The sequence below is a fragment of the Roseibium sp. genome (assembly GCF_965229775.1).
In the GTDB taxonomy this organism is placed as follows: domain Bacteria; phylum Pseudomonadota; class Alphaproteobacteria; order Rhizobiales; family Stappiaceae; genus Roseibium.
In genome coordinates, this window is sequence record NZ_OZ245929.1 from 1,362,097 (window position 1) to 1,475,132 (window position 113,036).

Annotated in this window: 112 protein-coding genes and 1 tRNA gene (2 of these 113 only partly in view); 61 read left to right on the forward strand and 52 right to left on the reverse strand. The window is 60.9% G+C overall.

Going from position 1 to position 113,036, the window contains the following annotated elements; translation table 11 throughout:
* The 17 genes from ACO07N_RS06025 to ACO07N_RS06105 form a co-directional block, all read left to right on the forward strand.
* A protein-coding gene (locus ACO07N_RS06025) for a DUF58 domain-containing protein (RefSeq protein ID WP_421980158.1) crosses the window boundary here: on the forward strand, positions 1–53 show its 3' portion. It extends 1,225 nt beyond the left edge of the window; the window shows 53 of its 1,278 coding nt (coding positions 1,226–1,278); its start codon lies beyond the left edge, outside the window; it ends in the stop codon at positions 51–53.
* The gene (locus tag ACO07N_RS06030; protein WP_421980159.1) at positions 53–1,051 is read left to right on the forward strand and encodes a stage II sporulation protein M; all 999 of its coding nucleotides are present in this window, start codon (positions 53–55) and stop codon (positions 1,049–1,051) included. The genes ACO07N_RS06025 and ACO07N_RS06030 overlap by 1 nt, the downstream gene beginning before the upstream one ends.
* Before the next feature lie 53 nt (positions 1,052–1,104).
* The gene (locus ACO07N_RS06035) at positions 1,105–1,971 is read left to right on the forward strand and encodes an RDD family protein (protein ID WP_421980160.1); all 867 of its coding nucleotides are present in this window, start codon (positions 1,105–1,107) and stop codon (positions 1,969–1,971) included.
* A gap of 64 nt (positions 1,972–2,035) precedes the next feature.
* Complete coding sequence (locus tag ACO07N_RS06040; RefSeq protein WP_421980161.1) at positions 2,036–2,803, forward strand: hypothetical protein; 768 nt, start codon at positions 2,036–2,038, stop codon at positions 2,801–2,803.
* 30 nt (positions 2,804–2,833) lie between these two features.
* The gene (locus tag ACO07N_RS06045; RefSeq protein WP_421980162.1) at positions 2,834–3,643 is read left to right on the forward strand and encodes a hypothetical protein; all 810 of its coding nucleotides are present in this window, start codon (positions 2,834–2,836) and stop codon (positions 3,641–3,643) included.
* Positions 3,644–3,804: 161 nt separating this feature from the next.
* A complete protein-coding gene (locus ACO07N_RS06050) occupies positions 3,805–4,587 on the forward strand; it encodes a hypothetical protein (protein WP_421980163.1) in 783 nt (260 codons plus the stop codon).
* A 217-nt stretch (positions 4,588–4,804) separates the two neighbouring features.
* On the forward strand, positions 4,805–5,647 hold the full coding sequence (locus tag ACO07N_RS06055) for a hypothetical protein (protein WP_421980164.1): 843 nt from the start codon (positions 4,805–4,807) through the stop codon (positions 5,645–5,647).
* 154 nt (positions 5,648–5,801) lie between these two features.
* A complete protein-coding gene (gene ccmA, locus ACO07N_RS06060) occupies positions 5,802–6,479 on the forward strand; it encodes a heme ABC exporter ATP-binding protein CcmA (protein WP_421980165.1) in 678 nt (225 codons plus the stop codon).
* Positions 6,476–7,147, forward strand: a complete 672-nt coding sequence (gene ccmB / locus ACO07N_RS06065; RefSeq protein WP_421980166.1) for a heme exporter protein CcmB — start codon at positions 6,476–6,478, stop codon at positions 7,145–7,147. Before ccmA ends, ccmB begins: the two co-directional genes overlap by 4 nt.
* A 101-nt stretch (positions 7,148–7,248) precedes the next feature.
* Positions 7,249–8,013 (forward strand): heme ABC transporter permease, encoded by a 765-nt coding sequence (locus ACO07N_RS06070; RefSeq protein WP_421980167.1) that lies wholly within the window; start codon positions 7,249–7,251, stop codon positions 8,011–8,013.
* Positions 8,014–8,017: 4 nt separating this feature from the next.
* Positions 8,018–8,191: a heme exporter protein CcmD gene (ccmD, locus tag ACO07N_RS06075; RefSeq protein ID WP_421980168.1), complete on the forward strand. Its 174-nt coding sequence runs from the start codon at positions 8,018–8,020 to the stop codon at positions 8,189–8,191.
* Between the two features lie 5 nt (positions 8,192–8,196).
* Entirely contained in the window at positions 8,197–8,823 is a 627-nt protein-coding gene (locus ACO07N_RS06080; RefSeq protein ID WP_421984384.1) for a DsbE family thiol:disulfide interchange protein, read from the forward strand.
* Between the two features lie 208 nt (positions 8,824–9,031).
* Complete coding sequence (locus ACO07N_RS06085) at positions 9,032–9,724, forward strand: DUF1223 domain-containing protein (protein WP_421980169.1); 693 nt, start codon at positions 9,032–9,034, stop codon at positions 9,722–9,724.
* A 130-nt stretch (positions 9,725–9,854) separates the two neighbouring features.
* Positions 9,855–10,748 carry a cation diffusion facilitator family transporter gene (locus ACO07N_RS06090; protein WP_421980170.1) on the forward strand — a complete coding sequence of 298 codons (894 nt, stop codon included), beginning with the start codon at positions 9,855–9,857 and terminating at the stop codon, positions 10,746–10,748.
* 46 nt (positions 10,749–10,794) lie between these two features.
* Positions 10,795–11,625, forward strand: coding sequence for a carbohydrate ABC transporter permease (locus tag ACO07N_RS06095; RefSeq protein ID WP_421980171.1), 831 nt, complete (start codon positions 10,795–10,797; stop codon positions 11,623–11,625).
* A gap of 56 nt (positions 11,626–11,681) precedes the next feature.
* A complete protein-coding gene (locus tag ACO07N_RS06100; protein ID WP_421980172.1) occupies positions 11,682–12,365 on the forward strand; it encodes an HAD family hydrolase in 684 nt (227 codons plus the stop codon).
* 112 nt (positions 12,366–12,477) lie between these two features.
* A complete protein-coding gene (locus ACO07N_RS06105; RefSeq protein WP_421980173.1) occupies positions 12,478–13,593 on the forward strand; it encodes a methyl-accepting chemotaxis protein in 1,116 nt (371 codons plus the stop codon).
* Positions 13,594–13,717: 124 nt separating this feature from the next.
* Here the strand turns inward: ACO07N_RS06105 and ACO07N_RS06110 are convergent, their stop codons facing one another.
* The 4 genes from ACO07N_RS06110 to ACO07N_RS06125 all read right to left on the reverse strand — a co-directional run bounded on the left by ACO07N_RS06110 (position 13,718) and on the right by ACO07N_RS06125 (position 17,289).
* A complete protein-coding gene (locus ACO07N_RS06110; protein WP_319384556.1) occupies positions 13,718–15,046 on the reverse strand; it encodes an ammonium transporter in 1,329 nt (442 codons plus the stop codon).
* Positions 15,047–15,066: 20 nt separating this feature from the next.
* Positions 15,067–15,405, reverse strand: a complete 339-nt coding sequence (locus ACO07N_RS06115) for a P-II family nitrogen regulator (RefSeq protein WP_421980174.1) — start codon at positions 15,403–15,405, stop codon at positions 15,067–15,069.
* Positions 15,406–15,835: 430 nt separating this feature from the next.
* Positions 15,836–16,408, reverse strand: coding sequence for a DUF924 family protein (locus tag ACO07N_RS06120; protein WP_421980175.1), 573 nt, complete (start codon positions 16,406–16,408; stop codon positions 15,836–15,838).
* Positions 16,409–16,479: 71 nt separating this feature from the next.
* On the reverse strand, positions 16,480–17,289 hold the full coding sequence (locus tag ACO07N_RS06125; protein ID WP_421980176.1) for a substrate-binding periplasmic protein: 810 nt from the start codon (positions 17,287–17,289) through the stop codon (positions 16,480–16,482).
* 204 nt (positions 17,290–17,493) lie between these two features.
* Between ACO07N_RS06125 and ACO07N_RS06130 the strand changes: the two genes are divergently transcribed.
* Positions 17,494–17,721 (forward strand): sulfurtransferase TusA family protein, encoded by a 228-nt coding sequence (locus ACO07N_RS06130; protein WP_421980177.1) that lies wholly within the window; start codon positions 17,494–17,496, stop codon positions 17,719–17,721.
* 12 nt (positions 17,722–17,733) lie between these two features.
* Here the strand turns inward: ACO07N_RS06130 and ACO07N_RS06135 are convergent, their stop codons facing one another.
* Complete coding sequence (locus ACO07N_RS06135) at positions 17,734–18,030, reverse strand: 4a-hydroxytetrahydrobiopterin dehydratase (protein ID WP_421980178.1); 297 nt, start codon at positions 18,028–18,030, stop codon at positions 17,734–17,736.
* A gap of 80 nt (positions 18,031–18,110) precedes the next feature.
* Here ACO07N_RS06135 and ACO07N_RS06140 point away from each other — a divergent pair, with 80 nt between their 5' ends.
* Both ACO07N_RS06140 and ACO07N_RS06145 read left to right on the forward strand, forming a co-directional pair.
* Positions 18,111–18,560: a low molecular weight protein-tyrosine-phosphatase gene (locus ACO07N_RS06140; RefSeq protein WP_421980179.1), complete on the forward strand. Its 450-nt coding sequence runs from the start codon at positions 18,111–18,113 to the stop codon at positions 18,558–18,560.
* A 104-nt stretch (positions 18,561–18,664) separates the two neighbouring features.
* Positions 18,665–18,955, forward strand: coding sequence for a hypothetical protein (locus tag ACO07N_RS06145; RefSeq protein WP_421980180.1), 291 nt, complete (start codon positions 18,665–18,667; stop codon positions 18,953–18,955).
* A 24-nt stretch (positions 18,956–18,979) separates the two neighbouring features.
* Here ACO07N_RS06145 and ACO07N_RS06150 read toward each other — a convergent pair whose 3' ends face one another.
* Positions 18,980–19,759, reverse strand: a complete 780-nt coding sequence (locus ACO07N_RS06150; protein WP_421980181.1) for a phosphatase PAP2 family protein — start codon at positions 19,757–19,759, stop codon at positions 18,980–18,982.
* A gap of 242 nt (positions 19,760–20,001) precedes the next feature.
* Between ACO07N_RS06150 and ACO07N_RS06155 the strand changes: the two genes are divergently transcribed.
* Entirely contained in the window at positions 20,002–20,640 is a 639-nt protein-coding gene (locus ACO07N_RS06155; RefSeq protein ID WP_421984385.1) for a 2-hydroxychromene-2-carboxylate isomerase, read from the forward strand.
* Positions 20,641–20,696: 56 nt separating this feature from the next.
* Here ACO07N_RS06155 and ACO07N_RS06160 read toward each other — a convergent pair whose 3' ends face one another.
* Positions 20,697–21,842, reverse strand: coding sequence for a hybrid sensor histidine kinase/response regulator (locus ACO07N_RS06160; protein WP_421980182.1), 1,146 nt, complete (start codon positions 21,840–21,842; stop codon positions 20,697–20,699).
* Between the two features lie 194 nt (positions 21,843–22,036).
* On the opposite strand from ACO07N_RS06160, the gene ACO07N_RS06165 reads away from it, so the two are divergent.
* A complete protein-coding gene (locus tag ACO07N_RS06165; protein ID WP_421980183.1) occupies positions 22,037–23,008 on the forward strand; it encodes an AEC family transporter in 972 nt (323 codons plus the stop codon).
* 9 nt (positions 23,009–23,017) lie between these two features.
* Here the strand turns inward: ACO07N_RS06165 and gluQRS are convergent, their stop codons facing one another.
* Positions 23,018–23,902: a tRNA glutamyl-Q(34) synthetase GluQRS gene (gene gluQRS / locus ACO07N_RS06170; RefSeq protein ID WP_421980184.1), complete on the reverse strand. Its 885-nt coding sequence runs from the start codon at positions 23,900–23,902 to the stop codon at positions 23,018–23,020.
* A 112-nt stretch (positions 23,903–24,014) separates the two neighbouring features.
* Here gluQRS and ACO07N_RS06175 point away from each other — a divergent pair, with 112 nt between their 5' ends.
* Entirely contained in the window at positions 24,015–24,656 is a 642-nt protein-coding gene (locus ACO07N_RS06175; protein ID WP_421980185.1) for a DNA-3-methyladenine glycosylase family protein, read from the forward strand.
* Here the strand turns inward: ACO07N_RS06175 and ACO07N_RS06180 are convergent.
* The gene (locus ACO07N_RS06180; RefSeq protein WP_421980186.1) at positions 24,645–25,436 is read right to left on the reverse strand and encodes an alpha/beta hydrolase; all 792 of its coding nucleotides are present in this window, start codon (positions 25,434–25,436) and stop codon (positions 24,645–24,647) included. The two genes, ACO07N_RS06175 and ACO07N_RS06180, sit on opposite strands and share 12 nt — an antisense overlap.
* An 84-nt stretch (positions 25,437–25,520) precedes the next feature.
* On the opposite strand from ACO07N_RS06180, the gene ACO07N_RS06185 reads away from it, so the two are divergent.
* Positions 25,521–26,708, forward strand: coding sequence for a glycosyltransferase family 4 protein (locus ACO07N_RS06185; protein WP_421980187.1), 1,188 nt, complete (start codon positions 25,521–25,523; stop codon positions 26,706–26,708).
* Here ACO07N_RS06185 and thpR read toward each other — a convergent pair.
* The 3 genes from thpR to ACO07N_RS06200 all read right to left on the reverse strand — a co-directional run bounded on the left by thpR (position 26,690) and on the right by ACO07N_RS06200 (position 29,140).
* On the reverse strand, positions 26,690–27,226 hold the full coding sequence (gene thpR, locus ACO07N_RS06190) for an RNA 2',3'-cyclic phosphodiesterase (protein WP_319384570.1): 537 nt from the start codon (positions 27,224–27,226) through the stop codon (positions 26,690–26,692). The two genes, ACO07N_RS06185 and thpR, sit on opposite strands and share 19 nt — an antisense overlap.
* A 192-nt stretch (positions 27,227–27,418) precedes the next feature.
* Entirely contained in the window at positions 27,419–28,471 is a 1,053-nt protein-coding gene (locus ACO07N_RS06195; RefSeq protein WP_421980188.1) for an aldo/keto reductase, read from the reverse strand.
* A gap of 69 nt (positions 28,472–28,540) precedes the next feature.
* Positions 28,541–29,140, reverse strand: coding sequence for an arylesterase (locus ACO07N_RS06200; RefSeq protein WP_421984386.1), 600 nt, complete (start codon positions 29,138–29,140; stop codon positions 28,541–28,543).
* A gap of 154 nt (positions 29,141–29,294) precedes the next feature.
* Here ACO07N_RS06200 and ACO07N_RS06205 point away from each other — a divergent pair, with 154 nt between their 5' ends.
* From ACO07N_RS06205 to ACO07N_RS06220, 4 genes are all read left to right on the forward strand, one after another.
* Positions 29,295–30,011 carry an ABC transporter ATP-binding protein gene (locus tag ACO07N_RS06205; protein WP_421980189.1) on the forward strand — a complete coding sequence of 239 codons (717 nt, stop codon included), beginning with the start codon at positions 29,295–29,297 and terminating at the stop codon, positions 30,009–30,011.
* Entirely contained in the window at positions 30,008–32,590 is a 2,583-nt protein-coding gene (locus tag ACO07N_RS06210; protein WP_421980190.1) for an ABC transporter permease, read from the forward strand. The genes ACO07N_RS06205 and ACO07N_RS06210 overlap by 4 nt, the downstream gene beginning before the upstream one ends.
* Positions 32,591–32,738: 148 nt before the next feature.
* Complete coding sequence (locus tag ACO07N_RS06215) at positions 32,739–33,512, forward strand: hypothetical protein (protein WP_421980191.1); 774 nt, start codon at positions 32,739–32,741, stop codon at positions 33,510–33,512.
* A 171-nt stretch (positions 33,513–33,683) separates the two neighbouring features.
* Positions 33,684–34,466 (forward strand): Bax inhibitor-1/YccA family protein, encoded by a 783-nt coding sequence (locus ACO07N_RS06220; RefSeq protein ID WP_421980192.1) that lies wholly within the window; start codon positions 33,684–33,686, stop codon positions 34,464–34,466.
* 76 nt (positions 34,467–34,542) lie between these two features.
* Here the strand turns inward: ACO07N_RS06220 and ACO07N_RS06225 are convergent, their stop codons facing one another.
* Positions 34,543–34,932 carry a DUF2794 domain-containing protein gene (locus ACO07N_RS06225; protein WP_319384575.1) on the reverse strand — a complete coding sequence of 130 codons (390 nt, stop codon included), beginning with the start codon at positions 34,930–34,932 and terminating at the stop codon, positions 34,543–34,545.
* Positions 34,933–35,471: 539 nt separating this feature from the next.
* Here ACO07N_RS06225 and ACO07N_RS06230 point away from each other — a divergent pair.
* Positions 35,472–35,990, forward strand: coding sequence for a GNAT family N-acetyltransferase (locus ACO07N_RS06230; protein WP_421980193.1), 519 nt, complete (start codon positions 35,472–35,474; stop codon positions 35,988–35,990).
* 22 nt (positions 35,991–36,012) lie between these two features.
* On the opposite strand, the gene ACO07N_RS06235 is transcribed toward ACO07N_RS06230, so the two are convergent.
* Complete coding sequence (locus ACO07N_RS06235; protein ID WP_421980194.1) at positions 36,013–36,588, reverse strand: hypothetical protein; 576 nt, start codon at positions 36,586–36,588, stop codon at positions 36,013–36,015.
* Between the two features lie 130 nt (positions 36,589–36,718).
* On the opposite strand from ACO07N_RS06235, the gene ppa reads away from it, so the two are divergent.
* Positions 36,719–37,258 (forward strand): inorganic diphosphatase, encoded by a 540-nt coding sequence (gene ppa / locus ACO07N_RS06240; protein WP_421980195.1) that lies wholly within the window; start codon positions 36,719–36,721, stop codon positions 37,256–37,258.
* A 42-nt stretch (positions 37,259–37,300) separates the two neighbouring features.
* On the opposite strand, the gene ACO07N_RS06245 is transcribed toward ppa, so the two are convergent.
* The 8 genes from ACO07N_RS06245 to gcvT form a co-directional block, all read right to left on the reverse strand.
* Positions 37,301–37,735, reverse strand: coding sequence for a metallopeptidase family protein (locus ACO07N_RS06245; protein ID WP_421980196.1), 435 nt, complete (start codon positions 37,733–37,735; stop codon positions 37,301–37,303).
* Positions 37,736–37,772: 37 nt separating this feature from the next.
* Positions 37,773–38,027 carry a hypothetical protein gene (locus ACO07N_RS06250; RefSeq protein ID WP_421980197.1) on the reverse strand — a complete coding sequence of 85 codons (255 nt, stop codon included), beginning with the start codon at positions 38,025–38,027 and terminating at the stop codon, positions 37,773–37,775.
* Positions 38,024–38,548 carry a disulfide bond formation protein B gene (locus ACO07N_RS06255; RefSeq protein ID WP_421980198.1) on the reverse strand — a complete coding sequence of 175 codons (525 nt, stop codon included), beginning with the start codon at positions 38,546–38,548 and terminating at the stop codon, positions 38,024–38,026. The genes ACO07N_RS06250 and ACO07N_RS06255 overlap by 4 nt, the downstream gene beginning before the upstream one ends.
* Positions 38,549–38,562: 14 nt before the next feature.
* Positions 38,563–39,141: a YqaA family protein gene (locus tag ACO07N_RS06260; RefSeq protein ID WP_421980199.1), complete on the reverse strand. Its 579-nt coding sequence runs from the start codon at positions 39,139–39,141 to the stop codon at positions 38,563–38,565.
* Between the two features lie 147 nt (positions 39,142–39,288).
* On the reverse strand, positions 39,289–40,704 hold the full coding sequence (locus ACO07N_RS06265) for an L-serine ammonia-lyase (protein WP_421980200.1): 1,416 nt from the start codon (positions 40,702–40,704) through the stop codon (positions 39,289–39,291).
* Between the two features lie 47 nt (positions 40,705–40,751).
* The gene (gene gcvP / locus ACO07N_RS06270) at positions 40,752–43,607 is read right to left on the reverse strand and encodes an aminomethyl-transferring glycine dehydrogenase (RefSeq protein WP_421980201.1); all 2,856 of its coding nucleotides are present in this window, start codon (positions 43,605–43,607) and stop codon (positions 40,752–40,754) included.
* A 14-nt stretch (positions 43,608–43,621) separates the two neighbouring features.
* Entirely contained in the window at positions 43,622–43,987 is a 366-nt protein-coding gene (gene gcvH, locus ACO07N_RS06275) for a glycine cleavage system protein GcvH (RefSeq protein ID WP_306142076.1), read from the reverse strand.
* A 16-nt stretch (positions 43,988–44,003) separates the two neighbouring features.
* Complete coding sequence (gene gcvT / locus ACO07N_RS06280) at positions 44,004–45,101, reverse strand: glycine cleavage system aminomethyltransferase GcvT (protein WP_421980202.1); 1,098 nt, start codon at positions 45,099–45,101, stop codon at positions 44,004–44,006.
* Positions 45,102–45,384: 283 nt separating this feature from the next.
* On the opposite strand from gcvT, the gene ACO07N_RS06285 reads away from it, so the two are divergent.
* Positions 45,385–45,984, forward strand: a complete 600-nt coding sequence (locus ACO07N_RS06285; protein ID WP_421980203.1) for a helix-turn-helix domain-containing protein — start codon at positions 45,385–45,387, stop codon at positions 45,982–45,984.
* A gap of 30 nt (positions 45,985–46,014) precedes the next feature.
* Here the strand turns inward: ACO07N_RS06285 and speB are convergent, their stop codons facing one another.
* The 6 genes from speB to ACO07N_RS06315 all read right to left on the reverse strand — a co-directional run bounded on the left by speB (position 46,015) and on the right by ACO07N_RS06315 (position 52,526).
* Positions 46,015–46,980, reverse strand: a complete 966-nt coding sequence (gene speB, locus ACO07N_RS06290; protein ID WP_421980204.1) for an agmatinase — start codon at positions 46,978–46,980, stop codon at positions 46,015–46,017.
* A 104-nt stretch (positions 46,981–47,084) separates the two neighbouring features.
* On the reverse strand, positions 47,085–49,367 hold the full coding sequence (locus tag ACO07N_RS06295; RefSeq protein WP_421980205.1) for a mechanosensitive ion channel domain-containing protein: 2,283 nt from the start codon (positions 49,365–49,367) through the stop codon (positions 47,085–47,087).
* Positions 49,364–50,482, reverse strand: coding sequence for a 2Fe-2S iron-sulfur cluster-binding protein (locus ACO07N_RS06300; protein WP_421980206.1), 1,119 nt, complete (start codon positions 50,480–50,482; stop codon positions 49,364–49,366). The genes ACO07N_RS06295 and ACO07N_RS06300 overlap by 4 nt, the downstream gene beginning before the upstream one ends.
* A gap of 379 nt (positions 50,483–50,861) precedes the next feature.
* Complete coding sequence (locus tag ACO07N_RS06305; RefSeq protein ID WP_421980207.1) at positions 50,862–51,398, reverse strand: DUF4274 domain-containing protein; 537 nt, start codon at positions 51,396–51,398, stop codon at positions 50,862–50,864.
* A 72-nt stretch (positions 51,399–51,470) separates the two neighbouring features.
* Positions 51,471–52,112: an imm11 family protein gene (locus ACO07N_RS06310; RefSeq protein WP_421980208.1), complete on the reverse strand. Its 642-nt coding sequence runs from the start codon at positions 52,110–52,112 to the stop codon at positions 51,471–51,473.
* A 329-nt stretch (positions 52,113–52,441) separates the two neighbouring features.
* Positions 52,442–52,526 (reverse strand) — tRNA-Leu (locus tag ACO07N_RS06315).
* Positions 52,527–52,552: 26 nt separating this feature from the next.
* Between ACO07N_RS06315 and ACO07N_RS06320 the strand changes: the two genes are divergently transcribed.
* Positions 52,553–52,741: a hypothetical protein gene (locus tag ACO07N_RS06320; RefSeq protein WP_421980209.1), complete on the forward strand. Its 189-nt coding sequence runs from the start codon at positions 52,553–52,555 to the stop codon at positions 52,739–52,741.
* Positions 52,738–54,303 (forward strand): CHAD domain-containing protein, encoded by a 1,566-nt coding sequence (locus ACO07N_RS06325; RefSeq protein WP_421980210.1) that lies wholly within the window; start codon positions 52,738–52,740, stop codon positions 54,301–54,303. The genes ACO07N_RS06320 and ACO07N_RS06325 overlap by 4 nt, the downstream gene beginning before the upstream one ends.
* A 1,083-nt stretch (positions 54,304–55,386) precedes the next feature.
* Here ACO07N_RS06325 and ACO07N_RS06330 read toward each other — a convergent pair.
* Positions 55,387–56,292, reverse strand: coding sequence for a LysR family transcriptional regulator (locus tag ACO07N_RS06330; RefSeq protein ID WP_421980211.1), 906 nt, complete (start codon positions 56,290–56,292; stop codon positions 55,387–55,389).
* A gap of 84 nt (positions 56,293–56,376) precedes the next feature.
* Between ACO07N_RS06330 and ACO07N_RS06335 the strand changes: the two genes are divergently transcribed.
* The 7 genes from ACO07N_RS06335 (at position 56,377) to ACO07N_RS06365 (ending at position 62,873) form a co-directional block, all read left to right on the forward strand.
* The gene (locus tag ACO07N_RS06335) at positions 56,377–56,604 is read left to right on the forward strand and encodes a DUF1127 domain-containing protein (RefSeq protein WP_421980212.1); all 228 of its coding nucleotides are present in this window, start codon (positions 56,377–56,379) and stop codon (positions 56,602–56,604) included.
* 50 nt (positions 56,605–56,654) lie between these two features.
* Positions 56,655–57,896: an MFS transporter gene (locus ACO07N_RS06340; protein WP_421980213.1), complete on the forward strand. Its 1,242-nt coding sequence runs from the start codon at positions 56,655–56,657 to the stop codon at positions 57,894–57,896.
* Entirely contained in the window at positions 57,889–58,068 is a 180-nt protein-coding gene (locus tag ACO07N_RS06345) for a hypothetical protein (RefSeq protein ID WP_421980214.1), read from the forward strand. Before ACO07N_RS06340 ends, ACO07N_RS06345 begins: the two co-directional genes overlap by 8 nt.
* A 23-nt stretch (positions 58,069–58,091) precedes the next feature.
* Entirely contained in the window at positions 58,092–58,451 is a 360-nt protein-coding gene (locus ACO07N_RS06350; protein WP_421980215.1) for an antibiotic biosynthesis monooxygenase, read from the forward strand.
* A gap of 129 nt (positions 58,452–58,580) precedes the next feature.
* Complete coding sequence (locus tag ACO07N_RS06355) at positions 58,581–60,152, forward strand: winged helix-turn-helix domain-containing tetratricopeptide repeat protein (RefSeq protein ID WP_421980216.1); 1,572 nt, start codon at positions 58,581–58,583, stop codon at positions 60,150–60,152.
* A 188-nt stretch (positions 60,153–60,340) separates the two neighbouring features.
* A complete protein-coding gene (locus ACO07N_RS06360; protein ID WP_421980217.1) occupies positions 60,341–61,420 on the forward strand; it encodes a PLP-dependent cysteine synthase family protein in 1,080 nt (359 codons plus the stop codon).
* Entirely contained in the window at positions 61,371–62,873 is a 1,503-nt protein-coding gene (locus tag ACO07N_RS06365) for a pyridoxal phosphate-dependent decarboxylase family protein (protein WP_421980218.1), read from the forward strand. The genes ACO07N_RS06360 and ACO07N_RS06365 overlap by 50 nt, the downstream gene beginning before the upstream one ends.
* A gap of 46 nt (positions 62,874–62,919) precedes the next feature.
* On the opposite strand, the gene ACO07N_RS06370 is transcribed toward ACO07N_RS06365, so the two are convergent.
* The 9 genes from ACO07N_RS06370 to ACO07N_RS06410 all read right to left on the reverse strand — a co-directional run bounded on the left by ACO07N_RS06370 (position 62,920) and on the right by ACO07N_RS06410 (position 72,330).
* Entirely contained in the window at positions 62,920–64,557 is a 1,638-nt protein-coding gene (locus tag ACO07N_RS06370) for a dihydroxyacetone kinase subunit DhaK (protein WP_421980219.1), read from the reverse strand.
* Between the two features lie 11 nt (positions 64,558–64,568).
* Positions 64,569–65,564: an ABC transporter ATP-binding protein gene (locus tag ACO07N_RS06375; RefSeq protein ID WP_421980220.1), complete on the reverse strand. Its 996-nt coding sequence runs from the start codon at positions 65,562–65,564 to the stop codon at positions 64,569–64,571.
* Positions 65,557–66,654, reverse strand: coding sequence for an ABC transporter ATP-binding protein (locus ACO07N_RS06380; protein ID WP_421980221.1), 1,098 nt, complete (start codon positions 66,652–66,654; stop codon positions 65,557–65,559). The genes ACO07N_RS06375 and ACO07N_RS06380 overlap by 8 nt, the downstream gene beginning before the upstream one ends.
* Positions 66,655–66,658: 4 nt before the next feature.
* Entirely contained in the window at positions 66,659–66,847 is a 189-nt protein-coding gene (locus ACO07N_RS06385) for a hypothetical protein (protein ID WP_421980222.1), read from the reverse strand.
* Positions 66,844–67,785 carry a carbohydrate ABC transporter permease gene (locus tag ACO07N_RS06390; RefSeq protein WP_306142097.1) on the reverse strand — a complete coding sequence of 314 codons (942 nt, stop codon included), beginning with the start codon at positions 67,783–67,785 and terminating at the stop codon, positions 66,844–66,846. Before ACO07N_RS06390 ends, ACO07N_RS06385 begins: the two co-directional genes overlap by 4 nt.
* Positions 67,782–68,729, reverse strand: a complete 948-nt coding sequence (locus ACO07N_RS06395) for a carbohydrate ABC transporter permease (protein WP_306142098.1) — start codon at positions 68,727–68,729, stop codon at positions 67,782–67,784. The genes ACO07N_RS06390 and ACO07N_RS06395 overlap by 4 nt, the downstream gene beginning before the upstream one ends.
* A gap of 136 nt (positions 68,730–68,865) precedes the next feature.
* Positions 68,866–70,185: an ABC transporter substrate-binding protein gene (locus ACO07N_RS06400; protein WP_421980223.1), complete on the reverse strand. Its 1,320-nt coding sequence runs from the start codon at positions 70,183–70,185 to the stop codon at positions 68,866–68,868.
* 225 nt (positions 70,186–70,410) lie between these two features.
* Complete coding sequence (locus ACO07N_RS06405; protein WP_421980224.1) at positions 70,411–71,436, reverse strand: LacI family DNA-binding transcriptional regulator; 1,026 nt, start codon at positions 71,434–71,436, stop codon at positions 70,411–70,413.
* A gap of 129 nt (positions 71,437–71,565) precedes the next feature.
* Complete coding sequence (locus ACO07N_RS06410; protein WP_421980225.1) at positions 71,566–72,330, reverse strand: SDR family oxidoreductase; 765 nt, start codon at positions 72,328–72,330, stop codon at positions 71,566–71,568.
* Positions 72,331–72,602: 272 nt separating this feature from the next.
* Here ACO07N_RS06410 and ACO07N_RS06415 point away from each other — a divergent pair, with 272 nt between their 5' ends.
* Entirely contained in the window at positions 72,603–74,213 is a 1,611-nt protein-coding gene (locus tag ACO07N_RS06415; protein ID WP_421980226.1) for a BCCT family transporter, read from the forward strand.
* Positions 74,214–74,306: 93 nt separating this feature from the next.
* Here ACO07N_RS06415 and ACO07N_RS06420 read toward each other — a convergent pair whose 3' ends face one another.
* Positions 74,307–75,323, reverse strand: a complete 1,017-nt coding sequence (locus tag ACO07N_RS06420; protein WP_421980227.1) for a 1-aminocyclopropane-1-carboxylate deaminase — start codon at positions 75,321–75,323, stop codon at positions 74,307–74,309.
* A 140-nt stretch (positions 75,324–75,463) separates the two neighbouring features.
* On the opposite strand from ACO07N_RS06420, the gene ACO07N_RS06425 reads away from it, so the two are divergent.
* Positions 75,464–75,943, forward strand: coding sequence for an Lrp/AsnC family transcriptional regulator (locus ACO07N_RS06425; protein ID WP_421980228.1), 480 nt, complete (start codon positions 75,464–75,466; stop codon positions 75,941–75,943).
* Positions 75,944–76,006: 63 nt separating this feature from the next.
* Here ACO07N_RS06425 and ACO07N_RS06430 read toward each other — a convergent pair whose 3' ends face one another.
* A complete protein-coding gene (locus ACO07N_RS06430; RefSeq protein WP_421980229.1) occupies positions 76,007–76,663 on the reverse strand; it encodes a VPLPA-CTERM sorting domain-containing protein in 657 nt (218 codons plus the stop codon).
* 271 nt (positions 76,664–76,934) lie between these two features.
* On the opposite strand from ACO07N_RS06430, the gene ACO07N_RS06435 reads away from it, so the two are divergent.
* On the forward strand, positions 76,935–77,777 hold the full coding sequence (locus ACO07N_RS06435; RefSeq protein ID WP_421980230.1) for a LytTR family DNA-binding domain-containing protein: 843 nt from the start codon (positions 76,935–76,937) through the stop codon (positions 77,775–77,777).
* 17 nt (positions 77,778–77,794) lie between these two features.
* Here the strand turns inward: ACO07N_RS06435 and phnF are convergent, their stop codons facing one another.
* Positions 77,795–78,535 (reverse strand): phosphonate metabolism transcriptional regulator PhnF, encoded by a 741-nt coding sequence (gene phnF, locus ACO07N_RS06440; protein WP_421980231.1) that lies wholly within the window; start codon positions 78,533–78,535, stop codon positions 77,795–77,797.
* 130 nt (positions 78,536–78,665) lie between these two features.
* On the opposite strand from phnF, the gene phnG reads away from it, so the two are divergent.
* From phnG to phnN, 9 genes are all read left to right on the forward strand, one after another.
* Positions 78,666–79,139, forward strand: a complete 474-nt coding sequence (gene phnG / locus ACO07N_RS06445; protein ID WP_421980232.1) for a phosphonate C-P lyase system protein PhnG — start codon at positions 78,666–78,668, stop codon at positions 79,137–79,139.
* Positions 79,139–79,780 (forward strand): phosphonate C-P lyase system protein PhnH, encoded by a 642-nt coding sequence (phnH, locus tag ACO07N_RS06450; RefSeq protein WP_421980233.1) that lies wholly within the window; start codon positions 79,139–79,141, stop codon positions 79,778–79,780. The genes phnG and phnH overlap by 1 nt, the downstream gene beginning before the upstream one ends.
* A 3-nt stretch (positions 79,781–79,783) precedes the next feature.
* Positions 79,784–80,905, forward strand: a complete 1,122-nt coding sequence (locus ACO07N_RS06455; protein WP_421980234.1) for a carbon-phosphorus lyase complex subunit PhnI — start codon at positions 79,784–79,786, stop codon at positions 80,903–80,905.
* On the forward strand, positions 80,902–81,831 hold the full coding sequence (locus ACO07N_RS06460; RefSeq protein WP_421980235.1) for an alpha-D-ribose 1-methylphosphonate 5-phosphate C-P-lyase PhnJ: 930 nt from the start codon (positions 80,902–80,904) through the stop codon (positions 81,829–81,831). The genes ACO07N_RS06455 and ACO07N_RS06460 overlap by 4 nt, the downstream gene beginning before the upstream one ends.
* The gene (gene phnK, locus ACO07N_RS06465; protein WP_421980236.1) at positions 81,828–82,616 is read left to right on the forward strand and encodes a phosphonate C-P lyase system protein PhnK; all 789 of its coding nucleotides are present in this window, start codon (positions 81,828–81,830) and stop codon (positions 82,614–82,616) included. Before ACO07N_RS06460 ends, phnK begins: the two co-directional genes overlap by 4 nt.
* A 16-nt stretch (positions 82,617–82,632) precedes the next feature.
* Positions 82,633–83,337: a phosphonate C-P lyase system protein PhnL gene (gene phnL, locus ACO07N_RS06470; RefSeq protein WP_421980237.1), complete on the forward strand. Its 705-nt coding sequence runs from the start codon at positions 82,633–82,635 to the stop codon at positions 83,335–83,337.
* 110 nt (positions 83,338–83,447) lie between these two features.
* Positions 83,448–84,197, forward strand: coding sequence for a DUF1045 domain-containing protein (locus tag ACO07N_RS06475; RefSeq protein ID WP_421980238.1), 750 nt, complete (start codon positions 83,448–83,450; stop codon positions 84,195–84,197).
* On the forward strand, positions 84,194–85,339 hold the full coding sequence (locus tag ACO07N_RS06480) for an alpha-D-ribose 1-methylphosphonate 5-triphosphate diphosphatase (protein ID WP_421980239.1): 1,146 nt from the start codon (positions 84,194–84,196) through the stop codon (positions 85,337–85,339). The genes ACO07N_RS06475 and ACO07N_RS06480 overlap by 4 nt, the downstream gene beginning before the upstream one ends.
* Positions 85,332–85,910 carry a phosphonate metabolism protein/1,5-bisphosphokinase (PRPP-forming) PhnN gene (gene phnN, locus ACO07N_RS06485; protein WP_421980240.1) on the forward strand — a complete coding sequence of 193 codons (579 nt, stop codon included), beginning with the start codon at positions 85,332–85,334 and terminating at the stop codon, positions 85,908–85,910. The genes ACO07N_RS06480 and phnN overlap by 8 nt, the downstream gene beginning before the upstream one ends.
* Before the next feature lie 10 nt (positions 85,911–85,920).
* Here the strand turns inward: phnN and ACO07N_RS06490 are convergent, their stop codons facing one another.
* Together ACO07N_RS06490 and ACO07N_RS06495 are read right to left on the reverse strand one after the other, a co-directional pair.
* The gene (locus tag ACO07N_RS06490) at positions 85,921–86,712 is read right to left on the reverse strand and encodes a ChbG/HpnK family deacetylase (RefSeq protein WP_421980241.1); all 792 of its coding nucleotides are present in this window, start codon (positions 86,710–86,712) and stop codon (positions 85,921–85,923) included.
* Positions 86,713–86,949: 237 nt separating this feature from the next.
* Positions 86,950–87,192, reverse strand: a complete 243-nt coding sequence (locus ACO07N_RS06495; protein WP_421980242.1) for a hypothetical protein — start codon at positions 87,190–87,192, stop codon at positions 86,950–86,952.
* Between the two features lie 67 nt (positions 87,193–87,259).
* Here ACO07N_RS06495 and ACO07N_RS06500 point away from each other — a divergent pair, with 67 nt between their 5' ends.
* Positions 87,260–87,628, forward strand: coding sequence for a group I truncated hemoglobin (locus ACO07N_RS06500; RefSeq protein ID WP_421980243.1), 369 nt, complete (start codon positions 87,260–87,262; stop codon positions 87,626–87,628).
* Entirely contained in the window at positions 87,625–88,683 is a 1,059-nt protein-coding gene (locus ACO07N_RS06505; protein WP_421980244.1) for an adenylate/guanylate cyclase domain-containing protein, read from the forward strand. The genes ACO07N_RS06500 and ACO07N_RS06505 overlap by 4 nt, the downstream gene beginning before the upstream one ends.
* Positions 88,684–88,746: 63 nt before the next feature.
* Here ACO07N_RS06505 and ACO07N_RS06510 read toward each other — a convergent pair whose 3' ends face one another.
* The 5 genes from ACO07N_RS06510 to ACO07N_RS06530 form a co-directional block, all read right to left on the reverse strand.
* Positions 88,747–91,638 carry an AsmA family protein gene (locus ACO07N_RS06510; protein WP_421980245.1) on the reverse strand — a complete coding sequence of 964 codons (2,892 nt, stop codon included), beginning with the start codon at positions 91,636–91,638 and terminating at the stop codon, positions 88,747–88,749.
* Positions 91,639–91,786: 148 nt separating this feature from the next.
* On the reverse strand, positions 91,787–92,944 hold the full coding sequence (locus tag ACO07N_RS06515) for a DUF1513 domain-containing protein (protein ID WP_421980246.1): 1,158 nt from the start codon (positions 92,942–92,944) through the stop codon (positions 91,787–91,789).
* The gene (locus ACO07N_RS06520) at positions 92,925–93,995 is read right to left on the reverse strand and encodes an imelysin family protein (RefSeq protein ID WP_421980247.1); all 1,071 of its coding nucleotides are present in this window, start codon (positions 93,993–93,995) and stop codon (positions 92,925–92,927) included. The genes ACO07N_RS06515 and ACO07N_RS06520 overlap by 20 nt, the downstream gene beginning before the upstream one ends.
* Positions 93,996–95,525 carry a di-heme oxidoredictase family protein gene (locus ACO07N_RS06525; protein ID WP_421980248.1) on the reverse strand — a complete coding sequence of 510 codons (1,530 nt, stop codon included), beginning with the start codon at positions 95,523–95,525 and terminating at the stop codon, positions 93,996–93,998.
* Between the two features lie 85 nt (positions 95,526–95,610).
* On the reverse strand, positions 95,611–96,873 hold the full coding sequence (locus ACO07N_RS06530; protein ID WP_421980249.1) for an imelysin family protein: 1,263 nt from the start codon (positions 96,871–96,873) through the stop codon (positions 95,611–95,613).
* A 310-nt stretch (positions 96,874–97,183) separates the two neighbouring features.
* Here ACO07N_RS06530 and ACO07N_RS06535 point away from each other — a divergent pair, with 310 nt between their 5' ends.
* Together ACO07N_RS06535 and ACO07N_RS06540 are read left to right on the forward strand one after the other, a co-directional pair.
* Positions 97,184–97,660 carry a TerB family tellurite resistance protein gene (locus tag ACO07N_RS06535; RefSeq protein WP_421980250.1) on the forward strand — a complete coding sequence of 159 codons (477 nt, stop codon included), beginning with the start codon at positions 97,184–97,186 and terminating at the stop codon, positions 97,658–97,660.
* Between the two features lie 123 nt (positions 97,661–97,783).
* Positions 97,784–98,539: a glutamine amidotransferase gene (locus ACO07N_RS06540; protein ID WP_421980251.1), complete on the forward strand. Its 756-nt coding sequence runs from the start codon at positions 97,784–97,786 to the stop codon at positions 98,537–98,539.
* A 29-nt stretch (positions 98,540–98,568) separates the two neighbouring features.
* Here the strand turns inward: ACO07N_RS06540 and ACO07N_RS06545 are convergent, their stop codons facing one another.
* The 3 genes from ACO07N_RS06545 to pyc all read right to left on the reverse strand — a co-directional run bounded on the left by ACO07N_RS06545 (position 98,569) and on the right by pyc (position 104,515).
* Positions 98,569–100,134, reverse strand: a complete 1,566-nt coding sequence (locus ACO07N_RS06545) for a DUF1254 domain-containing protein (protein ID WP_421980252.1) — start codon at positions 100,132–100,134, stop codon at positions 98,569–98,571.
* Positions 100,135–100,286: 152 nt separating this feature from the next.
* Complete coding sequence (locus tag ACO07N_RS06550; protein WP_421980253.1) at positions 100,287–100,883, reverse strand: cytochrome P460 family protein; 597 nt, start codon at positions 100,881–100,883, stop codon at positions 100,287–100,289.
* A gap of 191 nt (positions 100,884–101,074) precedes the next feature.
* Complete coding sequence (gene pyc / locus ACO07N_RS06555; RefSeq protein ID WP_421980254.1) at positions 101,075–104,515, reverse strand: pyruvate carboxylase; 3,441 nt, start codon at positions 104,513–104,515, stop codon at positions 101,075–101,077.
* A gap of 792 nt (positions 104,516–105,307) precedes the next feature.
* Here pyc and ACO07N_RS06560 point away from each other — a divergent pair.
* From ACO07N_RS06560 to ACO07N_RS06580, 5 genes are all read left to right on the forward strand, one after another.
* Positions 105,308–108,490: a helicase-related protein gene (locus ACO07N_RS06560; RefSeq protein WP_421980255.1), complete on the forward strand. Its 3,183-nt coding sequence runs from the start codon at positions 105,308–105,310 to the stop codon at positions 108,488–108,490.
* 38 nt (positions 108,491–108,528) lie between these two features.
* On the forward strand, positions 108,529–108,894 hold the full coding sequence (locus ACO07N_RS06565) for an RNA-binding S4 domain-containing protein (RefSeq protein ID WP_421984387.1): 366 nt from the start codon (positions 108,529–108,531) through the stop codon (positions 108,892–108,894).
* A gap of 216 nt (positions 108,895–109,110) precedes the next feature.
* Complete coding sequence (gene fdxA / locus ACO07N_RS06570; RefSeq protein ID WP_306142131.1) at positions 109,111–109,443, forward strand: ferredoxin FdxA; 333 nt, start codon at positions 109,111–109,113, stop codon at positions 109,441–109,443.
* 451 nt (positions 109,444–109,894) lie between these two features.
* Complete coding sequence (locus ACO07N_RS06575; protein ID WP_421980256.1) at positions 109,895–110,488, forward strand: CarD family transcriptional regulator; 594 nt, start codon at positions 109,895–109,897, stop codon at positions 110,486–110,488.
* Between the two features lie 218 nt (positions 110,489–110,706).
* Entirely contained in the window at positions 110,707–111,570 is an 864-nt protein-coding gene (locus ACO07N_RS06580) for an RNA polymerase factor sigma-32 (RefSeq protein ID WP_421980257.1), read from the forward strand.
* A gap of 45 nt (positions 111,571–111,615) precedes the next feature.
* Here ACO07N_RS06580 and ACO07N_RS06585 read toward each other — a convergent pair whose 3' ends face one another.
* Positions 111,616–113,036, reverse strand: partial view of a M48 family metalloprotease gene (locus ACO07N_RS06585; RefSeq protein WP_421980258.1) — the 3' portion only. The gene runs 61 nt beyond the window's last position; 1,421 of the gene's 1,482 nt are visible here — the last part of the coding sequence; its start codon lies beyond the right edge, outside the window; the stop codon is at positions 111,616–111,618.

Genomic DNA, 113,036 nt, shown 5'->3' on the forward strand with positions numbered 1-113,036 from the left:
CGGCCCGCCTGATTTCGACCTACCTGGAAATCAAGGCGCGGGAGATGATTTGATGCAGGATCAGGATCTCATGCGCTCGGCGCGCTTTCGCAAGGAACGGGAGGCTGACTGGCAGCGGCTTGAGCAGCTTGTCCTGTCCGCGGAAAGCCGCGGCGTGCAGCACATGGATTTCGCAGAGGCCCGGGACCTGGCGTCCCTCTACCGGCAGGCAACGACATCGCTCGCAATCGCGCGCGAAATCTCGCTCGACAGGGCATTGCTCGGCTACCTGGAAGCTTTGACCGCCCGCGCCTACCTGTGTGTCTATGCGCCTCAGGAACGCCTTGGCGGCCTTTTTCGGAAGTTCTTCGCCTGCAGCGCCCCCCAGGCCATGCGCCGCTCCTGGCCTTTCATCCTGCTCGGGTTCCTGTGCATGGGGCTGGGTGCCCTTTCCGGATACCTTCTCTATTTCGAAAGCCCCGACTGGTACTACGTCTTCATGCCGGCGGAATTGGCCGGTGGACGCGGACCCGACGCCACCTACGAAGCCCTTCGGTCCGTCATTTATGACGAGAACCCCGACGCCTCCGGGCTGGGTGCGTTTGCCACCTATCTGTTCTCGCACAATACCCGCATCGCGATCTTCGTCTTCGGACTTGGCGTGTTCGCCTGCGCACCCGCGATCGTTCTCACATTCTACAACGGCCTGATGCTCGGGGCCTTTTATGCGCTGCATGTCGACCGGGGCCTCGGCCCGGACATCGCCGGCTGGCTGTCGATCCACGGGGTCACGGAGCTCTCGGCAATCTGCATCGCCTGTGCCGGCGGGCTGAAGCTCGGAACAGCATTGATGTTTCCCGGTGACGTCTCGCGCATCACGTCGCTGCGGCTGGCGGGCCGCGATGCCCTGAAACTGGCGCTTGTCGCCGCGCTGATGCTTCTGGTCGCAGCGTTCCTGGAAGGTTTCGGCAGGCAGCTCGTCCAGGACATCTACATGCGTTTCATCATCGGCTGGGGCATCGGCGCGCTCTGGCTGAGCTGGTTTGTGTTCGCGGGGCGTGACCACAAATGATCCCAAGGCTGCGAAAAAAACGGAAAACGGAACGCCCTTCACCCGATCAGCTCATGCCGCCGGAGGGCGTGCCGCTGACGATGCAGATTGCCGGCGTCGGTGTCCGGCTCGGTGCGCAGATCGTCGATATCGCCATCACGACCGCCGCTCTGATCTGCATCATGATCCTGTTTGCAACGCTGAACATCACCGGACCGCAGACCCTCGTGGCAATCGGCGCGCTCCTGTTTTTCCTCATTCGCGTTCCCTATTACATCCTCGCCGAACTGGCCTGGAACGGTCAGACGCTCGGCAAGCGCATCATGAAGATCAAGGTCGTCTCCCATGACGGCGGTCCCCTGACGACCCACGCACTGGTCCTTCGCAACATGATGAAGGAAGCAGAGGTGTTTCTGCCCGGGACGCTTGTTCTGATGCTGGACGCGTCCTCTCCACTGGCATCGCTCCTTGCCTTCGGGTGGATCGCGGTGTGCCTGTTCATACCGATCTTCGACCGCTATCGCCGGCGGCTGGGCGACATGATGGCCGGCACGCATGTCATCCACCTGCCGGTCCCCGTGCTCCTGAAGGACCTGGCAAGGGAACCCCGCGCGCTGACCCAGGACCGCAAGGGGTTCGTGTTCCTGTCCCACCAGCTCGACCATTACGGCGCGTTCGAACTACAGACGCTGGAAGGGCTCCTGCGCGCGCAAGAGACGCGCCCGGCCGGCAATATCCTGGCGGAGCGGGACAAGACGATCGCGGCAATCGTCGAGAAGATCCGCAAGAAGATCGGCTATGCCAGCCCCGTTCCGCCCGGAGACCGGATGAAGTTTCTGCAGGCCTTCTACAAGGCGCAGCGCGAGCATCTGGAACAGCGCCAGCTTTTCGGAGACCGGCGCGAAAACAAGCACTATGCGAAGAACGGTGAGGATGCGTGAGTGACCTGCTGAAACCTTCCGGAAATCCGGAGCCGTCTTCAATCTCGCCACGGCTGGAGCAAACATGACGGACGAACAGTTTCCGGAACCTCACATGCCGCTTGGCGTCGGCACCCTTGTTGCAGAGAGCTTCTCTACTCTGGGCAGGCATTTATTCCCGATTCTGATGATCGGCTTCGTGCCCAGCCTTCTGGGTGTCGTTCTTTCAGGTTCGCTCGTTGGTTTCGATACGGTCCTGAGCCTGGATGAAACAGAGACAGCATCCGGAGGCGCCAGTGCCTTGACCGGGCTGGTGGACCTGGTCGTCTATTCAGTCACAACCGCCTTTCTGGTCCAGTTGGCCTATGACGCAAAACTGGAACGGCCAATCAGGCTCGGTAAATACATAGCTCCCGCCATGGCGTCGATCTTTCCGATCGCGATACTCGGCATCGTCGTCGGCCTGCTCGTGGGGGTCGCCGCGCTCGCCCTCATCATCCCTGGTCTCTGGGTCTACGCCGTGTTTTCCGTGATGGAGCCGGCCGTCGTCATCGAGCGGCTTGGCTTCAAGGGACTGGGCCGCAGCGCGAAACTGACCAAAGGCTACCGCTGGCCGATTCTCGGAGCGCTGGCCATCACCTGGGCCTGCGCCATGGCGATCATCGTCCTGGCGCTGTTTGTGACCGATCTCGCAATGAGCAGCGGCATCCTGGCCGTGTCGATTGTCCTTTACGCCGCCCTCACCGCGATCGGTACGGGCCTTGTCAGTGTCCTGACTGCTCTGATTTACGCCCGGCTCCGCGAAATCAAGGAGGGCGTGAGTGTCGACCAGATCGTGTCGGTCTTCGACTGAGGCCTGCGAAATTGCCGGTGACGTTGTTGCATGGACGAATTGGAAAGCGAGGAAGATGTGATGGTGGATGTTTCGACGGCTCAGCCCCGGCAACCGCTTGGGATCACGACATTGCTTGGAGACAGTTTCGCAATCTTCTTCGGCAACTTTTTCAAGGTCTACCTGCTGGCCTTCGGTCCGACACTGGTCGGTCTGATCCTGTCGGGTGCCCTTATCGGATTTGGCACACTGGCGGGCACCTCCGTTCCCGACTTCGACGGAACCGGCATCGCGATCGCCATATTTCTGGTGATCATTATCCAGTTCGTGGTCTATGCCGTAACAACGGCCTTGCTCGTTCAGCTTGCCTATGACGCGAAAATGAACAGGCAACCGCGCATGGTCAGATATCTCGGTCCGGCATTCTCGACCCTGCTGCCCCTGATCATCCTCAGCATCATTTCGGGTATCCTGATGATGATCGGCTTGGCGCTGCTTGTCGTGCCCGGGCTGTGGATCCTGGCCCTGTTTTCCGTGCTGGCACCCGCGATCGTTATCGAAAAAGCCGGCTTTGGCGGCCTTGGCCGCAGTGCAGGGCTTACGAAGGAGTACCGCTGGCCGATCGTCGGACTGATCGTGCTGTTCCTGCTCATCCTGATCGGCATCAACATGGTGATCGGCGTCGCATCGGCCCTCGTGTCCATGCTGTTCGGAAACCTTGTCCTGGACCTGATCCTGGAAGCCCTGGTATCCACATTCGGCGCGGGCCTCTTCAGTATCCTGATCGCGCTGATCTACGCCAGGCTCCGCGAGATCAAGGAAGGTGTGAGTGTTGACCAGATCGCCTCCGTGTTTGACTGACCCTTCGGATCGGTCCGGGTCCGCCGCACCGCTTGTGGACAGGTTCCGTTGCTTTTATTGTCAGGATCCCCGGGACGAGGCGCCCGCGTTTCAGGTGCAGGCACAACGCCCCGGGGATTTTTGCATTAAGTGATTCTTTTTGACGAAAACGGAGTAATTGCATGACGGACACAGGTTACAGCCAACCCATGGCGCCGCTCGGTGTCGGCTCGATTGTCGGCGAGAGTTTCTCGATTCTGTTCGGCCACTTCATCAAGATCATCATCATCGGTTTCGTACCCACGCTGATCGGCTTCCTGATCTCGGGAGCGCTGACCGGTTTCAACGTCGCCCTTGGTCTGGAAGTTCAGGAGTTCTCGGGTCCGGGCAGCGTCGTTGCGAGCATTCTGTCGCTGCTGATCAACATGGTGGTCTATTCCATCACGACGGCACTTCTCGTTCAGCTTGCCTATGACGCAAAACTGTCCCGCCCCATCCAGCTCGGCCGGTACATCGGACCCGCCATCAGCGTCATCGTCCCTCTTGCGGTCATCACGATCGTCGTGTCGATCCTGGTATCCATCGGCCTGGTCCTGCTCATCGTGCCCGGACTGTGGGTCTATGCGGTATTTGCCGTGATCGCTCCCGTCATCGTCATCGAACGTGCCGGTTTCGGCGCGATGGGACGCAGCCGTTTTCTCACCAAGGAGTATCGCTGGCCGATCATCGGCGCACTGATCCTCGGGATCATCCTGTCCGTGATCATCAGCTTCCTTGCCGTCTTTGTGGTCGGCCTGATCGCCAGTATCGGTTCGATCGGACTTGTCATCGGTGTCGTGCTGTTTGCCGGAATGTCCACGCTTGGCGCCGGTTACATCAGTATCCTCATCGCGCTGATCTACGCCCGGCTTCGGGAGATCAAGGAAGGCGTCAACGTCGACCAGATCGCGTCGGTCTTCGATTGATTTGATCGCCCTCATCGTCCTCAACGGGCGCTGAGGGCAGTCTACCTCATGTTCCAGCAGCAAACCGTCGCGCGCGCATTTCCGCTTGAGCTCAAACCCGAGCCAACCTACGGTCGGCCAAGAACAATCAGGAAATTTCAGTTTTAGATAATTGCGAAATCAGACTGAACAGGCCCCATTGGTCCCTCATGATTCAGAAGATCAGGCAAAGCCGTATGTGGCGGCACCGGAACCCAAAGCGCCATTGGGTGTCGGCACCATAATCGCGGAGAGTTTTTCCATCCTGATCAAAAACATTTTCAGGGTGATCCTGGTCTCTTCGGTGCCAATGGCACTTTTTGTCGTGCCAATCGGCCTGATGCTCTCCAGTACGGGGGCGATCAATCTCGAAAACCCGGCCGCCAACTGGCCGATGGTGGCTGCTTATACGGTCACGTCCCTGCTGACGTTCTGCGCCGCAATCTCCCTTATTTCGGCGGCGGTGACGAAGCTGACCTATGATGCAAAACATCAAAAGACGAGAAGTCTGCGGGAGATTTTCGGGCCTTCGCTGGCCGCCGCACCGGCTATCGTCCTGCTTGGCCTTGCCATCGGTGTTGCTCTGCTTGCGCTCCAGGCCTCCGTGTTCGTCCTGGGGTTTGCGACAACGCTGCTCTCATTCGTGGCGCTGCCGGTGTTCTTCGTGATCTACCTCTGGGCAATTGCCGCATTCTCCCTCATGCCTTCGGCAGCCGTCATCGAGAAGAGGGGCTTGCGCAGTCTTGGGCGAAGCATGGAACTCACGAAAGGATACCGGCTGCCTGTGCTGGGAACGATGTTTCTGGCCGGTTTGTGCAGCGTCGCAGTTCAGCTTGTGTTCTCGATAGCCACGGTTTTGCTGACAGCATTGGCTTCACTGGTTTCGGACACCTTGAGCGGAATTCTGTCTTTCGCATCCTCCCTGGTCACCTTCGGTCTCGTAATCGGCTTCATTTGTATCGTTGCCTGCCTAGTCTACCTGCGGCTGAGGGAAGTGAAGGAAGGCGTTGGCATCGAAGAGATTGAGCAGATTTTCGATTGACTCTGGATGCCCGCCGATCGGTCCAGTGCACCCGGCCCAGACAGGCACACAGGTTTCTTCCATGGAAGCAGTGCGCGTTTGACAGAGATTAAGGCCGCCGAAATGTCTTGCGTGATAACAGTGCGCGGAACTAACAAGACAAACGTGCCCTTTCATGCGGAGCAGACTTCTGAAGCTTGTTGCCGAAAACCTGACGATCGACCGCGGTGGACGCCGGGTGTTTCAGGATCTGTCCTTTACCGTTGAAAAAGGGGAAGCTCTCGTCGTGACCGGTGCCAACGGCATCGGCAAATCGTCCCTGCTCAGAACGCTGGCCGGGCTGGTTCCGCTTGCCTCCGGCGCATTGCGGCTGGACGGCGGGCTGCCTGATCTGCTGCCGCAGGAACAGGCGCATTATTTCGGCCATCAGGATGCCGTCAAACCGGCGCTCTCCGTTCTGGAAAATCTCCACTTCTGGCAGAGTTTCACCGCGCCCTGTGAACCGGGCGGCTTCAGTGGCGGAAAATGCACGCCGCGAGAGGCATTGGAAACCCTCGGGATCGGCCACACGGCGCAGCTCCCTGCAGCCTATCTTTCCGCCGGGCAGAAGCGGCGCCTGTCCCTGTCGCGTCTTCTGATCACGCCGCGGCCGGTCTGGCTCATGGACGAGCCGACATCCGCGCTCGACAAGGCGTCCGAACAGCAGCTTCTCGGCCTGATGAATGCCCATCTGGAAAACGGCGGCCTCATCGTCACGGCGACGCATACCGACCTCGCGCTCGACCAGACCCGCACGCTGCACCTGAAGGCAAGCGACCCGGCCGCGTTGCCGATGGAGGATGCTTTGTCATGAGCGGTTGGGCGATGGCCTTGTTCAGGCGCGATCTGCGTCTCTCGGTCCGCGTCGGCGGCAGCGCGCTCGTGGGCGTCCTGTTCTTTCTGGCCGTGGTCACCGTCATTCCGTTCGGTGTCGGTCCGGACCTCAATCTTCTGGCCCGCATCGGTCCGGCCATCCTCTGGATCGGCGCTCTGCTGGCAACCCTTCTCGGGCTCGACCGGCTGTTTCAGGCCGATCGGGAGGACGGCACCCTCGATCTGATGATGATGTCCGGCCGCCCGCTTGAACTCGTGGTGCTGGTGAAATGCCTGGCCCACTGGATCGCGACCGGTCTGCCGCTGGTCGTTGCGGCCCCGCTTCTCGGCGTGTTTTTGAACCTCGACCCGGTGTCGATGGGGGCCGTCACCCTGACGCTGCTCGTCGGAACACCCGCGCTCACCCTGATCGGTGCGATCGGCGCATCGCTGACCGTCTCGCTGCGAAAGGGAGGCCTGCTGCTTGCCGTTCTTGTCATCCCCATCGCCATCCCCGTTCTGATCTTCGGCGTCAGTGCGGCCGATGCCGCCATTCATGACCCGGTCCCGTTCCTGACGCCGTTCCTGATCCTGTGTGCGCTCACCCTGATCGCCGCGGTTGTCGGTCCCGTCGCTTCGGCGGCCGCCCTGCGTTTCTCTTCCGACTGAGCCACAAGACGCGAACATCGCCCATTCTTGATCGAGCGCAATGCGGTCTGCGACATGGCAGTGCATTGAAGGAACCGGGAGAGTGCAGTAAGTAAGACACCATGGCATTTTGGGATTATGCAAATCCGACGCGGTTCTTGAGGCTGGTGCAGGTCATTCTGCCCTGGCTTGTCGGCCTGTGTGTAATCACCTTCGCAATCGGGCTCTACATGAGCTTCCAGGCACCCGAGGACTACCAGCAGGGTCAGACCATCCGGATCATGTACATCCATGTCCCGGCCGCCTGGCTGTGCATGATGTGCTACACGGTCATGTCGCTTTCCTCGATCGGGACGCTGGTCTGGAAACACCCGCTCGCGGATGTTTCCGCAAAAAGTGCTGCCCCGATCGGCGCCGCCTTCACCTTCATGGCGTTGCTGACCGGATCCTTGTGGGGCAAACCCATGTGGGGAACCTACTGGGTCTGGGATGCGCGCCTGACATCCGTCCTGGTGCTTCTGATCATGTATCTGGGTCTCATGACCCTTTGGCGGACGATGGACGACCCGATCAAGGCCGGCAAGGCCGCGGCCGTACTGACGCTTGTCGGCGCGCTCAACCTGCCGATCATCAAGTTTTCCGTGGACTGGTGGAACACCCTTCATCAGCCCGCCAGCGTCATGCGCTTCGACGGGCCGACCATCCACCCGGACCAGCTCTGGCCACTCCTGATCATGGCGGTGGCCTTTACTCTGCTGTTCTTCGTCCTGCACCTGATGGCGATGCGCAACGAAATCCTGCGCCGCCGCGTTCGCGCGCTGCGCATGAGAGCGGCGAGCGCTTCACATCCTGGAACCGCTGCGGCGACAGCGCAGCCTGCGGAGTAAGCCCATGGATCTCGGACCGCATTCCGGTTTCATCATCGCGTCCTACGCGCTTTGCTTTCTGACGGTTGTGGCCCTTGTCGCCTGGGTCAGGATCGACAAGGTCGTCCAGGACCGGGCGCTGAAGCAGCTCGCCGATCAGGGAATTTCACGCAACCGACCGGACACCAGCAAACAATGACCGAAATGGAAGCACCGGAAACCGGGCTCGATCCGGACAAGACCTCTGAAGGCACAGCCGGAAAACGCGGCTTCCCCGTTCTGGTCCTGCTGCCTCTCGTCGTGTTCATGGCGCTGGCCGGATTGTTCATGTTCCAGCTTCTGATGGGCAACGATCCCCAGAAGATCCCGTCCGCGCTGATCGACAAACCCGCCCCCGAGTTTTCCCTGGCCGCCGTGGAAGGCATTTCAAGCGAAGGCGCTCCGGTTCTGGGATTTTCCCGCGACGACCTGCTCGGCAAGGTATCTGTCGTCAACGTGTTTGCGTCCTGGTGCGTTCCCTGCCGCCAGGAACACCCGCTCCTGGAAGATCTGGCAAAGGTCGACGGCATTCAGCTGCTCGGCATCAACTACAAGGACAAGCCCGAGAATGCCCGGCGCTTCCTCGGAAGTCTCGGCAATCCCTACAGCCGCATCGGCGCGGATCCGGCCGGAAGAACCGCCATCGAATGGGGCGTCTACGGGGTGCCGGAAACCTTCGTCATCGATAGGCAAGGCACGATCCGGTACAAGTTCATCGGACCGCTGAGCCCCGCGTCCTACCAGGAAGTCTTCCTGCCGGAACTCAGTAAGATCATGGCCGAGAACCGGTAACGGCCAGGTCGGCCGATTTCACATTTCTGCGAATTTCCCCCGATCTCTCCGATGTCACCGGCTCGTGACTCGCGATTGAAAGCCAAGTTGCATATTTTACCAGCAACCGAAAAAGGAAACGAGCCAAATGGTGGGTCTTGAATTTCGGAAAGCGCAACGGGCTTTCCGGTCGTGTGCTGTTGTTCTGGCGGGAATAGCCGGACTGGTCTTGTCGATTGACGTCGCCGACGCCCAGCCGAAAAAGGTGGTGGAACTGTTCACGAGCCAGGGCTGCTCGTCGTGTCCGCCGGCGGACAAGCTGGCCGAACGCCTGGTTGAGGAAGACAACGATGTCCTGACTGTTCTGATGCCGGTCGATTACTGGGACTATCTCGGGTGGAAGGACACCCTTGCCAGCCCGGTCCACTCCCAGCGGCAGCGCGCCTACGCCACCCGGCGCGGCGACCGCTCGGTCTATACCCCGCAGATGGTCATCAACGGCGAGGAACATGTTGTCGGCAGCCGCGAACGCGACGTGCGCGCGGCCCTGGAACGCGCCGACCCGTTCACCGCAGAGGTGGATCTGACAATATCCGACATGGTCGTTCAGGCCGATCTGGACGGGCAACTGCCTGCCGGTGCCAAGATGGCAACGGTCTATTTCCTCAGGATCGAGGACGAGGCGACGATCGACATCGGCCGGGGTGAGAATGCCGGCAGGACAATCCGCTACGTGAACATCGTGCGCAACCTCCAGCCAATCGGTGTCTGGGAAGGCGGTGCGGAAACCTTCCGCATGCCGAAATCCAAACTGATGCTGAAAGGCGATGCGCGCTGCGCGATCATCGTGCAGATCGAGGACCGCGACGGACCGGGCAAGATCATCGGCGCCGCGGTCATGAACCTGCGCGACGGAGCCTGAGGCGCCGTCCGCACCGATCCGTCCGGACACCCGGTCCGGAAAGTACAGGATTAACGCGGCGAATATCTTGTTTCCTGCGTAAAAGCTGCTACCCCTTTGCCGCGACGCGGCTCACGCAACGGGGAAGTGCATGGATCAGGCTTTGAGGCTTCGGGTTGCTTTTGCGAGCATATTCGTCGGCATCCTCGTTCTGGCCCTCAAGATCGGCGCCTATCTTCTGACCGCGTCGGTCGCTCTTTATTCCGATGCACTCGAAACGTCGGTCAATATCGTCTCGTCCATCGCCGCACTCGCCGCCGTTTGGTTGGCGTCCAAGCCCGCGGACAAGAACCATCCCTACGGCCACGACAAGGCGGAATATTTTGCTGCCGTCCTTGTCGGCGTGATGATCGTGCTGGCCGCGATTTCGATATTCCGGGCCGCCTGGATCGGTTTCACCGCCGGTGACCATCCGAACTATTCTCCGCTCGGGATCGGATTGAACCTGGCATCGGCGATCATCAACGGCGCCTGGGCCCGGTTTCTGATGAGCTTCGGCAGAAGATCAAGCTCGCCCGCACTCATCGCGGACGGCAAGCACCTGATGACCGATGTCGTGACCTCCGTCGGCGTGCTTCTGGGCGTCGGACTGGTGCTGCTGACCGGCTGGCAACTGCTCGACCCTGCCCTTGCGGTCATCGTCGGCGTACTGGTGCTGTGGTCCGGCTGGGAACTCGTCAAGGAATCGATTGGCGGCCTGATGGACGAGGCTGCGTCCGCCGAGGTTCTCGGCACGATCCGCGAACAGATTTCCCAGCATGGAGAGGGAGCCCTGGAAGCCCATGACCTGCGCACGCGCATTGCCGGCAGGTCCACCTTCATCGACTTCCATCTCGTTGTCCCCGGGGACATGTCGGTCGACACGGCCCATGACATCTGCGACCGGATCGAAGCCGCGATCAAGGAAGGTGTTCCAGGTGCCCGGATCACCATTCATGTCGAGCCGGAACACAAGGCCAAGCATTCGGGTATCGTGGTCGTATGACCAGATACAGGGAAGCCGCTCAGGCGGAACGAAGTTGGAAACACCTTTGACACATGCATTCAGGCGCAGAGCCCGGACCATCGCGGATCACACGATCCTGATTTCAGGATCCGTGCTCATGTGTTTGCCGGTCTATATGCTCTTCGCCGCGACCACGCATGCCCCCGGCACTCCGATGCTGCCGCGCCTCGACCCGGGCGGAGCCCTTGTTGCCAATTACAGCGCCTTTTTGTCGTCAAGCGCCGGTTTTTCCGGAGATATCACGGTCGCCGGAATGCTGTGGAACTCGCTTGTGCTGGGGACCGGGTTCGCGTCGCTCAAGGTGGCCGTTTCCCTGCTTGCGGCCTACACGCTGGTCTATTTCAGGGTGAAGGGCGCAAGCGCCATCTTCGCGATCCTGCTGCTGACGTTGATGCTGCCGCTCGAATCCCGGTTCTTGCCCACCTATGACGTCGTCGCGCAACTGGGGCTGGTGAACACGGAAGCCGGGCTCATCTTCCCGCTTGTCGCCTCGGGGCTCGGAACCCTGTTCTTTCGTCAGTTCCTTCTGACCGTCCCCGACGTGCTCCTGGAATCGGCACGGCTGGACGGGGCCGGAAGCTGGAAATTCTTCAAGGACATCCTGATGCCTCTTTCGGCGCCGACGGCTGCGGCACTCTTTCTTGTCTTGTTCGTGAACGGCTGGAACCAGTATCTTTGGCCGGTAATGGTGACCTCGGAGGAAGCCACCTACACGCTCGTGAGGGGCATGCAGTTTTTCGGCCGTGCCAGCCTCCCCGGCCTGATGCTGGCCGTGCTTGCGATCCTGCCTCCGTGCCTTCTTGTCATTTTGTTTCAACGACAAGTCGTTAAGGGACTGTTCGACGGTTCGCACTAGGGTCCGTACCTTGGTACGGACCCGAACACCTCAAGTCAGAAAGGGACGATACGCGCATGGCATTTGAAGCAATCCTGTTTGATTGCGACGGCGTTCTAGTCGATTCGGAACTGATCTACGTTGATGTGGAACGGGAACACCTTGCCCGGATCGGCCTGCACTACGACCTGGACGAATACATGGACCGGTTTCAGGGTCTGGGGGGCACGGATTTCTGGGCGACCCTGGACCGGGACCACCGGGCACTCGGTAAGGGACCGCTGCCGGAAAACTTCAGTGCCGACCTCGACGCGGCCACCATGGAGCGCATCAACCGCGAACTGTCGGAAATTGCCGGTATCAAGCAGCTTCTCCAAGACCATGGCGGATTGCGGGCGGTTGCCTCGTCCTCGCGCCTGGCAAGGCTGGTCCACAAACTGCAGCACACGGGCCTTTACGCTTTTTTCGAGCCCCACATCTATTCCGGCGAACAGGTGCCGAACGGCAAGCCGGCTCCGGACCTGTTCCTGTTCGCCGCTCAGAAGCTCGGAGCAGATCCGCATTCCTGCCTGGTCATCGAAGACAGTGCCAACGGCGTTAAGGCCGGCCTTGCCGCCGGAATGACCGTCTGGGGGTTCGTCGGCGGCGGGCACAGTCACCACGGCCACGCGGACCAGCTGCGCCAGGCCGGCGCGCACAGGATTGTCGACACCCATGATGACCTGGCGGGCCTTCTGCGGTCCGGCAGCACCCCTGCGTGACATCAGCCGTTTCATTCAACATATTTTAGGGTATCGAAAGGCCGGCGCGGCAGACTCCGATACTGACCGCGGGCGTCCATGATTCGGATCCCGTAAACTGAAGGGACACCCCATGTTCAAGCGTGCCGTGATCACGGCTCTGATCGTCGGATCGATCCTGACCGTCATCAATCAGGTCGACGCCGTTTTCGGGCCGGCCGAACTCGTCATCTGGCAGGCCCTCCTGTCGACGGCCGTGCCCTTCATTGTCTCACTCGTCAGCGCCTATCTCACCCTGAAGACCAAGGAGGCGGGAAATGCGGGACGACCGGCCGCCACCCCTGTCGGAGCCGGGCCTGCCGGTCCGGGCGATCCGGACCGGGCGCCCGGCGGCGCTCTCTCACCGCTCCCCGTCGAAGAGGAGATTCGACAGCTGAAAGACGCTTGGGCCGTCGTTTCGGAGATCGGCCAGAACGCAAGGGCGGTGAACATCGCCAGCAAGGAACGTGCGGACTTTCTCGCGGACCTCATTTCGACGTCCGAGCATATCCAGAAGGATCTCCACTCGGTGGGCCTGGAAGCACAGGGCTGTACGCAGGATCTTGCCGATGCCGGAGGCAAGATCACGCAGGCGCGCGAGGGCATAACCGCAATCTCGCAAACCTGCCTCAGCGCCGCTGAGCTGGTCGGGCATCTGGGCACTGCGACGTCAGATCTGACCAGCAAGTTCAATGATATCGAAAATCTGGCGCAGGAGATCTCGTCGATCTCGTCTCAGACCAACCTGCTCGCGCTCAACGCCACCATCGAAGCGGCGCGGGCGGGCGACGCCGGCAAGGGCTTTTCTGTCGTTGCGGGCGAGGTGAAAGTCCTGGCAGGATCGACGGAGAAAGCGGTTGAATCCATTGCAACGATCCTTTCGGAAATGACGAGATCGCTCGCCGAGACACGACAGCTGGTCGAAACCGCGAAAGAGAAACTGCAACTTTCCGACACGCAAAGCGCCGACAGTCTGGAGCAGATTTCGTCGGTGGAGACCTATCTGAGCGACCTGACCAGCCGCAACGAGGCGACCTTCCGTCAGATGACGGATCGGACCGCCGCGCTCGACAAGGTGTCCAGCAACCTTCACCAGATCCGCAAGGACACGGAAAACGCCATCAAGGGGTCCGCCCGCAACATCGAGCTCGCCAAGCGCGCCTCGGAGACGGTTCAGGACGTGGCCGACCGCCTGACGCATTCAGCCTGACGCATTACAAATGAACGGCGGCACCGTTCCGAAGACAAAAAAAACCCGGGGTCGCCCCCGGGTTTCCAGTTTGCGGTCCGAGCCATTAGACCGCCTGGGAGATTTCTTTCTTCGCCTCTGAACCTCAGAGACGCTGAGAACCGGTTCCGAATTCCGGATAGGCTTCCACGCCGATTTCGACCTTGTCGAGACCAAGAGCCTCTTCTTCGTCGGAGACGCGGATACCCATGGTGCTCTTCAGGATGAACCAGACGATGCCGCTGGCAACGAATGCGAACACGCCGTAGGACACGATACCGATGATCTGTGTGCCGTAGGAAGCATCGCCGTTCGACAGCGGAACGATGAGGGTGCCCCAGATGCCCGCAAGCAGGTGAACCGGGATAGCGCCGACAACGTCGTCGATTTTCAGCTTGTCGAGCAGCGGAACAGCGAAGACAACGATCGCACCACCGACACCACCGATGAACAGCGTTGCCCACATGTTCGGTGCAAGCGGTTCAGCCGTGATGGAGACGAGGCCGGCAAGCGCGCCGTTGAGCGCCATGGTCACATCGACCTTCTTGTAGAGAACCTGCGTCAGGATCACCGCGACGATCACGCCGGAAGCAGCAGCCATGTTGGTGTTGGCGAAGATGCGCGAGATGTCCGTTACATCGCCGATGGAACCCATTGCGAGCTGCGACGCGCCGTTGAAGCCGAACCAGCCGAGCCACAGGATGAACGTACCGAGCGTTGCAAGCGGCATGGACGATCCGGGAAGCGGATGCACGGTGCCGTCAGCGCCATACTTGCCTTTACGGGCACCAAGGATGATGGCACCGGCCAGAGCAGCCCAGCCACCCACGGAGTGAACGATCGTGGAACCGGCGAAGTCGGAGAAGCCCATCTCCGAGAGCCAGCCGGCGCCCCACTGCCAGGAACCGGAAATCGGGTAGATGATGCCGGTAAGAACAGCCGTGAAGATCAGGAACGGCCAGAGCTTGACGCGCTCGGCCACGGTACCGGAAACAATCGACGCCGTTGCGGCCACGAAGACCATCTGGAAGAACCAGTCGGACGCCGTCGAATAACCGGTGTCGAGGGCGTCGCCGCCGACCGGATCGAAGGAATAGGGACCGAAGGAACCGATGAAACCGCCGTCGACGCCGGTGTACATCAGGTTATAGCCGGTGATCCAGAACATCACGCCTGCGATCGAGTAGAGCGAAATGTTCTTCAGGCACTGCATCGACACGTTTTTCGAACGCACGAGGCCGGCTTCCAGCATTGCGAAACCGGCAGCCATCCACATGACGAGGAACCCGCCGATGAGGAACAGAAGTGTGTTGAAGATATAAGCAACTTCCGGAGACACGGCCGGAGTTTCAGCTGCATCCTGAGCGAACACCGGCAGAGCCGAAAGGCTCAACACGGCAAGCGCCGCCGCACTCTTTGCGACAAGTTTTTTCATGATACGTTTCCTTACCTAAATCACAGAGCTTCGGCGTCTGTTTCGCCAGTGCGGATGCGCACAGCCTGATCGATCGAGTGAACGAATATTTTGCCGTCTCCGATCTGACCGGTCTTGGCGGCCCCGGAGATCACGTCGATTACCTTCTCGACATCAGAGGTATCGACGGCGACTTCGATTTTCAGCTTCGGCAGGAAGCTCACCGCGTACTCTGTTCCGCGGTAGATTTCGGTATGCCCCTTTTGGCGGCCATAGCCTTTCACTTCGGTCACCGTCAGCCCCTGTATGCCAATGCCCGTCAGGGCATCGCGCACTTCGTCGAGCTTGAACGGCTTAATGATGGCCATCACTATTTTCATTGCTCGTACCATTCCCCTTTTTTCGCCCCTTCCCGTCGAAGGGACTCGGTCGTCAGCCCCGGTGCCGTGTCTGTTTGAAGCCCCTCTGGAAGACTGTTCAGATCTCGCATGCACCATGACCCAATCGCCGGGCCAACGTCGGCGTCTGTTAATCAAGGACCGTGCCAACTGGCGAGAGAAAGTGAAAAAGATAATTTTTTCAGACACTTGTATGATCAGATCGAAAATTCACCCGTTAAGAAATCTGAGCGTGATGAATTTCGAGGCAGTTTTTCTGACTAAAAAATAGACGGATTTTAGGCAAGGTGTGAAAAATTAGGCAGATGGAAGACTGGGCAAAAGCATCGAAATGAGGCAACCGGATATCGAAGCCGGAAGACCGGCCGGTCTACACTGGGGCAACGGGCAAAAGGATACCGGCAAGCGGATTTCAGGCGGAAAAACCGCCATCGTCCAGATAGGCGATCTCTGCGGGAGTGGAGTCACGCTCAAGGATCTTGTTGCGATGCGGAAAGCGCCCGAACCGCCTGATCACGTCCATGTGGATCAGGGCGTAGTGATAAAAGTCCGTGTTTCCAAGGCGCCGGCACAGGTCAACGGACCGCTCCTGGTGGGACATGTCTTCGGAATGTTCAAACGGCAGATAGAAGAACACCCGCACATCCTTGGGGAAAGCGCGGTCGAAACCTCTCTCCAGGGCGGTCTCGGCAATCGACACGGCCTTTGCGTCGGAAGCAAACGCCTCCGGTGTACCCCTGTAGATGTTGCGCGTCATCTGATCGAGCAGGATCAGCAGCGCGAGGGCGCCGTCCGCGGTCTCCGCCCAGTGATCCAGCGCGCCGGCGGTCGCGGCTTCGACGGTTTTGCGGAACCCGTCGCGGCAGCTTCCATCGAATTTGTCACCACCCGCGAACCATTTCGGCGCGCCTGCCTGCCACCAGAAATCGAGAACGTCCAAGGGAGAAACAGGCATCTCGGGCATTTGGGCACGTCCACTCGTCATGACTTTTCCTAACGGGATTTCGTCATATCCCATGCCATTTCAGTCTCAAGAACGCAATGCGCGTGAACAACCTAGCCAGCGCACGCGCGGCTTTGCCAGTTTTCCCGGTGACGGCGCATCTGTTCTTGAAGATAGCCGCTTTCTTTCAACGCCGCCATTTCATCCCTGAACGCCTCGACGAGCTGGATGTCCGTGCCGCGGCTGAAGACGGCCCAGAGCGGTTTTGCCAGGTCTTCTATGTAGACGACGGGCCGCAATTGGTCGCCGTCATATCCCTGCCGGCATGCGGAGGCCTCGGCCAGAAATCCCGTGAGCGGCAGCAGATCGATCCTGCCGAGGTAAAGCATTTCGATCCCCTGGCGATAGTCGGTGATCGGAACCAGTTGGCCGGAGGTTTCAAGTCCGGCCTCGCGGAGATAGGCATGCGTGTTGCCGCCGTCCTGCACGCCGATCCGCACGTCGGCGCCCTTAAGATCGGCGACGGTATCGGCTGCAATTTCCGGGTTGGACCTGAGCTGATAAAGATACTGGCCATAGGGCGACACCTCGCCCAGCCAGAGAAACTGCTCTTCGCGCTTAGGCGTGCGGGAAAGCGAAAACAGCAATACGTTGGGAACCCTTTCCGCGGTCAGCATGGCGCGTTTCCACGGCATGAACTCGATCGACGCAGTCTTCAACGGAATGCGTTTTTTGACCCGCTCCATCACCGCCGAAATATACTGCGCCACATAGCCGTCCGGTGTTCCGTCATTGTCCCATTGAAGCGGAGCAAAACTCTGCGTGACGATCCGGATCGACTTGGTCTCGGCAGAGACACAGGGGGTCGCCCCAAGCGCGAGCAAGGCAACGGCGGCGAAGATCAGCCAGGGTTTCGTGGTCATGTCACTTCCGAACTATCCGGCATCAGAACGAGATGCAGGCGCTCCCTGATCGTGCGCGATTCGAACAAATGCACATGGCACTTTCATATCAGACGATCATTAATGGCCCTTGAAGGAATGGAAACCATCTGTCTTTTGAACTAGATCATGCCTTGTACGAAGAATGTGCGAGAAACCACGCGACAGCAAAAAAGAAGGTTTACTGTGTCCGAAACCCTGCTTGATCTGAAGGGTCTGAAGTGCCCGCTCCCTGTGCTCAAGGCGCGCAAGGCCATGTCGCGGATCCCTTCCGGCGACCGGCTGGTCGTTCTGACGACTGATCCGATGGCCGAAATCGACATCCCCCATTTCTGCCGGGAAAACGGCCACACGCTCGTTTCGAGCGAACGAACGGAGTTCGGTCACAGGTTCCTGCTCGCCAAGGGCGCCTGAAGCCCCGTTACATCAATCCCGGGACGCGATGCTGTCGATCTGACGGGCAAGCTCCAGGTCCAGTTCGCTCAGGCCGCCGACATCATGGGTGGCAAGCGTGATGTCGACCGTTCGGTAGACATTCGACCATTCGGGATGATGGTTCATTTTTTCGGCGATCAGCGCCACATGTGCCATGAACCCGAAGGCTTCGCAAAAATCCTTGAACTTGAAGGACCTGAAGATGGCCTCTCGTCCTTCGCACAGATGCCAGTCCGGCAAGGTCAGGAGCCCGGCGGCACGATCTTCCGGTTTCAGTCGTTCAACCATCTGTCCAACCCTTCGCTACGATATTGCAATTCCCGCCATGCAAAAGCACGATGTCGGTCCTGAGGATATCGGAGAGTGCGGTGACCCACAAAGTTCTGTTTGTCTGTCTTGGCAACATTTGCCGTTCCCCCCTCGCAGAGGGCATTTTTTCCGGGCTCGTCGGTGAGGCCGGCCGGACCTCAGATTTCCTTATCGATTCGGCGGGCACCGGAACTTGGCACGTCGGCAATCCACCAGATCCGCGATCGGTGGACATTGCCGCCAGACACGGACTCGACATCTCGCATCAGCAGGCCCGAACCGTCACCGAGGGAGATTTCGACCGGTTTGACGTGATCGTTGCCATGGACGGCGACAACCTGGCCGCCCTCGCGTCCATCAGCAAGACACCCCGCGCCGAGATCCGCCTCCTGCTGAACGCACCGCCGATGGACGTGCCTGATCCCTATTTTGGTGGTCCGGAAGGATTTGAGGACGTATTCCGCCTGATCCGGTCCGGGTGCGAGAAACTGCTCTCCGGCATTGCCTGAAAAGGGTGTGTTCGAATCCCGCGGCATTTGACCGGTTGTTTTCATAAATCCTTCTTACAGCCTGCGCTAAGGGTAACGTTCCCGACGGTGAGGCTGCGTTTGCAATGAAATTCCTCTGGTGGTCCCTGGCCGCCCTGCTCCTGTTGCTGGGACTTGCAACGGTATGGCTGCCCATCCCGACCGGGGTGCCGTTGCTTGCGCTCGGGTTGATCGTGATTGTCGGAACGAGCAGAAGCGCCGCGCGGCTCCTGCGCAGGCGCCGCCGCGCAACGCCGCCCTTGAACGATGCGATCACTTGGGTTGAAAACCGGTCCCCGTTGCGTTTCGCCAGAATTCTGAAACGAACCCGGCCAAGGAAAAAGCGGATCCAAGCGGATTCAGAGCACCTCACCTGATCGATCACAGCGCACCGGTTGGGATCACTGCTCCGAGAACCGCTGCAGGATCCCGTGAAGCAAACGCTTTGCTCGACGTCCGGCGCGGCGCAGACTGCGATGGAGACGGCGGCCCTTTACCGTGAACCATTCATCCATCTTCCGGTCCGTGACCAGCGGCGGAACCCTCTGGTAGAGAAGATGGTAGACGGCGAGAATGAGCAGCAGCGTCACGCCCCAGGAAATCAGCGTGTCGGAAAAGAAATGTCCGCCAAAGGCGACCCTGTTGGCCGAGAGGATCACGCAAAGCGGCAGTACGAAACAGAGCGTCGCCTTGCGCCAGCTTGCCGGTACGAGAAACGCGACCGAGGTAAGCCACATCGCGGCCGAGGCCTCGCCCGAAACGAAGGAACAGTTGCGCTCGCAATGATCGGAAATGACCCAGACCGGCTGATGCGGCAAGTCACCGCCGAACTCCTCGACATACCTGGGCCGCGGACGGCCCCAGTTGTCTTTCAGGATGGTGTTCACCAGGACACCGGGTCCCATGATGAGCGTGGTCAGCAGAAACAGCGGCTGTCTCAGCGGCAGGATCGGCGGCCGGCCGGGTGCAAGGAGCTTCAGAACAAGCACCGCGACGCAACTGATCGCAATCACGCGCACGAGAAACGGCCCGAGGTGTCTGACATCTCGCAAAAAGGCTTCATTTTGAGCCCAGAACCCCGCCGTCTCCGAATAGAAAAGGCCGCTGACGAGAAAATCGACACGCGGAAAGGCAAGAAAAAACGCGGAAACCGCGACGATGTAGATCGAGACGCAGACCATCGGGCGCGCCCTGCACCAACCGGCTATCTTGCGAAGCGGAGACCTGGGACTATTCTCGTGTGATAGGGTTTGCGTCATTACTGCTTTTCGAACCAGTTCGGAGTTTCGCGTTCAAGGTCGTTGCGGTGCAGCCTGTCTTGCAAAGCTATGACCTAACGCATCCGGCGATGCCATCCAAGCCCCGGAGACCGGCAGGCATTCAAGGGGAGTATCACAAGGTGTCCACAAGCCGCCAGACCGGTATGCATGCAAAATCCGACATAGGTTCCGAACAGGCGGACCTGCGGCCGACCGTGGAATTCTGGTACGAGTTCGCATCCACTTACAGCTATCTGGCAGCCATGCGCATCGAGACCCTGGCGAGCGACTGCAACATCCGCATTGTCTGGCGTCCGTTCCTGCTGGGTCCCATTTTCAAGAAGCAGGGTTGGGACACGTCTCCCTTCAATCTTCATCCCGCGAAGGGCCGCTACATGTGGCAGGACATGGAGCGGCAATGCGAACGATACGGCATCCCCTTCACCATGCCCGCACCGTTTCCCCAGCACAGCCTTCTCGCGGCACGGATTGCCCATGGTGGCCGTCAGCAATCCTGGATCGGAGCGTTTACGCGTGCGGTCTATGTCGCCGAATTCGGCCAGGGTCTGGATATTTCGGATGAAGGCCTCATGGCCAACCTTCTGCTGGAAACAGGTGCGCCGGTCACGCAGGTGCTCAACGAGGCCTCCAGTTCGGAAACCAAGATCGGTTTGCGGGCAGCAGTCTCGGAAGCGGAAGAGCGCGGTATTTTCGGCGCACCCAGTTTCGTTCTGGAAAGCGGTGAACTCTTCTGGGGCGATGACCGGCTGGAACTGGCATTGGAAACGGCCGCACGCGGGTAGCGCCACTCAGGTGCCGGCCCGCAAACTCCTGTCAGGATCACGAAGCGGCAGAAGGCTCATCCGCCGTCCTGCACGCGCTCCAGCGCGGCGAACAGGTCTGCCGGCGACAGCGGTTTTGCAATGACGTCGGCGAAACCCGCAGCGTGCAGCCGCGTCTCGCCGACTGACTCCAGCGCCGCGGTGACGGCGATCAGCGGCAGATCCGAAATCGCCGGGTCGCCCTTGATCTCGCGCGCGGTTTCAACCCCGCTTTTTCCGGGCATGTTAAGGTCGAGAAGCACCGCATCATATGCCTTTGATCTTATTGCGCCCAGCGCCTCATCGCCCGAGTGAACCACGTCGAAGGAATATCCGAACGATTCCATCAGCGCGGACATGAGGCGGCAATTCGTTTCGTTGTCATCGACGATGAGGACGTGTGCAGCGGCTTTTGCCGTCCACTTTTCCGCCCGGGGAGGAATGTCCAGGACAGGCCGGCGGACCGGGGCAGCGCCTCTTTGCGCGGGAATGCGAAGCTCGAAACGGCTTCCGCCCGCCTCGGGCCGAACCAGGCGAAGCTGCGCCCCCAGTTCGCTGGATTGACAGGCGGCTCCCCAGAGCCCGAGACCCGAACCCGCCACTGTCTCAAGACCGCGCCTGCCGCGCGAAAACGGACGGAACAATGTCGCCTCTTCTTCCGCGTCGATCCCGGACCCGGTATCCGTTACCGAAATGCGGACACACTCGTGTTCATCGCGTTTTTGGGCGTCGGATGAAAACCCCTCCTGCGTCACGTCGATGTCGACCGACCCCCGGTCGGTGTATTTGACGGCATTGTCCAGCAGCGTCGTTACGATCCGGCGCAGCTCTGCGGCATGGGATGTCACGAAGTCACATGCGTCCGGCTCAATGTGCAGTCGGAAGACCAGGCCCTTTTCCTCCGCCGCAATCTGAAACAGCTCTGCACAGTCCCGCACGATCTCGGCCACAGCCTGCTCCGGCGTCTCCGTTACTTCATCGGACCTGACTGCCTCGACAAGCTCACCGGTCATCGCCGTCAGCGCATCGATCGATCGAATGAGGATCGAGAGCTTGTCGAACTGGTCCTCGTCAAGCGGCCTGGCACCGATCAGTTCCGCGGTCAGCCGCATCGCAGCGAGCGGTGTCCTGAGATCATGTGCCAGCAATGCCAGCTTGACAGCTTCGTCGTCACGGTCCGGCATGAAGCCCGGTTCCTTCTGCGCGCAGGAACAATCGGATCACCGTGGTTCCAGCATTCGGAGGAAACGGGAAGACCCAGTGTCTTTTGTCAGTGCCATTTTGAAGGCTAGCGGCGCGCGATCCAATCCCCTAAAAGCAATTCCCAACGGCAATTTTCGACCACCCTTCTTCGCCCCCGAGGCCTCGCTGAAACCGGATGCTTGCACAGACCTTCCTGATCGTCGCCCCAGTCTTTCTCCTGATCGGGATCGGCTATTGCTTCGCCCGCTTTGGCGTCCTGAACCAGTCCATCGGTGCAGCGCTCGGCGACTTCGTCTTCATCGTCGCCGTGCCTGTCCTGATCTTTCGCTCCCTCATCAATGCGGACTTGTCCGGCGGATTTCCGCTGACCCTCTGGGGAAGCTACTTCCTGGGTGTCGCTGTTGCCTGGACACTTGGGACACTGGTCATTCGCAAGGTGTTTCGACGCGAGGCCAGGGCCGGCGCGATCGGTGCGATCTCGGCCTCCTACTCCAATGTCGTGCTTGTCGGCATGCCGCTCATTGCCGCCGTCTACGGCAATGGCGGGCTTGTACCACTACTTCTGATCATCTCCGTTCATCTTGCCACCATGACTGTCATCACGGCCATCGCCATGGAGCGCACGGCGGCGATCGACAGCGGCAGTGAAATGCCGCCGGTCGGCAGGCTCGTCCTTGAGGCCGGCCGAAAGGTATGCGCCAATCCGCTCATCATCACCGTTGTTTTCGCACTGCTCTGGCGTCAGACCGGTCTGGACATACCGGAAGTCGGCGACGACGTGCTGCGCCGCATTGCCGCGACAGCTCTTCCTCTGGCCCTGCTCTCTCTCGGCATGAGCCTCGTGCACTATGGACTGCGGGGCAACATTCTGCCCGGCTTTCTGCTCGGCGCGATCAAGGTCTTGATCATGCCGGCCGTGGTGTTTCTGGCGGCTGCCTTCCTGTTTCAGCTTCCGCCGCTCTGGACGGCCGCCGCAACGCTCGCCGCAGGCTGTCCGACGGGCGTGAACGCCTATATTTTCGCCAACCGCTACGGCACCGGCCATGCGATGTCGGCAAACGCGATCACCCTGACCACGCTCGTTGCAATCGGAACCATCAGCCTCTGGACGTCGTTTTTGGCGTACTGGTTCGATGGCGCGCTCTGACGGCGCTGATCAAAGGCCGATGCGCCGCCGCAGCTCCGTGAGCGTAAGCCCGCCTTCGCGCAACGACTTGAGGCTCGTGTCGTCGTTCGATTTCGAGAGCTTGCGCCCGTCCGGGCCGAGAACAAGCCGGTGATGCCGGTACCGGGGTTCCGGTAGATCGAGCAAGGATTGCAGAACCCGGTGGACGCTGGTTGCCTGATAGAGATCCTGTCCGCGCAGAACGTCCGTGATGCCCTGGCGCGCATCATCGATCACCACGGCGAGATGGTAGCTGGTCGGCGTATCCTTGCGCGCCAGCACCACATCCCCCCAGCTTGCCGCATCGGCCGGAACCGCTTCCGCGGGCCCGAAAAGGGCCTTCCCCTCAGACCCCGCTTCCTGCCAGGTGAGGCCGGCACCGACCCGCGCGAGCGCCTTGCGCATGTCCAGACGCAGCGTGAACGGCGCGTCGCTGTCCATACGTTTCCGCAGTTCACTTTCGGAGAGAACCGCGCTGTCGCCCGGATAGAGCGGCGCGCCGTCCGGATCGCGCGGCCAGGGTTTTCCGCTGTCTTCGGTATCCTGTACGAAGCGCCTTATTTCGGCTCTGGACAGATATGCCGAATAGATCAGTCCCATGTCCTGCAGCCTTTCGAGTGCCGCACGGTAGTCGGGAAAGTGCTCGGATTGCCGCAGGACCGGTTCGTCAAGCGGCAGGCCCAGCCACGCCAGATCCTCGAACATGCCGGCTTCAAGCTCCGGCGTACACCGGGCCTGGTCGATGTCTTCGACGCGCACCAGGAACCGCCCGTCCAGCGCCACGGCCGCACGCGCATTCAAAAGCGCGGAAAGCGCGTGACCGATATGAAGGTGTCCATTCGGAGAGGGGGCGAAACGGAAGACAGGCTTGCTCATGAAGGCGGCGGGAACGGGTTGACGCGGAGGCGGACATGAATCATGACCGCTTGTATACCTACCATTCCCGAGACGCCGCGCAAGACAAGACCTGCCAGATGAGACCCGCCAGATGAGATCAATTGAGACCGACGAGGACGTTCAGGCAGGATTGACGGAGCTGATCGCTGCACATCCGGAACTGGCCGCCGTCGCCCGGGCCACTGGCGCTCTGCCGCTTCGCCGCCGGACCGCCGACTTTGCCGGCCTGACCCAGATCGTTACGGCGCAGCAGGTGTCCGTTGCCAGCGCGGCCGCAATCTTTGAGCGGGTGCGCACCCTCGTATCGCCGCTGACGCCCGAGACGCTCGCGTGTTTCTCAGACGCAGACCTCGCTGCAGCCGGTCTCTCCCGGCCGAAAATCAGGACCCTGCGCGCCGTTGCTGCCGCCTGCGAGAGCGGACTGGATCTTGCCCGGCTCACCGAAAAACCGGCTGGCGAGGCACACGCGGCCCTTTGCGAGATAAAGGGGATCGGACGCTGGAGCGCGGATATCTTTCTGCTTTTTTGTGCCGGCCATCCGGATGTTTTCCCGAGCGGCGACCTTGCGTTGCAGATCGCCGTTCAGGATGCTCTCGGTCTCGCAGAAAGACCGGCGGTGCGCGACCTCGACGGGATTGCGCTGAAATGGGCGCCCCACCGCGCCGTCGCGGCCAGGCTGTTCTGGGCCTGGTACCGTGTCATGAAGAACGGCCGCGAGACCTTACCGGTCTGAGTGTCGAGGGCCTGCAAGCGCGGCTTCGATCGAGCGAAGCAGAAGGGCGATGTCCTGCGGGCGCGACAGGCGGTGGTCCCCGTCGGGAACAAGCGTGAACGTCACATCGTCCCGGGGCAGCGCCTCGACCAGCCTTTGCGCGTGGCTTGCCGGAACGTCCGGGTCCAATGCGCCCTGGAGGATCGTGACCGGTGCGCCGAGATGCAAGTCCCGCCCGAAGAGCAAGTGCTTGCGGCCGTCTTCGATCAGCCTGCGCGTGATGACATAGGGATCATCACCGTAGTCTGAGGGCTGTGCCCAGAAGCCCTTGTCGAGGATTGCCGACCGGATGTCGTCGTTGAAGCGCTGTTTCCACATCAGTTCCTCGGTGAAGTCGACGGCCGGCGCGATCAGGACAAGTCCTTTGACCAGCCCGGACTGCCTTCGTTTCAGCGCCAGCAGCAGCGCAAGCCAGCCGCCCATCGACGACCCGACCAGAAGTGCGCCGCTGCCGCAGAACCGGTCGAACACCGCCTCTGCCTCCTCCAGCCAGTCGGAAACACACGCCTCTTCGAAACGTCCGCCTGAGCGTCCGTGACCGGAATAGTCGAACCGCACGATCGCCCGGCCGGTGCGCCTGCCGAATTCGGTAACCGCCTCCGCCTTCGTGCCGGTCATGTCGGATTTGAACCCGGACAGCCACAGCACTGCCGGAGCACCGCCATCGGTGACATCGACCGCGATCTGGCGTTCCGTATCGCCTTTTCCGGCCTGAATGAATTGCGGTTCCTGTCCACCCATATTATGGCTCTCATTCCCTGGTGACGTTTCTGCCTGCCCTTTGACACGGCTGAACCGAACTTAAAAGCTCTCCGGAGACAAGAATTGCATCAATTCAAGCCCGGGACGACCGTCCTGCAAGTGATCCCCGACCTCAATTCGGGCGGCGCCGAACGCACAACCGTCGACGTCGCGCGGGCGATCGTCGATGCCGGCGGCATGGCATTGGTGGTCAGCCAGGGCGGGCAGATGGTTGCGGAACTGGAAGCGTCGGGCGCAGAGCATATCGTCTTGCCGGTCAAGTCCAAGAACCCGGTGACGATGCTCCGGAACGCCGGTGCGCTGAAGGATCTGATCACGGCAAGGCACGTCGATATCGTGCATGCCAGGAGCCGGGCACCTGCCTGGTCGGCCCTGCGCGCCGCGCGCGCCACGCGCGTCCCCTTCGTCACCACCTATCACGGCACCTACAATCAATCGAACGCCCTGAAGTCCTTCTACAATTCGGTGATGGCGCGCGGCGACGCCGTGATCGCCAATTCCCGCTTCATCGCGGATCTGATCTCTGCGCGGCATCCGTTTTCGCAAAAGAGGATAACCGTGATTCCGCGCGGCTCGGACCTGAAAGGCCTCGACCCTGACAGTGTGAGTGCGTTGCGGCAGCAGGCCCTGAAGGACAGCTGGGGTGTGCCGGCCGGAAAACCGATCGTGCTGAACATGGCGCGCCTGACCGGCTGGAAGGGGCAGAAGGTCGTGATTGCGGCCATGGCTCACTTGCGCGACATGGGTCACAGGGACCCGGTCGCCATTCTGGCCGGAGATGCGCAGGGCCGGGACAGCTATGTCGCGGACCTGAAAAAAATGATCGCAGACAACGCGTTGCAGGACCAGGTCCGGCTGGTCGGCCATTGCAGCGATGTCCCGGCGGCCCTTGCGCTTGCAGACGTGTCGGTCGTCGCTTCCGTTGAGCCCGAAGCATTCGGAAGAGCGGCGGTCGAGGCACAGGCGGCCGGCGTACCGGTCATCGTTTCCGATCACGGCGCCGTTCCGGAAACTGTTCTGGCTCCGCCCGAAGTCGCGGACGACGAGCGCACCGGCTGGCGCGTCGTCCCGGACGACGCGACGGCGCTTGCCGTTGCGCTCAACACGGTTCTTGCGCAGGAACCCGGGATGCTGGAGGCGATGAAGGCGCGCGCGCTTGACCACGTCCACCGCAATTTTTCGGTTGAAACGATGTGCCGCCGCACCCTTGATGTCTATGCAACGGTCCTGCATCAGGCCGCGAGCGGATAGGCCTCTTCAACCAGATAGGGGCCGCCGCCCACGCTCGACTTGGCCGAAAACAGAACGAAGCGTCCCGCAACGAAGGGCGGCGCCTGAAAGTTGCCCCGCTCACTGAGCCATTTGGCGACATCCTCGTTGGTGGATGTCTTGCAGCGTGCGATCGTGACATGGGGAATGTATTTCCGGCGTTCCGCGGGCAGATGCATGCGCTGAAGGATGCGCTCCTGTTCGGCCTGAAGTTCCGCAAGCTGTGTCGTCGGTTCAACCCGGGCCCAGACGGCGTGCGGTTTGCCGTTTCCGAAGGACCCGAGGCCGGTCAGCCGGATTTCGACCGGCTCGCGCCGAACGCGATCCAGCGCCGCGACGACTTCATCGGCGGTGCGGTCATCGATATCTCCGATGAAGCGCAGAGTGAGATGATAGTTTTCCGGATCGATCCAGCGGGCGCCCCGGAGGCCTCCCCGGAGCATGGAAAGCATGAGAGCCGTTTCGGACGGAATCTCAAGGCCTGTGAATAGGCGCGGCATGGGGTCTCCCTCCGCAGTCGCTGACAAAAACCATGAGGAATCAACTTCATGAAAATCGCAAGACAAAAATCTAAGCTTCTGACGCAGAATCGAAATTCGCAGTGCATGCGACTGACGGGCGAGGCATCGGACGCGAAAAACCGGACCATGCGCGGAAACTGATTCTCTTTTTGCGCGTGTGCACGCAAACGCCTAGGGCGCGGTGTTTCCGAATTGCTGGTGAATGGCGTCGATCTTTTCAAGCACATCGCCGCTCAGGACGAGGTCCGCGGCCGCAACGTCGGTTTCAAGCTGATCCATCCGGGTCGCACCGATGATGACGGACGTCATGAAACTGCGCGACTTCGCAAAGGCAAGCGCCATCTGGGCCGGATCGAGACCGGCCTCCTGCGCCAGTTCGAAATAGGCATCCACCGCCTCGAATGTCCGCGGGTGTTCGTAGCGCTGCATTTTGTTGAAGAGGGTCTTGCGGGCACCGGCCGGCAGTGCGCCATTGCGGTATTTTCCGGTCAGATAGCCTTGCGCGAGCGACGAATAGGCCAGCAGCCCGACGTCCTCGCGGCGCGCGATTTCCGCAAGCCCCGTTTCGAAAGTCCTGTTGACCATCGAATAGGCGTTCTGGATCGAGGCGATCCTGGGAACGTCGTACAGCTCCGAGGCGGTGACATAGCGCATCGTTCCCCAGGAACTCTCGTTGGAGACGCCGACAGCCCTGACTTTCCCGGCCTTGACCAGATCGCCCATGACTTCGAGCGTGGACTGGATGCTGTGTTCGTTCTCGACGGGTTCGGCATCCTTCCAGCGCGTGGGGTTGGAACCGAAGCCGGAGACGTTCCGATCCGGCCAGTGGATCTGGTAGAGATCAATGTAATCGGTCTTCAGGTTCTCAAGGCTTCGGTCGACGGCGAACTCGATCTGGCTGCGGGACAGCTCGCCCGTCTGACCGTTTTCGCGGAACCAGTCCATCACTGTCCGCCCGACCACCTTGGTCGCCATGACGACCTTGTCGCGGTGACCCGTCTTTTCGAACCAGGTTCCGATGATGCGTTCCGTGCGTCCCTGCGTCTCCCGGTTTGACGGGATGGGATAAAGCTCCGCGGCGTCGAAGAAGTTGATCCCCTTCTCAAACGCATAATCCATCTGTGCGTGGCCTTCGGCCTCCGTGTTCTGTTCGCCGAACGTCATCGTTCCGAGGCAAAGAGAGCTCACATGCATGTCGGTGCGGCCGAGACGGCGCTGTTCCATCGGACATTCCTTCAGGTTCTGAAATGAGCCCCCCGAGGACGTCGGGAAGGCCGGGAGCCGGACGGCCCCTCAGGAGGACTGGGCTCTTGCCAGTAGTTCTTCCACTTTCGGCAGGATGTTGTCGACAATGACGGCGACCCCGTCCGCATTCGGATGCATTCCGTCGGACAGGTTCAGATCCGGATCGAGAGCAACCCCTTCGAGAAAGAACGGATAAAGCAGGGCATCGTGAGCTTTTGCAAGATCGGAATAGATCGGATCGAAGACGTCGGCATATTCGGGTCCGAGATTCCGCGGTGCCAGCATGCCGGCGAGCAACACCTCCACACCGCGTTCGCGCAGCCGCCGGGTCATCTCGTCCAGATTTCTGCGCGTGAGGTCAGGCTGTATGCCGCGCAGTGCATCATTTGCGCCAAGCTCGAGGATGACCGCATCCGCGTCCGGACCGACCGACCAGTCCAGCCGCGACAGACCGCCCGACGTGGTGTCCCCGGAAACGCCCGCATTCACGACCTCGACCGAAAATCCGCGTTCATCAAGGACTTTTTGCAACTGTTCGGGAAAGCCTTCCTCCGGCCCCAGCTGATATCCGGCCGACAGGCTGTCGCCGAGGACAACGAGCTTCAGCTCGGCGGAAAGTACGGTTGCCGGTGAAAACAGAAACACCAGAGCGCTGAAGAATAGGCAGATACGGTTCACTTTAAAACTCTTTCAGGACTGGAAGACCAACCACATCAGGCCCATATGGTCGCAGAGCGCTCAAAAGTCGAGAGCGGACGTTGATCAGGAAGACGTCAACCGAGCCCTTTGTAAAGGTCTGATGATGACAAATACACCCGCGATTTCCCTCAAGAACGTTCATCTAACGCTTGGGGAGGGCGCCGGCAGGGTCCACATCCTGAAGGGCATTGATCTCGACATCGAAAAGGGAGTGTCGGTGGGTCTCGTCGGACCGTCCGGATCGGGAAAGTCCACGCTGCTGATGGTGATGGCCGGCCTCGAGCGGGCGGACGAAGGGTCGGTCAATGTCGCCGGATCGGAACTTGGTCCGTTGTCGGAGGACCAGCTGGCAAGGTTCAGGGGCCGCAAGGTCGGCATCATTTTCCAGTCCTTTCACCTCGTTCCGAACATGACCGCGCTTGAAAACGTCGCCGTGCCGCTGGAGCTCGCAGGCGACACGTCCGCTTTCGAGAAAGCCGAGGCGGAACTGAACGCGGTCGGCCTCGGCCACCGTCTCCATCATTACCCCGCGCAGATGTCGGGCGGTGAGCAGCAGCGTGTCGCGGTCGCGCGTGCCCTGGTTGTCGAGCCGGAAATCCTGATCGCCGACGAGCCGACCGGCAACCTGGACGATTCGACCGGTACGCAGATCGTCGACCTGATGTTCAGCGCCCAGCGCGAACGCAAAACAACGCTGGTCCTGGTCACCCACGATCCCGCTCTCGCCGAGCAATGCGACCGGATGATCCGGGTCCGCTCCGGTGAGATCGAGGAAGAAACGGCCATGAGCAGCCTCGCGCAGGAAGAGGTCACCGCATGAGCGGCTTTGTGCCTTCCGGCTCAGCCGCCGGCAACCAGACATTCGCACTGGCAAGCCGTTTCGCCCTGAGAGAACTTCGGGGCGGTCTCAAGGGGTTCTACATCTTCATCGCCTGCATCGCCCTGGGTGTCGCCGCGATTGCCGGCGTCACCTCGGTTTCGCGGGCGCTGACGGAGGGTATCGCCAACGAAGGCCAGGCAATTCTGGGCGGAGATCTCTCCTTTTCGCTGATCCACCGTCAGGCCGGACCCGACGAGACCGCGTTTCTGGACACGCTCGGCTCGGTGTCGCGCGTTGCGACGCTGCGCGCCATGTCGCGGCGCTCCGATACGGGAGAACAGGCGCTCGTCGAACTGAAGGCAGTCGACAACGCCTATCCGCTTTACGGCACACTCGACCTGCAGTCCGGCCAGTCCCTTGAAGACGCGCTGTCGCAACGGGACGGCGTCTGGGGCGCGGTTGCGGATCTGGCACTGCTTGCACGGCTGGATGTTGAGATCGGCGACACACTCGCCCTCGGCCGGTCGACCGTCCGCATCACGGACGTGATCGCGACCGAACCGGACAAGCTGGCCGGCGGCATGGAATTCGGTCCGCGCCTGATGATTTCCGATGCGGCGATCGGCGACACCGACCTTGTGCAGCCGGGCAGTCTCGTGCGCTGGCACTACCGCGTGCGCATGTCGCCGGCCCCGGACCTTGCGGACATCGAGAACGTGATTGAACAGGTCAAGGCCGAACAGCCGGAGGCGGACTGGCGGATTCGCTCGCGTGCAAACGCATCGCCCGGCCTTCAACGCAGCATCGGGCGCTTCGCCCAGTTCCTGACGCTGGTGGGTCTGACGGCGCTCGTTGTCGGCGGTGTCGGTGTTGCAAATGCGATCCGCGCCTACCTGGAAACCAAGCGGGAAGTCATCGCAAGCTTCAAGTGCCTCGGGGCGACCGGCGACTTCGTCTTCCGGATCTACCTGGTCCAGATGCTGGTGATCGCCCTGATCGGGATCGGGATCGGCCTCGTAATCGGTGCACTGATACCGTTTGCGGCCGCTGCGGCGCTGGCCAACGTTCTACCAGTTCAACTGGCGGCGAACATCTATCCGGCCGAACTCGGCCTCGGGCTCGTCTACGGGCTCCTGACGGCGCTTGCATTCGCCTTGTGGCCACTCGGGCGCGCGCATGACGTGCCCCCAACGGCCCTTTTCCGAGACATCGTCGCCGGAGGCACGAAACTCCCGCGTAAACGCTATCTGGCGGCGACCGCAGTCATGGTGGTCCTGCTGGCGGGCATCGCGGTGCTTCTCTCCCACGACAAGTTCATTGCAACCGTTTACATCACGGCATCTGCCTTTGCCTTCATCCTGCTCGTGCTGGTGGCCAGGGTGATCATGATGCTGGCGCGCAGGCTGCCGAGCGTGCGCTCTACCGAGCTTCGGCTGGCCATTGCCAACATCCACCGGCCCGGCGCGCTGACGCCATCCGTCGTCCTGTCCCTCGGGCTGGGCCTGTCCCTGCTTGTCGCGCTGGCCCTGATCGACGGCAACCTGCGTCGCGAACTGACCGCGACAATGGCGGACAAGGCACCGAGTTTCTTTTTCGTCGATATTCAGAGCCATGAACGCGATGCGTTCAACGACCTGCTGCGCGCGGAAGCGCCATCCAGCGAGATACGCAGCGTGCCGATGCTGCGCGGGCGCATCGTCAGCCTGAACGACATTCCGTCCGACGAATTCGTACCGGCCCAGGAGGGCTCCGACTGGGTTCTGCGCGGCGATCGCGGGATCACCTATGAAACCACGCTTCCCGAAAACTCCAAGCTGACGGAAGGAAGCTGGTGGCCGGAAGACTATTCCGGCGTGCCGCTCGTCTCATTCGACGCCGAAGCCGGTACGGAACTTGGACTGAAGATCGGCGACAAGGTCACGGTCAACGTCCTCGGCCGCGAGATCTCCGCAGAAATCGCCAATTTCCGCGATATCGAATGGCAATCCCTGTCAATCAACTTTGTCATGGTGTTTTCGCCGAACACCTTTGCAGGCGCGCCGCATGCTCATCTCATGACGCTCGGCTGGGAAGAGGACGTCCCGACGCAAACCGAACTCGACCTTCTGAAGATCGTGTCCAACACGTTTCCGACGGTGACGTCCGTGCGTGTCAAGGATGCGATTGCGCAGGTCAACGATCTCGTCGCGCAGCTGGCATGGGCGATCCGCGGTGCCAGTTCCATCACCCTGATCGCGAGTGTCCTGGTTCTGGCAGGCGCTCTTGCGGCCGGCCATCGCAACCGTATCTACGACGCCGTCATCCTGAAAACGATCGGCGCCACGAGGCCGCGGCTCATTCTGGCCTATGGCCTGGAATATGCCATTCTGGGCCTCACCACCGCCGTTTTCGCGCTGGTCGCGGGCGGTGTCGCGGCATGGTTCGTGATCACGCGCATCATGGAAGGGACGTTCGTTCTGATGCCGGTCACCGCCGCGGGTGCTGCCCTGGTTGCGCTTGTCCTGACGGTCGGTTTCGGATTGATCGGCACCTGGCGGATCCTCGGTGAAAAACCGGCGCCCGTCCTGCGCAATCTCTGACGGCGCGGGCTGCGGTCGCCGGTACGGACGCGGCCGCCCGGCAAACCCTGTTTTTCCGCACCTGCTGCAACCCGCTCTTGCTTGCATGGTCCGCTGTTCTTGTTTATCCGGATAGCTCGGGAAACGGAACGGAAGAAGGGCAGGTTCCATGTTTGAAATTACAAAGCGGTCAGCACTGAAAGTCATCGCGGCGGCAGGCATTGTCGCGTCGATGGCAGCGCTTCCATTTGCAGCGCCGGCATATGCCGAAAGTCCGTTTCACACCGGCGTCTGGCAGCTGAACACGCCGGAGGGCCCGCGCGGGCTTGTCGTCAGCGACTGGCTGGTTTTCGAAGATGGCCTGCCAAAGCGCTGGCTCTACCGCCGCGCCGGCACCAATGACGAAAACCAGTTCGATTTTTTCAGCCGCACCATGGGTGACAGCGGATACACGCCTGTCGGGATTCGCGTGTACCGGACGGGTGAGAACTCGATGAAGTACACGCTGGCCCCCAAGGGCGAAGAACCTGTCGAGGTCTCGGCCGTTCGCCTGTCGATCCCGAATTTCGAAAATTCCTGCCTGTCCGTTGAAAAGAAGGGCAAGCGGTTCTTCGGCAACTGGGTTGGCACGAACGGATCGAAACTCAAGAAACTCAATGTCGGCAAGACCAAGATGACCATTGACGGCGAGGCACGCGAAATCGCCATCGAGGAAGTACGCGTAGGCCGCATGGGCATCACCGAAGGCGGCAAACCGGTTGCGTTCCTGACGGATGCGGGCGGGGACTATGCCGTCCTGCAGTGGTTCAAACCGGGCGTGACCGTCGAACAGATGCGCAACAAGGAACGGGAAATCCTTGATTTTGCCTCGGAAGAAATCGTCCGCAATCCCGGTGGCGACTGCGACCGGCAGATCGCGTCCCGCCTCAAGGCAATGAAATAACTTTCATTTCCTTAAGCATAATGCGGTATAATGCGGTCAGGAGCAGAAAGATTAAGATTTTTTCAGAAAATCGATCTTGTGCTTGTGTCCGCATTTTCCCATATGTTGAGGGAGTTGTGCTGCATGTAATGGTACATGCAAAAATCGATCTAGAAGGGGAAGAACACAACCATGTCGACCTTTGACCGTCAATCTCAAGGCGCCTACACCGTTGCCGGCTCGCGCGCCGAGGCCGGCATTGATCAAGGCCTGCGCGCCTACATGCTGGGCGTCTACAACTACATGACCATCGGCCTTGCGCTGACAGGATTCTTCGCTTTGGCAACCATGATGCTGGCGACGACCTCCGATCAGAGCGCGGCTGTTGCCACCATGGGCAACGGCACGATGCTCACCCAGCTTGGCGTTACGCTTTACGGCAGCCCGCTGAAATGGGTTGTGATGCTCGCGCCGCTCGGAATGGTGCTCTGGCTCTCGTTCCGCGTTCAGTCCATGAGCGCTTCGTCCGCACGCACCATGTTCCTGGTGTATTCGGCCATCATGGGCATTTCGCTGTCTTCGATCTTCCTGGTTTACACAGGTGGCTCGATCGCACGCGTGTTCTTCATCACGGCCGCCTCCTTCGGAGCGCTGAGCATCTTCGGCTACACCACGAAAAAGGACCTCTCCGGCTGGGGCTCGTTCCTTTTCATGGGTCTGATCGGGATCATCATCGCGTCGATCGTGAACATCTTCATGGCGTCTTCCGCCCTGCAGTTCGCGATCTCCGTCATCGGTGTTCTGGTGTTCGCCGGCCTGACCGCCTACGACACCCAGCAGATCAAGGAAATGTACTACGAAGGTGACAGCGGCGAAGTCGCCACCAAGAAGTCCGTCATGGGCGCCCTGCGTCTCTACCTCGACTTCATCAACATGTTCCTGATGCTGCTGCAGCTGTTCGGCAATCGCGAATAAGCGCTCTGCATGCAAACGAGAAAGCCCGGCTCACGCCGGGCTTTTTTGTTTCTGCACATCGATGCTGTCGGCCAGATCAGGCGTCGACCACGCGCAGATGTTTCTTCTTCTCCAGAACGCGCAGCACCTGTGACAGGTCATGGCCGCGTTTCAGGATCATGCCACCGGCGCCGACAACGCTGTAGGCACCCTGGCGGCGCGCCAGCTTGGGATCCTTCTCGATGCGGTAGAGCGGCATTTCGGAGGTCCGCCGGAACACGGAAAAAACCGCCCTGTCCTTCAGAAGATCCATCGCGTAATCGCGCCACTCGCCATCGGCAACCATGCGGCCGTAAAGCCGAAGGATCGTGTCGAGTTCTTTCCGGTTGAAGGCTACGACGGGTTTGGAAGGCAGAGCCGGTTGGCTTAGCGGCGACGGGTTGGTTCCCGCGCCGCGCTGAAACGCGCTGTCATCGGCTTCGCTCATTCCGCCTCCATTCGATCGGTGTCCCGTAATTTGCCCCGGCGACCGGCCTCGGGGTCATCGTCCTGTCATGATGCGTCGCAATTGGGGCTAATGGCAAGCCCGCGCGTTCAGAAACATATTTCCGTCTCACGAATGCGTGAGGTGGAACGGCCTTTTTTGCGTGATTGCAGGCCCGTTGTCACGCAACGGTAACTTGCCCTGAAAGAATGCCCAAAATTCCATGATTTTGCCGCAATCCAGCCCTTGGCAAGCCATTTTAACTACCCATATTTCGATCATACCCTGATGGGTGTGACCAGTAAGAATCGCGGAATGCATTAGCCCCCCAGCCCCCCGGGGTTCTTACCAGTCAGCCAGATTTACAGAGTCAAACATCAGGGCAACTGAAGGGCCGGCATTATGCCGGCCCTTTTCATTTGCGGAGTGCGCGTTCCATGACCTGAAAAGGTCACCCCGACACAAGTCGCTTCTCACTTTTCGACGCTGCGCGCACATTTGCCTCTTCTCCATTGCCGGGCTTGTTGTATCCTTCACTCAGGATGAGCACGGATCTGATCGATTTACGCGCGGCACGGCCCGCGGACTGCGAAGCGCTTGCTGGCATTCACAGCGAGGCGTGGCTCGGCGCATACCGGGGCGTTCTGCATGGTGTCGACCTTCAGAAGATGGTGACACGCCGCGGGACCGGCTGGTGGCGCGGCGCTCTGGAGCGCGGCGTCGAGATCAAGATCGTCTCCGTTGCCGATGTCCCCGCCGGCTACGCGACATTCGGTCGATGCCGTTTGCGCGACACCGGCATGGAAGGGGAAATCTACGAACTCTACCTGAAACCGGAATATCAGGGCCTCGGCTTCGGAAAGGCCCTTTTCGGCAGCGTTCGCAAGACGCTCGCGTCCAGGAACCTGCATGGGCTTGCCGTTCAGGTCCTGAGCGAGAACGAACCCGCCCGGAGCTTCTACCGTGCCCTTGGCGGCACGCTGACCGCCAAGTCCTGGTACCGGATGGGCGGGCGCCGTATGGAACTCTCGATCTACAGCTGGCCGGGCCGAAAGACCTGACACCTGACACCGGCAGCACGCATCACTGAAAAATGCCCTTGTTTCCCGGCACTATCGGGGGAAGCGAGCAATCGGAGCTTCCGGCCATGGTGTCGGCCAGGTCACGGCTCATCTGGTTGGCACCGGGGTTCGCCTGGGCGTCGATCCTGCCGATCTGACAGGTCGCACCGGGTTTCAGCTGGGTCACGATGAGAACGCTTCCGGTCCCTTTGCCTTCGCCGAGGCTCGGAAACCATCTGAGGATGGTCGCGAACGGCACCCCGTCCCGCAATCGCCACTCCAAAGTGTCGTTGATCGTGTTGAAGCGGGAAAGCGTCTGGCCGGCGGCAGGTTCGTTCTCCGCGTCTGGCCCGAAGGAAACGAACATGCGCAGGTCTCCCTCCGAAACAAGCACCTGAAGCCCGCTATAGCCCGGGCAAGTCCAGCTGCCGCCGAATGTTCCCTCCTCCGCCGCGCTTTCCAGTTGGAAGCATGTCTCAAGATCGATCTTGGTATAGGCGCTCGTGATTTCCGCTGCACTCGCGCTCGGACCCGTGCAGGCAATCACCACGGCGACTGCGGTCGCGGGCCATTGGATGAAGGAAAAATTTCTTCGCATTTGTCATGTCTCCGGAACCGTTTGAGCGGGTAGATCTGCGCTTTCGACTTTTGGTGCAATGCAAAATAATAGCTTGAACTTCTCCGGCAGGATTGCGATAGACGCAGCAGCAATCAACAGGAGTTTCAAAATGCGTATCGATGCCGTGCCAATCGGCAGCAACCCGCCGGAAGACATCAACGTGATTATCGAGGTGTCTGTGGGCGGCGAGCCGATCAAATACGAGATGGACAAGGACGCCGGTGCCATGTACGTCGACCGCTTCCTCTATACTCCGATGCGCTACCCGGGCAACTACGGCTTCGTTCCGCACACCTTGTGCGGCGACGGCGACCCGATCGATGTTGTGGTCGTCAACCAGCGCCCCGTCGTGCCTGGCGCGATCATGTCCTGCCGCCCGATCGGTGTCCTCATGATGGAAGACGAATCGGGACAGGATGAAAAGATCATCGCCGTGCCCGGCCAAAAACTCACGAAACGCTACGCCCATATTCATGACGTGACCGACCTGCCGCAAATCACGGTCGATCAGGTCAAGCATTTCTTCGAGCACTACAAGGATCTGGAGCCCGGCAAATGGGTGAAGGTCACCGGTGTCGAAGGCGCAGAAGCCGCGAAGAAACTGATCACCGAGTCGATCGAGCGCGCACAGGCTGCACCGGCCGGATAAGAGCGGCCAAAACGGCACATCTCAGAAGAGGCCGCAGGCGGATCAAAGATCCGCGGCGGCCTCGATGCGTTCCATGTCCTGGTCGGACAGGCCGAAATGGTGGCCGATTTCATGGATCAGGACATGCGCCACGACATCGCCGAGGGTTTCGTCCATGGCCGCCCAATAGTCGAGAATGGGCCGCCGGAACAGCCAGATACGGTTGGGCATCTGACCCGTATGCTCGGCATCGCCTCCCTGCGCCAGCCCTTGCCCTTCGAACAGACCGAGCAGATCGTGCGGGTCTTCGATCGCGAGCGCATCCAGCACATCGTCGGGAGCATAGTCGGCAAGGCTGATCTGGATGTGGCCGCAGCGCAGCAGTACATCGTCCGGCAGCCCCGCGAGAACCTCGCTGGCCATCTTCTCGAAGTCGGACAGATCGGGTGCCCTTAGGTCGGACCAGTCGCTTCGGCTGATCGGTCGGACGGATGCCATGTTGCCTGCCTTGCTTCTCCGGAGCGCGATACTCGACCTACAAGTAGGTAACGAAAAGGTAGATCACCAGCCCGATCGCGAATATCACCCCGGCAACCCTGCCGATCCGGGTTCCCCAGACCTCGATCTGATCGTTTTCATCCTTGTCGGCAGCGTTCAAGTGGTCTTTTGCCCTGTCGGCCATGCGCACGAAGGTCGAGCCCACGATCGTTTCGCTTTCCGCCTGCACGCGATCGAGTGCCTTGAGAGCTTCTTCGCGCTGCTCTTCCTTTGGGTGCTTTTTTCCGCTCATGCGTTCACAGTGGCTTTGTTTTCTGCCCGCTTCAACAAAAAAGCGGCAACAAGGGCGAGGAGCGCAAGTCCGCCGGACGCAACGGCATTCCAGCCGGCGAAGGAAAGCCCAAGCATGCGCCAACTGGCTTCCGTACAACTGACGATCCGTGTCGATTGCAGTGCCTGCAGCATGTTGGCGGCCGAGTTGGGTGCGGCCGAACCGCCGCCGCAATCATTGGGACCCGCCCAGAACTGCCACTCCGCACCTGCCTGATAGATACCCAGGCCCGATCCATAGGCAAAGATTGCGGCCACGCCCAGGAGAGCAAACAAGGCCAGGACAGTGCGCTGCGTCGTGATCAGGAGAAGCGCGAGTGCGGTCACGGGAAGTCCGACGTAGTACGGCACGCGCTGTTCCAGGCAAAGCTTGCAGGGAACATAACCGCCAATCAGCTGAAAACCCCAGGCCGTCGCTATCACGGCAAGCCCGCCTGCAAGGACAAGCCCGGTCACGTTTCGAGCAGTCAAGCCCTGGATCATCGCATCCTCTTTGTTCAGATGTAGCGCAGCAGAATAAAGCCGCCGACCAGCAACACCACAAATAGGGTGAACATGAGACCGAGGCGTTTTTCGATGAACTCCTTGATCGGCGGGCCGAAGAAATAGAGCAGCCCCGCAACGATGAAGAAACGCAGGCCCCTGGAGACGATGCTGGCAACGATGAAAATCGGCAGGCTCAGTCCCGCCACGCCGGAGGCAATGGTGATGACCTTGTACGGAAAGGGCGTCAGGCCGGCGATGAAGACGAACCACCATCCCCAGTGATTGAAGACCGCGCTGAACTCGTCGAACTTGTCCATCTTTCCGTAGAAGGTCAGGATCGGTTCGGCGACCTGTTCAAACAGAAACATGCCGATTAGGTAACCCAGTATGCCGCCGACAACCGACGTCACGGTACACAGCAGCGCATACCACCAGGCCTTTTCCCTGCGGGCGATCACCATCGGGATCAGGAGAATGTCCGGCGGGATCGGAAAGAAGGAACTTTCAACGAAGGAAACGGACCCGAGCGCGGCAGGCGCGCGCGGTCCGGCGGCAAGGGACAGGGTCCAGTCGTAGAGGCGTCTGATCATGGCGCTTCCATAGCGGCAGTGGCTTAAAAAGTCACCAACAGATCCGCCAAATACCGGGATTGGTTGAAAATCTCGTTCGCGGAACAGGCCCGCCCTTGTGACAGGTCTCCGGTGGAAGGCGAAGACCTGCCGTCCGGGTGCCCGGTGTCAGCACTCCGGCAGGTTGACAGCCAGTCCGCCCAGCGACGTTTCCTTGTACTTGTCACGCATGTCCTGCCCCGTCTGGCGCATCGTTTCGATGCAATTGTCCAGCGGCATGAAGTGAACGCCGTCCCCGTGGAGCGCAAGCGAAGCGGCCGACACCGCCTTGATCGCACCCATGCCGTTGCGCTCGATGCAGGGCACCTGAACCAGGCCCTTCACGGGATCGCAGGTCATGCCGAGGTGATGTTCGAGCGCGATCTCGGCCGCGTTCTCGACCTGTGCGTTGCTGCCGCCAAGCGCGGCACACAGTCCCGCGGCAGCCATTGCGGAGGCCGAACCGACTTCCGCCTGACAGCCGCATTCCGCGCCGGAGATCGACGCATTGTGCTTGATCAGTCCGCCGATCGCGGCGGCGGTCAGCAGAAAATCGTCAATCCCCTTGCGGGACGTGTCGACGCAGTGATCCCGGTAGTAGCGGATCACTGCGGGCACGACGCCCGCCGCCCCGTTGGTCGGCGACGTGACCACCTGGCCGCCGGCGGCGTTTTCCTCGTTCACCGCCATCGCATAGACGGACAGCCAGTCGTTGATGGCATGCGGCTGCTGGCTGTTGGAGCCGGTTTGCTCCTGGAGGCGCTGATGGATGGCCCTTGCCCTGCGCTTGACGCTCAACCCGCCGGGCAGGATGCCCTCCAGCGTGAGGCCGCGCGTGATACAGGCGTCCATGACCGACCAGACGGCCGCAAGACGGTTGTTGAGCACGTCCCGTCCGAGGACGGATTCTTCGTTGGCCCGCTTCATGTCGGCAATGCTCAGGCCGGAGGCACGGCCCATTTCCAGCATCTCCGCTGCCGATCCGAACGGATACGGATAGCCGATGGCTTCCTTTTCGTCGTGAAGATCGACATCCGGTGCCTTTTCCGCGGCCAGAAGTTCGGCTTCCGTCGCGATGAACCCGCCACCGATGGAATAATAGGTTTCGGCGAGCAGAACGCGACCGTCTGCATCCCGGGCGGTCAGTTTCATGCCGTTTGCATGCAGCGGCAGGGCGGCACCGTAGTCGAAGACAAGATCCTGATCCGGATCGAAGCGGATATCGCCGCACGCACCGGCAGCCAGTGTCCGCGTCTGCTGCAATTGCAGCAGCTTCTGTTCGGCAAGCCCGGCATCGACATTGTCCGGACGGAACCCGAGCAGACCCAGCATGACCGCACGGTCGGTCGCGTGACCCTTGCCGGTAAAGGCCAGCGACCCGTGCAGCGATGCGCTCAGATGCGCGGCCTGTGTGGGCGCAAACCGTCCGCCGTCACCGGCGGCAAGCCGGTCCAGAAAGTCGACGGCCGCGGTCATCGGCCCCATCGTGTGCGACGACGACGGGCCGATCCCGATCTTGAAGATGTCGAAAACGCTGAGGAACATACGGCCGGCTCCGAATGCACGGCGCCCGTGAGCGCCGCGCCCTTGATTTATTCAGCCGCTTCCGCGTAGTCCGACATCGGCGGGCAGGTGCAAACCAGATTCCGGTCGCCATAGGCATTGTCAACCCGGTTGACCGGCGCCCAATACTTGTCGACGTCGAGCGAACCTGCCGGATAACACGCCTGTTCGCGTGTGTAGGGCCGGTTCCATTCCCCGACAAGATCCGCCACCGTGTGCGGCGCATTCTTGAGCGGGTTGTTTTCCGGATCGATCCTGCCGTCGATGATGTCCTGCGCTTCCGCGCGGATGGACAGCATCGCGTCGCAGAACCGGTCGAGCTCTGCCTTCGGTTCCGATTCCGTCGGCTCGACCATGAGCGTGCCGGCAACCGGCCAGGACATGGTCGGTGCATGAAAACCGCTGTCCATCAGCCGCTTGGCCACATCCTCGACCGTCACCCCGGCGCTGTCGGCAAGGGGGCGCGTGTCGAGAATGCACTCATGCGCGACCCGGCCGGTTTCGGATGTATAGAGGATCTCGTAGGCATCCTTCAGCCGCGCCGCGATGTAGTTCGCGTTCAGGATTGCGACCTTGGTCGCCTGCGTCAGGCCCGGCCCGCCCATCAGCAGGACATAGGCCCAGCTCACCGGCAGGATGGACGGTGACCCGAACGGCGCGGCGGAGACCGGACCGACGGCCGTACCGTATTCCGGATGACCGGGCAGATAGGGTTCCAGGTGCGCCTTGACGCCGATCGGACCCATGCCCGGACCGCCGCCGCCATGCGGAATGCAGAAGGTCTTGTGCAGGTTGAGGTGGCTGACGTCACCACCGATGGCGCCCGGCTGCGACAGACCGACCATCGCATTCATGTTCGCGCCGTCGATATAGACCTGGCCGCCGTGATCATGGGTGATCTGGCAGACTTCCTGGACGGTCTCCTCGAAAACACCGTGCGTCGAAGGATAGGTGATCATGCAGGCAGCAAGATTTTCCGAATGCTGCTCCGCCTTCTCGCGGAAATCGGCAAGATCGATATCGCCCTTTTCGTCAGACTTCACCGGCACGACCTTGTAACCGACCATCTGTGCGGACGCAGGATTGGTGCCGTGGGCAGACGTCGGGATCAGGCAGATGTTGCGATGACCTTCCCCGCGCGCAACGTGATAGTTCCGGATGGTCAAAAGACCGGCATATTCGCCCTGCGCGCCGGAATTCGGCTGCTGGCTGATCGCGTCATAGCCGGTGATCTGGCACAGCTTGTCGTTCAGATCGGAGATCATCTCGTGATAGCCCGCGGCCTGATCTTCCGGAACGAACGGGTGCAGATCGGAGAATTCCGGCCAGGTCACCGGGATCATCTCGATGGTCGCGTTCAGCTTCATCGTGCAGGAGCCGAGCGGGATCATCGCCCGGTCGAGGGCAAGGTCACGATCTGCCAGCCGGCGCATGTAGCGCGTCATTTCCGCTTCCGCGCGGTTCATGTGGAAGATCGGATGCGTCAGGTAGGCGCTCTCCCGCAAGGCGTGCTGCGGCAGCCGGTAGTCCCGGTTCAGCTCGCTGTCGTCGATCATGTCACCGCCGAAGGCCCGCCAGACAGCCTCGATGGTCTCCGGCCGGGTCTGTTCGTCGAGCGAGATGCCGACACGCGAGTCACCGACCTTGCGCAGGTTGATGCCGTTGGCGACCGCCGCATTCATGACGACGCCCTGCAACGCCCCGACTTCGACGGTGATCGTGTCGAAGAAGACCTCCGGCTCGACCTTGAAACCGAGTTTCTCAAGACCCGTCGCCAGGCGCGACGTCTTGCGGTGAACAGACTGCGCAATCGCCTTGATGCCGTCCGGCCCGTGATAGACCGCGTACATGGACGCGATCACCGCCAGCAGCGCCTGCGCCGTGCACACGTTGGAGTTGGCTTTTTCGCGGCGGATATGCTGTTCGCGGGTCTGCAGCGACAGGCGGTAGGCCTTCTTGCCGCGGCTGTCGATCGACACCCCGATGATCCGGCCCGGCATGCTGCGCTTGAACGCATCCTTGCAGGACATGTAGGCGGCATGCGGTCCGCCATATCCCATCGGAACACCAAAGCGCTGCGTGGAACCGACGGCAATGTCCGCCCCCATTTCACCCGGCGACTTCAGGAGAGCCAGGGCCAGCGGATCGGCCGCAACGATGGCAAGGGCCTTGTTCTCGTGCAGCTTGCCGATGATGCTGGTGAAGTCGCGCACATGCCCGTAAGTGCCCGGATACTGGAAGATCGCACCGAAGACGGTTTCCGGATCGAGCGCGTCCGGATTACCGACGACGACTTCGATCCCGAGCGGTTCGGCGCGCGTCTGAATGACGGCGATGTTCTGCGGATGGCAGTTTTCGTCGACGAAAAACGTGTTCGACTTGGACTTCGCCGACCGCTTTGCCATCGTCATGGCTTCCGCGGCCGCCGTGGATTCGTCCAGCAGCGACGCATTGGCGATATCGAGCCCGGTGAGATCGGACACCATGGTCTGGAAATTGAGCAGGGCTTCGAGACGCCCCTGCGAAATCTCCGGCTGATACGGCGTATAGGCCGTGTACCAGGCCGGGTTCTCCAGGATATTGCGCAGGATCGGTGCCGGGGTCGTCGTGCCGTAATATCCTTGGCCGATCAGGGACGTCAGCACCTTGTTCTTCGACGCAACCTGCTTCATGTGGAAGAGCGCATCGCGCTCCGACAGGCCGGGACCGCCCCAGTCGAGCGCTTCCTGCTGCCGGATCGCCGGGGGCACGGTGGCATCGATCAGGTCATCGAGGCTGGCAAAGCCGATCAGTTTCAGCATCTCCGCCATTTCGGAAGGCGACGGGCCGATGTGCCGGCGGTTGGCAAAATCATAGGCCTGGTAGGTCGTGAGTTCGAAAGCCATCTGTTGCAGTTCCCTTAGGCGATGAAGGCCTTGTAGGCGTCGAGATCCATCAGTTCGCTCAGCTGGTCGGTATTCGACAGCTTGATCTTGTAGAGCCAGCCATCGGCTTCCGGGCTTTCGCTCAGCGTTGCCGGGCTGTCCGCCAGGGAGCCGTTCACCTCGACGATCTCGCCGTCGACGGGTGCGTAGATCTCCGACGCGGCCTTGACCGATTCCACGACGCCGATCTCATCCGATTTCTCGAAGCTTTCACCGGTCTCTTTCTGCTCCACGTAGACGATCTCGCCAAGCTGTTCGGCAGCGTGGGCGGTGATCCCGAGGGTCGCGGTATCGCCCTCCACCTTGATCCATTCGTGGTCCTCGGAAAAATAGGTGCTCATGTCGGTCTCTCCACGATTAGCGCTTGTAATTCTGTTGTACGAACGGCAGCGCGACAACCTCGGCCGGTTGCGCCTTGCCTCTGATGATCAAATTCACCCTGGTGCCCGGCTCGGCGTGAGCGGAGGCAACATACCCCATCGCGACCGGACCGCCTGCCGTCGGACCGAAGCTGCCGGACGTGATCTCGCCGATGCTGCTGCCGTCCCCGGCCTGGACCTCGACACCATGGCGCGCGGGTGCGCGGCCCTCGGGGCGGATCCCGACGAGCTTGCGCGACGGGCCGTCCGCAATCTCGCGCTGAATGCGCTCCGCGCCCGGAAAACCACCTTCTTCACGCCGCCGCTTCTGGATCGCCCAGATCAGCGATGCCTCGATCGGTGATGTCTGCGTGTCGATATCGCTTCCATAGAGACACAGCCCGGCTTCAAGCCGGAGGGAATCGCGTGCGCCGAGACCTGCGGGTTCGCAGTTGTCATCCGCCAGGAAGGCCCGGGTGATATCGACGGCCTTGTCTTCGGGAATGGAGATTTCGTAGCCGTCTTCGCCTGTATAGCCGAGACGTGACACACGGCATTCAACGCCGTTGATGTCGGCAACCGTCGTCTCCATGAACTTGAGGTCGCGCGCGGCCGGGCAAAGAGCCCCGACGACATCCTCCGCCTTGGGTCCCTGCACCGCCACAAGCGCCCGGTCGAAGATCTCGGTCACCTCGACACCGTCGAGATGTGCTGCCATATGCGGGATATCCTGGTGCCGCATCGAGGCGTTGACGACGACGAAAAAATGGTCACCCGCATTGGAGACGATCAAGTCGTCCATGATGCCGCCGCTGTCGTTGGTGAAAAAGCCGTAGCGGGCCTTGCCTTCCTTCAGCGCGGCAAAGGTCTGCGGGCAGAGCGCTTCCAGCTTTTCGCCGACATTTTCACCCTTGAGGATGACCTGCCCCATATGGCTGACATCGAAAAGCGCGGCCCTCTCGCGGCACTGCTTGTGCTCTCCCATGATGCCGAGCGGATACTGGACCGGCATTTCCCAGCCGGCGAAATCCACCATCTTGCCGCCCAGCTCGACGTGAAGGTCGTAAAGGGGTGTGCGTTTGGGAGCGTCAGCCATGGTACCGGTCCTTTCCTGTTCCAGTTGGAGCCGCTCCGGTCCGGTTTCAGAACCCGGTTCCTTTCGAAAAAAGAAGGTGCGGGCCGGACAGGATGTCGTGGCATCGGGTCAGGGTGAAGACTACCACCCCGAAGCCCCGTCGAAAACGCCACAACGCTCCCCTTTCTCATCATTTGTTTCTTATAGGAAACTTTTCCATAATTCGCAACGTATGTTTTAAAGAGAAGAAATTGACCTGTTTCTGAGACTGTGCGAGTTTCAGGAAAATTCGGAAAGAGCTGACATGGACCCGGTTTCCCAATCCGACGAAGACATCACCGACGCAGGCGACACCGATCATCTGGGAAAGATGATCCGCGAGGCGCGGCTCAAGAAAGGCTGGACGCTGGAGGAGGCGGGAAAGGCGGCAGGCATCGGCCGGTCGACTCTTTCCAAGATCGAAAACAGTCAGACGCGGCCGAGTTTCGACATCGTTCGCCGTCTGACCAAGGCCCTGGATCTCAAGACGCCGCAGCTGTTCGTGCAGTCCGGTCCGAGCGATATTTCAGGCCGCCGCGACGTCACCTTCGCTGGTGGCGGCGAAGTACAGGATACACCCACCTACTCGCATGAACTCCTGTGCACCGAACTGACCAGCAAGCGCATGTTTCCCTATATCAGCACGATCAAGGCCCGCGACGTGTCCGAATTCGAGTCCTGGATCCGCCACCGGGGCGAGGAATTCATGTATGTGATCAGCGGCGAGCTGACCTTCTTCACCGAGCACTACAGACCGCTGCCGATGAAGGCGGGCGACAGCGTCTATTATGACAGCGGCATGGGCCACGGCTGCATTTCAACCGGCGACGAAGACGCGAAGGTGCTCTGGGTCAGCCTCGAATAGGCAGCCCCCGGCCTGTTTCTTTTAGGAAACTCACGGCCTGTTGTGAAAGATGAAGCCGATGAAATTGAGCAGGATCTGCGCCGCCAGGATCTGCGTGCTCTGGCTCGGATCATAGTCCGGCGCGACCTCCACCAGATCGATACCTGCGACGCTGCCCCGTTTCGAAAGCCCCTGCAGGATCTCCAGGACATCGTAGTAGAGGAACCCGCCGTGACTGGGTGTGCCGGTACCGGGCGCAATGGACGGGCAGAACGCGTCGATGTCGATGGTGACGTAGTATCGGGCGCCGGCGGGAATGCGTCCCAGCACCGCATCGGTCCCGAGCTTCCGCACCTGCCTTACCGAAAGAATGTCGGACCCCCGCGCACGCGCATCCTCATAACCTTCCTTTGCGGTCGAGGACACGTTGCGGATGCCCAGCTGGGTCATGCCGGAAACGTAGTCCTTCTCGATCGCCCGGCGCATCGGATTGCCATGGCCTGCCGTGACCCCGTGGCGCTCGTCGACGAAATCCAGATGCGCATCGATCTGGACCACATGGATCGGCCCGTTCGCCGCGCAATCGTCTCTGAACGCGTTGATACAGGGAATGTTCACCGAGTGGTCGCCGCCGATAACCACCGGCAGGACACCGGCTAGCAGGATCTTCTTCACCGCGTATTCGATGTTGGCGTGGCTTTCCTCGGTCTTGGTGTGAATGATGTCGGCATCGCCGATATCGACGATCCTGACATCCGCACCGAGATAGGTCGCGTCATCCTCGTGATCATAGGCCCCCGCGTGACCGAAACTGAAAAGCGTCGACGCCTCGCGCACGGAACGCGGCCCGAAGCGCGCGCCAGACCGGAACTGGCAGCCGAAATCGAACGGAGCGCCCAGCACGGCCACATCGGCATCGATCGCATCCCAGTCGGCGACGTATTCCTTCTTGCCGAAGGTCGAGATCCCGACAAAGGGCAGGTTCAGGCGGCCGGATTCATAACCGTGTCCCGACATGAGGCTCTCCGTTGTGTATGTTGTTTCGTTCGCCGGAGCGGCATCCTACATTGCTGGAATAACTACCGTTTGCAAGCAACTGCGCTCTCGGGAATTCGGCGCGCCTACTGACCCGGCGCGGGCTCCATATTCTGCTCGATGGCGTCCATGGCAGCAGCGGCGGCCTTTTCCTTGGTTTCCTCGTCGAGCTCGTCCGCACCGATGACCTCCACCTTGACATTCCGCTGCGCAAAATTGATCCCCGCCTTTTCGAATTCGTCGCGGATACGCTGGTAGGCGTCGCGGCGGATCGTCCACTGGCCGCCGGGCTTGGTCATGAACTTGACGCCGACGACCATGTTGAATTCCTCCATGCGCCGGACACCCTGAAACTTCAGGGGCTGGAGGAAGTTGCCGCCGTAATCCGGGTTTTCCTGCAGTTCCGCATCGATTTTCTTGACGATCTTCTTGGCAAGTTTGAGGTCCGTGTCGAAGGGAACCCGGAACTCCAGCTTCATCATCACCCAGTCGCGGCTGTAGTTGGTGAGCGACTTCAGCTCCCCGAAGGGGATCGTGTGAACGGCGCCGCGGTGATGGCGCAATTGCAGAGACCGGATAGACATCGATTCCACGGTGCCGCGAATGTCACCCATTTCGATATATTCACCGACCCGGAACGCATCGTCGATCAGGAAGAAGACACCGGAGACGATATCGCGTACCAGCGCCTGGGCACCGAACCCGACCGCCAGGCCGACGACACCGGCGCCCGCAAGCAGCGGCGTGATGTTGATGCCCATGGAGGACAGGCCGATCAGCGCCACCATCACCAGGATCGTCACGAGGACGACCTTCTTGATCAGGGGCAGCAAGGTTGCCATGCGCGCTTCCGGTCCAGGTGCCATTCCGGGCACCAGCTTCGGCATGCTTGCCATGCGCCTGTCGATGGCGGTCTTGGTCGCGGTCCAAACGAGATCGCCGATCAGGAAGGCCACCATGACATCTATCAGGACACGCACCACCTGTGCCGGTGCCGAATCGACGGCGGACATGTTCCACGGCTGAACACCCCAGAACAGCCCGATGCAGACCACCGCAGAGACGACGACGACAAACCGGCCCAGCCGCACAGCGACCGGCAGATAGACGCCGTGCATCGCCTCGGCATTTGCAATCGCCTCCTGCTCGGTCTCGTCCGGCGTCTGCGCGTCTGGTCCCGCTTCCTGCTCAACGGCGACTTCCGTCCCGGTTTCAGCCTCCGTTTCGGAGGCCGCGTCAGCTTCGCTGTTACCCTCTTCCGGCGCCGCCTCGGCCCGGCTTTCCTCGAAAGCCTGCTCGATCGTCTTGCGCACCATGCGCTCAGTGGGGATCAGCAGGGCAACGACGGCAAGGGTTCCGGCGGCGCTGTAGGCGCCGATCAGCCAGAGAATGAACAGCATGAACAGTGTCATCGAACCGATCACCGGAATCACGATGGACTGGCGTTTCGGTTCGCTGCGCGTGTGCATCAGCCAGAGCAGCAGGATCGCAAGCATCGTCGTGATCGCGGCGGCGATGATGTCGATCGTGAGGCCGACCGGTTCGTCGGCTCCCAGGACCACGATCGTCTCGGCCAGGCCGTGTCCGAACAGCATCACCGCGGAGGCCAGCATGACGCCGAGATAAAGACCCCGCGCATCCTGCCGGGAAAGCGGCACCAGGCGCAGCGCCTCGATGCGCGGGGCGAGCGCAAACAAGGCCAGCGCAGACACGACGCGCAGCATGACCAGCGCGAACAGGAGTTCCAGGACGAATTCCTCGGCATTGGGCGGCCAGTCGAAAATGACGAAGGTGCCGATTGTGCCGAGCGAAAAGAAGACGGCGCCGCCCGAGACAAGCGCAAGACGCGTCAGCGCCGAGCGCACCTTGTCGATGTAGCGGTTCGAGCGGGACAGCTCGATGCGTCTTCGAAAGTATCCGGCATAGCGCCAGTAGAGCCATTCAAGCCCGACGCCGACAAAGACGAAGATGATCAGCAGGACAACGAAATTCAGCTGCTCCCTCGGCGTCAGACCCTCCTGCCATGTATTGGAAACGGTGGCCGGAAGACCCGGCACGAGGGCCAGCGACGCGCCGACTTCCTGCACGCGAGCCTGGATCTGTACGAGGCCCAGTTCAACGCTTTCGCGGAATGTCAGGTTGGCGGGGGCTCCGTCCTCCCCCAGCCCTGCGGCCCGCTGCTGCAGCCAGTTGACCACCGCCGGATCGGCAAGCAGCCGCGCCAGTTCCTTGATGTCGTTCGGCGATGGTTCCGCCGGTGCCTTTGCCGTCTCGGCAGAACCGGCGCCCGGAAGCATCATCTGGGCGGACAGGGGCGTCGCCACATGCAGGAGCCCCAGGAAAATCAGCGTCGCGAACAGCCTGATCATGCGGCGCCCTCGCTCTGCGGAGCCGCGTCCGCGTCACGCGCGGCAAGGGTTTCTGCCCGGAGCAGTTCCTGGTATTCGACCGGGGATATCGTCGGATCAAACACCCGCTCGACAGTGACGGCCCCGCCGGCCGGCATGGCCTGGCAGGCAAGCCGGACGCCATCGGGAAGGGACCGGCGCGCAATCGTCTCCGTTTCGGTCCTGCCGGGCGGTTCAAGGTTCTCATGCCCCTCCAGAACGCGAACGGCACACGATCCGCAGCGTCCTCTCGCCCCGCAAAGCGCGGCATGGGCGGTGTCCATGGACTGCGCGGTTTCGAGCAGGCTGACCCCGGCGGTCCGCTCGATCGTCGGGCCGTCGCGGTAGGTGATCGAGATCTTCGGCCGCTTGCCCCAGAGGCGGATCGCGCGGGCGACGAGGATGACCACGACGAGGGCCGCGTACCACCACAGGACCTGGCTCTGGATCTGGTTCAGCGTGTCACCGACGGACCCGTAGGCAGCCGCGGCTTCACGAACCGGCGCCATGAACTCCGGATCGCCGCTGTTGGCAATCAGGATCTTGCCGGATTCGACAAACCCGAGCAGGGCGGCAACGGGCACGATGACGGCGAACGGGTAGGAAAAAGTGGCATAGCGCCCCCACCATTTCTGCACCTGCATCCACAGAAACAGGCCGTAGCAGGCGTGGACCCAGATGACGATAAGGGCAAGAACCTGCTGAATTCCGAGATGCGGCACGAACATCCAGTAAACCGCGAGCACCCATTTGAAATCCACATGCGCACCCGTCATCGCGGGGCCGACCACGGTGCCCATGATGTGGGGTAGGAGCAGCGGCACGATCGCCAGGCCCAGCGCCGCCTGTCCCGCATCGGCCCAGTTGGAAAAAAGCCTGTTGCGCCAGAAGACCGTCCACAGACCAAGGCCGGCATGAACGAAGAAACTCAGGATCAGGAGCGGTCCGCCGACCGGGTTGCCGAACGGCCCCATCAGGACCCGTCCTGCAGATTCCATTGCGCCGATCGAATAGAGCCCGAATGCGAGCGTCAGCAAGTGACCCGTCACGAACACGAACAAAACCAGGCCGCTCAGGATGCGTAGTCTGCTGATCATTTATCTTTTCCGTCCCGCATGCTGTTTTCCGCTTTGTGACCCCGGTCCGCCCGAAGACGGCACAAAGACTGCGGCGCAAAACATCCCCTCACCTGCTATCGATAACGTATAGCAGGTCCCGGCTCCAATAAATTGATGTGTTTCCAACGCCAAAACCTTGGCATCTGGTGATCAAGCGCAGGTATTTCAGCGGAACAGGTTTTTGGGAACCTTGATCCGGCGGCATGGGAGTGAATGGCCGCTCGCGCTTCTTTTAGCGCACGGCACGATTCATGCCGCCATCCGACAGGATGCTCTGGCCGTTGATATATCGGCGCAGATTTATAAAATTACCGAGTTAGCTTTTGACCTCGTTACGAAGATGTCTTGCTTTGTGATGTCACTCGGTGATTTCAATTCCGTTGGCCCGCACCCAATGATCAAATGCGACTACAATATTTCCGTCTTCAGACGCGAACTCTGAAACAGCTTCGCGTGAACCTGAATACTGAACCACGTCCAAAATTGGAGTGTTGGTAAAAAGTCCGCGGTTCATCTGTTTTCGCACCTGTTCCAGAAGCCGCTCCCTGTCATGGGGGTGATGATAGAACTCGCCAGTTCGGTATCGTTCCCAGTTCTTTAGTACGATGAAACATATATGATCCTGATCGGCGGCGAGCCTTTCGTCCCATATCCAGTGCCCCAAACCTTCAACATCAAAGATGCGCGCTGCCGTTCCTTTGTCGCAGTCCTCCTGATCTAGCACCCATGTTAAAACTTCGCATCCGTAGTCGTAGTTCCACGTCATGATCACACGATGCCAGGTCTCACGCGTCTGCTTCGACAACCATTCAATAATCGTGTCAGGCTGTTCCGCTGGCACGACCATATAGTTTGGGTCTTTCCAGTATTCGAAAAGCGCATCCATCTTCTTCATGTCTTAGGTCAACCTTTTTTCACGCTGGTCGTTCTGAATTGACGTGTCGTTGGCGATACATCGTCTAGGGCGCTAATTCTCGCTGATATGGACCGGCCTGAATTTCCAGCCGCGGCAGCCGGCTTCTTCAAGTTGCTGCTTGACCGGTTCGGTGCAAAGCACATGGCCGGTTCGGCTTTCGCGCCAGATGGTTGCGCCATGAAGTGCTGAGCTCCGCACCGTTTTTTTCGTGCCATCTATGCGTTCAACGTCGTGACCATCGACGTGTTTTATCTTGTAAATTTCTGTGCTCTTCTCGTCCCAGGTGTCGCGTTCGGTCAGAAGATTGGTGACGTAGAACGGCCCGCCCGGCACAAGACAAGCCTGCTTTTCTGCCCAAACCTGAGTGATTTCGACAAACTCGAAACCGCCCGGATTGACCCGTTCCAATGCATCCCTGAGTTTTTGGTTGACGACAGGAAAGCCGGTCCGAAAGGTGTTGAATTCGCCGATAATATGCAGCTCTGGAAGAGGGCAGACGTTCACGACAAGCCAGTGGGTTTGATACTTGCTGATGTCCTCGGCAAAAAGCCGGCCGTCCTCATGAAGTCTGGATTGGCGCCTGGCTTTCCAAGCGCCCTCTTTGATAATCGAATCGTGAGATTGATCTATCGACCAAACACCGCGGACATAGCTCCTAGTGTCGAAATCTGCGTCCAGTTCATAGACATTCATGACGTTCATCTTCGCTTTGTGAGGAAAAACAACTCTTCGTCGGTTTTGAGAGAGGCAGTGTGATTTTTTGCCAGTCTGAGAACAATCTGGAGTGGCTAGGCGCTTCATGGGTGTGGTTCTGCGCGTCAATTCCCCATCACTGGGCCCGGCGGTGTGCAATTCGCGTTCAGTCGCACATTCTGCAATCAAAAGGAAGCAGCTTCTGGTCCTACACCTTCTGCAGCAACAGATACCGGAAAACCCGCCCGCACAATGAGCCAGTTTACGCAATCCGGTCCGCAAAAGGGTGCCCGGGGGCTTGAGCCGTCAATCGAATTTGGAAAATGAAATGGTGCCCCCCGCCGGAATCGAACCGGCACTCCCGAAGGAACGGGATTTTGAATCCCGCGCGTCTACCAGTTCCGCCAGAGGGGCAACTGACACCGGAGAGGGTGCCTATCATGGGCCAAGTGCCGATGCAAGCAGTTGCACTGCCGGGTGAACCGGAATTCACGGACGCCTGCAATAATCAAAAGTTGCAGAAACAAGATGCTTCCGCAAAACCTTGCACCGTTAACCTGCTAACAAAAGCGCAAATTGTGCGCTTTTTCTGGACAAGCGTTTTCGGCTTGGCTAGAACGATTGCATGAGCAAATCAGGACGTGAAATCGAGCTCAAGCTCGAACTGGATCCATCCGCCCAGGACACCTTGAAGCGCATGGGCGCAATTGACGGTTTCACGGCCGGCCGTCCGGTGACCAAGACCTTGCAGTCGATCTATTTCGACACGCCCGACCAGGCACTGCGCAAGGCGAAAATTTCTCTCCGCGTCAGGAAATCCGGGCGCAGCTGGGTGCAGACCGTCAAGGTGGGAACCGGTGTCGTCGCGGGCCTGTCCTCACCCGTCGAAGCCGAACATCCGGTCAGGGGCCGCGCGCTCGACTTTTCGGTGATCGAAGATCCCGAAGTTGCCCGGGTTCTTGAGAAAACCATCGGTAATGCGCCCTTGAGCGAATGCTTCGAAACCGTGATGAAACGCACGACGCGCGAGCTGACGCGCGACCAGGACGGTGCCCGGATCGAACTGGCGTTCGACACGGGCAACATCCTCGCAGGCGACGGCAGCCAGCCGCTCGCCGAACTCGAGATGGAACTGCTCGAAGGTCCGGGCCAGGCAATTTTCGATGCTGCCAAGAGGCTGTTGAAAGATGCCCCTTTCCGGTTTTCCCCCTACAGCAAGGCCGAGCGCGGCTACCGGTTTGCCGAAGGCAGGCAACCGGAGACACCGGAGCCCTGTTTTGCCGAGAAGATCAGCTTCACACCCGGCACCAGCGTGGAACTGGCGTTTCGTGACGTGCTGCGGTCCTGCCTGAAACAGATTTCGGAAAACCGCGTCGTGGTCATCGGGTCGAGGGACCCGGAAGGCCCGCACCAGCTGCGCGTCGGGCTACGGCGCTTGCGCAGCGCGTTCCGGCTGTTCAGGCCGGGACTGAACCCGGCCACCGTCGCGCCCCTGGACCGGATGGCCAGGACGATTGCGGCCGAAGCCGGTTCGATGCGCGATCTCGATGTGCTGATCGACGAAATCGTGCAGCCGCTGGCGGACAAGACGCCGGCAAACCTGTCGCTCGACATCCTTCTGGCGAAACTGAACGCTTCTCGCAGCGAGGACACGCGCGATGCCGTCGTCGACCATCTGAAGTCGGCCGAGGTCAACGGTTTCCTGCTGGACCTGGCAGCCTACACGGAAGGCCGCGGCTGGCTCGATCCGGAAAATTTCGACCAGACTGCCCTGCTGGCGCAACCGATCGAAACCTATTCCTCCCGGGCCCTCGCCAGGCAGTGGAAAAAAGTGCTCCGCTACGGCAAACGACTGGAAGAGCTCACGATTCCCGAGCGGCACGAAATGCGCAAGGCGATGAAGAAGATGCGCTACGGCATCGAGTTCTACAATTCGCTTTATCCGGCGGACACGGTAAAGCCCTTCCTGAAACGGATGAAAAAGCTTCAGGACATTTTCGGTTACCTCAATGACGTGGCAATGGCCGAGACCCTGCCGCAAAAGGTTTCCGCAGGAGGCAAGGATGCGGTCGCCGTCGGCCAGGCCATCGGCTTCGTGATCGGCTGGCACGAATCCCAGTGCCAGACCATGTGGCACTACGCCAAGGGCTACTGGGAAGCCACCCGCGAAACGCCTCGTTTCTGGCTCTAGAAGCTGATCGCGAAGCTGCCATGCGATCCCGACCGCCACCCCGGCCCTGAGCCGGGGTCCCCTGTCCAATCGCATTCAGGTCCCGGATCAGGTCCGGGACGGCGCAGGTTGCGGAAAAGCCACACAGCAAAGCGGAACCTGTCACAAGGAAGTAAGCGCGCCCTATCGTCACCCCGGGCGAACAGCGTGAGACCCGGGGCCGGGGAGCCCTGGTGTTCCGGGAGGGCGGACCAAAAAAATCATGTCCTCTGCCTCCCCGATCCCGGCTCTGCGCTGCGCTTGGCCGGGATGACGAGCGCGCGGGGTAGTCCGTCTTTCCGGATGACAGCGGACAGATCCAACCCCAGGCTCTCCCCCTCTCACCGGTCATGCCATGGCTTGACCCACTGCTGTCCGGTTTGGGAAACACAATCGAGCTTACTTCGTTGAGAAAGCCATATGTTTCCGTGCGGCGCCAAATTGGGATACGGAATTGTATCCCCGGTTTGTCGCATATGCGGCAAGACCGGGAACCAGTACTCCAAGTGGCTGGATCTTAAAAATAAAGAGAAACAGGTGGTTACTGGGTTCCGGCCTTCCGCTTCGCTTCAGCCGGAATGACAAATTCCTTGTCTGCGGAGCTCCTCACGAGATCCAAGTCGGGTTAAACCGGACAGCAGTGGGCTTGACCATGGCATCCATGCCGTTTCGTTTCTTGCCGAAGGGCTTCACCGTTTTTCAAACGGAACGGCATGGATTGCCAGATCAAGTCTGGCAATGACTGAGGAAAAAACATCGACCCTCTCCTTCGTCACCCCGGGCGAACGAAGTGAGACCCGGGGCCCACTCTAGCCACCGCTTGCGAAAGCGACGGGTTCCGGCTGCCGCCTTGCTCGTTTCGTACCGCTCTGGAAACGAGTGGGCCCCGGATCTGCGCTGCGCTGCGTCCGGGGTGACGCGCGGCAAAAAAACACCTCATCCCGAGGAAGCGCGTCAGCGCTGTCTCGAAGGTTGGGCGGCTGGCACGCTGCCGTGCGGCCCATCCTTCGAGACGCACGCCAGCGTACTCCTCAGGATGAGGCTGTGGATTGGAGTGACCTAAAGTCAGGCGTCGGCGATCGACACGAGCGTCTCGCGCAGCCACTTGTGTTTCGGATCGCGCGTCATGCGCGGATGCCAGCTTGCGACGATTTCAAGATGGGGCAGCTCCAGGGGCGTGTTGACACGGGAAAAGCCGTGGTCGAATGCCGCCGCAATCCGGACCGGAACGAAGGCGAGCAGAGGTCTCGATTTCATGAGTTCCAGCAGCATCGCAAAACCCGGGACGGCAAGCACCACGTTTCTCTTCCGGCCCACCGCTTCAAGCGCGTCGTCAATCGGTCCGCGAAAGCTGCCGCCGGTCGGGTCGACGAAACCGTGTTCGAGTTCGCAGAACCGGTCAAGAGTGATGTCTTGGCCGTCCGCGAGATCCCCGTAACTGGAAAGGCAGACAAAGTCGTCCCTGTAAAGGAAGCGCGACGGCAGATCGGGCACCGCCAGCTCCCGGTCGCTGAGCACCAGATCGATCTCGCCGTTCTCCAGCTGCCGCGCAACCCCCTCCGCAGGCCTCGGAAGGATCGAGACGCGCGCGCCGGGCGCCGTCCGGAGCACCCTCTCGGCAAACGTGTCCAGGATCGTGTGCAGGAGATAGTCACTGCCGCAGACCCTGACCGTGAACGCGGAGCTGGTTGGGTCAAACGCGTCCGGTGCGAGAAGCAGGCCGATGTCATCCAGAAGCTCCGCCACCCGCGGAGCGATGCCGTCGGCCCTTGGGGTCGGCACGATGCCGTGAGATGTGCGCACGAACAGATCGTCGTCAAAGGTTTCCCGCAGTCGTCTGAGCATTCCGGACACGGTTGGTTGCGTGAGGGACAGCCTAGACGCCGCCCGCGTGACGCTGCGTTCCTTGTAAAGTGCATCAAATGCGACCAGCAGATTGAGATCGACATTCCTGATATTGAAGTTTTCCATATCACATATTCAATAATACATTTTGATCAATAACAAGCAGATGGCGATTATCTCTTTGTCCGGCGAACGTGGTGGCGGAGAGAAATGGCAAAGAGTTCAGAAATCTATCCGGCGTGGCACGCAGCCGAACACAAAACGTGGCTGTTCATCTGGCTGGCGCGTTTCCGGGCGTGGCGAAAACTGCGGCAAGATCGCCTGGAACTGGCCTCACTCGGCGACGCCGCGCTCAAGGATCTGGCCATCGATCGCAGCGAGATCCCGTCCATCATCCATGCAGGTGAAAAAGAGCGCCGGCGCAATCACGCCACCTGACGCAATCGCAAGTTCCTGTTCGCGTTCCAGCAACACCTCGGAGAAACGATATGTCCGCAATGTCCCGGCCGGCGGCCCGATTTCATGTCAGTCCGCGTTTGATCCTGCTCGCAGGGTCGTTGATCGCGCTCGTCGCCCTGGGGATGCGGCACTCTTTCGGCCTGTTTCTTGGCCCGGTCACCGTAAGTCTTCCCCCCGTCGACCGGGAAACCTTCGGGTTCGCCATCGCCTTGCAGAACCTCATGTGGGGCATCGCACAACCCTTTGCCGGCATGATCGCGGACCGGTTCGGCAGCGCGCGCGTGATTTTTGCCGGAGGCCTGCTCTATGCAGGCGGACTGCTCTGCGCATCGGCCGCGTCGACATCTCTCGGCCTTGTTCTGGGGCTCGGCGTGTTTGTCGGCATCGGACTGAGTGCCACCAGCTATGCCGTCGTGCTGGGAGCCGTCGGCCGGCGCTTTCCGCCCGAGCGCCGCAGCTCGGCGCTCGGCGTTGCCTCGCTCGGAGGCTCCCTCGGCATATTCCTTTCGGTTCCGGTCACACTGAGCCTGATCGACGCGTTCAGCTGGCCTCTGGCGCTCGTCAGCCTGGCACTCGTTGCGGCAACCATCTGCGTTCTCGCACCGGTCCTGAGCGGACGATCGGTCGAACCCGGCACTGACCAGTCCCTGCGGTCCGCGCTTTCCGAAGCCCTGTCACACCGTGGATTCGTGCTGCTCGTGCTCGGCTTTTTCGTTTGCGGGTTCCAGCTCGCCTTCATCGGCACCCATCTGCCCGCCTATCTGCTCGACCGGCAACTCCCGGGTTGGGTCGGCGGTGCCGCGCTCACAATCATCGGTGCGACCAACATCGCCGGAACATTCATGTGCGGCCTTCTCGGCGACCACCTCAGCAAGAAGAAGATCCTGGCTGTTCTCTACCTGGCGCGGGCGCTGGCCGTCGCCCTGTTCATCCTGTTTCCGCCGTCGGATATCTCGACTTTCGTCTTCGCGGCGGTGATCGGATTCACCTGGCTCGGCACCGTTCCCCTGACGACCGGGATCGTCGCCCAGATCTTCGGCGCCCGCTACCTGGCAACCCTGGTCGGAATCGTCTTCCTGATGCACCAGACCGGCAGCTTTCTCGGCGCCTGGCTCGGCGGGCTCGTCTTCGAGCGAACCGGGAGCTACGACATCATGTGGTGGAGCGTCGTTGCATCCGGCATCATCGCCGCGCTTGTGCATCTTCCGATCGACGAGCGCCCTTTGGCGGCAAGGCATCGCCTCTTCGGGAACGCACTGAGCAATGCGTGAGCGGTGCTGGGTTCTTTGGGGTGGCGTGTGCCTGGCTGTCCTGGCAGCGCTTTCCCTTCTCGGCATCATGTCGGTGAACGCCTACCAGAGGCTCTTTCTGGATCTGGCCGTCTTCCGGCTCATTTGTTTTCAAGAATATCCCGGCGTCCTGGCGCATCAAATTACAGTCTGAAAGGCAGTGTTTAGGAGAACGGCATGAGCGAACGAATATCAGGAAAGGGCCCGGTCCTCCGGCTGTTTCAGGTCAGGATCAGGCAAGGCCACGCAGAGACCCTTCTGGAGAAATTTGCGACCACGTCGGCGGACGTGGTCAGGCACGAACCCGGCAATTCAGGATATTTCTTCGGGCGGGGCATCGCCTCCGATGAGGGCTATCTCGTGTTCGCATCGCTCTGGGACGATCTTGATGCCGTGAAACGGAGATTTGGAGATACCTGGCAGCAGTCCTTCCTGCCCGAAGGATACGAGGACCTGATCGAGGAGCATTCGATCCGCCATGTCGATTTGAGCACTGGGTGGGCGGTTTCACCTCAGGCAACGGGGACAGCGACCTGAAATCGGCGGCACCACGCGAAAATCGAACGGAATGCAGCAGCGCGCCCGGTTCTGGACGGGCGGTGCCACTCCAGGAGGCCAGCTCATCTAAGCAATTCTCCCCGCTACGGAAGTTTGCTATGGTGAGCCATGATTTACTGCTTTGCGGATTTCGAGCTCGACACGACGCGCCAGGAACTTCGGTGCAAGGGTGAGCCGGTCAATGTCGAACCGCTGGCCCTTGATCTGCTGAAACTGCTCATCGACAACCACGACCGCATGGTCTCCAAGGACGAGATCAATTCGGTCCTGTGGAACGACCGTGCCGTCTCCGATGCAGCCCTGTCGACCTGCGTGAAATCGGCCCGGTCCGCCGTGGAGGATTCCGGTGCGAAGCAGGAGAAGATCAAAACCGTACATGGCCGCGGGCTGCGCTGGGTCGCCCCCTTTGAACGGCGCGCTCCGCAAACAGTTGCCGAACCGGTGGCAACACCGGATACCGGCAACGGTGACCACCCGGCGCAGGACGCTTCGCAGCGGCCGTCGATTGCCATATTGAAATTCGACGCCATCGGTGACGACCCGGTCGCGCGCACATTGGGCGAAGCCATTCCGCACGAACTCATTGCGGCGGTTGCCCGCCTGCGCTGGATTTCAGTGATCGCGCGCGGCTCCTCCTTCCGCTTCGGGTCACGCGACAGCGATCTGTCGGACATCCGGACACAGCTTGGCGTCCGCTACGTCTTGTCCGGCAGTGTCGAAAAATTCATCGACCAGGTCATCATCAACGTGGTCCTGACCGAAACCTCCGATGGCCAGGTTATCTGGGCGGACCGCATCAAGGCGTCGATCGCGGAGGTACATGACGTCCGCGAGACGATCATCGCCGAGGTCATCTTCGCGATCGAGGTGCAGATTCCCCTGAGCGAAGCCTCAAGGGCGCAACTGCAATCTCCGGAAAACATCGACGTCTGGACCACCTATCATCTCGGGCTCCAGTCGCTCTATCGGTTTGACGCCGTGGAGAACGAGGTCGCCATGGCCATGTTCAAGAAAGCAGTGGCGATGGAGCCCGGGTTCGCCCGCGCACATGCCGCGCTTTCCTTCGCGCATTTCAAGACGGCCTTCATGAACTATTCGGACAACCGGGCTTTCGCCGTCGATGCGGCCAGGCGGGCGGCGGAACGCGCCATCGAGATCGATCCGATGGACCCGTTCGCGAATTTCAACATGGGCAGATCCCTCTGGCTCACCGGCGATCTGGACGGGGCGAAGACCTGGCTGAACCGGTCCACTTCCCTCAGCCCGAATTTTGCCCAGGGCCTGTATGCGCGGGCCTGGACGGAGACGCTCACGGGATCCAGTTCGGACGGCATGCGGCTTGCCGACGAAGCCCGCGGCCTGAGCCCGCTCGATCCGTTGCTTTATGCGATGCTCGGAACACGGGCGCTCAGCCTTTCGATCGAAGGTCATGACAAGGAGGCCGCGCTCTGGGCGGAGCGGGCCGCGCGCGCACCCGGCGCGCACAGCCTCATTCGCGTGATCGCCATGTTCACCAACGAGCTTGCCGGCAACGAAGCCGAAGCGGCGCATTGGGCTGCACAGGTCCATGCCGAGCAACAGCCGATCACTCAGGAACACTTCTTCCGCTCCTTTCCGTTCGCGGATCAGGCTGTGCGCAAACGCTTCTCCGAGGCATTGAAGCGGCGCGGCGTCGACTAGGGTGCAAACCTGCGTCCAAAAATCTCCATGATTGGGGAACGCTTTTTCAAAAATCCTCATGGTTTCCTCAAACTTCGCTCAAGACTTGGTTGAAAAGCCGTGTCACTTTCCTCAGCGTAAGCAGATCGCATGCCGTGCCAGACACCGGCGGCGCTTTGTTGCAACCCGTTTTAACGCAAGGAAAGAGTATGACCGGCGGAACACTCAGAACGACATCAGGCGTTGGCCACACCTATGACAGTATTCTCGACACGATCGGCAACACACCGTCCGTGCGCATCAACAACCTTGCCCCGGACGGCATAAACCTCTTCGTCAAGTTTGAAGCGGCGAATCCGGCCGGCTCCGTCAAGGATCGCCTGGCCGTGAACATCATCGAGGCCGCCGAACGAAGCGGCAAGCTCAAGCCCGGTCAGACCGTCGTCGAAGCGACCAGCGGCAACACGGGGATCGGGCTCGCCATGGTGTGCGCGCAGAAGGGGTACCCGCTTGTCGTCACCATGGCCGACAGCTTCTCCATCGAGCGCCGCCGTCTCATGCGCATGCTCGGTGCCAAGGTTGTCCTGACGCCGCGTGCGGAAAAAGGCTTCGGCATGTACCGCAAGGCAGTTGAACTGGCGGAGGCGCACGGCTGGCTGCTGGCGCGCCAGTTCGAAACCGAGGCGAACGCGGAAATCCATGCGGCAACCACTGCCCGGGAAATCATGGCGGATTTCGAGGGCCAGCGGCTGGATTACTTCGTGACCGGTTACGGCACGGGCGGAACGGTGACCGGGGTTGGCCGCGTGCTCAGGGTCGAACGCCCCGACACGAAGATCATCCTGTCAGAGCCCGCCAATGCGCAGCTGCTTGGCAGCGGCCACGTCCAGGAACGGACCGACAACGGCTCGCCCGCCGCAAGCCACCCTGCCTTTGAGCCGCACCCGATCCAGGGCTGGACTCCCGATTTCATTCCGGCCGTCCTGCAGGAATCCGTCGACAACCACTACTATGACGACCTGCGGCCCGTGCCGGGCATGGCCGGCGTGGAATGGGCCAAGAAACTCGCGTCCCAGGAAGGCATCCTGACCGGAATTTCGGGCGGTGCATCCTTCGCCATCGCGATCGAGGTCGCCCAAAAGGCCGACCCCGGTTCGACGATCCTGTGCATGCTTCCCGACACGGGGGAACGCTATCTCTCCACGCCGCTGTTCGAGGATATTCCGGAGGACATGACAGATGAGGAAGTCTCTATCTCCAAGTCCACTCCCGGCTACCACCTGGGTTGAGGCAACGGATCAAGTCGACGTTCTCCGGACCGCACAGGCCCATGCAACGGCCTATCGGCGCGGTCTGAGGGAGAAACCTTGTGCACCGAAGCGAAACTACCGGGAGATGCTGGGCGTCTTTTCCGAGCCCCTGCCGGAAACCGGCAGCAACGGGGCCGACGTCGTGAACGAACTGGTGGACCGCGGCGAACAGGGGCTGACCCAGATGACCCATCCCGGTTTTTTCGGGTGGGTTCTGGGCGGCTCCTCGCCGGTCGGCGTGGCGGCCGACTGGCTCGCCGGTGCCTGGGGCCAGAACGCGGCCTTTCACACGTCTTCACCGACGGCTGCGGCGGTGGAAGAGATTGCCGCGGGCTGGCTGCTCGATGTTCTGCATCTGCCCGAAGAGGCAGCGGTCGGTTTCGTCACCGGCGCGACCGTCGGCAACTTCACGGCACTTGCCGCGGCGCGCGGCGCTGTCTTGCGCCGGGCTGGCTGGGATGCGGATGGGGACGGGCTTTTCGGAGCGCCCCCGATCACCGTTTACGTCGGCGACGATGCGCACACGTCGGTCTTTTCGGCTCTCGGCTATCTTGGCCTGGGACGGAACCGGGTGAAGCGGGTCAGCTCCGACGGCGAAGGCCGGATGATGGCATCGGATCTGGCGGCACAACTGTCAGGGCAGGATGGGCCAACCATCGTGATTGCCCAGGCCGGCCAGATCAACACCGGTGCCTTCGATCCCTTTCAGGACATCCTGGAGATCGCGAAACAGCACAACGCCTGGATACACGTGGATGGCGCTTTCGGGCTCTGGGCGCGCGCTCACCCGGACTACCGCCCTCTCACCAACGGTGTCGAGCGGGCGGATTCCTGGGCGGTCGACGGGCACAAGTGGCTGCAGACCCCCTTTGATTCAGGTTATGCCATTGTCCGCGATCGCGACAGTCTGGAAAGAGCGATGAGCATTGACGCCAGCTACCTGCCGACGGTGGGTGAACAGGACCGCATCCCGTCTTTTCTTGTCCCGGAACTGTCGCGCCGTGCCCGCGGGCTGCCGACCTGGGCCATGCTCAAATTCCTCGGAAGACAGGGCGTTGAAGAGCTTGTTGGCCGGCATTGCGCGATTGCCGGCAAGATCGCCGAACGCCTGCGCGGCGCAGATGGCGTTCGTGTCGTCAATGACGTTGTCCTCAATCAGGTGATTGTCAGTTTCGGGCGCGCCGAAGACACCGCCTTGCAACGAAAGGCCCTGACGGAAGCCGTCATCGCAAGGCTTCGCGACCAGGGCTCGATCTTCGTTGGCGGTGCCCGCTGGCGGGACGACTGGGTGATGCGGATTTCGGTGATCTGCGACGCGACGATGCCGGCCGACGCTGGCCCGGTCGCCGATCTGATCCTGAACGCCTGGGCAGAAGTTTCAGCAAGATCCGCTGCCCCAGCCGACACCATCACCGCAGGACCGCCCGGCTAGGGGTATGGACCCTAGAGCGTCCGGGCGATCTTCAAATCGGTTCGCGTCAGGCGGTCAGGGCCGGTTCTGCCGCAAGCTGCTCCAGAAGCCGGGCAACCGCTTCCGCGCCCGGATCGTTGTGGCCTGAAAGCGCAGCCTCCGAGACATAACTCGCCCTGCCCGCCCGCGCGCGGGTGATCCGGGACGTGGCGTCTGCCCCCTGGCGCGCTTCGCGCGCCGCCGCATCGATCCCGTTTTCCAGGGCATTGAGCGCAGGCATCATCGCGTCGATCATCGTCCGGTCGCCGGGTTTGGCGCCGCCGACCTGCATCACCCGGTCAAGGCCTGCCTTCAGCGCGCCAATGGAATCGCTCCCGCTTGAAGACGCATCGCCCGCAGCCGCGAAGAAGATCGCCAGCAAAACTCCGGACGACCCGCCCATCGTCTGGCTGAGTTCGACCCCGATTGCACGGTACAGCTGGGTCAGATCGGCCAGCGGCATCCGGTCGAGCGCCGTCAGAAGCGCGCGTGCGGCGGTCGCCAGCGTGCTTCCGGTGTCGCCGTCGCCCGATTTGGCATCAAGCGCGTTGAGGTCGTCTTCCGCCGCGATCAGGATGTTGCAGCATTTTTCGATGAACCGCCGCGTGTCGTCATTCTTCGACGGCAACGGCTGGATAGGTGACAGCCCATCGGGAAGCGGCAATATGGACACCGGACCGAGCGCGAGACAACCCGGCCAGACCCACGGCGCAACCGGTGCCTGCAGAAGCGCTTCTTCCGTCTTACTGACTGGCAGCAGCGAAACCGAGAAACCGTGCATGTCGAGCGAGGTCATCATCGCTGCCGGCCCGACAAGCCAGCGGATCTGTCCGCCGATGCGCGAATGCGTCAGTTCCTCGGCGAGGACGGACATTTCGAGCGGTGTCGTCCCGCCGAGATTGTTCAAAAGCGCGACATGCGGACCGGGCGCCAGCGCCGGTTCGAGCCGGTCGACCACCATGGCCATGGCCGATTTTGCGTTGGAGAAGGCAACCTGTTCGATCCCCGCTTCCCCATGGATGCCGAGGCCGAGTTCCGCCATGCCGGGGCCGATCCGGTCCTCCTTGGGAGACCCGGGGATCGTGCAGGTATCCAGCGACATGCCGATGGAAACCGCACCGGCAATGACCTGCTCGGCGGCTTCCGTCACCGTGGCGAGATCCGCCCCCTGGTCGGCGAGCGCGCCCGCGATCTTGTGAACGAAGAGCGTTCCGGCAACCCCTCTTGCCTGGGGCAGATCGGGCAGCGCAACGTCGTCATCGACGATCACCATGTTGACTTTCAGGCCGAAGGCCCGCGCCCGCTCGACCGCCAGGCCGAAATTCAGGCGGTCGCCCGTGTAGTTCTTGACAATGACGAGACAGCCGGCCTTTCCGGTAACCGCCAGGATGCCCGCCAGGACCGCATCAACAGACGGCGAGGCAAAAACCTCACCGCACACCGCGGCTGTCAGCATCCCCTGGCCGACGAAACCGGCGTGACTGGGTTCGTGGCCGGATCCGCCACCGGACACAAGCGCCACCTTCGACTTGTCCCAGTCCGTTCGCACCACCACCTTGATATGCGGATAACCGTCGAGACGTGCCAATCGGCCGCCTGCCGTACGCAAAGCACCGTCAATGGCTTCCGTGACCAGTGCTTCCTTTGAGTTGATGAACTGCTTCATGTTCCCTCTCCTCAGGTGATGCGGACGCCGCCGGCGTCAAAGAAAAGCGGATTGCGGGGCTGAATGGCGACGGTGTCGCCCGGTTCCAGATCCGCATGCGCATCGGCGAGCGTGACGACGTCATGCCCATCAAGCTTGAGATGCAGCCGGATCTGGTCCCCAAGGTGTTCGACGCGCTTCACCGTCGAACCCTTGCCCTCTCCTTGTTGTATGTGTTCGGGTCTGAGCCCGATTTGCGCGGCCCCGGCCGGGGCGCCTGCGAACATGTCCGCCGGCAGCACGTTGATGCGGGGCTGCCCGAGCCGGCCGGCGACATAGAGATTGACCGGGTTCTCGTAAATCTCGCGCGGTGTCCCGAACTGCACCAGCTTGCCCTGATCCAGAACGCCGATATGGGTCGACATGGTCATCGCCTCGATCTGGTCGTGGGTGACGTAAAGCAGCGTCGCGCCGAGACTTTCCTGAATACGCTTCAGCTCGATCCTGAGGTCCGAGCGCAGCTTGGCATCCAGCGAACTGAGCGGTTCGTCCATCAGGTAGATGGTCGGGTCCCGGACAAGGGCGCGGCCGATGGAAACGCGCTGCATTTCACCGCCCGAGAGCGCCGTCGCCTTGTTGTTCAGCTTGTGCGAGATCCGGAGAACCTCGGCGACTTCCGCCACCTTGCGCTCGATCTCGTCGGCCGGTGTCTTCAGAAGCGGCGAGCGCAGCGGGAAGGCCAGATTCTCCCGGACGCTCATATGCGGGTAGAGCGAATACTGCTGAAACACCATGGCGACATTGCGCTGCGCCGGCGTGTCCTCGACCACGGATCTGCCTCCGATCGAAACGTCTCCAGCGTCCGGCTCCTCCAGCCCGGAGATCAGGCGCAGGATCGTGGTTTTTCCGGCCCCGGTCGGACCCAGGAGCGTCACGAACGCACCATTGGGAACGGTCATGCTCACGTCGGAGACGGCGACCGTGTCGCCAAAGGTTTTCGAGAGGTTGGAAAGCCGCACTTCAGACATGGGCAAGCACTCCCTCGTTGAGATCGGACCTGAGGGCGCGTCCGCTCTGATTGTCGAAAAGCGTCGCTGTCGTCCCGTTGAACGCAAGGCCGACGGTCTCTCCGGGTCTGGCGGGCTGATCCGAGGGGATCCTCGCCTTCAGGTCGCCGCCCACGGTTTTCACGGTCACGATCTGGGTCGTTCCCAGATACTCGGCAGCGACCACCTCGCCCCGGTTGCCGCCGTCGTCATTGAGCGCGATATGCTCCGGCCTGATCCCGTAGACCAGGTCGCCCTCGAAGGGTTCGCGCACGGTCGGAACCGCAAGATCCACATGGTGCATCCGGACGCTCGAGGAACCCGCATGAACCTCGCCGTGAAACCGCAGGAAATTCATGGATGGCGATCCGATGAAATCGGCCACGAACATTGTCGCCGGTTTGTCGTAGATATCCTGCGGGGTACCGAACTGTTCGATAACGCCGTGGTTCATGACGACGATCTTGTCGCCCATCTGCATTGCTTCCAGCTGGTCGTGGGTGACATAGACCGTCGTGGCGCCCATGCGGTCATGAAGTGCGCGCAGTTCCTCCGCCATATGCTCGCGGAATTCTGCGTCAAGCGCACCCAGCGGTTCATCCATCATGAACGCCTTGGGCTCGCGCACGATCGCGCGGCCGAGCGCCACGCGTTGCCGGTCTCCTCCCGACAGGCCGCTCACGGGCCGGTCGAGAATATCCTCGATACCGAGAATGCGGGACACTTCGGCCACCTTTTCCGTGACATGCTTCTTGGACATGCCCTGGCTGACCAGCGGATAGCTGATGTTCCGGCGCACGTTCATGTGCGGGTAGAGCGCGAACATCTGGAAGACGAAGGCGATGTCGCGCTGGCGGGCAGGCTTCTGGCCAACCTCTTCCTTGTCGATGTAGATTTCACCCGAGGTCGGCAGTTCCAGGCCGGCAATCATGCGCAGCGTCGTGGTCTTGCCGCATCCGGACGGGCCCAGCAGCATGAAGAACTCGCCGTCCTCGATCTTGAAGGAAGAGGACTGCACGGCGGTGAAGTCGCCGAATTCCTTCCTGAGGTTCTTGATTACGATTTCAGCCATAATTCTAGTCCGGAAAGTGACTGACGATGATGAACATCACCGTGCCGGTCAGTGTGACGATGAAGGAGTAGGTGTAAGCCCACAGCACGACCGGCTGCATCAGCATGACGACGCCGATGGCGATCAGGACCGAGGCGAGCATCTCCCAGGGACCACGCCGCAACCGCATAAGACCTTGTACGAACTGGCTCATTTGCGCACCGCTCCGAACGTGATGCCGCGAAGCAGGTGTTTGCGCAGCAGGATTGTGAACACCATGACCGGGACGAGGAACAGGGTCGCGCCGGCAGCCACCGCCGGCCAGTCCTGGCCGCCGACGCCGATGATGGTCGGGATGAAGGGCGGTGCCGTTTGTGCGGTGCCCGAGGTCAGAAGGACCGCGAACGCATATTCGTTCCAGGAAAAGATCAGGCAGAAGATGGCCGTCGACGCGATCCCGGTGGCCGCCTGAGGCAGCACCACCTTGTAGAAGGCCTGGAACCGCGTGTATCCGTCGATCAGCGCGGCTTCCTCATATTCGCGCGGGATTTCGTCCATGAACCCCTTGAGCAGCCAGACCGCGAGCGAGATGTTGACCGCCGTATAGAGCAGGATCATGCCCAGATGCGTGTCTGACAGGCCGAGCGTGCGGAACATCAGGAAGATGGGAATGGCGACCGCGATCGGCGGCATCATCCTGGTCGACAAGATGAAGAACAGAAGATCGTCCTTCAAAGGCACCTTGAAGCGCGAGAACGCGTAGGCCGCGAGCGTCCCCAGGAAAACGGACAGGAAGGTCGATCCGAAGCCGATGATCACCGAGTTCAGGAAGCGTTCGCCATAGCGGGACGGGCCGGCGATCACCATGTCGCGGTTGCGCACGATCTCCTCGTACCAGGTTGCCGGCGGCGGCAGCGCCTGCAGCGCTTCCGGAGACACGCGCGTCCGGGTCGTGAAGAGGTTCACGTACCCTTCCAGCGAGGGTTCGAAGAAGACCTTGGGCGGATAGGCGATGGCATCGACGGGCGACTTGAACCCGGTGGTCAGGATCCACACGAGCGGCAGCAGCGTGATGACCGCGTAGAAGACGACCAGGGTACCGGCCAGCCACTTTTGCAGCCGCGAAGGTTCGGTAATGGAATAGCTGCTCATCTTTCCTTCACCTTGTTCAGGGCTTTCACATAGATCGACGCGAGACCGAACACCGTCACGAACAGGATGATCGCGTAGGCGGACGCGTATCCGGTGCGCCACTTCTCGAAGGCTTCGCGCTTCAGGTTGATTGAGGTGAGTTCGGTCACCGATCCGGGCCCGCCGCCCGTCAGCTGCACGACGAGATCGAACATCTTGAAGTTCTCGATCCCTCTGAACAGGACCGCCAGCATCAGGAACGGCAGCACCATTGGCACCGTGATCGTCCAGAACTGCCGCCATTGGCTGGCCCGGTCGATCTCCGCCGCCTCGTAGATATAGTCAGGGATCGACCTGAGCCCGGCGAGACATATCAACATGACGAAGGGTGTCCACATCCACGTGTCGACGATGACGATGGACCAGGGGGCAAGCTTGACGTCGCCGATCATCTGGAAGGACGACGGGTCGATACCTGTCAGGAAGGAGATCCCATAATTGAAGAGACCGATCTGCGGCTGGTAGAGAAATGTCCAGAAGTTACCCACGACGGCCGGCGACAACATCATCGGCAGAACGATCAGCGTCGTCCAGAGATCGTTGCCCTTGAATTTCCGGTTGATGAGCCAGGCCAGCGTGAACCCGATGAGCACCTGCAGAAGAATGGTCCAGAACAGGAAATGCGCCGTCGCCTGCATCGTCAGCCAGATGTCTTCATCCGTCAGAATGCGTTCGTAGTTGCGAAGCCCGATATAGTCGACTTCCCGGTTCGGCCGGTTGGCGCGAAAGTTGGTGAAGCTCAGGTTGATCGTCCAGATCAGCGGGAAAATGTTCACCGCCAGGAGCAGGAAGATCGTCGGCAGGACGAAAAGCCAGGCTATTGCGCGATCGCTCAAGCCCCGAATTTTGGCCGCAACCGAGGGCGGCGTCGCTTTCGCTACGCGGTCGATAGGGGTGTCTGACATCTGTGGCCCGTTTGGAAAGGTGGTCCGGAAAAACCGGCGGGAGAACATCCCGCCCTGGCGGTGGATCAGCCGCCCGCCGGCGTTTCGGGGTCGGGCGGGCAAGCGCGCTGCTTGTCCGCCCGTATTTCGAAAGCCCTCAGAGCTTGCCTTCGTCCTCGAAGACTTCCGTCCAGTCCTCGATCAGCTTGTCCAGTGCCTCTTTTGCCGTTCCCTGATCGGCCACGACATAGTCATGAAGGCGCTTTTGCATCGCCAGCAACAGCTCTGCATAGGCAGGCTCCTGCCAGAAATCCATGACGCCGTCCATGGCGAGCAGGAAGTCCGCTGCGAACGGGGCGCTGTCGGCAAAATTCGGATCGTTCAGCACGCTGACGTGACACGAATAGCCGCCGAGATCCCACCACTTCTTCTGAACGGAGGGCTGGGCGAACCACTTGATGTATTCAAGGGCTGCATCCTGCTTGTCGGAATAGGCGACAACGGAAATGCCCTGCCCGCCGAGCGTGGACGCTTCCTTCAGCTGTCCCGGATTGACAAAGAAGCCGATCTTGTCACCGCCGGTATCCGGATCGGCGTAGAGACCCGGGAAGAAGGCGAACCAGTTCATGGCCATGGCCACTTGGCCGGACTTGAACGCATCAAGCGACTGTTCCATGTAGCTGTCGGTGTAGCCCGGCGGTGTCGATGTCTTGTAGAGCTCCTTGTAGAACTCCAGACCCGCGACGGCATCGGCCGAGTTCACCGCGCCTTCCATGTCGTATTTGCCCGGCGTCATTTCATATTTGAAGCCGAACGGATACATGGCGCTGGTCGCGCCCATGGTGATGCCTTCCGATCCGCGCTCGGTGAAGATCGCGGCGCCGTAGCGCTTCTGGCCGTCAATTTCGCGGCCCTGGAAGAACTTGGCGACTTCCAGCAGTTCCATCTGTGTTTTCGGCGGAGCCAGATCGCGTCCGTGCTCGGCCTTGAAGGCCTCCTGGATCTCCGGCATTGCGAACCAGTCCTTGCGGTAGAACCAGCCGTTCGCATCGCCCATCGCGGGCAGCGCGTAATAGTTCGGTGTCCCCTTCGGCCAGGTCGAATAGGCATAGACGGTCGCCGGAGCGAAGTCGTCCATGGAGATGCCTTCCTTGTCGAAGAAGTCGTTCAGTTTGACGTAGTGGCCGTTTTCGGCACCGCCGCCGATCCACTGGCTGTCACCGATCAGAAGATCGCAGAGCTTGCCGCCCGAGTTCAGCTCGTTGAGCATGCGGTCTGCAAAGTTCGGCCAGGGAACAAATTCAAACTTCATGGTGTGCCCGGACTGGGCCTCGAATTCCTTGGAAAGTTCAACAAGCGCATTGGCCGGATCCCATGCGGCCCAACACAGCGTCAGTTCGTCTGCCTGCGCCTGAGACACGCTGAGCCCGCTGGCCGCCACAAAAGCGGTCGCCGCGAGAAGTTTCGCAGTTTTCATCGCTGATTTCCTCCCGAAATGATCGCACCCCGGCACCTGCCGGACAGAGGCACTCCTCCAAGTGCCCGGCAAGCCTATTTGACATACGTATGTCAAGTCAACATCAAAACTGACATACGTCTTTCTTTTTTCGCAAGCGAAACGGACAATGCGCAAACGGCAGCACATAACTTGCTAAATTTATTGAACTTTCGGGGATCTATCCGCGTGCGGAAGAACGTCCGCTCAGTAGAGATTTTCCCGCATGACGATCTCGATGCGGATCTGCTCCTGGGCTTCGTAGATGCCCGCATCATCGCATTTTGCCCGCAAGACGCGCAATGCGCTGCGCGCGAGATGGCCGACATTCTGCGCGATCACGGCATCGACTTCGCCATCCACCAGCGCCTGGCGTGTCACTGGCGTCAGGTCATGCGCGACGACCACGAGATCGAGACCGGCGGCCGATTCCCGCAAAGCCTCCAGCATGATGGCGTTGCCCGACCCCATGGAGTAGACGGCTTTCAGATCGGCATGGGTTGCCGTAGCGCGGGCCAGCGTATCGCGAATGCGTTGCGGGTCGTCGTGAAACTCGATGGTCGGCAGGGCCTTGAGCTTCGGAAAGTCGCGCGAAAGCACTTCATCCAGGCCGTAGCGGCGCTCGATACTGTCACGCGCCACCATGGAGTTGCTCGTCACCAGGATGCATCCGGTTTCCCTGCGCAGGAACCTTCCAAGCAGCGCACCGGCCGTCTGGCCTGCGGAGAAATTGTCGATTCCGATAAAGTGGTCACACCTTGAGTTCGGCAAATCGGAAACAAAAGCAACGACATAGGCGCCCGCACTCTTGATATGCGCAATCGCGTCGCGCACCTGCGGCGTTTCCGGCACCATCAGCGCGACCCCGTCGAGCGTCCCCAGATCCAGGGATTTCAGGCGCTTGACCACCGCGTGCGGGTCCGCCGCGTTGACATAGACGATCTCGACATCGGCCCGGTCGGTCACCTGGGCCGCCGCCGCCTCGCGCACCGCATCCGCGACCGTGTCGACGAAATGGTTTGGACCTTCCGGCAGGACGAACATGAACTTGTAGCGCCGCTTCCTGGCCAGGTTCGCGGCATTCGTATCCCGCACATAGCCGAGCTTTCGAACCGCATCCTTGACACGTTCGGCGTTCTTCGGCCGCACGTCCGCCCGGCCGTTCAAGACCCGGTCGACGGTCGAAAGACTGACACCGGCTTCGCGCGCTATATCGTGGACTGTCGGCTTCACTTCGCTTCTCTCCCGAGGGACCGTCAATCTGGCGCGCCAAACTGACATACGTCAATCAAAATGTAGCGCCGGTACAGTCTTTTCCAAGAAAATGAATATGTCTCAGGAGGTTATGAATAAGTCTTGCCCCTAAGGAGCGAGGGTTTCCGTGTGGCCGTCAATGGCGAGGATCTGTCCGGAGATCTTCCGGCCCGCGTCGGAAGCCAGGAAGGAAATCATGTTGGTGACGTCCTCCGCCGTGACCCAGGTCTTCATCGAGACGCCGTCGACGTAAAGCGCCCGCACCTCTTCCTCGCTCAAACCTCTGGCGGCCGCCTCGCTGGCGACAACCCGGTCCATGCGCGGCCCCTCGACGGCGCCGGGGCATATGGCGTTGACGCGAATGCCGTGCGGACCGAGTTCCATCGCGAGCGTTTTCGTCAGGCCGACGATCGCCCATTTGGCGGCCGCGTAGGGAGACCGCATAGGATAGCCCATGATGCCCGCGGTCGAGGACGTCAAGGTAATCAGGCCCGATCCCTGCGCCTTCATCACCCGCGCCGCCCAGCGGCAGGTCAAAAACGCGCCATGCACGTTCGTCGCGACACAGCTTTGCCAATCCCCGTAATCAAGCGTTTCGATCGCACCCGCCGGGCCACCGGTGCCCGCATTCGCACAAACGACATCCGCACCGCCCCACCGGGTCTCTAGCTCGGCAAGGAAATCCACCATCTCGCTTTCCGAGGTCACGTCGGCGACTACTGCAAAAGCATTCGGGTGCTGCTCGGAAAAAGATAAGACGGCATCCGCGTCGGCATCGCAGATGGCGACCTGCGCGCCTTCGCTCAAAAAGCGTTCGGCGATCACACGTCCGATCCCGGCAGCCCCGGCAGACACGAGAACTCGCTTGGTCATGAAAAAACGCCTTTCTGGATGAGACGACCTCGATGCGGGCTGGAAAGTGCCCGTACCCCGGGCGTCGCGCAAGCAGTTTTCCTCCATGTAGGCCGACGCGGCATGTGACTGAAACGAGGCACACCCGAGGGAAGCTCATCTGTCGGGACCGGAATAACCGGTGACGCATGCAGCAAATTCACTGCGACATTTTTTCGCACAATCATTGGACTCCCGCCTCGCTGATATGCAACGCTTGCGGGATGGGGAACAGAACGTCACGAGGAGGGGACATGTCTGACACACCAGAAACCAAGAAGATGCTGGATCCGGATCCCCGGGTCTGGGACTTCGAAACGGAGTACGAACTCGGGCAGGACAACATCCGCCCCTTCGGTCTGGATCTGCACAACCCGGTGTTCTTGATTTCAAGCATCCTGATCGCCGCCTTCGTCCTGATCGCCCTTGCGAACCAGGAAGCCGCTGCTTCGTTCTTCGGCTGGTTGCGGCCGTGGCTCACCAGCACATTCGACTGGTTCCTGGTCCTGTCGGTCAATGCGATCACGCTCTTCTGTCTGGTGTTGATCGTCCTGCCGGTCGGATCCGTTCGGATCGGCGGCAAGGACGCGAAACCCGACTATTCCTATGCCGGCTGGATCGCGATGATGTTCGCGGCAGGGATCGGCATCGGCCTGCTGTTCTTCGGCGTACTTGAGCCGGTCTACTACAATTTCGCCGAGAGCGGCGGTGCGAGCCCGCTCGGGATCGACATAAACGAGCCGGGCAACGAATATATCGGCATTGTCGGCACGATCCACCATTGGGGTCTCGAAGGCTGGGCCGTCTATGCCGCGGTCGGACTGTCGCTGGCAATCTTCGCCTACAATCTCGGCCTGCCGCTCACCCTCCGGTCCGCGTTTTATCCCATCCTCGGTGAACGCGTCTGGGGCTGGTGGGGCCATGCCATCGATACGCTTGCCGTTTTCGCGACCCTGTTCGGCCTGACCACATCGCTCGGCCTCGGCGCACAACAGGTCGCCGCCGGTCTTTACGAGGTCTTCGGCGTGGAACCGACACCAACTGTGGTGGTTCTGCTGATCATCGGCATCACCGCCATTGCTCTCGGCTCGGTTCTGCTCGGCATGGACGCCGGCGTGAAGCGGCTGTCGGAAATCAACATGATCATGGCCGTCGGCCTGTTCCTGTTCGTGATCATTGCAACGGGTATCGGTGTCGCCGCGACGCGCTACTTCTCGGTGATGACCGACTACATCATGCTGTTACCGGCGCTATCGAACCCGTTCGGGCGAGAGGACACCAGTTTCTTCCACGGCTGGACGACCTTCTACTGGGCGTGGTGGATCGCGTGGTCGCCGTTTGTCGGCATGTTCATCGCCCGCATTTCCAGGGGCCGCACGGTGCGTGAATTCGTGATCTGTGCCCTCATCGCACCGACAGCCGTCTGCGCCTTGTGGATGTCCACATTCGGCGGCGCAGCCATCGACATGCTGAATGCCGGCGGCGCGGAAGGCATCCGGGCAACCGTCATCGACGCCTACAAGCCGGAAGGCGCCCTTTTCGGCTTCCTGAAGGAGCTGCCGCTCTACCAGATCGTCGCGCCGATCTCGCTTCTGCTGATCGTGATCTTCTTTGTGACATCGTCCGATTCCGGCTCGCTGGTGATCGACACGATCACGGCCGGCGGCAAGATGGATGCACCTGTCATCCAGCGCGTCTTCTGGTGCACACTCGAAGGTCTGGTCGCGATTGCGCTGCTGCTCGGCGGCGGTCTGTCCGCCCTGCAGGGAGCGGCGGTCTCCACCGGAATTCCGTTCACGCTCGTCGTGCTGGTCATGTGCTACTGCCTGTACCTGGCACTGAGAGCGGAACGGGCGAAACTCTGAGCCAATGATCCCGGGCGCCGGCAAACCAACCTGCCGCCCGGAGCATTACCCTTGATTGCAGTGTCCGGCCAGGATCGGCCGGACACTGCTTTTTCAGCCATCCTTGTAGTAGTAGCTGTAGCCGTTGAGCGCCGGTGCGCCGCCAAGATGGGCGTAAAGGACTTTCGCGCCGTCCTCGATTTTTCCCTTCCTGACAAGGTCGATCATGCCCTGCATCGATTTGCCCTCGTAAACCGGGTCCGTGATCATCGCCTCCGTCTTGGCCGCCAGCCGGATCGCGTCGTTGGTTTCCTCTGAAGGCACACCGTAGGCCGGGTAGGCATAGTCGGGATTGATGACGATCTCCTCGTCCGAGACCCGCCTGCCCAGTTCGACGATATCCGCCGTATGGTCGACGATCTGGCGCACCTGTGCGCGCGTCTGCTCAAGCGTGCCGGAGGCATCGATGCCGATCACCCTCTCGGCGCGGTCCTGCGCCGCGAAGCCCACGACCATGCCCGCTTGCGTGGAGCCCGTGACCACGCACACGATGATATAGTCGAAGCTGAACCCCAGGTCGGCCTCCTGTGCTTTGACCTCTTCGGCAAACCCGACATAACCGAGGCCGCCATATTTGTGCACGGAGGCCCCTGCGGGAATGCCGTAGGGCGTCCCACCGGCGTCCCGCACCGACGTCATGGCGTCTTCCCAGCTTTTGCGGATGCCGATGTCGAAGCCGTCCTCGACGAGCCTGGAATCGGCCCCCATGAGCCGCGTCAGGAGAATGTTGCCGACACGATCGTAGACCGCATCGTAATGGGGCACCCACTTCTCCTGGACGACAACGCATTTCATGCCGAGTTTCGCGGCCGTCGCGGCGACCATGCGCGTGTGGTTTGATTGCACACCGCCGATCGAGACCAGCGTGTCGGCCCCGGATGCGATCGCGTCCGGAACGATATATTCCAGCTTGCGCAGCTTGTTGCCGCCGAAGGCAAGCCCGGAATTGCAGTCTTCCCGTTTCGCATAGATCTGAACCTTGCCTCCGAGCGCGTCGGAAAGGCGCGGCAAATGCTCGATGGGCGTCGGCCCGAAGGTCAGGGGATAGCGTTCGAATTTTTCAAGATTCATGGCAGGCACCTTGCGATTTCAGATCTCCAGAGGCTGACAGAGATCGGTAGAAAGGTGCTCTCGAATTTCGTCAAAAAACTATTCGTTACCTGTTATAGAGAAACAGAAAGGCAAATTTCCCTTCATTAGCAGGGTTACAAATGAAAGATTCTTCCGGTGAAATTTTGATCGACAGGACCGACAGGAAAATTCTCAAGTTTTTGCAGAGCGAAGGGCGGCTCTCCAACGCCGAGCTTGCCGAACGGGTGAATGTCAGCGCTGCGACCTGCCACCGGCGCACGCAGAGACTGTTCGATGAAGGTGTGATCAGTTCGGTGCGCGCCATGGTCAACCCGGACCAGGTGGATCGCGCCGCGCTGGTGATTGTCGGCGTCGTGCTTGACCGGTCCACGCCGCAGAGTTTCGCCGAGTTCGAGGACGCAGTTCGCAAACTGAGTTTCGTTCTCGACTGCCATCTGGTCGCCGGCGACTTTGACTATTTCCTGAAGATCCGCGTCAAGGACATGGCGGATTTCAATAGGCTGCATGGTGAGAAGCTGATCGCCCTGCCCGGTGTCCGCCAGACGCGGACATTCTTCGTCATGAAGGAAGTCACGGACAACGCGCCGCTGTCGTTCTGAACAGGAATGCGCCCGTTCCTTGTGGGAAGAACGGGCGCCGGGTGCATCGGCCTGGGATCGGGATCAGGCCCTTTTGCGGCGGCGAAGGCCGGCAACGCCGCCAAGTGCACCCAACAGGAGCAGACCGCTGGCCGGAAGCGGAACTGCGGTCACCGGAGCGGCCGTGTAGTCGACCACCAGGCGCGCCGCATCCCAGGTGGTGTTTTCAAGAGAAGCAACGCGGAAGGACGCGAAACTGTCCGTTTCGAACCTGACACTCAGCAGATCGCCGAGAAGTGCGGCCGTGACCATGCTGACGTCGGTAAACGCGATGGTCGTGACATCCCCGCCCGATCCGCCTTTCGCAACGCTTGTGTCGGCAACCTGGTCCCCGGCAGCATCATAGTCCGCGATCGAGACCGTCCCGTCTCCGAGATAGGCGAACAGGTCGACGGCGGCCAGGGCGCCCGTATTCGACACGAACCGGGAATTGGTCCATTGAAACGAGACCGAATTGATCGTTGCAGTGTCGTCGATGGCGGCAAGATTGAATTCGAAGATACCGTTGGTGATGTTGCCGCCCGACTGAGCGACGGACACCGACGTGTCGACGGTATCGACCACGGCCCCGCCAAACGTCCTCACGGAGCCATCATCGATCGTGCCGAGCGTCATCGTGGCGGCGGACGCCACCGTTGGAATCGAAAGCGCCAGCAACGCGGCTAAAATCTGTGTTTTCATATTGATCCTCACATTGAGTTGAAAATCGGATTTGAAGGAAATCACCTGGACTGACCTGAAAAACTGTACGGGCGCTGCAGCAGCCCCCTTTTCGCGTGCTGGCCGCGGCGTTCATTTTTCGACCGGACGGTTGATTTTTGAAGCACCGCGCATAATCATTTCCCCATTGCAGTATGCGCCGGTGACTAATGCAGAAAGCCCGCACAAGTGAAATGCCACCTGCGCGAAACCGTTGAAAAACAGTGATTTAATTCGTAAAGTCTAATTCGCGATGCGTGAAATTGATGTTGTTTTTGATCCCGAGAGAAAGCTCTTTCTCTATTTCGGCATAACGTTTCTGGCAATTGGCGTCGGTCCGTTCGGAACCTACGAAACGATGAGCCTTTGGCAGCGCACCGTGTTCTGGAGCCTGGACATTCTCGGATGCGCGCTGATCGTCGTTCCGATCGTGCATGTCAGTTACCACAGCCGGTTTCTGAAGTTCCTGTCCTCCCAGCCGCGCTTTCTCTTCGGGGTGGTCCTGGCTGCCTTGCCGGCAGCTGGCTACATATCGGTTCTTTATGGAACGGTCGGGAACAAGCTGGAGATCACGACCCCCTTTCCGCTCCTTTACGTCCAGGTGACGGTTTTCTCGGCGCTGCTTCTACTGACCGAATTCGTGCTCTGGCCGAAACTGTTCGGAAACCGAGGCGGCAAGGACGCACCAACGCAACAGCTGTCTGCATCGTTGGCACCGGATACAGCGTTGTCCGGCGAGATCCACCGGTCTCCGGGTGACACGATCCCGCTCATGTCGAGGCTGCCAGAGGAGGTACGGGGCGGAGCGATCGTCTCGATCTCCATGCAGGATCACTATGCAGAGGTCACCCTGACGAGCGGCAGGGCCCTGATCCTGATGCGTCTTGGCGATGCCATCGATCTGCTGGAAGGCTGTCCGGGCGCGCGTGTGCACCGGTCGCACTGGGTCGCATTGGACTTTTTCGAGACAATTGAAAAACGGGACCGGGGATACCGGGTTCGGCTCAAGGACGGCAGGGAGCTTCCTCTCAGCGCGACCTATCTCGAAGCTGCCCGGCAGCAGCTTGCTCAGTTTTCACGAGCCGAGACTGTCTGAACCGCGCGCAGCGTTCCTCAAACCTCGCCGTTTACCACGAGCTGGATCCTATCGGCAGCGGCGCGGGCGCGGGTATACTGGATTGGCTTGCCGGACGTGTCGAGATTGATGCTTTCAACGACCAGCACCGGTTGTCCGAGGGATATGCCGAGCTGTTGCGCATCCCTGGCTTCCACCAGTTCAGAAGTGATCCGGCTTTCCTTGCGCCGGTAGTCTTCGATCCCCGCCTGCCTGAGCGCCTCGGTGATCGATCCGCTCTCGGCATAATCGGCCACGAAATTCGGCACGGTCGCCTGCACGAACCAGCTTGTGCCCACGATCATCGGAACGCCGTCTGCAACGCGCAGCGTTTCCAGCCGGATCAGCATCGTGCCGAGCGGCACGTCGAGCTGGTTGGCAAGAAGCGCATCGGCCTCCTCCAGCGCGGAGCCGATCAGCCGGCCGCTCGGCGAACGGTCCTGGCCGGAAACGATCTCTGAAAACCGCGTTCTCGGACCGATCGGGTAGCTGAGCGGCGCCGAAGCGACGAATGTTCCCCTGCCCTGGTCCGCGCGCAGGATGCCTTCCGACGTCAGCGCGGCGATCGCCCGGCGGACCGTGTGGCGGTTGACGCCGAAGCGCGTGGCCAGACTGGATTCGGGCGGCAGCTTGCTGCCTTCCTCGAAAGCCCCGCTGATGATTTCAGCCTTCAGCGTCTCCATGATCTGGCGCCAGACGGCGATCCCGGCACTGCGGTCGAGTGAGGTTGTTTTCGTCATGTGCACGTCATCAAATTTCGGTACCAAAGAGTCAACTGGATTATTTGTATAGACAAATAGACAAATAATCGGTAGACAGAAGCTGTTTTCGACAGTTCCTCCCGTGACCGCCAACCTGAAGGCGCGCATCATGACCGAAGCCACACCTTTGAACCCGGACGAGAGCGGACACGCCGCCCGCCGGAAAATCATCGCAACGCTTGCCGCTGCATCACCGGAAGCCGTCGCCGAACGGTACCGGACCATCGACGCCCCCGACTATGAACTGGTCCGCCAGCCGGAAACCGGCCTGGTCATGGTGCGCGGCCGCATGGGCGGCACCGGCAGCCCCTTCAACCTGGGTGAAGTCACGGTGACACGTTGCGTCGTCAGGCTGGAAACCGGGGAGACCGGCAGCGCCTACAGCCTCGGACGCAACAAGGAAAAGGCCCTTCAGTCCGCCGTCATCGACGCCCTGTGGCAACGCACCGAGGCAAAGGAGCACATCGAGACCAGCGTCATCGCGCCGCTTGCCGCAGCGCAGGCCGATAACCGCGAAACCGTCCGGGAAGAAACCGAGGCGACGAAGGTCAATTTCTTCACCATGGTGCGGGGAGACAACTGATGGAATCGGCAACCGCAACATCCGGCCCGAATGACAGGCAAGCGCCGCTTGCAGCCGGCTTTACGGATCCGGTGCATGACGCGCAAGCCTGCTTTCGCGCGATCATGAACGCGATGGCACGTCCGGGAACACGCCAGACGCTGAAAACCGGCACGCTCGCGCCGCCTGAGCCGCTGACGCCCACCGCTGCGGCAATCGCCCTGACGCTGTTCGACTACGACACGCCGGTCTGGCTCGACCGGGCACTGATGTCGTCCGAACCCGTCAAGGCGTTCCTGCGGTTTCACACCGGCGCACCGATTGTCGGCGAACCCGTTGATGCCGCATTTGCGCTTGTCGGCGACCCGAAACAGCTGATCCCGCTTGCAAGCTTCAACCAGGGCTCGGCGGAGTATCCCGATGAATCGACCACGGTCATCTTGAGCGGACAGGAATTCGATACCTCGCAGAAGGTGACGCTGAGCGGTCCGGGCATCCGGGACACCACCGCGCTTGCCGTGAACCCGATCCCGCCGGTGTTCTGGGACCAGGTGATCAGCAACAACAGACAGTTTCCCAGAGGAATCGACCTGATTTTCGCCGGCAAGACGGACATCGCCGCGCTGCCACGCTCCACCAGTGTCGTGCTTACGGAGGTTTGACACATGTATGTCGCCGTCAAGGGTGGCGAGAAAGCCATCCGCAACGCTCACAAGCTCCTGGCAAAGCGCCGCAGGGGTGACACGTCCGTACCGGCGCTGACGCTGGAACAGATCGCCGAACAGCTTGCCCATTCCGTTGCCCGCGTCATGGGCGAAGGCTCCCTTTACGACGAAACGCTTGCCGCCCTGGCAATCAAGCAGTCCCGGGGTGACCTGATCGAAGCCGCGTTCCTGATGCGCGCCTATCGCACCACGTTGCCGCGCTTCGGTTACAGCCAGCCCGTCGATACCGCACGGATGTTGGTGGAACGCCGCGTTTCGGCGACCTACAAGGATCTGCCGGGCGGGCAGGTGCTCGGCCCGACCTTCGACTACAGCCACAGGCTTCTCGACTTCGCGCTGGCCGCAGAAGACGATCACGCACAGCCGGCCGCCGAGACGGCACCCGTACAGGACGAGACCATGCCACGGGTGACCGATCTGCTCGGCGACGAGGGTCTTATGGAACCCGACCAGAGCGCGGACGAGGACACACCGGTCGGAGACCTGACCCGCGAACCGCTGTCCTTTCCGGCCGACCGGGACCTGCGACTGCAGAACCTGGCGCGCGGCGATGAGGGTTTTCTGCTCGCACTCGCCTATTCAACGCAGCGCGGGTACGGCCGCACGCACCCGTTTGCCGGTGAAATCCGCTACGGCGAAGTCGAGGTCGCCTTCTTCGCGGAGGAACTCGGCTTCGAGGTGACGCTCGGCACGATCAAGGTGACCGAGTGCCAGATGGTCAACCAGTTCAAGGGATCGGCCAAGGCGGCACCGACATTCACCCGCGGCTACGGGCTGGTGTTCGGGCAGGTCGAGCGCAAGGCCATGTCGATGGCCATGGTCGACCGGTCCCTGCGCTGGCAGGAACTCGGTGAAGAGCCGGTCGCCCCCGCACAGGACATCGAATTCGTGCTCTCTCATTCCGACAACATCCAGGCGACGGGTTTCGTCGAACACCTCAAGCTGCCCCACTATGTCGACTTCCAGGCGGAGCTCGATCTCGTGCGCCGCATGCGGGCGGAATGGTTTGAAAAACGCCGGCAGGAAGAAGCCGGCGACCCTGCCCAGGAGGCCGCAGAATGAGCGACACGGCACAGCTCTACGATCAGGGCGAATACAATTTCGCCTATCTCGACGAACAGACGAAACGCATGATCCGCCGCGCGATCCTGAAGGGGATCGCCATCCCGGGCTACCAGGTGCCGTTCGCCTCGCGCGAGATGCCGATGCCCTATGGCTGGGGCACGGGCGGCGTGCAGGTGACCGCCTCGATCCTCGGCAAGGACGATTGCCTCAAGATGATCGACCAGGGATCCGACGACACCACAAATGCGGTCTCGCTGCGCGGCTTCTTTGAAAAGACCGCCGGCATCCGGACGACCTTCGAAACCTCCGAGGCGACGGTCATCCAGACCCGGCACCGCATCCCGGAAAAGACCCTGACCGAAGACCAGGTCCTTGTGTTCCAGGTTCCGATCCCCGAACCGCTGCGCTTTCTGGAGCCGAGGGAAACCGAAACCCGGAAGATGCATGCGCTCGAGGATTACGGCCTCATGCACGTGAAGCTTTACGAGGACATCGCCAAGAACGGCCATATCGCAACCACCTATGCCTATCCGGTCAAGGTCAACGACCGGTACGTGATGGACCCCTCGCCGACGCCCAAGTTCGACAACCCGAAGATCGACGAAATGGCGGCACTGCAGCTTTACGGCGCCGGCCGTGAAAAGCGGATCTACGCGATTCCGCCCTACACCAAGGTCAGGAGCCTCGACTTCGAGGACTACCCGTTCGAGGTCCAGAAATTCGACAAGCCCTGCGGCCTCTGCGGCGCGGAAAACGTCTACCTCGACGAAGTCATTCTCGATGACAGGGGCGGACGCATGTTCGTCTGTTCCGACAGTGACTATTGCGAAGAGCGCCGCGCAGCCGGCCACCTCGGCCCGATGGCGGCCGATCCGGCCGCGGCCCAGATCGGCAGCACCAACCTCCAGGAGACGACCCGATGAGCGTGTTCGCTTCCGAAGACCCGCTTCTGCAGGTTCACAATGTCACCCGCTACTACGGCGACAGGATCGGCTGTGCGGACGTGTCGTTCGACCTCTGGCCCGGCGAGGTTCTCGCCGTCGTGGGAGAAAGCGGATCGGGCAAGACGACCCTGCTCAACTGCCTGTCCACCCGCCTCGCCCCGACGACGGGCGCGATCGAATACCGGATGCGTGACGGCACCATGCGAAATCTCTACCAGCTCACGGAAGCGGAGCGGCGTCTGCTGATGCGCACGGACTGGGGCTTCGTTCATCAGAACGCGGCGGACGGACTGCGCATGACGGTGTCGGCCGGAGCCAATGTCGGCGAACGGCTGATGGCTGTCGGCGAACGCCATTACGGCAACATCCGCGCCACCGCCGATGACTGGCTCGGCAGGGTGGAAATCGAAAGCGACCGGATCGACGACGATCCCCGGTCCTTCTCCGGCGGCATGCGCCAGCGTCTGCAGATTGCCCGCAATCTCGTGACACATCCGCGCCTTGTCTTCATGGACGAACCGACGGGCGGGCTCGACGTTTCGGTCCAGGCGAGGCTTCTCGACCTGTTGCGGCGTCTCGTGGCGGACCTCGGCCTGTCGGTCGTCATCGTAACCCACGATCTCGCCGTTGCCCGTCTGCTGTCGCACCGGATCATGGTCATGCGCCATGGCAATGTCATCGAGGCAGGTCTGACCGACCAGGTGCTCGACGATCCGCGCGAGCCCTATACGCAGCTCCTCGTATCTTCCATTCTTCAAGTCTGAGCGAGGTATCTTTCTCATGCCCGTCCGCCTCTATCTGAACAGTGTCTCGAAGTCCTTCACCATGCATTTGCAGGGCGGGACCGTCATCCCGGTCGTCGACAAGGTGGAATTCTCCGTAAACGCTGGAGAATGCGTCGTGCTCGGCGGTCCTTCGGGGGCCGGCAAGAGTTCCATCCTGAAGATGATCTACGGAAACTACCGCTGCGGCTCGGGCCAGATCCTGGTCACGATCGGCGACGACATCATCAATGTCGCCGCATCCGAGCCGCGCGAGATTCTGAAGCTGCGCGAAGACACGATCGGCTATGTCAGCCAGTTCCTGCGCACCATCCCGCGGGTTTCGGCCGAGGAAGTGGTGGCGGAACCGCTCGTGGCGCAAGGCTCCGGCGAAGCGGAAGCCGTCGACAGGGCCCGCGGCCTTCTCGCCCGGCTGAATGTGCCGGAAAGGCTCTGGACCCTGCCACCGGCAACCTTTTCCGGCGGCGAGCAGCAGCGCGTGAACATCGCGCGTGGTTTCATTGCCCACTACCCGATCCTATTGCTCGACGAACCGACGGCCTCGCTCGACGCCGCGAACCGGGCGGTCGTGGTGCGTCTCGTCCAGGAAAAGAAGGAACAGGGCGTGGCGATGGTCGGCATTCTCCATGATCAGGATGTGCGTGAGGAAATCGCCGACCGGATCATCGACGTCACCGCATTTGCCGCCGAAGCCGCCGCCTGAACGCCCAGGCAAACGAAACAGTTGCGGACGGGAGCAAACTGTCACAGAACAGTCACCTCCCGCCGTTACGCCAGCCTCCTGGCCTTGGAAACAAAATCCGTGATACCGACATGCGCTACGCGATCTATTTTGCCGCCGATGCTGACGACACCCTGATGCGGCTGGGCAACGCCTGGCTCGGGCGCGAGCCGCTTGGCGGGGAGGGCGCGAGCATGCCCGGTCCCGCCGGCATGAGCGCCGCCCGCTTTCATGACCTGACTGCCAGCCCACGCCGCTACGGCTTCCACGGAACGCTGAAAGCACCCTTTCACCTGAAGCCCAGCGTGGATGAGGCCGGTCTGGTCACCACCTGCAAAGAGTTCGCATCCGAAATCGCCCCCTTCCGGATCGCCGGCCTGAACGTCAACCGTCTCGGGAAATTTCTCGCACTGACACCGGACCGGTCCGAACCCGACCTTGCCGCCTTCGCGGCCCTGTGCGTGCGCCAATTCGAACCGTATCGCGCACCCCTGTCGGAGGCCGATCTTGAGCGGCGCCGCGCGAGCAATCTGACCCCGAAACAGGACACCTACCTCACCGGCTGGGGATACCCTTATATTTTCGACGAGTTCCGGTTTCACATGACCTTGTCGAACAAGCTCGACAACGAGGACGAGGCCAACGCACTCGCGGAAGCGGCAAAATTCCACTTTTCCGAGGTGACCGGCAGGGAGCGCCTGTGCGGCTCCTTCGCCCTCTACCAGGAACCGGAGCGCGGCGCTCCGTTTGACGTTCACACCGTGTTTCAGCTGACCGGCACCACGCCTGCAAGGTCGGCGGAAACCCCGTCCGCCCGACCGATCGACAGGGAGAATGCATGACCACGCATCCAAAAGTCTTCAAAAACGCCCGTCTTGTTCTTGCAGACGAGGTGATTGACGGGTCCCTGAGCGTGCATACCGGCGGTACCATCGAAGCTGTTGCAACCCCGAGCAATGTCGACGGGCATGACTGCGAGGGTGACTATCTGCTGCCCGGGCTGATCGAGCTGCACACCGACCATCTGGAAACGCACTACGCGCCCCGGCCGAAGGTGCGCTGGAACACGGTCTCCGCTGTTCAGGCCCATGACGCCCAGATCGCCTGCGCCGGCATCACAACGGTCTTCGATGCGCTCCGGGTGGGAATGGATGAAGATGCGGATCTGCGCTATTCCGACATGCGCGCGCTTGCCGATGCGATCGAGACGGGCCAGCGCGAACACCGTCTGCGCGCGGACCACTTCATCCATCTGCGCTGCGAAGTCTCCGCCCCCGATGTCCTGAGCGCTTACGAAGTCTTCCAGGAGGATGACAGCATCCGCCTGATTTCGCTCATGGATCACACGCCCGGCCAGAGACAGTTCGTGTCCCTGAACGCCTACAAGACCTACTACCAGGGCAAGAAGGGTTTCTCCGACGCGGAAATGGACGAGTTCATCCGCCGCCGTCAGGCCCGCGCAAGCGGTCTTGCCCCCGACAATCGCAGGAAGCTGTCAGCGATCGCGCAGGAAAAGGGGATCGCGATCGCCAGTCACGACGATGCGACCCTGGACCACGTGGAAGAGGCCGTTGCGCTGAAGACGAAGATTGCCGAGTTTCCGACGACGCTCGAAGCCGCCAGAGCATCCCACGAGGCGGGCATGGCGGTCCTGATGGGGGCGCCGAACGTCGTACGCGGCGGCTCGCACTCCGGCAATGTATCCGCCCGTGAACTGGCCGAAGCAGGTTATCTCGACGTGCTTTCTTCCGACTATGTGCCCGTATCCCTCGTCCAGGCGGCCTTTCAGCTCGCCGACGAAATCGAGACCATCGATTTGCCCGAAGCCGTCGCCATGGTGACGTCCAGCCCGGCGCGCGCAATCGGGCTTACCGACCGGGGCAGCCTTGCACCGGGACTGCGCGCGGACATGATACAGGTCAGGCTCGTCGGCAACGTCCCGATCGTGCGCGGTGTCTGGCGCGAGGGCAGACGCGTTGCCTGATGCTGCCACAGGGCCGGATCAAAAGCTCGGACCGGGCCGGATGGTGCTGGTTGTCGGCCCGAGCGGGGCCGGCAAGGACACCTTGATGTCCGCGCTCCGGGACAGACTGAAAGACCACGCCGGCGTGCACTTCGCCCGACGGGCAATCACCCGGGAATGCGACCCGGAGGCGGAAGACCACGAAACCCTGACCCGCCCTGAATTCGACAGGCTGGTCAGCACAGGTGAAACGGCGCTTTCCTGGGAAGCGCACGGGCTTGGCTATGTCATACCGCAAGCCTGTGACGCCCGCATCCGCGCCGGCGATACGGTGATTGCCAACGGGTCAAGACGCGTGCTGCAGCGCGCGGCGGACAAGTATCAAACCGCCATTGTTCTGCTGATCACCGCGCCGGTCGACATTCTTGCAGACCGTCTGGCCGCACGCGGGCGTGAAAGCAAGGCGGATATTGCAAAACGCCTTGAGCGCGCGGACCTGGAACCGCAGGACGTCGCCAATCTCGTCCGCATCGACAACACCGGCACCATCGAAGACGGTGTCGAACGCATGCTGCGCGCTCTGGATCTCTAGGGTCTGAACCCTACAGATCCCGGTAGCTGATCAGCTCGATCCCGAGACGGTCGATCTCGCGCCGGACCGCAGGACTGGTGAGCGTCTCCAGACAGGTGACCCGGTCCGCGCGTACGTCCTCGTATCCCGGATGGCCCAGGCCGGCCAGTTCACTGCTATCGACCGCAGGATGATCGATGAAAATGTGTGTCCCGGGCGCAAGACCGCCCAGCGCTTCCACGAAGGACACTACGCGGGCCTCGCTGTCCCGCGGATGTGCAGGATAGGGAACGAACCTCGGCAGTCCGTCCTTGAACGGATCGTCCAGAAGTCCGAATTCGGCACAGAGCCCTGAGACAACGTCACCCAATCCCGCATCGAAATCGGCAAAGTGCCGCACCATGTGACAACTGATATGCGAGGCACCGGGGAAGAGATCGAGCCCATGTTCGATCTGGGCCCTGAATTCCGCGGCAACTTCTTCGATGCTCCATCGTCCGCCGCTCAGGGAGGGCCGGTCGTCACCGGGCCGGTCCTGCAACAGCGGCAGGAAGTTGCCATACCGGTCGACAAGGCTCGGAGCGTGTGTCAGCGGGCGCCATTTCACGCCGTCCCATTCGCTGGTCAGCGTCAGATGAATGCCGATATCGACGTCGGGACGGTCCTTGAAAAGCCGCGCCGCATCCGCCACCCAGGCACAGGGCATCATCACTTCGACACTGCGCGCGATGCCCTCGATGTTGGCCTTTAGGCACCCCTGGTTGGAGGCCCGGCAGGATCCCGCATCGTCGGCACGCACGAGCAATCTGACTTTCTCCGCCACGACCCGTAACCCCGCTTGTGTCCGGAAAGATCAAAGCACAGTCGGCCCGGCTTGTGCGAACTGTCATTGCCATGAATTGACGCATCCGAAAGGACCAACCAAATTAATGAGTCCTGACCCTAGCGTCGAGCTTGCGAATACGTGCAAGATCGAGAATTTGATGAATATTTGTGCAAGCTCAAAAATCTACAACTAAAGATCCAAAAACCTTTTCTTTGAGTGCACACTCGCCTAGGGTCAGGACTCATTAATTTGGTTTAATTGGCGCAGCAAACGGCAATGAGCTGCAAGGAAAAGCGCGACAAGCGGGCTTCCTGCCCGGTTGAGCGGTTTGACGTAGCGGATCGAAGCCGTTTTTGCGTCCCTTAGGGATAGGGTGAATTCGCCCGGCAACGTCGTTGCAAATCTTTGGAAACCGGACGGTTTCCCGCAGCTTTGCGCCTCGTATCCGAACAAATTCATCCCTACCAATTCATCCAAATTTATGGGTCCTGACCCTAGTCTGACTTTCTTTAAGGCAAGTCGCTAACATTTGAGTATCCCAGGTATGTCCAAGGCGCTTTTTGATAAATACGGCGGCTTCAAATCTATCAGCCGTATCGTAATGGACTTCTACGACAAGGTGCTCGACTCTGATCGGATCGGAGATTTTTTCGACGGCATCGACATGCCGAAACTGATCGACCACCAGACCAAGTTCATTTCGGCGCTTCTCGGCGGACCCGTTTCCTATTCGGACGAACGCCTGCGGCGCGCACACGCGTCGCTTGATCTGACCCATGAGGATTTCGACGAGATTCGCAGGCTCCTGAGCGAGACCCTGTCCGAGCATGGCTTTTCGCCGCAGGACATCGAGACGGTCATGATCGAAATCGAGGCGCGGCGGACAAGCATACTGTCAACGGGCGTGTCATGAGCATCACGGCCATCAATCAGCAGCTCCTGCGCGCGATCGGTGTCGGGATCGCCGTCGTGCGCGGTGATGATCTCCAGTTCATTTTCAGCAATGCCCCGTTTGCCGAATGGTTCGGCAAACCGGAGGCCGGCGCTTCCCTGCAGGAGGTGTTGCCCGATATCGATGTCGATGAAGTCCGCACCGCGATGGAGCAGACCGGGCGCTACAACGGCGAGATCTCGGTCAAGCTGAAGCGGCGCACGCTTGTGATCGCATTGGCCATTTCAAGCGCCGACGCGGAAGCAAGCGACCTGCTTGTTGTCGAGTGCCAGAACATCACGCGCATCCGCGAACTGGAATCGATGATCGACAGCTATTCCTCGATGGTCGAACGCAACACGCGGGAACTGGAACGCGAAAAGGAACGCGTCGAGCGCCTCCTTTTGAACCTGATGCCACGCACGGTCTATGAGGAATTCAAGACCTTCGGCGTGGTCACGCCCCAGCTCTACGACAGTGTCTCGGTGGTCATGCTGGACTTTGTCAATTTCACGAAGTTCTCCGCGAACCACGACCCGACGGTGACCCTGGGCGAACTCAACGATATCTTCACCGCCTTCGACCGCATCGCGGAACAGTTCGGGTGTGAACGGATCAAGACGATCGGCGATGCCTACCTGGCCGTCGCCGGCATGCCGGAACCGTCACCGGATCACATGCGGGCCGTCGCCAATTGCGCCGTCCGATTCATCCGGTATCTGGAACGCCGTAACCAGAGCCACCAGTACAAATGGGAAGCGCGCATCGGTCTGGGCACGGGGTCGGCGGTCGGGTCCGTCGTGGGCATCCAGAAATACGTCTACGACGTCTTCGGTTCGGCGGTGAACCTGGCGGCGCGCCTGCAGGCATTCGCCAATCCCATGTGCGTGGTCGCTCCCGATTCGATGAAGGAATACCTGGTCGAGGAGTTCCATCTCGATGACCTCGGCAAGCAGGAGGTGCGCAGTTTCGGGGAAATGCGCCTGATGCGGGTCAGCCCCGGTATCGAGCTGACGCGCAAGACCGGACGGTTCTGACCGGCGCCGGCGCATGGCGCCTGGCCACGCGCAGAGCGGCAGTGTGCGAGCGACGCCGGCGCGTCAGTTGTTGTCTTCTTCCTTCTTCCGCCCCAGGACGCTGCCGAGCAGCCCCGGCGGCAATCCGAACCCTTCCTCGACCGCCTGCAGCACTTCCTGGTCGTCGACCTCGCCGTCGATCACTTTCTGCACGTCGATCTGGGTCCGCCCGCCCGTCGCTCTGCGGATGGTCTCGTTGGCCGTCTCCACGAGTTCCTGGGGCGCATCCTTGTTGCCCTGCAGGATCGACATCAGCTCACCGCCCGTTTCCTGCAGTTGCTTGTAGGCCGCCTTGGGATCCTTGAGGATCCCGGCAATGTCCGGATAGATCTGCGGATCGTTCCAGGATCCCTTGATCACGATCGGAACCCCGAGACCGGCCATCTTCTTGTCCTCGCCCTTGCGGCGCGGCATCGGCGGCTGTCCTTCGAGCGTCGGCACGATGTTCGGTTCAACGCGCCAGTCGAGGCTCTGACCGGGAAGATCAGTGGTTCCGCTGCCGGTCATCCGCATCAGCGGCCCGACCATCGCAAGATCTTCCGTCCGGGCAATACCGTTCTGAATACTGAACGATGCGCTCAGGGAACTGAAATCCGTCTTTTCCGATGGATTCTCCTGCCAGCCAAGCAAGGTTTCGACGGACAGGCCGCGCACCATTTTCGGAATATTGATGCCCCGGATCGCACCATCCATGAATTCGTAGCTGGCGGCACCAGCCAGTCCCTGGACCAGCGCGAGTTGCGACCCGCCGCTGGAGGTTACGTCGAGATTGATGGCGGTCTTGCCCTCGATCCATTCGAAATCCGCTGCGTCGCGCAACAGCGGATATGCACTCAGGCCCGACAGCGTGAAACGCGCGGCCAGCTTTGGCGTCTGCGATGTACCGTCCAGCGTCACCGTGCCGTTTCCGGACCCGTCATAGAGCGCCAGCTTCTCCAGATTGGCGGTCAGCACGCCATTTTCGATATTGGCGGACAGGGTGCTTTCATCGATCTTGATCTTGTTCCAGCGGATCTGGCCGGCAGTGACCTTGAAGTCGACATCTGCGGCCCGAAGCCCGGAAAAGTCGATCGGATCGCTGCTCCAGCCGGCCGAGACGGATTGACCGGCGCCCGCATTGTTGCCGCCACCGCCGCCGGACGAACCTGCGCCCGCAGCGCCGCCGCCGGATGCCGAAGCGGCATCGCCGAGGTAGGGATCGAGAACCAGTTCCCGCAGCGCAAGACGCGCCGTCACCTTGGGTTTTCCGCCAAGGGCGATCCGGCCGTTTGCCTCGCCGCTTGTCTGATCGAGCGTGAACCGGGTTTCTTCGAAGGAAACCGCATCCGGTTGAATGCCGAAGATGCCGGAAGCCTTGAATGTCTTGAGACCGCCACCGGGGCCCAGCGGCTGACCAAGCCACGCCATGAGACCCCTGAGATCGGCCGTATCGACATTGACCGCACCGTCAATATTACCCGGCAGCACAACCTGACCCGCGAATCCCGCGCTCACCCTGTTACCCTTCAGGGAGACGGAGACCGGCGCGGCGTTTCCGGCCAGCAGGCTCGCCGTATCCGCTTCGCCGGCAACGCTGAACGCTTCGCCGCGCCAGGCAAGCGCGCCGCTGAGCGAAATCGGATTTTCGAGACCCTGCAGGTCGAGATCAAGCGCCAGATTGGTCAGCCGGTCAGCCTCCGGATCGCCGACCGTCGAGGCAAGGCCCAACCCGCCCACCTCGCCGTCGGAGATGGACACGGACCCGTTCATGTCGAGCCCGGCCACCAGTTCGGCACCGGTCAGCCCGACCGTTTCAAAGGCCAGATCGGCACTCAGGTTCCCGCTTGCGGGCAGATCCCGTCCGGCGAGCATCAAGAGGTCCTTGATCGACCCATCCTTGAGGACGAGCCGGCCCGACACTTCGGGAACGAGACCGGACAGGTCCGCGTCCGCGGCGCCGCCGAGCGACAACTGACCGAGGACCAGGTGAAGGTCGGCAAGGGAAACGGCAGCCTCCGTGCCAGACAGCTTCGCATCGAAAGAAAAAGCGCCCGGGTCGGCATCGAGCGTTTGCCCGGCAAGTTCCGCCAGAGCCTTGAGCGACGGGCCGGCGGAGGTGATCTCGAGCTGCGTGCGGACCGGTTCAAGCCCCGCCTCTCCCGAGACGGTGAATGTGTTCTCACCCGTCGACACCGTCAGATCCAGAGGCACCTGCTCGCCCGTCGCCATGCCGAGCGGGTTCTCAAGCCCGCCGGCAACGCTGATCGGGATGTCCTGAAGAACGAAACTCGACGTCAGATCGACTTTGCCGGACAGATCGGGGGCGGAGAGCGAAAGATCGAGGTCACTGACCTTTATCGGTGTGTCCTGTGAGGCGTCTTTGTAAGTCAGTGTGCCGCCGCTGATTTCAAGGCTGTCGACACCGATGCTCTTCAGGTAGCTTCCCGATGGCGCCCCTGTTTCGGTTCCGGCCGTCTGCGTCGCGGTTCCGGTGTTGCCCTGTTCCGGGGTCGCAGCAGTCTCCGCGTTTCCGTCGCCAAGGCCGAGATCACGGCGCGGCTCCCAGCTTGTCGATCCGTTCGGGCTCACTTCCAGGTAAATGTCCGGGTTGTCCAGGCTGATGCCGGTGATCTGTATGTTGCCCGAAAGCAACCCGCCCCAGGCCAGCCCGAACTCCATCCTGTCGGCCCTGGCAAATTCGATACCGTGCGCGCCCGCTTCGCCGGACAGACCGATGTCGCGCGCATCGAGCGTGAACCCCGGAAAAAGAGACAGGGAGACGGGGCCGTCCAGCCGGACGCGCCAGCCAAGGCGCTTGTCCACCTGTTCGACCACCTGACGTTTGATCTCGTCCTTGGGCAGGAAAAGCGGGACGATCAGAACGATCGCCACCAGCAAGATCACCAGACTGCCCAGCCCGATCAAAAGACGTCGCATGTTTCAGCGTCTCCTTTCGCGAATCGGCTCCAATGTAGACCAAACGGCCGTTCATCCACACCCACACTGCACCCTGAATTTGACAAAAGCAGGAAACGGAACGAATGCGCAACCGAAGAGGGCGGTTCATCGACGGATTTCAACCGGCTCAGGCAATGGCGACCAGGTGGTTGTCCCAGGAAAAACCGGGGGGACGCGACAGAACCTCGAGGGGTTCGTCCGGTTCGCCGACATAAGACACGCCGCCGTTCCCGTCCGAGATTAGAAACCCACCTTGATCGGTCGGCGCAACACCGCATCCGTCCGGGATGGATTGCACCCCGAGAAATTTCCCTGTCCCGGCACTCCAGAAGAGGGTGTGCCCGCCACGCGGCGCCGACGTGGCGATGACATCGCCGTGTCCGTTCGCGGTTACGGAACCGATGTAGTTTCCAAGTTTTCCGGCGAAAGGCTGCGGCACATCGATCGTCCGTGGCACGTCGTCCTTGGCGATGACCGCAACGAGCGGCGGCGCGTCCGAAGCCGGGCCTTCATACTGCCCGCCAACCCAGGCCCGTCCCTCTGCATCCAATGCCATGTGCCGGAGGGACAGTTGATGCAGGGCCGCGTCCAGGCGATGGACCGCCAGCAGATTGCCCGTGGCAGCATCAATGAAGGCGACGGACGGCTGCATCGTCTCCAGGTTCAGCTTTTCGCGGCCCGTTTCGGGATGTGTTGCGATGCCCCCGTTGGCGACGACCAGCGTCGTTCCGCCGGCAGAAAGCGCGATATCGTGCGGTCCGATCCCATAACTCGGGATTTCGCCGATCCTGCGCGGCGGCCGCCCGCTGACGTCATAGACGCCGATAACACCGCGGTTCGCCGCGAAGTCGTTTTCAACCGCATAGAGCAGCCGCCCATCGGCCGAAAAACACCCATGTCCGTAGAAATGCCGTCCCGGCTCGGCAACGAGCATCCCCGGGCTTACGTCCTCGAAGGGCCGGACGAGAATGGCAAACGTTCCCGGTCTACGCGCGAAGGCGACGAACCGCTGCCGGTCTGGCGAGACGGCAATCCCGTGCCCCCGGCCGGGCAGCGTTATCCTCGCCAGAACCGTGCCATAGTCATCCAGCAGACCGATGCCGTAGCTGCCGTCAGCCATCTTGCAGGCGCTGGCGAACAGCGCCGCATCATCGCCCGCGCGCCGCTCAAGCAGACTTTCCGCCAGTGGCGAGCCCGGAAAAGCAGGCGCTGCGGCCAGTCCGCCAAGGGCTGCCAGAAACCCCCGGCGCGAAAATGCGGTCCGTCTAGTCTCCGTCAAGGGCATTGAACCCTCCGGCAAGACCAAGTGCACCGGCAACGCCGTCAGTCATCAACTCCTGTATGGACGAGAGCGTGATCGAAAGCGCGGCGACACGATTGTAGTTTCCGCCCTCCGCAAACGTCTTGCGAAGAGGTTTTTCGAGCGCCGCAAGATAATTTCCGGCATTCGTGAATTCGAACCCCAATGTATCCAGGGTCCACTGGTCCGCCGGAGGCATCAGCGGTTTGAGATCCATGCTGAGAAGCGCATCGTGAATGCCGTTCAGTTCTCCCGTCAGATAGACCACACTGTTGCCCGACCGGGAAAACGGAAACCGTCTTGGTTTCGCCTTGTCTTCCGACTGTCCTAGCGCCGGGATGATGTCCTGGTCCTTGGCGATCGTGACGCCGGTCGCCAAGGCGTTGTACACCGCTTCGAGAGCCTCCTTTCCCGATCGGTACCTGTCGCTTTCCGGTCCGGCGGACAGCAATTGCAGACTGAAACCGTCCGGATCTGCCCAGTCGGCCGCAGCCGCCTCCGCGATCTCCGCGACATTCGCGGCAATGGCGAGAGCGTAACCGCAGGTGTAGTCCCTGTCTTCTCCCGAATGCCCGAGCGTGACGGTCGTGTCCGTGTCAAAGGCAATCAGTTCGAGGGCCGTCAGGCTTTGCACCGCAACGCTCTTCTTGCCGAGGCTTTGCGCTGACAGCACGCTCGGATCTTTCGTTACATAGAGCTTTCTGATCTGCCGTTGTGCCCTGCCGCGCGGGTCCGGCCGGAAAGACAGGCGGCTGAGCCTGTCGTCGTCGAGCAGCGGCCCGAAACGCAGGAACTGGATGCGCGAGAAGTCCCGAACGGTATCCGAAAACACCTTTTGAAACGCGCCGCGATGGACTGCGGTTCCTGCCGTGCAAAGCGTGGAAACAGCGTCGGGCAAGCCGAATGCGGTCTCGGCAAAGGCAGCTGTTGCCGGGCGGATATAGCCGGTGATCAGGCCTTCGAGCGGCGGGTTGAAGTCTGCCGCATTGACGGCTGACGTTCCGGTCAGAAACGCGGTCAGGATCAGGTATTTCATCTAAAGCGACTCCAAAAAGCGAATCAGTGCCCGTCGCCGGTCCGGCGCCATTGCGGCGACCTTGTCCCGGGCAGCCCGCGCTTCACCGCCGTGCCAGAGCACGGCTTCAAGCAAATTCCGGGCACGCCCGTCATGCAGGAACCGCGTGTGGCCGTTGACGGCTTCCGTCATGCCGATGCCCCAAAGCGGCGGCGTGCGCCACTCGCGCCCATTGGCATCTCCGACCGGGCGATGATCGGCAAGACCTTCACCCATGTCGTGCAGCAGGAGGTCGGTGTAGGGCCAGATCAGCTGAAACCGGTGTGCCGGGTTGTCCGCGTTCCGGCTGGTGACGTATTTCGGCCGGTGACAGGCAACGCAGCCGGTTTCGTAAAACACCTGTTTGCCCGCCAGTACGTCCGTATCGTCAAAGTCGCGGCGCGTGGGGACCGCCAGGTTTTCCGAATAAAATGTCACCAGCTCCATGACCGGATCCGGCGCTTCGGAAACACCCAGGTCTTCCTGCGCGCCATGCGGCATGGCCCGGCAAGCCGCCTGCGCGTCGGTGCAGTCACCGAAATTGTCCGGCAGGTCGGGTGTGCTGATGCCGATGTCGCCTGAAAACGCACCTGCGGTCTGCGCCCGGATCGTTGGATTGGAGGCCTTCCAGCCGAACCGGCCGACAGTGAGGTCGCCGGTGGCCGGATCACGCACGCGGCTGACTTTCCCCGATATTCCGTCACCATCAACATCCTCCGGGTCCGCCAGCGACTGAATGTCTCCCGGGTGAATGGCCTGCAACAGCCCGAGCCCGATCATGGGCGGTGCGACACGCGGCGAGATCAGGGTATCGGGATGCATCTCGCCGAACCCCAGATCGCGGATCCTGTAGACAGGCTTTTGCAGCACGGCCGTCTCACCCCCGCCGAGCGGAACGACAATATCCTCGGTCTCGATATCGAAGCGGCCTTCACCGGCAAGGCCATGCACCGCAAAGGCCTGAAATTGGCCGCCATAGGTTGGTTCGGGCACACGCAGGATCTCTTTTGCCGCCAGCGCTTTTTTCTGCGCATCCGATTGCGGTGGGATCGACAGACGCAGAAACAGCGACACCGCTTTTTCACCGGGCAGCGGAGGCCGCCCGCGCCCGTCCTTCAGGTGGCATCCCTGGCACGAGCGCGCGTTGTAGAGCGGACCGAGCCCGTCGGACGCACGGGTCGACGATGGAGAAGACGTCCAGAGTTTCTTGAAAAGTCCGTTGCCGACCTTGAAATCATGCTGCTCTTCAAAGCTCAGATTGGCATTTGCGTGGGAAAACGCATCCCTGCTCGGGCGGCGTGTCGAGGTTCCGGCACCGCCCTGCATCGGCTCGAAGCGTTCCGGTCTATCGAACTCCGCAGGTGGGGCCAAGACCCTGGAGATCCTGGCCTTGTCGTCCGCCGTCAGATCATCCCGGTGGGAAAACCCGCCATCTGCGGCGGCAGGGAGAGCGGCAAGGCAAATGCAAAACAGGGCGCTGTTCAGCGCCATCAACCGAAGCCCCAGTCTCATAAATCGCATCCTGATTGTGATCTGCGAGCCCCAATTCGCAAATGGAAACGTCAGGCGGCCCCGAAGACCGCCTGACATGGTGTCTTCATTCGAAAACGGCGCCCGGGTTGTCGAGGCTGTCCGACCCTTCAAACGCAATCGCGTCCAGGCCGAGAACCTTCACCACACGTTCGATTGAAGCGGTCTGGTCGACCAGGGCATCGACAGCGGCCTGAACCACGGCATTGCCCTCTTCGTTGCCTTCGCCGATCATCTGGTCGTAGGCTTCGCCGCCGTCCGCGCGCGCCTTCATCACCTCGAAGGCGGCCAGTGTTGCATCGAGCTTCAGCTTCATTTCTTCGGCAAGCTCCGGGTCCTTTTCAGCGACCATATCCGCAAGGGACGCACCCGAGACATTGTTGCCGAGCGGGCTAGCATAGGACCCGAAATAGACATTGCGGATGCCGATGACGTCGTTGAGATGCGACATGTGCGTGTTGTCCGCGAAACAGTCGTGCTCTTCTTCCGGATCATGCAGCAGCAGGCCGAGCTTGATGCGCTCACCGGCCAGTTCGCCGTAAGACAGCGAACCCATGCCGGTCAGGATCGTTGCAAGACCGCCGGTCTCGCCCTTTGCCGCCAGCTCTTCGCGGGCTGCACCACCGGGCTGCCAGGCCGCGGCCATGTCTTCCAGATCGGAAATCAGAAGATCGGTGACCGCGCGCAGGTACTGGATCCGGCGCTCACAGTTGCCACCGGTGCAGTTTTCCGGATCGAAATCGGTTGCCGGCCGCGCCCCTGCACCCGCATCGGTGCCGTTGAGATCCTGGCCCCAGAGCATGAATTCGATGGCGTGGTAGCCGGTGACCACGTTGGCCTCGACTTCACCGGCTTCCTGCAACTGGTCTGCAAGAAGAGAGGCAGTGATTTCGCTTGCGTCGATCGTCTCGCCGCCGGCCGTCAGGGACGGATTTGCGATCAGGTTGGCAGCGTAGAACGGGTTTTCCTCTGAGTCTTCGCCGTAGGATGCGTCGACATAGTCAATCAGGCCTTCGTCGAGCGGCCAAGCATTCACCTTGCCTTCCCAGTCATCCACGATGGCATTGCCGAAACGGTAGGCTTCGGTCTGCTGGTAAGGGTTGCGTGCCGCGATCCAGGCAGCCCGCGCGGCGTCCAGGTTTGCCTCGCTCGGCTCGGCTAGAAACGTGTCGATGGCAGCCTTCAGTTTTTTGGCGGTCGCGAGAGAATCGGCGTAGCTCGCCTGGGCGATGTCGCCGTAGGTCGACAGAATGTCGGCAGGCGCTGCCGCCATCGCAGGTGTGACCAGCATGGCCGCAGCAGTCAGCAACCCAGCCTTGAGTGATGTCATGGGTGAATCCCCTTTTTCGATGCAACCGGGGGCATGAAACATTGCCCCGTAATTTTGCGAGAAATCTGAAAAGCGCGACGCAAGGAAAGTCAGCGCCCTCAGGTTGAAACCATTTCATGAAGGTAATTGTCAAGTTTAAAATCAAGAAAAATCAATACTTTAGAATGATTCAAAAAAGTTGAGTAGAAAATACCGGATTTCATTCCCACTTTGGATTCATGGGCGGTTTTAACAAGTCTTTGATGCTCCGACGGGAATGGTATAGCTATTGGACCCCAAGACGGGACGCCGAAGACAGGAAGAAAAAGATATGCTGAGTGCGCTCAAAAGCTTCGTCCGGGAGATCACGTTTGGTGACAACGGCAAGAAAACCTTTGCGGAAGACGACAAGCGTCTGGCCGCCGCCGCCTTGCTGTTTCACCTGGTCGATATTGACGGCGTCATCGAGGAAAGCGAAAGCGCAAAACTGAGGGAAATCCTCCAACAGCATTACGAGCTCACCGACAAGGAAACGTCCGAGCTGATTGCGGCTGCAAGACAGCGCGACGAGGAGGCCGTTGATCTCTACGGGTTCACCTCGGTTCTGAAAAGAACCACCGACGAGGAAGAGCGGCTCGCTATCGTCGAAATGATGTGGGAGATCGTTTACGCCGACGGACACGTCCACGAATTCGAGGACAATACGATCTGGCGTGTTGCCGAACTCCTTGGCGTTTCGACCCGCGACCGCATGACCCTTCGTCACAAGGTGGCCCAGACCGCACCTGAGGAAGAAGAGGGTTCCTAGGAAAATCTGGCAGGCCCCAGTGCACAACCGAACAGCGTATGTTTTTCTGGTTTCAGCGTTTTCTTTGAACTCGCAGTGCAACAGGGGGTCGATTTTTGCGGCAAGCTCCCTCATATTTGTGTCATGAGATTTCAATCCAGCCCGGTGACCTGCCCCTCCAAGGTTCTGATCGTCCTGCACCAGGAGACCTCCTCTCCCGGCCGCGTGGGCCAGGAACTTGTGAAGCGCGGCTTCACCCTTGATATCCGCAAGCCCCGCTTTGGTGACACTTTGCCCGATACGTTGGCCGATCACGCCGGAGCGGTGATCTTCGGCGGGCCGATGAGCGCAAACGATCCCGATGGCTTCGTTCACAAGGAAATCGACTGGATCAAGGTTCCCCTCAAGGAAGAAAAGCCCTTCCTGGGGATTTGCCTGGGTGCCCAGATGATGGTGAAGCATCTCGGCGGGACCGTTGCCGGACACCGCGATGAACTGGTGGAGATCGGCTATTACCCGCTGAAACCGACACCGGCTGGCAAGGACCTGATGAACTGGCCGGAGAAGGTCTATCAGTGGCACCGGGAAGGCTTCGATTGTCCGCGCGGAGCAGAACTGCTGGCCGCGGGTCCGACCTACCCCAACCAGGCGATCCGTGTCGGCCCGTCCGCGTACGGCATCCAGTTTCACCCCGAGCTGACCCATCAGATGATGGTCAAGTGGACCACCAAGGCAGCCCCGCGCATGGAACTTCCCGGCGCGCAGCAGCGCCGCGATCATTTCGCCGGCCGCTTCGTCTATGACCCGGCGGTCAGGAGATGGCTCAACGACTTTCTCGACATCTGGATCGGCACGGCGGCAGTCCCGGTGAACCGCGCCCAGTTGAACGCGGCAGAGTAGGCTCCGCCGCATCCCTCACGTCCTGAGGACTATTGAACCAGCGTGATTTCGCCGGGCCGCCAGGTCTTTTCGAACCAGGCTTCCTCAGGTCCGTAAAGTCTCAGAATGGCAAACCAGCCCTTGTTCGCAACAGTCTGTATCCAGTTCTGTTCCTTGCCGGCCGGCGCTTTAGGACCGAAGTGCAACGTCACCGATCCGTCGTCGTTTTCCACCATCTTGTCGCGCCGGTTGTTTTTGCTCGGGAACGGCTGGCTCGTCTGCAGCTCGGAGCGTGTCTGCGGGTCATAGACAACAACCGACCAGAAATCCTTAGCCGGAACATCGGCCGGAATGGTTAGCGAGTAGCTTTTGGAGCCGTCGAGGAAGGTTCCGGTGTTGTCCGCGACATTGAGGGCATATTGCGAACCCTTGCCGGGCAACTTCAGGACCATGGCCGGAGTGTTGACGGTTGCCATGTAGAAAAACATTGTCCTTGCGTCCAGGTAGCGGCCGCCGTTTCCATCGTCGCGCAACCATTGCCAGTTACCGCCGATAAACGCAGTGTACCAGCCACTGTTTTCGTACAGGTAGGCTTCCTTGTCGCGCGGCTTCAGCCAGATGGATCTGGCCGTCGCATTCCCAACCGCAACGGCTTCGGTCAAGATCTTTGTCATCCGCTCGTCCGGATTGAAGTCCTTGCCCTTCTCGATGCCGATTGCCGCCGCCAGGCCGCGCAGCTCCGGATCAAACGTTGAGACCGGCTCTTTCTGGATGACGGTGTTCAACTCGTTATAGAATTCAAAGGTGTTCGCATGGATCGTGTTAAACACCTTTTTGGAAACATTGATGAATTCCATGGACGGCGGAGAAGCCTTGTCACGCAGAGGATAGATTTTCAGTCCTGTGCGATAAGCTTCGACGGCTGCGTCCGTCTTGCCGTCGACGAGAAAACCGCGCGCGATGAACCAGTTGATGTAGCTGGTGGATTTGGAGACGAAATAGGTTTCACCATCGACTTCCGCCTTGTAGCCGCCGACGGGCGGATCGAGATCGCCGTCATAATCAGGCGGCAGGATCAGGTATTTTCCACCCTCACCCTTGTCCGGACCGGGCACGCCCATATCCGTTACGAACCTGAAATAGGCATCATTGACCGTCGTCGGTCCCTGTCCCTTCGGCACCTCGATGACAACCGGGCCGTCCCGTTCCAGATCCAGGATCGAAGAGCCGTAAACAGTATCGGTATTGCCCGTTAGGAACAGCGGATTTGAATCCATCAGGTCTTCGAAGACAGCAAACTTGTTGACCGCATCGACCCCTACATCGGCCATGCCGCGCCGTATGCCTTCAATGGACGTTGCCGGAATGAAGTTCAGGAAGACTTCCATCCCGCGCACGAAGTCGAGCGTGTCGAACATGAGCGCGCTGGTTTCGGGTGTCGGGCGTCCATCCACGAACCTGAGCGTTCCGAACCGGGTCTCCACCTCGTCGGGTGTGAGAATGTCTTCCGGAATTGGCGTGTTATAGCCGGGCGGCGTGACGGTCTTGTCGGAAGCAAGAACTGCCGGGGTTTCGATGAAGAAACACAGTGCAAACAGTGACAGATATCTTTTCATGGCTCTCTCCAGCCTCTGGGCTGACTGCGTCGTTGCGCGGTCCTCTCAGAGACTGGCGAATCTGCCGGTGAAGTCAACAAAAACGCAACGTAAATTCAAAGAAGCGGGGTGTCTGGCACCCCGTTCTGGCGTTGCCTGTTCTGACAGCGGGGCTACTTGATCCGTGCATCTTCGACCGGATAGCCGAGGCCGCCCTGTTCGCCGAAATACTCCAGGTGGCATTCGCTGCAGGCGCTGACCACGTTGACCGCCTGCGGCGATCCATTCGGCGCGACCATCATGTAGTACCAGTCGCCGGTTTCCGGTGACGTGCCGGCGGCAACCTTTTCCATCAGGAAAAGCGGTCCCTTCGTCACCTTGCCGTCGTCACTGACGGCGAAAGATTCCTTTGCAATCCGGGTTCCGGCGGGCACCACCACGTTCTCCGGCTCGTATTTGAGATATTCGTCCGCCCCGATCGCGTTCACGTAGGTCATCAGGAACCGCCCGCCATGAAATCCCGGAGCAGCCGGAAAGGCGCTGGCCTTGGTCCAGCCGGGATAGTCCTTCACGAACGCCTCCGGGATCCATCTCTTCGGACCCTTTTGGTACCCGGCCTGCAAATCCGCCTTCAGGCAGTCGTAAACCGCCCCGGCTTCGTCCCCGGTCAGCTCGTAACCCGGCTTCTGGGCATCGCACGCTGCGTGGGCCGCGGTCGTCAGGGCAAGGGATGCAATCGCACCGCCTAGCCAAACAGGTAGCTTCCTCATTGTTCTCTCCCTTAGCTAACGCCCTTTTCAGGGGCCTTGCCGGAAGAGTGTCCGCCTGCAGAACACAAGACGACAATTCACATGACAGGTGATCGCATGTGAATTTGCGTGATTGGCTGGAATTTCAGAATAAAATACAAGTAACTAGCGCGCAGATCGCAGCAAAGTGCGACCTGCTCACCTTTGCTCGATCAGCTTTCGAAGACCACAAGAAGGTCTTTTGCATCGATTTGGGCGCCTGGCGTCACCAGAACTTCCTTGATCGTGCCGTCTCTTTCGGCGTGAAGCGCCGTTTCCATTTTCATCGCCTCGATGGAAACGAGCACGTCTCCGGCGGTCACCTCCTGCCCGGCGGCGATGGCCACCGTGGAGATCACGCCAGGCATCGGGGCACCGACATGGGCCGCATTGCCGTCCTCCGCCTTACGCATTGCCGCCGCACCTGTCGCGCCGTGCGCCCGGTCCGGAACCTTGACGTTGCGCGGCTGGCCGTTCAGCTCGAAAAAGACTTTCTTTTCGCCCTTCTCGTCGGTCTCGCCGATCGCCTGGCAGCGCACGACCAGCGTCTTGCCCGGTTCAAGGTCGACAAAAACCTCTTCGCCCGCTTCCAGCCCGTAGAAATAGACGGGCGTGGGCAGAACCGAGGTCGGTCCGTATTGCTGCTGCGCCTTGTCGAAATCGGTGAACACCTTGGGATACATGAGATAGGACGCCAGATCGACATCATCGATGTCACGTCCGACCGCCTCACCGGCCGTTTTCCGCTCCGCATCCAGATCCGCGTCGTCGAGAAGCGATCCGGGGCGCACGTTGATCGGCGCTTCGCCCTTGAGCACTTTCGCCTGCAGAGCCGTCGGCCATCCGCCAGGCGACTGGCCGAGATCGCCGTGCAGCATCTTCACGACACTGTCCGGGAACGCCACGTCCTTGGCCGGATCCTCCACCTCGGAAACGGAGAGACCCTGGCTGACCATCATCAGCGCCATGTCGCCGACCACCTTGGAAGACGGGGTCACCTTGACGATGTCACCGAACATCATGTTGACGTCGGCATAGGCCTGCGCCACTTCGTGCCAGCGCGTCTCCAGACCCAGCGAGCGGGCCTGTTCCTTGAGGTTGGTGAACTGGCCGCCGGGCATTTCGTGCAGGTAGACCTCCGACGCACCGAAGCGAAGATCGCTCTCAAAGGCCCGGTACTGCGTGCGCACGGCCTCCCAGTAGAACGAAATCTGGCGGATCGTCTTTGCATCGAGCCCCGTGTCCCGCTCGCTGCCCCTGAGGGCCTCGACGATCGAGCCGAGGCACGGCTGAGACGTCAGTCCCGAAAGCGCGTCCATGGCCGCATCGACCGCATCGGCACCGGCCTCCACGGCCGCCAGAACGGTGGCCGCCGCGATACCGGACGTGTCATGCGTGTGGAAGTGGATCGGAAGACCGGTTTCCTCTTTCAGGGCCTTGATGAGAACCCGTGCGGCCTCGGGCTTTAAAAGCCCCGCCATGTCCTTGATGCCGAGGATATGCGCACCTGCCGCTTCCAGTTCCTTGGCAAGGCCGACATAGTATTTCAGGTCATACTTGGGCCGGGCGCTGTCCAGCATGTCGCCGGTGTAGCAGAGCACGCCTTCGCAAAGCTTGTTCGCCTCCTGCACCGCATCCATCGACACACGCATGTTCTCGACCCAGTTGAGGCAATCGAACACGCGGAACAGGTCGATCCCGTTTTTCGCCGCTTCCTTGACGAAGAACTTGACGACGTTGTCGGGATAATTCGTGTAGCCGACACCGTTGGAGCCGCGCAGCAGCATCTGCAGCAGGATGTTCGGTGCCTTTTCCCGGATGTGATGCAACCGCTCCCAGGGGCTTTCGGTCAGGAACCGCATGGCGACGTCGAAGGTCGCGCCGCCCCAGCACTCAAGCGAGAACAGCGTCGGCAGGCCGACGGCATAGGCATCCGCGATGTTGACGATGTCATGGCTCCGCATGCGCGTTGCCAGCAGCGACTGGTGACCGTCGCGCATCGTCGTGTCGGTGATCAGCGCACGCTTCTGGTCCTTCATCCAGTCGGCAAAGCCCTTGGGACCGAGCGCGTCGAGAAGCTGGCGCGTGCCCTCCGGTTTGTCGTCGCCAAAATCGGGCACGACAGGCGCGGCCACATCTTTCGGCGGACGGACCCGGTTTTTCGTTTCCGGGTGACCGTTGACCGAAACATCGGCGATATAGGTCAGGAGCTTGGTCGCCCGGTCCTGCCGCTTGGTCTGTTCGAACAGCGCAGGCGTCTCGTCGATGAACCGGGTCGTGTAATTGTTGGCCCGGAAGTCGGCGTGATCGATGATGTTCTCCAGGAACACCAGGTTGGTCGCAACGCCCCGGATGCGGAATTCGCGCAGGGCGCGGTCCATGCGCTTGCGGGCGTCTTCCGCCGTCGGCGCCCAGGCGGTGACTTTCTCAAGAAGCGGATCGTAGAAACGGGTGATCACGGCGCCCGAATAGGCGGTGCCGCCGTCCAGACGAATGCCGAACCCGGTCGCCCCGCGATAGGCGGTGATGCGGCCGTAGTCGGGAATGAAGTTCTGCTCGGGATCTTCCGTCGTGATGCGGCATTGCAGGGCATGGCCGTTGAGACGGATTTTCTCCTGCACGGGAACGCCGCTTTCCGGTGTGCCGATCCTGGCACCTTCCGCGATGTGGATCTGCGCCTGAACGATATCGATACCGGTGACTTCCTCGGTCACCGTATGCTCGACCTGAACACGCGGGTTCACCTCGATGAAGTAGATGGAGCCCGTGTCCGCATCCATCAGGAATTCGACCGTACCTGCACCGCGATAGTTCACGGCCCGGCCGATTTTCAAACCGTATTCGCAAAGCTCCTTGCGCTTTGCTTCGTCGAGATAGGGAGCCGGAGCACGCTCGACCACCTTCTGATGGCGCCGCTGGATGGAGCAGTCCCGCTCGAACAGGTGCACGACGTTCTCGCCGTCCCCGAGGATCTGAACCTCGACATGGCGCGCCCGCTGCACGAGTTTTTCAAGATAGATCTCGTCCTTGCCGAAAGCCGCCTTGGCCTCGCGCTTTGCCGCAAGAACTTCCTTTTCAAGCGTCGCCTCGTCCGGGATCACCCGCATGCCGCGGCCGCCGCCGCCCCACGAGGCCTTCAGCATCACCGGGTAGCCGATCTCCAGGGCCTGCCGCTTGATCTCTTCGATGTCGTCGGGAAGCGGATCGGTTGCCGGCATCACCGGCACACCGGCCTCGATCGCCAGGTTGCGGGCGGCGACCTTGTTGCCGAGCCGCCGCATGGTGTCGGATTTCGGGCCGATGAAGGTAATGCCCGCCGCCTCGCACGCATCCACGAATTCCGGGCTTTCCGACAACAGCCCGTAACCGGGGTGAATGGCATCGGCTCCGGCGAGCCTGGCAACACGAATGATCTCGTCGATGGACAGGTATGCCTCGATCGGGCCGAGGCCCTTGCCGACCTGATAGGCCTCGTCGGCCTTGAACCGGTGCAGGGCAAGCTTGTCCTGTTCGGCATAGATCGCGACTGTTTTCAGGCCGAGTTCATTGGCGGCCCGGAACACCCTGATCGCAATCTCCGATCTGTTCGCAACGAGAATCTTTGTGATCGCCAAACGCCCTCTCCCCCATCTTTCGAAACGGCAAGTCTGATTTTGGAACGTTTTCTACTTTGGTCGCACGCACTTGAAAAGGGGCAGAAAGGGTGTCCTTTTCTTAACTTGGAAAATATTTTTGCGCGCGCACAGGTAAGCTGCGGAAAATGAACCGGAATTGCCGAAAGTTACGAACGTAACTAGACTTAGAAAAATTTTTGCAGCGCAGCATGAACATTTCACTCCGGCGATCAGAACGGCAAAAAACAGGGTAAACGGCCTGTGCCACCCTGGCACGCAATGCCTCTGCTGCCGGTCCGCAGACGCAGATCAAAAAAATATGCCGCAGGCGGCTTGGTGCGAAACGCGGCACTCGGCCCCAACATCTGGTACGGAACAAATCCCGAACTGCCGGGGCTCAGCGATTCGTGCCGCGTTCGTTCCCGCTGTGTCCCGGTGGTAAACGGGGCGCCGGGCGCCCCGGCGGCCGCGTTTAGACTCATTTAACACTTGACACGATTCGGCGGTCACGCGGACCGCATCTAGCGAAGCGATTCAAACCATTGACCAGATTCACGATTTTGTACCGCAAATCAGGCTGGGACCCATATCTTGTAGGGAACAAATCCTGAATCAGCGAGAGTCAGCGATTCGGTTTCGGTTTGTTCTGGAGTCGTTCTCCACAATTAATTAAACCGCGCGAAATCCGGGACCTTTGCCAAAAGAATCAGCGACAGTCGCGGTTTCGCTGTGTTAGATACCCGGCACAAGATTTAGGCGCAGAGCCCCGAGAAAGCCGACCACAAAACTCCCATGCCCCGTCCTTCAACGTTGCCTTTGCCGCCGGCGGCCAGGTCCCGCACCGTAACGGCCGTCCTGGGTCCGACCAATACAGGCAAGACGCATCTGGCCATCGAACGCATGCTCGCGCAGGCGTCCGGCCTTATCGGCTTGCCGCTCCGTCTGCTCGCACGCGAGGTCTATGGCCGGATGGTCGAGCGCGCAGGCGCCGACAGCGTTGCGCTGATCACCGGGGAAGAGAAGATCATCCCGGAAAAGCCGCGCTTCTGGGTTTCGACGGTCGAGGCCATGCCGCTCGATCTCGACACCGAGTTCGTCGCGATTGACGAGGTTCAGCTGGCCGGAAACCTGGATCGCGGGCATGTGTTCACGGACCGCATTCTGAACCTTCGCGGAAAGTCGGAGACGCTGCTTCTGGGCGCGTCGACCGCGCGGCCCCTCCTGGAAAAGCTGCTTCCGGGCCTCAACGTCATCACCCGCCCGCGCATGTCCATATTGGAATATGCCGGATCGAAGAAGGTGTCCCGCCTGCCGGCGCGTTCGGCGATCGTCGCCTTTTCGTCGGACGAGGTCTATTCGATTGCCGAGCTGATCCGCCGCCAGCGCGGCGGCGCCGCCGTCGTTCTCGGATCGCTCAGCCCGAGGACGCGCAATGCCCAGGTCGAACTGTTCCAGAACGGCGACGTCGACCATCTCGTGGCGACCGATGCGATTGGTATGGGGCTCAATCTCGATGTCCATCACATCGCCTTTGCCGGCAACCGGAAATATGACGGATACCAGTACCGTCAGCTGACCGCGTCAGAGATGGGTCAGATCGCCGGACGCGCCGGGCGCCACACCAAGGACGGCACCTTCGGCGTGACCGGACGGGTCGATCCGCTCGACGATCACCTCATCGAACAGATCGAAAGCCATCAGTTCGAGAGCCTGAAAGTGCTGCAATGGCGCAACAGTACGCTGAATTTTTCCTCGGCCGCGGCGCTGCGGCAAAGCCTCGACAAGGTGCCGCAGGAAGAGGGCCTGGCGCGCGCGCCGACCGGTGACGATATCACCGCCCTTGAACATTTGTTGCGCGATCCGGCAATATCCGGCATGGCACAGGGCGAAAAAGCGATCGAATTGCTCTGGGATGTGTGCCAGGTGCCGGACTATCGCAAGATCGCGCCGGCCAACCACGCCGAGCTTCTGAACGCCATTTACACCCATCTGATGCAGGAAAATTATATCGCGGATGACTGGTTCTCGCGTCAATTGGCCTTCGCAGACCGCACAGATGGTGATATCGACACTCTCGCGAACCGGATCGCGCACATCCGGACATGGACATATGTTGCCAATCGACCCGACTGGCTGGCCGATCCGGCCCACTGGCAGGGCGAGACACGCGACATCGAAGACAGACTATCTGACGCCCTTCACGATCGCCTGACACAGCGCTTTGTGGACCGGCGGACAAGTGTATTGATGCGACGTTTGAGAGAGAACGCAATGCTGGAAGCAGAAATCACGTCGAGCGGCGATGTGCTCGTGGAAGGTCAGCACATCGGGAACCTCCTTGGCTTCCGGTTTGCCCCCGATGCGGCCGCGGAAGGGCCGGACGGCAAGACGGTCCGCGCTGCCGCCCAGGTTGCATTGACAACCGAGATCGAGTCGCGCGCCGAAAAACTCGGCAAGTCCGAGAACGGCGATTTCGTGCTGACCTCCGAAGGTGCCATCCGCTGGCGTGGTGAACCTGTCGCAAAGCTCGTTGCGGGCGAAGAGGTTCTGGCTCCGACCGTGCTCCTGCTTGCGGACGAGCATCTGACCGGCGCGCCGCGCGATACGGTCCAGAACCGTCTCGATCTATGGGTCAAGGCGCAGATCGAAACGCTGCTGAAACCCCTTGTCGATCTGAAATCCGGCGAAGGCCTGGACGGACTGGCGCGCGGGATCGGTTTCCGCATCGTCGAGGGACTGGGCATCCTCGAACGCCAGGACGCGTCCGACGAGATCCGGCAGCTTGACCAGGACATGCGCGCTTCCTTGCGCAAGCACGGCGTACGGTTTGGCGCCTACACGGTCTTCGTGCCCGCATTGCTGAAACCGGCGCCCAGCCAGCTGATTGCCCAGCTCTGGGCATTGAAGCACGGGTCGCTCGACATGAACGGCATGACGGAACTGCCGCAGCTCTCCGCGTCGGGCCGCACCTCCATTCCCGTCGACGAAACGATCGACAAGGCGCTCTACAAGGTTGTCGGATTCCGGGTGTGCGGATCGCGCGCGGTCAGGGTCGACATTCTGGAACGCCTCGCCGACCTGATCCGCCCGCTGATCGCCTGGAAACCGCTTGACGCCGAAGTCAGCCCGCCGGAAGGCGCGATCGAGCAGGGCGGCGGCTTTATGGTGACCGTGGCGATGACGTCCCTCCTGGGCTGTGCGGGCGAGGACTTTTCCGCTGTCCTGAAATCCCTCGGCTATCGGGTCGAAACGAAGGAAGTGCAGCGGCCTGTCACGGTCAAGCCGGAAACCGCAACGGCGCCGGAGGAGGCTCAGGCCGGAACACAGCCCGAGGCCGGGGCGACGGACGACAGCGCTCCTGCGGTCACAGAAGAACCTCAGGCAGACCCTGCCGGTTCGGATGCAACTGTTGCCGAAACGGCCGCGGAAAACGAAACAGCCGCCACCGGCGCAGCGCCGGCAGAAGCGGAAACAGATCAAGCCGTGGCCTCAGACGCCGCGTCAACTGACGATCCGGCCACACCGGCTGATGCTGACGGCACACCCGCCGAAAACGCGGCAGCGCCTGAAGCGGCGGAAACTGCGGAACCGCAAAACGCCACCGCTGACGAAGCGGACAGCGAAGCCACTGAGGCACCTGCGGCGGAAAACCCGGAACCCGTCGAGATGGAAACCGTCACGATCGAGATCTGGCGTCCCGGGCGGCACGACCGCAGACCGCGCGGACGGCAGGACCAGCGCCGCGGCGATCAGCGCAGGGGTCAGAACCAGGGGCCCAAGGGCAACCAGGGCGACAAGCGGCATGGCAAGGGTGGCGGAAAAGGCGGCCCGAACCGAAATCGCGGTGGCAACAGGGGTTTTGACGGCGGCAACCGCCGCAGCGCTCCGCCCAAGGACAAACCGATTGATCCGAATTCGCCGTTTGCGGCCCTGATGGCCCTCAAGGCGGATATGGACAGCAAGGACAAGAAGTAATTCCGGCGGGCGGCCAGAAAGCGCCTGACGCAGGCGTCCTGCGTGTCGACAAGTGGCTCTGGTACGCCAGGGTCACCAAATCGCGCTCCCTGGCACAGAAACTGGCGACATCCGGCCACGTCAGGATCAACAAGGACAAGATTTCCTCGGCCAGCAAGACCGTCAAGACAGGCGATGTGCTGACCATCGTCCTTGAACGCAAGGTTCTGGTCCTGAAAATCGTGGCGCTCGGTTCAAGGCGCGGCCCCTATGAAGAGGCCCGCACCCTTTACGAGGATCTCTCACCTCCATCGCCACCCAAAAAAGCCGCAGCTCCGCCACCGCCCGGTCAGCGTGACGCCGGCGCCGGCCGGCCGACCAAGCGCGACCGCCGCAAGATGGACGCCTTCCGCGGTGAAAACTGACGCAGATTCCGGTTTTCGAAGAGAAAACGGAATAACTTTCTCTTGTTCGTCCGGATTGCGTCATCCTGGACGCTTGCGCGTACCAGACAAAAACGATAGGCAACACCGATCTGATTTTTTGGCCGTGCACCCCGCTTTGGACGTGCTGCACGCAAATGACAGCCGGTCGGATAACGGTTCGCGAAACTGCCCGGCGTGACCCGCAGCGAGGATTCGATGACCTACGTCGTCACAGACAATTGCATCAAGTGCAAGTACACGGACTGTGTTGAAGTCTGTCCGGTGGACTGCTTCTACGAAGGCGAGAACTTTCTCGTAATCAATCCCGACGAGTGCATCGATTGCGGTGTCTGTGAACCCGAATGCCCGGCCGAGGCAATCCTGCCCGACACCGAGCCGGGCCTGGAGAAGTGGATCGAAATCAACGCCGAGTACTCCGAGAAATGGCCCAATATCACGGAGAAGAAGGACCCGCTCCCGACCGCCGAGGAATTCGACGGCAAGGAAAACAAGTTTGAAGAGCATTTCTCTCCGAACCCGCCATCCTGATTCGTCGCGGCATTACGTGTGCGGCAACCTGCCGCATGCGGCGTCTTGACAGTGTCCTGCTGATAAATTGATTGAATTCAATGGCCTGCACGCGGTGCTCAAGCGGCCGTTTTGTGGTCATTGTGCATCACAAAAGCGTAACACTTTAATTTTCCACAAAAGTATGTTACATATTGGGGATAGTCGCCAACCACGAGAAGAACCCCCAAAACGGAGTGTACAAAACGTGTTCCGGATCCCAGCGAAACCGGATGCGTCACCTCCCGGCAGCTCTTATGACTGAACAGTTTCTATAGTGGAAAGGCACGACTGACCAGCCCTGACACGCCGCATATCAACAGGCGTTCCGTATTGGATCGCTCGGCGGGGTTCGTGTCGCAAAAAAACAGATGGCTAACACGGCCAAGCATCGGTCTGAAAAGATCGCAACTGCGCAGGAGAGAATATCAGTATGGCAACAAGCACCAAAAAAGCCGCGCAGCGTCAAGGTTTCAAGACAGGCGAGCATATCGTTTATCCGGCGCACGGCGTCGGCCAGATTACCGCCATCGAAGAGCAGAGCGTTGCGGGTCACACTTTGGAGTTGCTCGTCATCGTTTTTGAACAGGACAAGATGACCCTTCGTGTACCGGTCGCGAAAATCGCTTCCGTCGGAATGCGCAAACTCGGCGATCCGGCAGCGGTCAAGAAGGCGCTCGAAACAGTCCGGGGCCGGCCGCGGGTGAAACGCACCATGTGGAGCCGGCGTGCACAGGAATACGAGGCAAAGATCAATTCTGGCGATCTGATCGCCATTTCCGAAGTTGTCCGCGATCTCTACAGGTCGGAGAGCCAGCCGGAACAGTCCTACTCCGAACGCCAGCTCTATGAAGCGGCCCTTGATCGCATGGCCCGCGAAATCGCTGCCGTCAACAAGTGCTCGGAAACCGAGGCTGTGAAGCAGATCGAGCAGAACCTCGCGAAGTCGCCGAGCCGCCTCAAGGCTGCCGCCGCTGCCGAGGCTGATGTCGAAGAAGACGACGAAGACAAGGAAGAAGCTGCCTGAAATTCGTCGCCCGATGGCACATGACTTTCGGGAAGGGTCCGGTTAGCGCCGGGCCCTTTTTCGTTCCGGACCCGGGAAACCGGCGTAACCCTGTGCGCCACAACCGCTCACACCGGCATCACGCAGAAGTGCAAAAATTCCGCAACAGCAGCCACTCCGAGTAATCTAACCTGAGCACTGATACGTAGTTAACCCGATAACACATCGGAGCGTCAGTCATGTCGGGAAGCGAAAAGCGGCAATTGGTCCAGGCGGCAATGAAAGCACCCTACCTCACGCGTGAGGAAGAACGGGAGCTCGCAGTCCGCTGGCGGGATCATCGGGATGAAAAGGCGCTGGAGAAACTGTCTCTGTCGCACATGCGCCTCGTGATTGCAGTCGCATCCCGCTTCCGCAATTTCGGCCTGTCGCTCGGCGACCTGATCCAGGAAGGGCATGTCGGCCTGCTCGAAGCGGCCGCCCGGTTCGAGCCGGCACGCGAAGTGCGCTTCTCCACCTATGCGACCTGGTGGATCCGTGCCTCGATACAGGACTACATTCTGCGCAACTGGTCGATTGTGCGCGGCGGAACATCATCGACCCAAAAGGCGCTGTTCTTCAATCTGCGCCGTCTCAGGGCAAAACTCTCGAACAACCAGACACCGCTGACCGACAGCGAACTTCACCAGAAGATCGCCGATGCGATCGGTGTGAAACACGCCGATGTCGCGCTGATGTCCGCCCGCCTGTCCGGGCCCGACACCTCGCTGAACGCACCAGTCACGGACAGCGAAGGCTCGAGCGCCGACAGGCAGGATTTCCTGGTGTCCGATGCCCCCCTGCCGGACGAAATCGTCACGGGAAACATCGACACCGAACGGCGCAGGAAATGGCTGTGGTCGGCGCTCAAGGTGCTGAGCGAACGCGAACTCAGGATCGTGAAGGAGCGCCGCTTGTCCGAAGACGGGGCCACGCTGGAATCGCTCGGCGAGAAGCTCGGGATCTCCAAGGAGCGCGTTCGCCAGATCGAGAGCCGCGCCATGGAGAAACTGCGCTCGGCCCTTTTGAATGAACAGCCGGACGAGGCGGTCTACAGCGTTTGATTCGCAGTCCGTCCCGCTGAGAGCGGCCCCGAAAGTTATAGCACGCTACTCCACCACAAGCTTGACCGCTGTTCCCGTGGGAATGGCCTTGTTCGGGTCGAGATCGTTCAGGATGGAGAAGAACTGCAGTCGCCGGGATGGTTCAACCCCGCTCATGCCGACAGCAAGTTTGCGTGGCGTATCGCCTGGCTTTGTCTTGACCACCTTGATGCGCAGCGACTGCAGCCGCGCCCGCTCGGTCGGCGTCAGCTGCCTGAAACTGTCGACGGTCGCACGGAAATCCGTGTCGAAGCGCTGATTGGGAGACCGGCTGGCAAAGATGAACCGGTAGCCGGTCCGGCCGATACGGACCACGGCGATGCGGAAGGACCAGCCCTGCGTGATCGCGGCCCCCGTGACCCCCGGCAACCCGTTGATGGTCGTCTCCCGGACACTTTCCGGAAGAAGGCCGTTGATCCAGCCGGATTTCATGTAGTCGACCAGGTTGGGAAAGCCGCTGACATCCGCACCGTCGAAGCGGATGGCCGTCCCGTCGCCATTGCTGGCCAGAACCGCTTCCGTGGAGTTTTCCAGGATGTAGCCCTGCGGAACCGTGAAGCCGATGCCCAGCGCCTTGTGCAGGAAGGACCGGCCGCGCACGAACCCTTCCAGCGGATCGTCGCCGTAGAGCATGCCGTTGATCTGGTTGAGGTAGCGGTCCCGGTCCCGCTCGCCGATACCCGGCGCGCCGATCTGGCGTGCCGATTTCACCGCGATCTGGAGCCGCTCCGGCGTGGAAGGATGCGATGACAGGAAGTCGGGGGCGCCGGGCGACGAGGCGTCGGCCGACTGATACTGCGCATAGGCTGCCATGGACCGCAGGAAACGGGCCGCGGCATAGGGATCGAAACCGGCCCGTGCCAGCGTCTTGACGCCGATGGCATCCGCCTCCAGTTCCTGGACCTGGCTGAAGCGCGCGAAAGACAGCTGCGACGAGATGATGGCCTTGCGCGCTTCCTCCGAATCCTGAACCACGTCATTCAGGATCCGGTCGGCCAGTTGCTTGGCCTCGGCGCGCTGCTGCCGCTTGATCGCGTGGTTGGCCGTGACATGCGCCATTTCATGCGCAAGAACCGCCGCGACTTCCGACGTGTCGTTGGCCAGCGCAAGAAGTCCGCGCGTGACGTAAAGATAGCCGCCGGGCAGGGCAAAGGCATTGATCGCCGGAGAGTTGAGGATCGTGATCTGGTAACTCTGGGAGGGGTCCTCCGAGGCTGCGACCAGCCGTCCGACGACACTGGCCACGGCCCGTTCCGCACCCGGGTCCTTGTAGACGCCGCCATATGTGGCGACGACCCTGGGGTGTTCACGCGCGCCGATGTCACTGGTGAGTTTCGGGCGGACGCCCGTCGAGACGGTACCGACACTGGTTCCGTCGCCCAGAAGCTGGCACGACGCGGTGAGCAGCGACAGCGCGAGCACACCGA

Bases quoted from the DNA above. Each gene is read 5' to 3' on its own strand.
- ACO07N_RS06080 (WP_421984384.1), top strand. From the start codon at position 8,197: ATGGAAGCACCGGAAACCGGGCTCGATCCGGACAAGACCTCTGAAGGC.
- ACO07N_RS06415 (WP_421980226.1), top strand. From the start codon at position 72,603: ATGTCTGACACACCAGAAACCAAGAAGATGCTGGATCCGGATCCCCGG.
- ACO07N_RS06385 (WP_421980222.1), bottom strand. From the start codon at position 66,847: ATGAGCCAGTTCGTACAAGGTCTTATGCGGTTGCGGCGTGGTCCCTGG.
- ACO07N_RS06145 (WP_421980180.1), top strand. From the start codon at position 18,665: ATGAAATTCCTCTGGTGGTCCCTGGCCGCCCTGCTCCTGTTGCTGGGA.
- speB (WP_421980204.1), bottom strand. From the start codon at position 46,980: ATGTCGGGACACGGTTATGAATCCGGCCGCCTGAACCTGCCCTTTGTC.
- ACO07N_RS06550 (WP_421980253.1), bottom strand. From the start codon at position 100,883: ATGAGGAAGCTACCTGTTTGGCTAGGCGGTGCGATTGCATCCCTTGCC.
- ACO07N_RS06125 (WP_421980176.1), bottom strand. From the start codon at position 17,289: ATGACCACGAAACCCTGGCTGATCTTCGCCGCCGTTGCCTTGCTCGCG.
- ACO07N_RS06260 (WP_421980199.1), bottom strand. From the start codon at position 39,141: ATGATCAGACGCCTCTACGACTGGACCCTGTCCCTTGCCGCCGGACCG.
- ACO07N_RS06335 (WP_421980212.1), top strand. From the start codon at position 56,377: ATGGCAAAGAGTTCAGAAATCTATCCGGCGTGGCACGCAGCCGAACAC.
- ccmA (WP_421980165.1), top strand. From the start codon at position 5,802: ATGCGGAGCAGACTTCTGAAGCTTGTTGCCGAAAACCTGACGATCGAC.
- ACO07N_RS06175 (WP_421980185.1), top strand. From the start codon at position 24,015: ATGAGATCAATTGAGACCGACGAGGACGTTCAGGCAGGATTGACGGAG.
- ACO07N_RS06090 (WP_421980170.1), top strand. From the start codon at position 9,855: ATGGATCAGGCTTTGAGGCTTCGGGTTGCTTTTGCGAGCATATTCGTC.
- ACO07N_RS06345 (WP_421980214.1), top strand. From the start codon at position 57,889: ATGCGTGAGCGGTGCTGGGTTCTTTGGGGTGGCGTGTGCCTGGCTGTC.
- ACO07N_RS06425 (WP_421980228.1), top strand. From the start codon at position 75,464: ATGAAAGATTCTTCCGGTGAAATTTTGATCGACAGGACCGACAGGAAA.
- ACO07N_RS06045 (WP_421980162.1), top strand. From the start codon at position 2,834: ATGGACGAATTGGAAAGCGAGGAAGATGTGATGGTGGATGTTTCGACG.
- ACO07N_RS06165 (WP_421980183.1), top strand. From the start codon at position 22,037: ATGCTTGCACAGACCTTCCTGATCGTCGCCCCAGTCTTTCTCCTGATC.
- ACO07N_RS06460 (WP_421980235.1), top strand. From the start codon at position 80,902: ATGAGCGACACGGCACAGCTCTACGATCAGGGCGAATACAATTTCGCC.
- ACO07N_RS06435 (WP_421980230.1), top strand. From the start codon at position 76,935: ATGCGTGAAATTGATGTTGTTTTTGATCCCGAGAGAAAGCTCTTTCTC.
- ACO07N_RS06285 (WP_421980203.1), top strand. From the start codon at position 45,385: ATGGACCCGGTTTCCCAATCCGACGAAGACATCACCGACGCAGGCGAC.
- ACO07N_RS06355 (WP_421980216.1), top strand. From the start codon at position 58,581: ATGATTTACTGCTTTGCGGATTTCGAGCTCGACACGACGCGCCAGGAA.
- ACO07N_RS06420 (WP_421980227.1), bottom strand. From the start codon at position 75,323: ATGAATCTTGAAAAATTCGAACGCTATCCCCTGACCTTCGGGCCGACG.
- ACO07N_RS06115 (WP_421980174.1), bottom strand. From the start codon at position 15,405: ATGAAAATAGTGATGGCCATCATTAAGCCGTTCAAGCTCGACGAAGTG.
- ACO07N_RS06365 (WP_421980218.1), top strand. From the start codon at position 61,371: ATGAGGAAGTCTCTATCTCCAAGTCCACTCCCGGCTACCACCTGGGTT.
- ACO07N_RS06135 (WP_421980178.1), bottom strand. From the start codon at position 18,030: ATGGTTGAACGACTGAAACCGGAAGATCGTGCCGCCGGGCTCCTGACC.
- ACO07N_RS06370 (WP_421980219.1), bottom strand. From the start codon at position 64,557: ATGAAGCAGTTCATCAACTCAAAGGAAGCACTGGTCACGGAAGCCATT.
- ACO07N_RS06220 (WP_421980192.1), top strand. From the start codon at position 33,684: ATGTCGACCTTTGACCGTCAATCTCAAGGCGCCTACACCGTTGCCGGC.
- ACO07N_RS06410 (WP_421980225.1), bottom strand. From the start codon at position 72,330: ATGACCAAGCGAGTTCTCGTGTCTGCCGGGGCTGCCGGGATCGGACGT.
- gcvT (WP_421980202.1), bottom strand. From the start codon at position 45,101: ATGGCTGACGCTCCCAAACGCACACCCCTTTACGACCTTCACGTCGAG.
- ACO07N_RS06230 (WP_421980193.1), top strand. From the start codon at position 35,472: ATGAGCACGGATCTGATCGATTTACGCGCGGCACGGCCCGCGGACTGC.
- phnH (WP_421980233.1), top strand. From the start codon at position 79,139: ATGGAATCGGCAACCGCAACATCCGGCCCGAATGACAGGCAAGCGCCG.
- ACO07N_RS06235 (WP_421980194.1), bottom strand. From the start codon at position 36,588: ATGCGAAGAAATTTTTCCTTCATCCAATGGCCCGCGACCGCAGTCGCC.
- ACO07N_RS06105 (WP_421980173.1), top strand. From the start codon at position 12,478: ATGTTCAAGCGTGCCGTGATCACGGCTCTGATCGTCGGATCGATCCTG.
- ACO07N_RS06400 (WP_421980223.1), bottom strand. From the start codon at position 70,185: ATGAAAACTGCGAAACTTCTCGCGGCGACCGCTTTTGTGGCGGCCAGC.
- ACO07N_RS06360 (WP_421980217.1), top strand. From the start codon at position 60,341: ATGACCGGCGGAACACTCAGAACGACATCAGGCGTTGGCCACACCTAT.
- ACO07N_RS06580 (WP_421980257.1), top strand. From the start codon at position 110,707: ATGTCGGGAAGCGAAAAGCGGCAATTGGTCCAGGCGGCAATGAAAGCA.
- ACO07N_RS06375 (WP_421980220.1), bottom strand. From the start codon at position 65,564: ATGTCTGAAGTGCGGCTTTCCAACCTCTCGAAAACCTTTGGCGACACG.
- ACO07N_RS06050 (WP_421980163.1), top strand. From the start codon at position 3,805: ATGACGGACACAGGTTACAGCCAACCCATGGCGCCGCTCGGTGTCGGC.
- ACO07N_RS06510 (WP_421980245.1), bottom strand. From the start codon at position 91,638: ATGCGACGTCTTTTGATCGGGCTGGGCAGTCTGGTGATCTTGCTGGTG.
- phnG (WP_421980232.1), top strand. From the start codon at position 78,666: ATGACCGAAGCCACACCTTTGAACCCGGACGAGAGCGGACACGCCGCC.
- phnK (WP_421980236.1), top strand. From the start codon at position 81,828: ATGAGCGTGTTCGCTTCCGAAGACCCGCTTCTGCAGGTTCACAATGTC.
- ACO07N_RS06150 (WP_421980181.1), bottom strand. From the start codon at position 19,759: ATGGTCTGCGTCTCGATCTACATCGTCGCGGTTTCCGCGTTTTTTCTT.
- ACO07N_RS06295 (WP_421980205.1), bottom strand. From the start codon at position 49,367: ATGATCAGGCTGTTCGCGACGCTGATTTTCCTGGGGCTCCTGCATGTG.
- ACO07N_RS06515 (WP_421980246.1), bottom strand. From the start codon at position 92,944: ATGCCCTTGACGGAGACTAGACGGACCGCATTTTCGCGCCGGGGGTTT.
- ACO07N_RS06305 (WP_421980207.1), bottom strand. From the start codon at position 51,398: ATGAAGAAGATGGATGCGCTTTTCGAATACTGGAAAGACCCAAACTAT.
- ACO07N_RS06390 (WP_306142097.1), bottom strand. From the start codon at position 67,785: ATGAGCAGCTATTCCATTACCGAACCTTCGCGGCTGCAAAAGTGGCTG.
- ACO07N_RS06245 (WP_421980196.1), bottom strand. From the start codon at position 37,735: ATGGCATCCGTCCGACCGATCAGCCGAAGCGACTGGTCCGACCTAAGG.
- ppa (WP_421980195.1), top strand. From the start codon at position 36,719: ATGCGTATCGATGCCGTGCCAATCGGCAGCAACCCGCCGGAAGACATC.
- ACO07N_RS06500 (WP_421980243.1), top strand. From the start codon at position 87,260: ATGTCCAAGGCGCTTTTTGATAAATACGGCGGCTTCAAATCTATCAGC.
- ACO07N_RS06255 (WP_421980198.1), bottom strand. From the start codon at position 38,548: ATGATCCAGGGCTTGACTGCTCGAAACGTGACCGGGCTTGTCCTTGCA.
- ACO07N_RS06520 (WP_421980247.1), bottom strand. From the start codon at position 93,995: ATGAAATACCTGATCCTGACCGCGTTTCTGACCGGAACGTCAGCCGTC.
- ccmD (WP_421980168.1), top strand. From the start codon at position 8,018: ATGGATCTCGGACCGCATTCCGGTTTCATCATCGCGTCCTACGCGCTT.
- ACO07N_RS06040 (WP_421980161.1), top strand. From the start codon at position 2,036: ATGACGGACGAACAGTTTCCGGAACCTCACATGCCGCTTGGCGTCGGC.
- phnF (WP_421980231.1), bottom strand. From the start codon at position 78,535: ATGACGAAAACAACCTCACTCGACCGCAGTGCCGGGATCGCCGTCTGG.
- ACO07N_RS06070 (WP_421980167.1), top strand. From the start codon at position 7,249: ATGGCATTTTGGGATTATGCAAATCCGACGCGGTTCTTGAGGCTGGTG.
- ACO07N_RS06545 (WP_421980252.1), bottom strand. From the start codon at position 100,134: ATGAAAAGATATCTGTCACTGTTTGCACTGTGTTTCTTCATCGAAACC.
- ACO07N_RS06120 (WP_421980175.1), bottom strand. From the start codon at position 16,408: ATGACGAGTGGACGTGCCCAAATGCCCGAGATGCCTGTTTCTCCCTTG.
- gcvH (WP_306142076.1), bottom strand. From the start codon at position 43,987: ATGAGCACCTATTTTTCCGAGGACCACGAATGGATCAAGGTGGAGGGC.
- ACO07N_RS06320 (WP_421980209.1), top strand. From the start codon at position 52,553: ATGGGCCAAGTGCCGATGCAAGCAGTTGCACTGCCGGGTGAACCGGAA.
- ACO07N_RS06310 (WP_421980208.1), bottom strand. From the start codon at position 52,112: ATGAATGTCTATGAACTGGACGCAGATTTCGACACTAGGAGCTATGTC.
- ACO07N_RS06300 (WP_421980206.1), bottom strand. From the start codon at position 50,482: ATGATCAGCAGACTACGCATCCTGAGCGGCCTGGTTTTGTTCGTGTTC.
- ACO07N_RS06525 (WP_421980248.1), bottom strand. From the start codon at position 95,525: ATGAGACTGGGGCTTCGGTTGATGGCGCTGAACAGCGCCCTGTTTTGC.
- ACO07N_RS06265 (WP_421980200.1), bottom strand. From the start codon at position 40,704: ATGTTCCTCAGCGTTTTCGACATCTTCAAGATCGGGATCGGCCCGTCG.
- ACO07N_RS06030 (WP_421980159.1), top strand. From the start codon at position 53: ATGCAGGATCAGGATCTCATGCGCTCGGCGCGCTTTCGCAAGGAACGG.
- ACO07N_RS06155 (WP_421984385.1), top strand. From the start codon at position 20,002: ATGCATGCAAAATCCGACATAGGTTCCGAACAGGCGGACCTGCGGCCG.
- ACO07N_RS06035 (WP_421980160.1), top strand. From the start codon at position 1,105: ATGCCGCCGGAGGGCGTGCCGCTGACGATGCAGATTGCCGGCGTCGGT.
- ACO07N_RS06560 (WP_421980255.1), top strand. From the start codon at position 105,308: ATGCCCCGTCCTTCAACGTTGCCTTTGCCGCCGGCGGCCAGGTCCCGC.
- ACO07N_RS06160 (WP_421980182.1), bottom strand. From the start codon at position 21,842: ATGCCGGACCGTGACGACGAAGCTGTCAAGCTGGCATTGCTGGCACAT.
- ACO07N_RS06100 (WP_421980172.1), top strand. From the start codon at position 11,682: ATGGCATTTGAAGCAATCCTGTTTGATTGCGACGGCGTTCTAGTCGAT.
- ACO07N_RS06455 (WP_421980234.1), top strand. From the start codon at position 79,784: ATGTATGTCGCCGTCAAGGGTGGCGAGAAAGCCATCCGCAACGCTCAC.
- ACO07N_RS06395 (WP_306142098.1), bottom strand. From the start codon at position 68,729: ATGTCAGACACCCCTATCGACCGCGTAGCGAAAGCGACGCCGCCCTCG.
- ACO07N_RS06250 (WP_421980197.1), bottom strand. From the start codon at position 38,027: ATGAGCGGAAAAAAGCACCCAAAGGAAGAGCAGCGCGAAGAAGCTCTC.
- ccmB (WP_421980166.1), top strand. From the start codon at position 6,476: ATGAGCGGTTGGGCGATGGCCTTGTTCAGGCGCGATCTGCGTCTCTCG.
- ACO07N_RS06535 (WP_421980250.1), top strand. From the start codon at position 97,184: ATGCTGAGTGCGCTCAAAAGCTTCGTCCGGGAGATCACGTTTGGTGAC.
- ACO07N_RS06195 (WP_421980188.1), bottom strand. From the start codon at position 28,471: ATGGAACAGCGCCGTCTCGGCCGCACCGACATGCATGTGAGCTCTCTT.
- ACO07N_RS06530 (WP_421980249.1), bottom strand. From the start codon at position 96,873: ATGACATCACTCAAGGCTGGGTTGCTGACTGCTGCGGCCATGCTGGTC.
- ACO07N_RS06575 (WP_421980256.1), top strand. From the start codon at position 109,895: ATGGCAACAAGCACCAAAAAAGCCGCGCAGCGTCAAGGTTTCAAGACA.
- ACO07N_RS06540 (WP_421980251.1), top strand. From the start codon at position 97,784: ATGAGATTTCAATCCAGCCCGGTGACCTGCCCCTCCAAGGTTCTGATC.
- ACO07N_RS06210 (WP_421980190.1), top strand. From the start codon at position 30,008: ATGAGCGGCTTTGTGCCTTCCGGCTCAGCCGCCGGCAACCAGACATTC.
- ACO07N_RS06205 (WP_421980189.1), top strand. From the start codon at position 29,295: ATGACAAATACACCCGCGATTTCCCTCAAGAACGTTCATCTAACGCTT.
- ACO07N_RS06215 (WP_421980191.1), top strand. From the start codon at position 32,739: ATGTTTGAAATTACAAAGCGGTCAGCACTGAAAGTCATCGCGGCGGCA.
- ACO07N_RS06110 (WP_319384556.1), bottom strand. From the start codon at position 15,046: ATGAAAAAACTTGTCGCAAAGAGTGCGGCGGCGCTTGCCGTGTTGAGC.
- gcvP (WP_421980201.1), bottom strand. From the start codon at position 43,607: ATGGCTTTCGAACTCACGACCTACCAGGCCTATGATTTTGCCAACCGC.
- ACO07N_RS06505 (WP_421980244.1), top strand. From the start codon at position 87,625: ATGAGCATCACGGCCATCAATCAGCAGCTCCTGCGCGCGATCGGTGTC.
- ACO07N_RS06225 (WP_319384575.1), bottom strand. From the start codon at position 34,932: ATGAGCGAAGCCGATGACAGCGCGTTTCAGCGCGGCGCGGGAACCAAC.
- ACO07N_RS06325 (WP_421980210.1), top strand. From the start codon at position 52,738: ATGAGCAAATCAGGACGTGAAATCGAGCTCAAGCTCGAACTGGATCCA.
- ACO07N_RS06340 (WP_421980213.1), top strand. From the start codon at position 56,655: ATGTCCGCAATGTCCCGGCCGGCGGCCCGATTTCATGTCAGTCCGCGT.
- thpR (WP_319384570.1), bottom strand. From the start codon at position 27,226: ATGCCGCGCCTATTCACAGGCCTTGAGATTCCGTCCGAAACGGCTCTC.
- ACO07N_RS06350 (WP_421980215.1), top strand. From the start codon at position 58,092: ATGAGCGAACGAATATCAGGAAAGGGCCCGGTCCTCCGGCTGTTTCAG.
- ACO07N_RS06330 (WP_421980211.1), bottom strand. From the start codon at position 56,292: ATGGAAAACTTCAATATCAGGAATGTCGATCTCAATCTGCTGGTCGCA.
- gluQRS (WP_421980184.1), bottom strand. From the start codon at position 23,902: ATGAGCAAGCCTGTCTTCCGTTTCGCCCCCTCTCCGAATGGACACCTT.
- ACO07N_RS06430 (WP_421980229.1), bottom strand. From the start codon at position 76,663: ATGAAAACACAGATTTTAGCCGCGTTGCTGGCGCTTTCGATTCCAACG.
- ACO07N_RS06475 (WP_421980238.1), top strand. From the start codon at position 83,448: ATGCGCTACGCGATCTATTTTGCCGCCGATGCTGACGACACCCTGATG.
- phnL (WP_421980237.1), top strand. From the start codon at position 82,633: ATGCCCGTCCGCCTCTATCTGAACAGTGTCTCGAAGTCCTTCACCATG.
- ACO07N_RS06480 (WP_421980239.1), top strand. From the start codon at position 84,194: ATGACCACGCATCCAAAAGTCTTCAAAAACGCCCGTCTTGTTCTTGCA.
- fdxA (WP_306142131.1), top strand. From the start codon at position 109,111: ATGACCTACGTCGTCACAGACAATTGCATCAAGTGCAAGTACACGGAC.
- ACO07N_RS06180 (WP_421980186.1), bottom strand. From the start codon at position 25,436: ATGGGTGGACAGGAACCGCAATTCATTCAGGCCGGAAAAGGCGATACG.
- ACO07N_RS06380 (WP_421980221.1), bottom strand. From the start codon at position 66,654: ATGGCTGAAATCGTAATCAAGAACCTCAGGAAGGAATTCGGCGACTTC.